Below are 113,498 nucleotides of genomic sequence, written 5' to 3' on the forward strand. Positions count from 1 at the left end.
GAACGGTGCAGGCGCATCAGTCGGTCTCCGCCCGTACGGCATCGCTGCGGACCGCGTCGAACGCGTCCCGCAGGACACCCCGCTCCGCGGCGTCGGGCCCGGTACCCGGCCGCACGCGGCGCCGGGCAGACGCCGGCCGCCCACCGCCCACGGCGGAGCCGAGCACGACGGCGGCGTGATCGCCGCACGGCCGATCGCCCCACCGAGCGCCGACCGCCCGGCCGGCGGCGAACGCCCCGAGGGCCGTCAAGGTCAGACGGTGCAGGCGCATCAGTCGGTCTCCGCCCGTACGGCATCGCTGCGGACCGCGTCGAACGCGTCCCGCAGGACACCCCGCTCCGCGGCGTCGGGCCCGGTGCCGCGCACGTGGGTCACGAAGTCCTCGGCGATCTGCCGGTCGGTACGGCCGCGCAGGCGCTGCGCGTACGAGGCGTGGGGGTCGGCGTCCGTGCGCTCGGGCTCGAAGGCCAGCGCGAGGGCGTGGGGGAAGCGTTTGCGCAGGCGGGCCATGGGCTCGTGCGGGCGGTGCGGGTCGGTGAGGGTGGCCTCGACCCAGGAGTCCTCGTGCCGTTCGTGCGCCGGGTCCTCCAGCAGCTCCTCCAGGTGGCCGCGAATCCGGGCGAGCGGCCGGGGCACGGGGCAGTCGACCCGCTCGGCGGACACGGAGCCGTCGGCGCCGAGGTCGACCAGCCACATGCTCTTGCGGTGGTCGGCCTCGGAGAAGGAGTACGCCAGCGGGGAGCCGGAGTAGCGGACACGGTCGGTGATCGTCTGGCAGCCGTGGAGATGGCCGAGGGCCACGTAGTCGGCGCCGTCGAAGACGCCCGCGGGCACGGCCGCCACACCGCCGACGGTGATGTCCCGCTCGCTGTCGCTGGGCGCGCCGCCCGCGACGAAGGCGTGCGCCAGCACGACCGAGCGGGTGCCCGCGGGGCGTGCGGCCAGGTCCGCGCGGACCCGCGCCATGGCGGCGCTCAGCACCTCGGTGTGCCCGGCCCGGTCGAGGGTGAACTCCTCGCGCACCAGGGCCGGTTCGAGGTAGGGCAGCCCATACAGGGCGACCGGCCCGTGCGCGTCGGCGAGCACGACCGGCGTCGCGCACCCGGCCGGGTCGGTCCGCAGGTGGATCCCGGCGCGGTCGATGAGCCCGGAGGCCACACCGAGCCGGCGGGCCGAGTCGTGGTTGCCGGAGATCATCACCGTGGGCACGCCGAGGGCGGCGAGCCGGTGCAGGGCGTCGTCGAAGAGCTCGACGGCGGGCAGCGAGGGCAGCGCCCGGTCGTAGACGTCGCCGGCGACGAGGACGGCGTCGACGCCCTCCGCCCGCACCGTCGCCACCAGGTGGTCGATGAACGCCGCCTGGGCGTCGAGCAGTCCGACCCGGTGGAAGGACCGCCCCAGATGCCAGTCGGAGGTGTGCAGCAACCTCACCGTGGCTCTCCCGCCCGCATGTTCCGTTCCTCCGGCTCACGTTCCGCATGCTCCGCACGGGCCCCGGTGTCCCCACCGGTCCCGTAGGCTCCGAGAGCAGGCTATCCGGCACCACTGTCAGCGCGCCGCGGGAGTCCGAATTCGGGCAAGGTCGGTCAAGCCGTGTTCCCGCCCGCCCGTACGATAACCGCCATGACGGCGAGCGACTCCGGCAGACGACTGATCGACGGCCGCTTCGAGCTGCTGGAACGACTGGGCGGCGGCGGCATGGGCCTGGTCTGGCGGGCCCGCGACACCGCCCTGCACCGCGAGGTCGCCCTGAAGGAAGTACGGCCGCCCGACCCGGACTTGGCCGAGACCGACCCCGAGGCGGCGGCGAAACTGCGGGAGCGCGTGCTGCGCGAGGCCCGCGCGCTGGCCCGGGTGCACCACCCCAATGTCGCCACGATCCACCACATCGTGGACAGGACGGACCTCCCGCACCCGTGGCTGGTGATGGAGCTGGTGACCGGCGGCTCCCTGCAGGACCGGCTGGCCCGCGGCCCGCTGACCCCGCCGGAGGCGGCCGCGGTCGGCCGCGGGGTACTCGCGGGGCTGCGCGCCGCGCACGCGGTCGGGGTCCACCACCGCGACGTGAAGCCCGCGAACGTGCTGCTGCGGCCCGGCATGACACCGGTGCTCACCGACTTCGGCATCGCCACGCTCCGCGACTCGACACGGCTGACGACCACCGGCGGCCTCATCGGCTCGCCCGAGTACATCGCCCCCGAGCGCATCCGCGGCGAGGAGGGCAACCCCGCCTCCGACCTGTGGTCGCTCGGCATGCTGCTGTACGTCGCGGTGGAGGGCGTCCACCCGCTGCGCCGCGAGACCAGCATCGCCACGCTCGTCGCCGTCCTCGACGAGCCCCTCCCGCCCCCGGTGCGGTCGGGGCCGCTCGCCCCCGTGCTCACCGCCCTGCTCGTGCGGGACGCCGCCGCCCGGCCCGATGCCGACCGGCTCGACCGGATGCTCTCCGACGTCGAGCGCGGCACGCCGCCCGCTCCCGCGCCCATGGACGCGGCGCCCCCCGGTTTCGGTCCCGCCCCGGCCTCGTACCCGCCGTTGGCTCCCCACCCGTACCACCCCCCGCAGCCGCCGACCCGCCCCACCGCGCTCCCCGCGGCCCGGCCCGGCGGCCGTGCCGGCCGGGTCGTGGCCGCCGCCACCGCCGTCGTGGCCGTGGGCGTCGCGGGCGTCCTGCTGTACACCCTCGTCCCGGGGCTCCACGGTGGGGACGCCGACGCGAAGGAGAAGGCCGGCGGCACGGGGACCCCGAAGGGCACGCCCTCCTCCGGCCCCGGCGCCCCCAGCACGGCGGCGCCCGAGAAGCTGCTCTCGGTGGCCGGGGGCCGCTCGATGGCGGACGTCGTGAAGTCGGTCTCGGGCGGCACCAAGGTGGTCGAACTGACCGTCTACGAGGACTACGCGATCTTCAAGGCACCCAAGAAGTCGGACACCGGCGTGTACGACGGCTACATGTACCGCGACGGCGAGGTGTCGGAGTGGGGCAGCAAGGGCACCATCGATCCCGACGACACCGTCGTCGACCTCAGGACCGTCAGCTGGGACGCGCTTCCGGCCCTGATGGGCCGCGCCGACAAGGACTGCAAGGTCGAGCACCCGACCCTCAGCTACGCGATCGTCAAGCCCGACATCATCAGCGACAAGCCGTCCCTGTACTACTACCGGGTCGACGACTACCGCACCTGCTTCATCGAGGCCACCGTCAAGGGCAAGGTCACCTACGTCAACGCCGAGTGACCTGCCGGCGGGCCCGCTACACGTCCACGAAGGCGCTGCCCGACACCTCGACGCCCGCGGTCCCGGCGGAGGCGTCCGCGAGCCAGCTCCGGAAGGCCGCCAGTTCCTCCTCCGGCACGCCCAGCTCGATGCGCACCTCCGCCGCGCCGTAGGCGACGCCTCGTACGGTGCGGCCGGCGGCGCGCAGGTCGTTCTCGATGCGCCCGGCCCGCTGGTGATCCGCGACGACGGTGACCAGTGCGAGCTTCTGCCGCTCGACCGTGCCGAGCTCGTCGAGCGCCGCCGACACGGCGCCCCCGTAAGCGCGGACCAGACCGCCCGCGCCGAGCTGGATGCCGCCGTAGTAGCGGGTGACGACGGCGACGACGTCGCGGACCTCGCGGCGCAGCAGCACCTGCAGCATCGGGGTCCCGGCGGTGCCGCCCGGCTCGCCGTCGTCGCTCGCCTTGTGGATCCGGCCCTCGGCGCCGATCACGTACGCGTAGCAGTTGTGGGTCGCCCCGGCGTGCTCCTTGCGGACACGGGCGATGAACTGCTGCGCCGCCTCCTCACTGGGGGCCGGCGCCAGTGCGCACAGGAACCGCGAGCGCTTGATCTCGCTCTCGTGGACGTGCTCGCGCCCGATCGTCAGATACCGCTCCACCACCCCGCCACCCTACGGGAACAGTCAGGTGCGTCCTCTGGTTGACTGCTGCGGACCGGAATAGAGGGAGGACGACGTGTACGGAGACGACGCGACGGTTCGGAAGATCCTGACCGGCCTCGGGGACACCTGGGCCGTGGTGGGGCTGTCCAACAACGCCTCGCGGGCGGCGTACGGCGTCGCCGCGGTGCTGCAGCGGTACGGCAAGCGCGTGGTGCCGGTGCACCCCAAGGCCGAGACCGTGCACGGTGAGCAGGGTTACGCCTCGCTGGCCGACATCCCGTTCCCGGTCGACGTGGTGGACGTCTTCGTCAACTCCGACCTGGCCGGGGCCGTCGCGGACGAGGCCGTCGCGATCGGCGCGAAGGCGGTCTGGTACCAGCTCGGCGTGATCGACGAGGACGCGTACGAGCGCACCCGCGCCGCGGGTCCGCTCATGGTCATGGACCGCTGCCCCGCGATCGAGATCCCCCGGCTCGGCTAGCCACACGGCGCCACGCCGACCCCCACAGGAAGCAAGAAGCGCCGGCCCCCACCCACTGTCGCGTTTCCCGACGAACACGAACGGTGATCATGGAAGAGTCCCGCCTCGAACGTCTCGGCTGTCTGGCCGTGTGCGCGGGCGCCGGTGGCCTGGCTCTCGGCCTCGAGCAGGCCGGGTTCGACCCCGTTCTCCTCCTGGACAACCGTGCCGTGGCCTGCGAGACGCTGCGTCTGAACCGCCCAGGGTGGAAGGTGCTCGACGCCGACCTACTGGACTTCGATCCGGTCGAGCACCAGCAGACGTACGACGTCGATCTCCTGGCGGCCGGCCTACCCCGGGTGAAGGCGAGCGCGGCGGTAGGCCGCGAGGACAGTGCCGAGGAGATCCGCCTTCTCGAAGCGACGATCATGCTCATGTACGGTGTTCAGCCGCGCGCCCTGCTGATCGAAAACGTCCCGGATCTGATTTCCAAACCCGAGTACGAACCGATCCGCACTTACGTCGCCGACGAGCTCGAACACCTCGGGTACCGGCACCGTTGGTTCGTCCTCAACGCGAGGGACCACGGTGTGCCACAGGACCGGAGGCAGGGGATCCTGGTGGCCTTCAAGGGGGACGGCATCGACGACTTCGTCATTCCGGTGCCCGACACGAAACCGTCGATCACCGTGGGCGAGGCCCTGGCTGCCTCCATGGCCGCGCGAGGCTGGCAGCACGCTGCCGCTTGGGCCGCGCAGGCGGACAGGGTGGCCCCGACTCTGGTCGGCGGTTCCTGGAATCGCGGTGGCGCCGACCTCGGACCGACCGGATCGAAACGTTCCTGGGCTCGCATGGGCGTGAACGGCGGTACCGTCGCCGACGAAGTGCCGGGACCCGAATTTCCTTGGGACCCTTCGGGCGGCATCAAGGGGATGCCGGCGCTCACCGTCGAACAGGCGGCGCTGCTGCAGGGCTTCCCTCGCGAATGGTCCTTCGCCGGCCGCAAGACGGCCCGCTACCGACAGGTGGGACATGCCTCGCCACCACCGGTGGGACGCGTCCTCGGGCGGGCCGTCAGAGCCGCGTTGGGGCACTGATCGGCAATGCCGTCCCGCCGCTGCTTGCCCCCATATCCTCACCACCACACTCGATCTCCCGTGGCGCGCCGACGGGACGGTCGCGCTGGATCACGACGGCTCCTGAGCCGAGACCGGCACATGGTGGCACCCCCGTGGCGGGAGGGCGACCGACGCCTCCCGCCTCGTTCTCATCGCGTGGCACTCACGGGGTGAGCAGATGGGAGAAGAAACCGATGGACGGGTCCTCCGGCGTACCCACGAGAAGAGCCCTGTCGAGAAGGCCGTTGTTGTGCTCACAGCTGGTCTCCGGGAGCATCACGCAGGCATGGCAGGCAGCCAGGTTGGTTCCGCCCGCACCGGAAGCACCGCTCTCGAGGCACAGGGGGTCGTTGGAACACCACTCGGCCCGGTGGACCGCCGACCGCAGGGCCTTGGCGAGGCGGTCGGGTTCGCCTTGGGCCACCAGGCCGCCGAGGCTGCCGGCCGAGTCGCTGGTGGCCGTGTAGATCAACACACCCGCCATCTCGTCGCCCGAGTAGATGCGTTCTCGCAGCGAGGCGGAGGGATAGCCCGAGTCCAGGCTCCACTCGTTGATCATCACGTGCCCGAGGACGTGCAGCAGGGCCATGCGCGCGGTGGCGGGCGAGAGCGGGACACGGGTGGGGTCGGACGCCCGCTCCACGAGGACCCGCTGGTGGCGGAGACGCATCCGATCCACACGGGCCGCGACGGCGGGCATCTCGGCCCATGCGTCGAGCCTGTCCTCGTCGAGCCGGAGGAAGACCCCCTCACCCTTGACCTCCATGGCGGGCAGCCAGCGGGTGGGGTCAAGGGAGAGATCCGCCTCGTGCCCCTCCGAAGAGGTCTCGGGATCGATGACCCTGGTGAAGGCCTTCAGGGCGCGAACCTCACGGAGCTTCTTCACCAGCATCGGCCTGACCACGCCCATGCCGACCAGCGCCCTCTCGTCGCCGACGGGCCGCTCGCAGACGAACTGCTCGGAGTGGGAGTCGGCGCCCTCCGGGTTGCCCGCGCACAGACGCTCGTACTCGAGGTCGCGCAGGGCGCGGTAGCGCCTCTCCTGATCCACGTCGGAACCGTCCTCGCCGGTGGGGTCCTCGGCCTCCATGGCGGCGAGCAACTCCATGACCTTCTCGGCGCTCACCGGGGACGGGGCCCCCTTGAAGACACCCTTGAGGTAGATCTCGATCTCGGCGGCGGTGGAATACGCGCGCAGGGCCGCCCAGTGCTCGTCCAGGGCGTGTACGCGCGTGTCGCTCCACGGCGGGATCGACAGCGCGGAGCGGAGAACCGGCTGCCACACCGAGGACGAACCGCGCTGAAGGGTCCGAGGAGGTTGGGAGCAGGGGATGTCGCGCGCGTCCTTCAACCACGGGCGCTTGCCCTCGCAGCGGATGTTCAGGTCCTTCAGGGCACCACGCCTGAAGGATCCTTCCATGGACACCTCGGGCACCCCACAGGAGCAGGAAAGCACGACGGAACGGAGCGAGGAACTGCGACCAGAGGAGTTCAGGCTCATACGGCCGCCGCAGAACCCGGCCTCGCCCTCGCCACGTCGGCCGCGGTGCAGCCACTTCCAGTAAGGGAAGTCGGCGAGGTGCCCGTCTTCGCAGGCCACCACGAAGCGGGAGGGCACCAACCCCTCGGAGCACTCGCCGCACTCGTTCCGCCCCGGCGGGGAGTTGAACTTTCGTACGTGGTCGAGCGCGTGGCATTCCGGGCAGTGGTGCCACAGCGGGAAGCGGCGCACCCGGACACCGTCGCGACTGTCGTCATCGGAGGCGGGCGGGAGACGGAAGTGGTCGACGCCCAGTACTCGCGCGAGGCGCGGCTCGTGGATCTCCGGAGCCTCGGCACGGGGCCAGTACCGGTCGGCTCCGTCGATGCCGGCAACGATGAACGACTCCTGTTCCACGGCGATCAGAGATCCCACGCCGTAGGTGGTGATGGCCTGGGCGCGTCGAACCGCGCCACGGCGGGGCAGGGTGCGGGCCGGTACGGGGGAGCCGTCGGCGCCGCGCCGGCGACGTGAAGATGGCGGGGTCATCGGGATGCCTCCATGAACAGTGCGGACTCGGCGTCGACGTCGCGAAGGGACCACAAGGTCTCCCACGCCTCGGCGTCTTCCAGGGCGTCGTCGTAGGCCTTGAGCAACGAAGGGACGCGGCGTCCGCGCTTCGGCTCGTAGTGCAGGCCACCGAGCGACTCTGCCTGCTCGTACCACCAGTCGACGAACTCGTCGAAGGCGGTGGCCACGTGGAGCAGTTCCTCGGCGGCGACGGCCTCGACACGTTCGAGGACGCGCGGACGGACCCGGTTGCGGAGTTCGTCCCGGAAGAGGTCGATGTTCCCGGCGTCCTCGTCCTTGCGCGCGGCCGGGATGAGGATGCGGGCGAGGGCGACGATCACCGCGTGCAGGCCGCGGTCGCGGGCGCGGGCGGAGAACGGGGTCACCGAGGTGGATTCGACCTCGCGGTAGAGAGCGGAGTGGAAGTGCTGGAAGTTCTCGTAGTGGGACCGGTCTCGGGAGCGCCCCGCGTTGAGCATCACCGCGACCAGACCGGGGTGAGCGCGGCCCACACGGCTGGTGGCCTGGATGTACTCGGCGGTGGTCTGCGGCTGGCCCATCACGGCCATCAGGCCGAGCCGGTCCACGTCCACGCCGACGGCGATCATGTTGGTGGCCAGGAGCACGTCCACGACGTCGCCGCCCGGAAGTCGTCGCTCGATCTGCTTCAGGCGTGCCGGGATCTCGCTGGCGTCCACCCGACTGGTCAACTCGGAGTAGTTGCCGACGGAACGGGGCTCGCAGCCGTCGCGCTCGGCCAGGTGCTCCAGGTACGCCACCACGTCGTCATGAACCTGGAGTTCGGCGGCGGACAGCAGGCGCAGGCTGTTGAAGTAGCCCACCAACGTCCAGTAGGCGTCGCGGACCTCCTGCGGTGTCTCCGCCCGCTTCGCCTGGTGGAGCAGGGTGGCATAGGTGCGGATCAGCAGCGTGGACTGGCTGGTCCCGGGGGCGAGCAGACCCACGTAGCGGCGGGACGCCTTGTCTCGGGCGGGCGTCTCCACGGCGAACCAGGAGTCCCGGGAGTCCAGTCCGGCCGGCGGGAACTGGCGCACCTCGCGGGAGAACAGGGCCTTGCCCTGGTCGGCGGCACGCCGGATGGTGGCGGTCGAGGCGATCACCTTGGGGCGGTCGGCGAGCACGTCGACGGCCGTTTCGTACAGACCGGTGAGGGTGCCCAACGGGCCCGAGATCAGGTGCAGCTCGTCCTGAACGATCAGCTCGGGGGGCGGGGTGGCATCCTGCCGGTCCCGGTTGAACAGGGCCGCGGTCTGCGCGCGCCAGGGCATCGAGGCGAACTTGTCGACGGTGGCGATCACCAGAGTGGGCCGGGCCCCGTACACCGTCTCGTCCACCAGGTGCACGGGCAGCCCGCCGGAGAAGGCGCAGTCCGTTCCGGGACAGCGCACGTGCATGCGGCCGGCTTCCTCGTCGACCGAGTAGTTGTGGGCGTCGAGAGCGGTTCCGCACCAGGGGCAGGCGTGCAGTTGAACCGGGTTCTCCTTCTGGAGCACCTTGCCGGAACGGGCCGCCACAAGCTGCTCCGAGGCACTCTTCAGGGTGTTCGGGGTCGCGGAGCGGCCAACCCACATGCCGAGGGAGATCTCCTCGTGGCCCAGTTCGGCCGGGTTGTCGCGCCGCATCTGCTCCATGGCGCAGATGAGGATCGCGGCGCGTTCGAACTGCTGGAGGGTGAGCAGGCGAAGCGTGTAACGCATGAGGACCGTGACTCCACCGCCCGTCGCGCCACGCCGCATACGGCGCAGGAACGTCGTCAGCGCGATCAGGCCCAGGTAGGCCTCGGTCTTGCCACCGCCGGTGGGGAACCAGAGAAGGTCCGAGACGCCCCGATCACGGTGCTTCGGGTCATCCACACCGGCCAGACACAGCAGCACGAAGGCGATCTGGAAGGGACGCCAGCGCGCGGAGGCCAGGTCCGGCTCGCCCATGCGGCCACCCTTCACCCAGGCGCTGCGGGCACGCTGGGTCGCCATCGCCCGGTTGGCCCGCCGGAACGCCGCCATCAGGTCGGACTTGCCACGCAGCAGGTCGATACCTTCGCGCATCCGGTCCAGGGCTTCCCGGCAGGAGTCGATCTGCGCCGACGCGGCCTTCTCATAGGAGGTGCCGGCGAGAGCGGCGGCCTCGGCCCGCTTCCGTCCGATCCATCCCTCGTAACCCCCCGCCAACCCCTCCAGGGCAGCGATTACCTCGGCGTCGGAGGCCTGGGCCAGACCCAGCATCGTGAGTGCGCGGTCGTCGATCTCCGGGTTGGAGTCGGTGAGCAGCACCTCGTGCGTCGGGATGAACTCGGTGCGGACCTCGGCCACCGCGGCACGCTCTATGTCGGCGACACCGACCGGCGACGGATTCCAAGCCCACACCGCGGCGCAGCCGTGGCCAGTGGCGAAGGTCGGCGCGTGCCGGTGCAGCAGTCGGCCGGTCTCGAGCTCGGCGTCGACGGCGGACAGCGCGGTCGGTCGCTCCACGAACGCGCTCGCCCCGTCGGCGGCACGGACCGTCAACCCCGTCTGGAACAGCGCGAAGGCATCCTGGAGTTCCTTCTCGCCCACCTTCTGGATGTTCATCAGGGTGACCGTGACAGTGACCGTGTCGGTCTCCCGGGACGGACGGCGCACATGCACCTCAAGGCGGGCCGTGCCGTCGATCAGATCGCGCGAGGCACCGCGCCCCGGATACGTCACGTCGACCGTGGTGTCGGGTAGGTCCAGCTCCACTCGACGCCAGCGTTCCCGCTGATCGGAGGTGGTACGGGCTTCGCTGCGGCGGGCCGAGACCTTGCGCCCCGCGATGTCCTCCGGCTCGTACACGGCGGCACGTGCCGAGACCACGATCTCCCGGCACACCGTGCGGTCGACGGCGAAGGTCAGGCCGACCGTGGACGGGCGCCGATCACCGGCATTGGGACGCTCGGCGGCCGACCCGGACTCGTCGAGGCTGTCCGACCCGGTCACGGGCTCCTCGTCCAGTCCCTCCTCCTCGGCGGCGTCCTCCCGCAGACGAAGGTCGGCCTCGGCGTCCGCCGGGCGCGGGAAGAGCACGCCGATGGGGTAGCGGGTGATGGGGGCGTCCTGGTCGAGCACCTCGACTCGGTCCTCGGCTGAGGAGTGGACGTCGGGGCCCGAGAGCTCCCGGCGAAGGCGGGCTACCAGGTCCTCACGGACCTCGTAGTGCGCGGCGTGCCGCCCAGCGTGGATGGTCATTCCTGCTCCTCCTCGGTCCCGACGGACCGCCTGAACCGTCCGATTCCACTGATACGCGGGGCGATCCACACCCCATGGTCGCCCAGACCCGAGTTGGCCCCGGCGGCTGTGCTGCCTGCGACGGACTCCAGGCAGTCGATCCGCAGGCCGGAGATCTCCTCGGGCCACCGGATCTCCCAGTTCGTGCCGACCTTCAGCACGGAGTACAGATCGCTCCTGAAGGCCTCGGAGGCGTCGCCGACCTCCCGCCCCGCGTGGAGCAGCGCGTATCGGGGACTCTGCTCTGGACCCATGGGAAGGGTGTCGCGCAGCCGGAACGTCACCGCGTCCCCCGGCCGCACCTGTTCCAGCAGGTACGACTGAGTGCCGGAAGCGTCGTTCAAGGCATCGGCCGGTGCGAGCGCGCACACGTCGCCGGCCCGCACCTCGACGCCGTCCCGCCGCCACTTGTGGCGCGCGTTCGGCACCCCGCGGTACCAGCGGCCGGTCGGCTTGTGCCTCAGCACCGTCACCGTGTCCGGTGCGGCGACCCGATACAGATCCTCTCGCGCTCTGGTCATCGCGACGTAGAGCGCGCGGGCCTCGCCGGGCACGTCGAGTTCGTCGTTGCGACGCCGCAGCTCGGCCACGGTCGGCGGGGCGAGCAGCACCACCCTGTCGAACTCCAGGCCCTTGGAGCGGTGCACCGTCGAAACGACCAGTCGAGCAGGCTCCGGGTCGGCCAGCTCGTCCGGGAAGCGGCGCTCCGCCACCAGTCTGCGCAGGCGCGTCACGTCGAGCGTGCCGCGACTGGATCCGCGCGCCGCCACCCGCAGGGCCCGCCATACCCGGTCCGTGTCGGTGCCCTCGGGCAGGGACATGGCGCCGAGCAGCTCACGCAACCGCCCCTCGCTGAGCGTGGCGGCCTCTGTGCTGCGCAGCAGTTCAGCGGCCCAGTACGGCACCGGCCGGTCCTGCAGCGAACGCCGCAGGGCATGCGGGACGCCCTGGGAGTGCAACAGCTCCGAGACGACCAGGGCCTCTCGATTGTCGCGGGTAAGGATCGCGCAGCTGCCGGGGAACGACCGCAGCGAGTCCAGGGTGAACGCCTCGGTCAGCGGGCCGAGGTCGGGGAGGTCGAACAGCAGACCGCGCAGCTCTCCGTGGAGCCGCTCGGCAGCCGCGTCGGCGCCCTCGGGGGCGCTTCCCATGCCCTGCACGGCCGGGCCGAGCGGGAGCGCGGTGCGCGCTTCGGGTGTGACAGCGCGGAAGTTCCGCGTCAGTCGCAGCTCCACCAGGTCGTCGGGGTAGGAAGCGCGTACCCAGCGCAGAAAGAGGTCCGCCCGGTCCGCGTACTCCTCCGGGTCCTCGATCTGGAAGTCGTAGATCGCCTGGGCGGAGTCGCCGACCAGCGTGAACCCGCACGTATCCTGGAGCCGGTCGAGCAGCGACTCCACCATCTCCCGACGCGCACCGACCAGATCCTGTACCTCGTCGACGATCACATGCGCGGGCGGGCCTGCCTCCAGGGACTCCAGAGCTCCCTTGTCGATCGCCTCGGTGGCCGCCCGGATGCGCTCGTCGAAGGAAAGCGCCGACCACTGCCCCTCCGGGTACGCCTGCATCAGCAGGGAGTACGCCCAGGAGTCGAAGGTCTGCACGCGCACCCGCCGGGCGTGCTCGCCGTGCCGGGCGATCCGATCCCGCAACTCGCGGACCGCGGCTCGGGAGAAACTGAGGACCAAGAGTCCGGAGGCCTCGAGAGCCTCTTCCGGGTCGACGTGGCCGACGAGCGCGTCCATGCGACGCACCAGAGTGTGGGTCTTGCCCGCACCCGCCCCGGCGGTGACCAACAGACGGGTGTCCCAGGGCTGGTCCACGACGGCCTGCTGCTCCGCTGTGAGGTCGGGGCCGTCCTCGGGAGAGAGGGTCATTTCTTGCTCCACAAGTGCTCGAACTTGGTGAAGGCGAGAGCCGTGTCGAAGTTTCGGATGTTGTCCCGGACATTCAGGATCAGGCAGGTGTCCTTGCCGCCGTTGCGGGGACCTCGCAGACCGCGTCCGATCATCTGCTGGTAAACGTTCGGGCTGTAGACGGGCCGGGCGACGACCACCGCGCGGGTGGCGGGGGCGTCGAATCCCTGGGTGAGGACGCCATAGTTGGTGAGCACGCGCACCCTGCCGTCACGGAACTCTCGGACCCGCGCCCGCCGGTCGCTGTCGGAGGTGGTGGAGTCCACCGAGGACGCGGAGATGCCGTGGTCCTTCAACCGGGCCGCCAGGTACTTGGCATGCTCCACCGAGGTGGCGAACACCAGCACCGGCCAGTCCTGCGGCATCGCCGCGACCTCCTCGACGATGCGACGGCTGCGGTCGTGGTCGTCGGCCAGTCGCTGCTCGGCGGCCTTGGAAAGCAGGCTGAACTGCTCGGCGCTCTCGCGCTCCTGGCGGGACAGCTCGATGGTGCCACCCGTCAGCTCCCGGTGTTCGACCTGCGCCAGCACTCCCAGGTCCTGGAGGTGGCCGTACGCGTCGTCGGAGGGGAAGACGCCCTCGTCCAGCCGGCGCGCCCCGAACCGGTTGACCAAACGGCCGGTCTCCTCCTCGTTGTGGCCGCGGAACGGCGTGGCGGTGAGGCCGAGCAGGTGCCGCTCGGTCCGGTGCTGGGTCAGGCCGAGCAGGCTAAGGATCTCGGTGTAACGCGGGCTGGTCGCCACGTGTGCCTCATCGACCACGACGAGCGCGGCCTCACGCAGCCAGGCGTACCGGTCGGTGCCCAGGCACACCTGGAGCTTGGCATCCGTGGCCACGACGAGTTGCGGCCCGTCGACGACCGGGGCCGCCTCGTTCGATGTCCACAGTCTGTTGATCGTCAGTCGGGTCTGAGCGCCGGCCTTGCTCCAGACGAACTGCCAGCTCTGCACGGCCTGCTCGCACAGTTCCTCGGTCTGGGCGATCCACAGGATCGGCCCCTTGAGGTCACCGGTCTGCTTCACCCAGCGGATGACGGCCTCGGAGGTGACGCGCGTCTTGCCCGCGCCGGTGGGCAGCGACAGCATGGCGCGCTGCGGTGCCAGCCGGTCCAGCATCTCGAAGATGTTGAGAGCGAGTCGCTCCTGGTAGTCGTGGAGACGCGGGAAATCGCGAGGACCGTCCACCGTCAGGCTCTGTTCGAGGCTCGGGGCCCGGTAGCCGGCGAAAGGCGCGGGCAGGCCGAGGTCCGCGACGAAGGAAACGGCCGCCGAGCCGCCGGTGTACGACGACGGAGCGCTCGGGAAGCGCTCCTGAATGTCGCGGGCGTGGGTCTTGAGCACGGTGTCGCCGTGCGCGTTGAAAGCCATCTGCGCGACGCGCCGCCCGGTGGGCTCCTGCCCGTCCAACTCCTGTCGCTCGGCGTCCATCAGCCCGGCGGGAAGCCGGTCACGCAGGGCCTCGGCGCCGATCAGCAATTCCAGCTTGGCGGTCACGTCCTCGGCCTCGCGGATCGCCTTCAGCGCGGAACGCACCTTCTCGTCCTGCTCCTGACGGGCCTGGGCGTCCAGTACCGCGCGGCAACCGGCCTCGCCCATCCGCAGCCCCAGCTCACGATCCACAGCACGAAGCGCGTCGAACCGGTCCAGCGAGTCCAGCACCTTGATCACGTTGCCGTGGCGGGCGCTCTGCAGGGACTTCGCGCGCGCGCCTCGCGGAGTGCGGACGACCTCTTCCAAAGTGGAGCAGCGCAGCAAGGAGTACATGCCGACGGAGGCGCCCATCCTCTGGCGAAGCGTCGGGAACTCCTCGGACAGGGGGATCGCCTCCACGGTCGCCTCGTGGCGGGTCTCGCGGCTGACGACGTCGTCGTGGCGCAGCATGCCCCACTGGTCGACCATCAGGTCGGCGGACTCCTGGTCCGGCATCAGCAGCGCCGGCACACGCTCCGCCCTCAGCGACCGGTACTCGTCCCGGTTCGCGGCGACGGCGATCTCGCCGTCCTCCCGCGCGTCCCAGGCGTCACCGATCCGGCACCGGGTCAGGGAGCCCTCGGGGAAATCGATACCCAGGCGGGTCAGCAAGGCATAGGTGGAGCCGACGAACGCGTCGTCCTCGCTCTCCTGCAACTTCTCCAAAAGCTGTTCCCACTGCTGAGGACGGACCTTCTCCACGCTGTCCGCGAGTCCCAGCTTGCGAGCCTTCTCCTGGCTGATCGACGCCACCGGCAACACGTCGCGGTACGCGTCGAGCTGCGGGCCAACGGCGTCCTTGGGGGACTTGAGTCCCTGCGAGGTCGTGACCCGACCGTGTCGGACGAGCATCCAACGGATCGGGGACTGAGCCGTCCGGCGCGTGCCGGCCTGCGCGCCGATCTGCAGCGTCCAGTTCTCGATCAAGGCGTCCTCGGGCAGCGCCTGGAGGAAGGCGGCGCGCGCCTGGTCCGAGAGGCGGGGCAGCAGGTGGAGCGGTCCGCCGATGGGAGCCCCCTCGATCCTGGTCTTGGCGAGGGTCGGCCGGCTCGCCCGGTTGTCAAGCGTGCTGCAGTACGCCGCGTGCACGGCCTCCCGGTACTCCTCGAACCATGTCTCGGCCTCGGGCTTGTGGCCGGAGGTCGGGCGGTCCCGCAAACCCGACTCGCGGAAGAAGGCCACGTCATCGGAGTGGAACCGCATGTCCACCGCGATCTCGGGGTCGCTCTCGGCGGTGACGACGACGCCGGGCAGGAAGCAGTCGCGCATCGCGTGGAAACGGCCGTCCGCCGTCCGCACCATCAGGGTGTCCATCGGCGTCGGTACCCGCTTGGTCACCTCGTGGCCCACCGCGGTGGCGCCCGCCCGGTGGAACAGCTCCCAGAAGCGATTCCACTCGTGCGGGCCGTACGAGGCGAAGCCCTGGTCGAGAATGCTGACGAAGCGTCCCCGGACGTCGGCCTCCTGGATGCCGAGGGTTGTGAGGGCGGAGGTAAGTGACGGATCGTCGGACAGAGCGCGGTCCACGTAGACCAGCGACTCCCGCAGACCGTCCTCCTCGGCCCGCCGGTACACCAGACCGCCGACGGGGGCGACCATGCCGTGCTCCTCGGTGAGCACGATCGCCGCCTTGCGCGCCTCGGCGGCGCAGGAGGCCTTGGACTCGATCATGTCGGCGACGATCCTGATCGCGGTCTCCGAAGCCTTCGCCGAGCCGTCGGCGACCAGCGCCTCCAACCACTCCACGACCGATGCCCGCTGCCGCCCGGCCGCTCCCAGGATGTGCTGGATTTTGCCGGACCGCAGGTCCGTGGCCTCGACCGAAGGGTGCACCCAGTCACGGGGCCGTCCGGCGTAGGAGTGCCAGGTCCGCAGCCACCGCAGCTGCGAGGTGCCGTCACGGCCCAAGTCGGGATGGATCCTCAACTCACGCGGGATGCGCAGGACTCCGTCCTGGTCCGGCAGCGACGGACGCGCCGCGGTGGCGGCCCAGATCTGCTCGGTGAGCAGGCGGTCCGCCCAACTGATGACCTCCGCGCCCCTGGTACGACCGGGCAGCAGCGGAAGGTACGCGCCGGGGTCCTGGGCGGGGGCGAGTTCGGGCAGCGACTCGACCACCAGACGGGCCGCCACCTGGATCATCTCGACGTTGAAGGGCGAGGAGTCCAGCAGGTTCTGCCGGTCCTCATTGGTCTTCCAGGCGCCGTTCAGGATGCCGCTGAGGGTCATCTCGTACTTCGTCGGGAAGAAGGACCAGAACCTGCCTCGGCCACGAGCGTCGGCGGCGCTGAGCAGGCCGGACTTCTCGTCCGCGCGGTAGCCCGGCACGGCCCAGGCGACATCGATGGACACGCGGTCGTGCAACTCGCCGGCATCGCGGCGGGCGGCCGTGGTCGGCTCGTGCGTGTGGGTGAAGACCCGCCACTGCGAGGTGGCCGGCGGTCTGCCGACGCGCTCCTCGTGAACCGTCCGCAGGCTGCCGTCCCGCTCGGCCCGCAGGGCACGACGGGCGATCGGGCGAGGTCGGCGATCCTCCAGGACCACCTGGCCCACGTGCGGAGAGAAGAGGTGGAACCCGGAGGGGAACTCCTCACGGTTCTCGTGGCTGGCCGTGCCCTGGTGCCCGTGCATGTCCTTGCCGAGCCGCTCGGCCGCGCCGGGCAACAACGGCAGACGGACCACGGTGGTCGCCCACTTCAGGAGTTCGTCCAGCACCTGGTCGCGGAGGCGTTCGGTCGCCATGTCCAGCTCGCGGGCCATGCGCAGCACGGGCGCCTCGAAGTCCTCACCGTGCCGCTCGCGGACGCCGGGCACGTTGCGGATCTGCTCGTACGACCAGGCACGATCAAAGCCGAAGCTGCCCTGGCCGCTGAAGAACTCGGGAGTGTCGGTCACCACGAGGACCGACTTGACGCCCACGCCGAAACGACCGATCTGCCCGCCGCGCTTGCGGGACATGCTCATGCGCAGGATCGTCTCCGCGCCCTCGGGGGTCACGGGGTTTCCCTCGTTTGCGCAGTACAGGTGGGTATCGGTGAGAACGACGTGGACCCGGCCGCCGGGCTCGCCGCGGATCTCGTCGGCCGCGTTCTGGACCAACTCGAAGAGCTGGCGGTCGCCGTAACCGCCCTGGGTGATGCGGCGTTCGCCGTTGGCGTGCTCGGGGATCAGGCCCGGGTCGACGCGGTAGGTCTCCAGGACGCGAAGGGACTGCTCGACGACGGTGCGGATCACGGGGGACTGCGGATCGGCCACGAATGATTCCACTTCAGGACGACGGGGTGGGAAGGAAGAAGCGAGCGTGACTGCCGTCAGCAGGCGAGCTGCACGGTCAACGTGACGGTGGTGACGAGCTGGCGACCGTTCGGGTTCCGGACTGGGCGGCGCGAGTGCTTGAGGGCGTCCGTGTCGCGGAGGACCTCCCGGTAGGCGGCGACCATGTCGTGGTCGATGCCGCCCATGATCCGGAGGAGGGTCTCCTGTGCCTGAGGGTCGTCGCCGAGGCGGTCGTAAAGAGTGACGACGGTGCGCATGTGGTCAAGCGGGGACTTGTTCGAGGACACCGAGATACCTGCGCTTTCGCTTCCGTGGAGACTTCACGAGGAAATGGTGCGAGGTCGTGCAGGGAGGAAATCCAAGCCGTGCGCCTGCCCGTGGGATCAATTCGGGGCCGCAAGGCGGAGAAGAATCCCCTCCGGGGTGCGATGCGGTGCTCGTGCAGATATCCCGGGCCACACAGCGGGTAGGCCCGACACTCCCTGCTCCCCGGCCTCTCGCCGCGTGGGGCAGGCGGGAAGAAGGGCACAACTGTGACTGAAAACAGAGGCGTTGCCCCGGTCGCGTCCGGTGCTGACGATGCGTAAGTCAACCACGACATCTCAACGCCGCGCAAGCAGTCTTCTTCGAGTGAAAATCATTCGCCGCGCCACCCGAAAATCCCCGATTCCGGCACAAACCGGGCGGAATTCCAAGTTCCATTTTTGATTGGGCCGACATGTCAGCCGAACGACCACCACCCACACGTCAAAGAACTTTTGACAGGCCGGCGCGGCGTCAACAGCGGTGCGCTACGGTGGCTCTCATCCAATGGCCCGAGGGGAAGCAGGTGGGACGTGAAGGCGGCTGAGGACTTCGGTCCCTGGCTGGCGCGCCAGCTCAAGAACGCCAGGAAGAGCCAGGCGGATCTCGCGGAGGAACTCGGCATGACCCGGGCCGCCGTCTCGGCCTGGATCGTGGGCCGCTCGGTTCCCAGGGACGACACCATCCAGCGCATCGCCGAGGTCCTCCAGACCGACCTGGCGACGATCCACACCCGCAGTACCGACGCCCAGGCAGGGCTGCCGGTCTCCTGGTACCACCGTCCCGCCTACGCCGACGGAGGTCGCGAGTATGGCAACGCCGCCGCGTTCGCGTTCGAGGCCGACGTCTCGGTCCTCGCGCGCGAGGCCACCCAGAACAGCGTCGACGCGCGCCTCGACCGCGCCGAGCCCGTCCGGGTCCGTTACACCTTGCACGAACTCACCGGCGAAACCCTTGCCCGCTTCCGCGAGGCCATCGACTGGGAACGGCTGCTCCCCCACTACGAGGCTCTGACCGCCGAGAGCGGCAAACAGGGCAAGGTCTCCCGCACGATCGCGGCCGGACTCCACGACATGTACCAGCACGATCGCCTGGTGCTGCTCCGCGTCGACGACTACAACGCCACCGGTCTGACCGGCGACGACTACGACAACGGACTCTTCGCGGCCGTCGTTCGCCGCCAACTCGACAGTCACAAGGAGGACTCCGGAGCCGGTGGCTCCTACGGCCTGGGCAAGGCCACCCTCTGGGCCACCAGCCGTCTCGGCCTCGTCCTGATCAACTCCACCCTGTCCGAACCCCATGAGGGCCGTACCGAACGCCGTCTGATCGGCCGGCTCGACCTCCCCTGGCGCGAAGTCGACGGCCGGGAATTCGCGGGACCCGCCTGGTTCGGACGTCCGGATCCGGACGCCAAGTCGACCGACGTGGCCCGCTCCTGGTGGGCCGACGAGGAGACGGTCGAGAAGCTCCACCTCACACGCGAGAGTGGGGCTCCCGGTACCTCTTTCCTCATCGTCGGCGCCCACGACGTCGCCAGCCTGGCGACCGTCACCGGTACCGTCGACGAGGAGGAGACCACCGAGGACGACGACTCCGTCCACCGCATGCACGCCCGACTCGTCGACGCGCTCGGCCGCAACTTCTGGGCCGCGATGACCGGTGGCGGCGACCACAAGCCGCACCTGGAGGCATCCGTCCGCACGTACCGCAACGGCGAGGTCCTCATCGCCGAGGAGCACGTGGATCCTGCCGTCACGCAGCCTTCCCGCACCCGCGCCCTGCGTGCGTACCTGGAGGGCGACACGGTCGACCGTCTCTCCGCTCCGGGCCAGGTCGCCCGCGCCACCGTGCAATTGAACGTGCCCCTGCACGGAGGCCAGGTGCGGGGAAGCGTGCCTCACGAGGCGGTGCTGCTGGTCACCCACGCCGAGGACGCCGATGGCCGCCCGAACCGACTGGTCTCCATGCGGGGCAACCGGATGACCGTCAAGGACAGCTCCGTCGGCAACCTCCCCGTCGGCACCAACCCCTTCCAGGCCATCCTCCTCACCGGCCGAGCGGCGGGGCAGGATGCCCCGGGGGCCGAGGCCGCCGAAGAGTTCCTGCGCGCCTCCGAACCGCCCGAGCACAACAAGTGGGGTCAGACCGAGGAGCTCCGCCTCACCTACTCCCCCTCCGCCTACCGGCGCATCGCCGCCCTGACGACCGCCGCCAACAGCACGGTGCGCGACCTGGTCGCCGTTCCTCGTGCCAAGCGCCGGAACGGCGGCGAAGCAAAGATCGCCGGCCGCCTCAAGGTGGGCACCGCCGCGAAGAAGACGCGCCCCACAGGAGCCGCGGCCCTGCCCGAGCTGGACAACGTGGACGCGCTGATCGACGAGACCGGGGCCTGGTCCGTCACGGTCGATCTGCGGGTGTCCCCGAGTGTCGACACGGACCGTCCGCTCTCGCCGATCGCCAAGTTCGACGTGCGCTCCGGGCCCCGTCCCGCGGCCCCTTGGAAGGAACTCGTCGCCGTAAGCGGCTGCGAGGTCGTCGACGGCGCCCTGCATCTGATCCCGGGCAGCCGCAAGGCCGTCTTCAGAGGGGTCACTGACGTGTCCCGTCACCCGGTCCGGGCCCAACTCACCGGTCTCGTCGTGGAACTGCGCGTCGGAAAGGGGGAGCAGGCGTGAAGGTCTACCCCTACCGTCGACTGACCGGCAATGTGTCCTGGCGCGTCGAGAGCGCCCAGGTCAAGGCCGAGGGCGAGTCCTGGGAGGACGTGGAGAGCAAGTACGTCTCCACCGTCGAACGCGTCGTGGCCCTCGGACCCGACGAGGATCGCCCCGACTGGGCCCAGGCCCGGCTCCGTCTCTCCGCGGGCCTCCCGGCCAAGGCGATGGATCCCGAAGGACCCTGGTCGGAGGTCAAGGTCCTCGCGGTGCTCACCGAGCGCGCCACCAACTCCCGTACGTCCGTGGAGCTGTCCCCGGTCTCCGAGGACGGTCGCGAGCGGACCGCCGAGCTGTACATCCACCGCTGCGACCTCCTCGATCGCGCCTCACTCTCCGTTCACGTCGTCGCCACCGTGGACGGCGTCCCCGGCCGAGTGATCGGCACCTCGGACATGGAGTGGTTCGTTGACGTCATCGAGGCCGCGCCCTCACTCGCCCGTGAGCTCGACGTCAAGATGGTCGGCTTCTCCTCGGGGGCGAGCCGGCTCCAGCGCTTCAAGGACTCCCCCTGGCTGGTCGACACCACCGGACGGATCCCCGTCGTACGCGTCAACACGGACTTCGACGGTCTCGGCGACCTGATCGGTGCGGACGGGGGCAACGGTGCGGAGAAGACCGTCCGTGAACTCATCCTCGCCCAGATGTGCTCCGAGGTCTGGACAGCCGTCTTCCACTCAGCCGTCGGCGATCTGGAGACCGAGGAGGACGGGACGCCGCTGTTCCCACACGGCTGGCAAGGCGAAGTGCTCCGGGAGATGCTCCCCGACATGTACCCCGATCACGAGCCGGAGGACGCCCTGCGGGAGGTTCACGCGGCCCGCACCGCCCCGTCCGCGACCGGCTGGGGAGAGCTCCAGCCCCGGATCCACTTCGCCGCCGCCAGGCGCGCGGGTGTCCCCCGGACGCTCTCCACCACCATCCGCGACCTCGAACGACTCACGCAGGGGGATGACGAATGACCGCCCGGCCCAGCTACTTCCCGGAACGCCTGGCGCTGCTCTCCAACGCCGACGCCGGGGACTTCCTCACCGAAGGAGTCCTCTCCGGCCGCGAGGACGTGGCGGTCATCAAACTCAACGGGGTCACCGAACCGCTGCCGCACGATGACCGGCGCGGTGACGTCCGGCCCGTCCGAGAGCTGGTCGAGGACGCCAGGGCCTACTGCGAGAACAAGGGGCTCAAGGCCACCCAAGCCGATGCCTGGTTGGCTCCCCGGCTGCATGCGGCTCTCCGGCTCACCCGCCGCGAAGCAGCCGACCCCGGCCTGTGGAACTACCTTGCCCTCGGGGTCGCTCCCGACTACGTGATCTGGAGGCACCTGTCGGAAGCGACGAACGGCAAGGCCGCCAAGGTGGCGGCAGAACGCTTCCGGGGGCAGTACCACAAGCAGGTCTTCGCCCGTCTGTGGTGGGCGGCCGAACTCTTCCGCGACGGACCGGACTACGACCCCGTCGTCACGGCGTGCGGCAACCAGGACATCCTCAACACCGCCCTGCGCATGACCGTGATCAACCACCGGCCCAGCGCTCAGGCGATTCTCCGGCTGGTCGCAAAAGGCGTGATCACCACCGGTCGTGAGGTCAACGCGCTGGTCGGAGCCGTCAACGCCTCCGCGGCGACGCTGATGTACGACGTGATCGCTCCGGACTCCGAACGCGAGTCCCGCCCGCTGCTCGACTGGATCGACGACGCCGAGACCGCACGCCAGGTGTCCCGCTCCGCGCTCCCGACCGGCCCCGAGGAGGAACCGGCGCCGGCGATCTCCGTGAGCACGCTGGTGGACTACTTCTCCGACCTCTTCGCGGACGCCCCGGTGCGGGGACGGGAGGAGTCGAGAGAGGCCGAAGGAGAGGACTAAGCCTCGGGCTTCGGGCAATCGGGACCACAGCGGTCCGGATCCCCGCAGCCCTTCTTGCGGAGAGTGGCGCGATCCTCGTCGGTGGCGCCGGGCCAGTCGTCCCTCAGCCGTGCCTCCGGCGCGGGCGACAGAGCAAGCGCCGCCGCCAGAACGTACATCCCGAACAGCGGGGGCACGGCATTGCCCACCTGCTGCGACTGGTCGCCGCCCGACCAAGGGTAGTCGGGCGGGAATGTCTGAAGGATGCCGGCCTCGGCGATGGTCAGGCGAGGCGGGTCATGCTCAATCTCCATGGTCTTGCTGCGCCATACCGCGTTGCGGGACACCTTTCCGGTGACGGTGAAGGCCGGCTGCTTGTCCGTGCGGATGCCGCGGTTCTTCGGGTCTCCGCCGCTGCCGTAGTTCGACACGATCTCGAAAGGAATCTCACGGCCCCCGGGCCTGGCCTCCGTACCCAGCACTTCGCCCATGGAGACCCACGGTTCGAGCGCAGGCTTGTCCGCCTTGTCCGCCTTGTGCGTCGCTCCGGAATCCGGCATCGGCAACTGCTCCTGTACAGCGCCTGCCACGACCTTCACGTCCATGCGCCCACCCCTCGTGGGATGGTGCGGGTTGTAGGTGTGGTGCTTGGCGTCGGGCAGCTCGGGAACGCCGTACTTGGCCAGCCGGGCCACCAGGATCGTGCGGCGCCGGGTTTGGGGCACACCGTATGCCTCGGTGTGCAGTGTCTCGACCTTGGCCACCTCGTACTTGACGCGCTCGCCGTCCTTGCCCGGCAGGCCTGCTTCCAAGACTTCCTTGTAGACCTTCCACAAGGCCTTCACCCCGGGCACCTGCTCCAAGACGATCACGTCGAACGGTCGCCCGTCCCGGTTGGGGCAGGTGAGAGCCTTGATCGCATACCTGAGCGGCTCCAGGACCAGGGCGGTGCGAGGGTCACCGTGCAGTTCCTCCAACTGCTTGTCGATCACGGCGTCGTCGACACCGTCCACCAACTCCCGGATGAATTTCTTGACCTCTTCCAGAGCCTTGCGACCCGCCCCGTTGCCCGCGACCGAGTACGTCTGACACGGCGGCCCGCCGGCCAGGACGTTCAAGTCCTTCGGCAGCTCGTGGAACCGCTCCCGGCGCACCGTGCTGACATCCGCGTGCCACGTCTCAAGCCCTGCGGCGTAACGCGTCTCACAGGCGTTCCTGTCCCACTCGATTCCGAGCGAGGGCACACCAAGCATGTGCGCGGCCACGTCGAGACCACCAGGACCGGCAAAAAGGTCCAAGATGCGGGGGTTCTCGAGAAAGGGAGCGACTGGATCCGGGCTGGTCATATGGCGGAAGTGTAGCCGGCGGAGGGCGGTGCCGACCGCGCGGTCGACACTTCCGTGACAGCTCGCCTCGACTCGGGACCGTCGAAGACCGCCGGCCGGACTCTGCTCGGCACACCGCACGCTGCCCCCGCGTCGGCGCGATGATGCGCTCGGCGGCCGCAGCCGCGCTCTCGTGTTCCCGGAATAGCGGCAACACCCGACCCGCCTCCGGGGAAAGCCGACCTGGTCGACAAAGGCGGCCGCGTCGTCGCGGACAACCGTCGTGCCCGCACCGCCCTCCTTGGGGACCTCGCGGCGGTGCCGACGGACGCGCCGGAAATCCGCTGCGTAGGGCCTGATGCCCTGTTGTAGCGTGCGCACATGCCCGGTCCCGTACGCCCTGCCCGACCCGATGACGCCGCCGAGCTGGTACGGCTGCGGCGGCTGATGTTCCTGGCCATGAGCGGGCGGGACGAGCCCGGTCCCTGGGAGGCGGCCGCGCAGGAGCGGGCGCGCGAGCAGCTCGGCGGGGGCGGCGCGCGGTGGCTGGGGGCGTTCGTGGTGGACGGCGACCCCGCGGTCGCGGACGGGCCGCACCTGGCGGCGTGCGCGGTGGGCCGGGTCGAGGAGCGGCTGCCCGCGCCGGGGCACCCGGCGGGCCGGTTCGGCTTCGTCTTCAACGTCTGCACCGACACCCGCTACCGCGGCCTGGGGTACGCGCGGGCGACGACGCGGGCCCTGCTCGCGTGGTTCGCGGAACAGGGCGTGACCCGCGTCGACCTGCACGCGACCCCGGAGGCGGAACCGCTCTACCGCAGCCTGGGGTTCGCCGAGCACTCGATCCCGCTGTCGCTGGACCTGTCGCGGCGGCCGGTCAGGGGGCGGACGGCTCCGCGATGAGGGCCGTGCCGACCCGGCGGAAGCCGAGCCGGGCGTAGATCCGGGCGACGGCCTCGTCGCCCGCCGACAGGAACACGGTGGTCAGCCCTTGCGCACGGGCCTCGGCGACGAGCGCGCCGGTGACCGCGAGGGCCAGGCCGCGGCGGCGGGCGCTGGGCAGGGTGCCCACGCCGACGATCTCGCAGACCTCGCCCACGGGGTTGTACTGGCCCGCGCACAGCGCGGTGCCGTCCTCGACGGCCGCGGCGTGGACGGTGAGCCCGGCCCGCAGTCGGGCTTCCGCGGTCGCGACGAGTCCCGGGGCGGCGTGCAGCGGGAGCGCGGCGGCGAGTTCCGCCCGCCCGGCGGTGCCGACGGCGGTGCCGGGCTGCGCGAAGGCCAGGTGCGGGACGGTGAGCGCGCTGGGCAGCGCGGGGTCACCGGGCCGGAGCAGCCGTACGCCGACGTCCGCGGGGAGTTCCGGCGGCGGCGGGGACGGGACGAGCGGATCCAGCACCATCAGCGGGTGCTCGTGCACGGCCAGGCCGGACGCCTGCGCCGCCTCCCGGAGGCCGGGGGTGGTCTCCGCGACCCACTCGAAGCACTCGGGCACGCCCAGCTCGCGCTGGCGGGCCCGGACCCGGTCGACGTCGGCCCGGCCGACGGTGCCGTCGGCGCCGGGCGTCGGGCGGGCGTAGAAGGGCCAGCCGACGCCCTCGCGGACGAAGAGGGTGAGCGGGCCGTGCTCCTCGGCGCGGGCGCCCGCGCGGGGCACGGCGTCGTAGTAGCGCTCCAGGCGGTCCAGCAGATCCGTCACGCGGGGAGTCCCAGCCCTTCCAGCAGTTCCACGCCCGGCAGCGAGGCCAGCGCCTTGCCGGGCACGAGCAGTTTGCCGCGCCGGCGGCCGCTGCCGATGATCACGTACGGGGTGTCCGCGACCGCCGCGTCGACCAGCAGCGGCCAGTCGGCGGGCAGCCCGATCGGGGTGATGCCGCCGTACTCCATGCCGCTCTCGCCCACGGCGGTGTCCATCGGCGCGAACGAGGCCTTGCGCACGCCGAGATGACGCCGCACGAGGCCGTTCACGTCGGCCCGCGTGGTGGCGAGGACGACGCAGGCGGCGAGCGTCACCTCCCCGCCGCGCTTGCCCGCGACGACCACGCAGTTCGCGGACTGCTCCAGGGCGACCCCGTACGTCTCGGTGAAGACCGCGGTGTCCGCCTTCTCCGGGTCGGTGTCGACCAGCAGCAGCTCCTCGACGGGCACCTGCCCGCTCCAGGCGGTCAGTGCGGCCGCGACGGGGGCCGGAAGCAGGTCGAGCTTCTCCACGGCGGGGTGGACGTCGGTGAAGGTGCCGATGGGTGCGCGCATGTCCGGAACGCTAACAAATCCCGGGAGTTGGCGGCGCCGTCTCACTGGGGGGCGGGGACGGAGATGGCCAGCGTCATCTCCGTCACCTCGGTGCCCCGGTTGCGGTAGCCGTGCGGCGCCGCGGCCTCGAAGCTGGCGGTCGTCCCGGCGGGCACGCGGTGCTCCTGCCCGTCGACGACGAGGGTGAGCTCACCCTTGTCCACCCGGATCAGTTCGACGGTGCCCGGCGGATGCGCGTCCGAGTCGTGGCCCTCGCCCGGCATGATCCGCCAGGCCCACATCTCCAGCGGTCCCGGCGCCTGCCCGCCGGCCAGCAGCAGACCGCGGCTGCCGGCGGGGGTGCTCCACAGCTCGACGGCCTGGTCGGCGGGGACCAGCCGCACCTTGGGCCCGTCCGCGTAGTCCAGCAGGTTCACCAGGCTCGCGCCGAGCGCGTCCCCGATGCGGACGATGGTGCCCAGGCTCGGGTTGGTGCGCGCCTGCTCGATCTGGATCAGCATGCCGCGGCTGACGCCGGCGCGGGCCGCGAGCGCGTCGAGGCTGTATCCCCGTTCCAGGCGCAGACGCTTGACGTTGCGCGCGAGCGACTGGGCGATCAGGTCGAGGTCCGGCACCGTACCGTCCAATATGATGAATGCTGGAGTTCACTTCACTGTACTACTGTGGGGTGTACTGCACTGTTCACCGTACTGTACTGCGAGGGAGCCCCATGACCGCGGTCTTCGCCCTGGCCACCAGCCTGTTGTGGGGTCTCGCCGACTTCGGCGGCGGGCTCCTCACCCGCCGTTTCCCGGCGCTCACCGTGGTCGTCGTGTCGCAGGGCGTGGCCGCCGTCGTGCTGGGCGCGGTCGTGGTCGCGACGGGCGGCTGGAGCGAGGCCTCCCCGCACCTGTGGTTCGCCGTGGCCGCGGGGCTGATCGGCCCGGTCGCCATGCTCTGCTTCTACCGCGCGCTCGCCCTCGGCCCCATGGGCGTCGTCTCGCCGCTGGCCACGGTGGGGGTGGCGGTCCCGGTGAGCGTGGGGCTGCTGCTCGGCGAACGCCCCGGGACCGTGCAGTACGCGGGCATCGCGGTGGCCGTCGTGGGCATCGTCCTGGCCGGCGGGCCCGAGCTGCGCGGGGCGCCCGTACAGCGGCAGGCGGTGGCCATGACCCTGGTCGCGGCCTTCGGCTTCGGCGCGGTCATGTCGCTCGTGGCGGAGGCTTCCCACACCGTGACCGGGCTCTTCCTGGCGCTGTTCGTCCAGCGCGTCTGCAACGTCGCCGTGGGCGGGGCGGCCCTCGCGGTCTCCGTGCGGCGGGGTGCACCGTCGCTCCCCGAGGGCGGCCTGCCGACGGTGTGGCGCAGCCTGCCCGCACTGGCCTTCGTGGGCCTCGCGGACGTGGCGGCCAACGGTTCCTACGCCTTGGCGGCGCACCACGGCCCCGTCGCGGTGGCGGCGGTGCTGGCCTCCCTGTACCCCGTCGTCACCGCCCTCGCCGCCCGGGGCGTCCTCGGGGAGCGGCTCCGCCCCGTCCAGGCGGCCGGCGCCGGCCTCGCCCTGGCGGGATCGGTCCTGCTGGCGGCCGGCTGACGGCGCACCGCCCGCCCGCCGCTTGCCGCACTTGCAATCCCCCCTGCCGTTTCGGCAACCTGGGGGCGTGGACGTCACGAGGAAAGAGGTGCTGGACGCCGTCGGGCCCCGGCTGCGGGAGCTGCGGCGCCGCCGCGGCATGACCCTGGCCGAGCTGGCCGAGCGGACGGGGATCAACGAGAGCACCCTGTCCCGCCTCGAGGGCGGGAGCCGCAAGCCGACCCTGGAGCTGCTGCTGACCCTGGCGGAGGTCCACTCGGTGCCGCTCGACGAGCTCGTCGGCGCGCCCCGCACCGGAGATCCCCGCATCCACCTCCGGCCGGTCACCCGCGACGGTCTGACGTACGTGCCGCTGAGCCGACCCGGCGGGATCCAGGCGCACAAGCTGCTGATCCCGCCGCACCCGGGCACGGAGCCCGAGTTGAAGACCCATGAGGGCTTCGAATGGGTCTACGTCCTGGCCGGACGCCTGCTGCTGCTCCTCGGCGACCGGCGCGTGGTGCTGAAGCCCGGCGAGGCCGCCGAGTTCGACACGCACGTCCCGCACCGGCTCGGCCCCGACGGCGATGACCCCGTCGAACTGCTCGTCCTGTTCGGGCGCCAGGGCGAGCGGGCCCATCTGCGGGCCCGCACCGCCTGAGGCCGGGGCGACCGGGGTGACGGGGGGTTCACGCCCCCGTCAGCGGGTCCAGGCCGTGCCGGCGCACCCCGAGCACGCGCCGCGTGACCTCCGCCTCCGTCCGCCCGCTGAAAACCCCGGTGCCGGCGGGCCGCCGGGCCCGGGCGGCCGCACGGGCGTCGTCCGTCAGCAGGTCCATGACGATCGCGGCGGCCGCGGTCGTCCCGGCCGCCGCCGCAGCCGGAACGCCCGCCATCAGGTCGCCGACGTTCCCCGCGGCCCACACGCCGTCGACGCCGGTGAAGCCGGAGGCATCCACCGCGAGTTGCTCCCCGAAGCCCGCCGGATGCTCCCGCACGGCCAGGCCGAGACCGCCGAGGAAGGACGCCCGTGCCGTGAAGCGAGGGGCGACCGCGAGCACGCGGACCGGTATCACCTGCCCGGAGGCGAGGCGCACCCCCGCCAGCCGGTCCGCGTCGTCGGTCTCCAGACCGGTCACGGCGCCCTCGACGACGCCGACGCGCAGCCCGGCGAGCTGTTCCCACTGATCGTCCGTCAGATTCGTGCCGGAGTGCAGGAACAGCGTCACGTCCTCGGACAACTGCCGGAACAGCAGGGCCTGGTGGAAGCTGCCAAGCACCCCGACCGCGGTGTCCCGGACCTCCCAGCCGTGGCAGAACACGCAGTGCACCACGTCCCTGCCCCATCGCTCCACCAGGCCCGGCACGTCCGGGAGTTCGTCGACCAGGCCCGAGGTCACCAGGACCCGCCGGGCCGCCGTCCGCCGTCCGTCCGCGCACTCGACCCCGAAGCGGCCACCGTCGCGGTGGATCGCCGTGACGCTACCGGCGACGACGCGGCCGCCGTAGGATGCGACCTCCTCCCGCCCCCTCCGCAGCAGTTCCAGGGGGGCGATGCCGTCGCGTCCCAGCAGTCCGTGTGCCGCGGCGGCCGGGGCGTTGCGGGGCTCGCCCGCGTCGATCACCAGCACCGACCGCCGCACCCGTGCCAGGGTCAGCGCGCCGGACAGACCGGCGGCGCCTCCCCCGACGACCACGACGTCCCACACGCCGCCCGGTGCCTCGATGCCGTTCCCGCCGATGCCGCTCTTGTTCTCGTCCATGGCGGCACGATCACTCCGGCCGCCGGTGGAGGCAACGTTCCGTGCCGTTTCGGCAAGAGGCGCCGCGCACGCCCGGACCGGTCACGCCTCGGAGGCCAGCTTCTCCTCCAATCCCGCGAGGAGTTCCGGGTCGAGCCCCGCGAGCGCGGCCAGCTGCTGGTGGGTCGCGCCGGCGGGCACCGGCACCGGGGCGGGCGTCCGCAGCGGCGGCTCCCACCCCCGCTCGGGCGTCCAGCGCCGGACGACCCGCGCCGGCGCGCCCGCCACCACCGAGTGGTCGGGGACCTCGCCCCGCACGATCGCCCCCGCCGCGACGACGACGTTCCGCCCGATCCGCGCCCCCGGCAGGACCACCGCGCCCGCGCCGAGCCAGCTCCCCGAGCCGATCTCGACGGGCGCCGAGCGCGGCCACTGGCGGCCGATGGGCTCGTGCGGGTCGTCGTAGGAGTGGTTGTCGCTCGTCACGTAGACGTACGGCCCGCAGTAGACGTCGTCGCCGAACACGACCGGCCGGGAGGCGATCACGTGGCTGCCGCGGCCGAGGACGACGCCGTTGCCGAGCCGGACGACGGGGTCGGGGCCGAGGTCGAGGCCGGGCATCATCCCGGCCGTCAGCGTGACCTGTTCGCCGATGATGCAGCACTCGCCGAGGTGGATCCACCGCTCGCCGAAGACCGTCCCCTGCGGGAACGCCAGCCGGGTGCCCGCGCCGATCCGGCCGAAGCGCAAGGGCCCGGGGCGCTCGGCGGAGACGGCACCCGCGTCCTGGACCCACCGCCAGCCGCGGTGCACCAGACGCGAGACGGCCCGGCGACGCCAGGCCGCCGCGGAGGAGAACAGGTTCTCGTTTTTCGGCACCCGCTCACCGTACCGAGGGCGCCGCGGCGCGGCCGGGCGATCAGATGTGATGTGCGCCGCGTTCCGTCCACGCGACGGCGACCCGCGCGGCGAGGCGGACGTTGCCGCGCACGGCGGCGAGGTTCGCCTCCAGGCTGGCCCCGCCGGTGTGCTCGACGAGGTGACCGAGGAGGAACGGCGTGACGGCCTGCCCCGTGACGCCCTCGCGTTCGGCGGCCGCCAGCGCCTGCGCCAGCACGCGGTCGTGCAGGGCCGGGTCGAGTTGCTCGTGCTCCGGCACGGGGTTGGCGAGGATCACGGCGGACGGCGGCCCGTCGAGGTCGTCCTGGGCGGCCATGACGCAGGCGGCCTCGTCGGGCGTGCCGACCGTCCAGTCCACGGGCTGCCCGGAGCCGCTGAGGTAGAAGCCGGGGAACTCGCTCGTCCCGTAGCCCACGATGGTGACGCCGAGGGTCTCCAGGCGCTGCAGGGTGGCGGGCACGTCGAGGATCGACTTCACCCCGGCGCACACGACGGTGATCCTGGTGCCCGCGAGCAGCCTCAGGTCGGCGGATTCGTCCTGCTCCTCGGTCCAGCCCCGGTGCACGCCGCCCAGTCCGCCGGTCGCGAAGACGCGCAGCCCGGCGCGGGCGGCGAGGAAGGCCGTGGCGGAGACGGTGGTGGCGCCGCTGGCGCCGGTGGCGACCGCGACGGGCAGGTCGCGGTGGCCGAGCTTGCGCATCCCCTCGTCGCCGGCGATGCGCTCCAGGCCCTTCCCGTCGAGCCCGATGCACGGCACGCCGTCCAGCACCGCGATCGTCGCGGGGACGGCGCCGGCCTCGCGCACGGCGGCCTCCAGCTCCAGCGCCACCTCGTGGTTGCGGGGACGGGGCAGGCCGTGGGAGATGATCGTCGACTCGAGGGCGACGACCGGGGCACCGGTTTCCAGCGCGATGATCACTTCGTCGGAGAACTTCAGCACGCAGTACGCGCTACCCGCCACGCGAGGGGCGCAATCACCGGACTACGGTGATCCCCATGACGGAGAGAGCCTTGATCGCGGACGTCGCCGGGCGTACGCCCCACCTGGACCCCGCCGCCTTCACCGCGCCGACCTCGGTGGTGCTGGGCGACGTGACGCTGGCCGCCGGCGCGAGCGTCTGGTACCACACGGTGCTGCGCGGCGACTGCGAGTCGATCAGCGTCGGCGAGGGCAGCAACGTCCAGGACAACTCCACGGTCCACGCCGACCCCGGGTTCCCCGCGGTGATCGGCGCGGGCGTCACGGTGGGCCACAACGCTGTGCTGCACGGCTGCGTCGTCGAGGACGACGTGCTAATCGGCATGGGCGCCACGGTCCTCAACGGCGCCCACATCGGCACCGGCTCGCTCGTCGCGGCGGGTGCGCTCGTCCCCCAGGGCATGCGGGTGCTCCCGGGGTCGCTGGTGGCGGGCGTACCGGCGAAGGTGCGCCGTGAGCTGACCACCGAGGAGCGCGAGATGGTCCGGATCAACGCCGAGCACTACGTCCAGCTCGCCGACGCCCACCGGGCCGCCTTCGCCCGGGACTGACCGCCCCGGGGCCGACCGCTCAGTCGGCGGCCGCCGCCACGGCGTCCGCCTCCGGCGCGGCCTCGTGGGCCTTCGCCGCGGCCTTGGCACGGCGCCGCACGACGAGGAACGAGCCGAGGCCGATCAGCACGGCGGCCGCCAGGCCGATCCAGGAGAAGCGCTTGAGCCACGGCTCGGCCACGATGCCCACGTAGTAGATGACGGCCGTGGTGCCGCCCGCCCACACGATGCCGCCGAGGACGTTGGCGACCAGGAACTTCCAGTACGGCATCTTCAGCACGCCCGACAGCGGGCCGGCGAAGATCCGCAGCAGCGCCACGAAGCGCCCGAAGAACACCGCCCACATGCCCCAGCGCGTGAACGACGCCTCGGCGGCCGCGATGTGCGCCGGCGAGAAGTGCTTGGGGAAGCGCCGCCCCAGCCGGTCCAGCATCGGCCGCCCGCCGCGCCGGCCGATGGCGTAGCCGATCGAGTCGCCCACGATCGCCCCCGCCGAGGCGCAGACACCGACCACCCACGGGTCCACGTGCCCCTGGGAGGCGAGCAGGGCCGAGCTGACGAGGATGATCTCGCCCGGCAGCGGGATGCCCAGGCTCTCCAGGCCGATCACGAGGCCCACCAGCAGGTAGACGCTCACCGGCGGGATCGTGCCGAGCCACTCCTGGACGTGCAAGGCCGCTTCCTCCCCCTAGGGCGGTCGGATGTCGGTCGGCGCGCCGGTGCGCGCACGTCGTTGCAGCGTATCCGACGTGGGCATCAGCGTGTCGCCGCGGGCCGGACCCCGCGGGCTCAGCCCTGCGCCATGACGAGGATCCCGTCGGCCAGCAGGAACACCCCGCAGGCGAGAGCGAGACCCGCGAGGACGGCCAGCACCCCCGGCCGCAGGATCACCGACGAGGACCGCGCCGCCTCGGGGCCCAGTTGCCGCCGTCGGAGCCACAGTGCCCGGACGCCGCCGTACAGGCTGACGAAGCCGACGATCAGGTACGACATGGGGGCAGCCCTCCAGGCTCTCGGGTCGCTCCGTGACCCCGTGTGGCCTGAGCCGGGACATGGAACCGGAACCGCTCCGGCCGCACGAAGACCGCAGAAGCCACGATCTTGGAACCGGACGCGTCCGGCGTCAACAGGGGAGTTGCGCGTGCGGGGCGGGCGAGTTCGCAACGGATTCGCGATGCCCGTCCCGGCGCCCGGTCGGGCACCGGGGTGCGGCACCCGGGCGTCGCTCAGGAGTTGGGGCGGAGGGTCCACACGATGGTCATCTCGCCCGTGACGGCGCCGTCCTCGCGTGCGAGGGCGACGGTGACGGGGAACTCGGGGCGCTCGCCCTTGTCGAGGTCGGCGATGACGTCGGCGGCGGGGCGGCCGAGCTGGGCGGTGGCGGTGACCGGGCCCATGGCGAGCTTCTTGTAGCCGATCTCGGCGCGGACGGCGAGGGGGACGGCGCGGGAGAGCTGGTCGGCGAAGGCGGCCAGGACGACGGCGCCGCTGGCGGTCTCGGCGAGGGTGAACATCGCGCCGGCGTGGGGGCCGCCGACATGGTTGTGGTAGGCGGGCTGGTCGGGGAGGCGGACCACGGCGCGCTCGGCGGTGGTCTCCAGGAACTCGATGCTGAGGGTGGCGGCCATCGGCACGGTGGCCGCCATGAGCTCGCCTATCTGGGGCTGGTTCTCGGACATGGCCGGATGTTACCAGCAGGTAATCATCGCTTCCATGGAACCGCGGCCGCACAACCCCTAGTGTTTCCAGCCATGTGGCCAGGACAGCAGCAGCCGGGGGAACCGCAGTATCCGCAGCAGCCCCCACAGAACCAGCCCCAGTGGGGGCAGCAGCAGCCCGCCCCGTACCAGCCGCAGCAGCACCCGGCCTACCAGCAGCCTCCGCAGCTGTGGGGGCCCCCGCCGGGGCCGGTGCCGGGTGGGCCGAAGCCGCCCGGGGGGCGGCGGGGCGCGGTGGTCGCGGTGTCGGTGGTGGCCGCGGTCGCGGTGGTCGCCGCCGGTGTCCTGGTCGCGGTGAAGCTCACCGGCGACGACAAGGGCCCGCAGGCCGGCCCGTCCGGCAGCCGCTCGCCGGTCGCCTCGGAAAGCGCCCCGGACTCCCCCGCCCCCTCGCCCTCCGCGTCGGGGAGCGAGGAGGGCGAGGGGGGTGAGCAGGGCCCGGGCCCGGACGACGCCCGCGGCAACCCGGGCGAGGACACGATCAAGCCCGTGGTCCCCGGCTGGCAGACCGTCGTGCGCAGTGACATGGGCGTCGCCTACGACGTCCCCAAGGGCTGGACGGTCAAGCCGCAGGGCCTGCTCATCGGCTACGAGTGGGACGACAACCGCGTCGTCACCGGGGGCGCGGCCGTCCTCGACGAGAAGTGGTGCGGCACCGACGAGCGCGGCCTGGCGGGCGTGAAGGGCGGCAAGGGCGCCAAGAGCCTGAAGTCCGAGGCCGCCAACGAGGCCTACAACTGGGCGTACGGCAAGTACAACAAGGAGGGCCGCACCAAGCTGACCGAGGCGGCCCCCCGCGCCTACACCAACGCCCAGGGCGTGCCCGGCTGGATCGCCTCCACGCGCGCGACCGGGATGAAGGGCTCGTGCGCGGCCGACGGCACCTCGTACAGCTTCACCTTCCTCGGCAAGGACAAGGAGGTCCGCTCCTGGCTGCTGGTCGTGGACAGCGGCTACGCGGGCGCGGTCGACGCCGGGACGGTGGCCAAGGTCCGCGACAGCGTCCGGCTGGTCGGCTGAGGGCGAGGGCGAGGCCGTAGCCCGATCCGGCCGGCTCGGGCCCGGCCCGGCCCGGCTGTCGGCCGGAAATGGGTTTGCCAAGGAAACGGCCCAGCGACGATAGTCCCCGGGTGAAACGCCACGTTCCCCACCGGCCGCGCTTCCCGGACTGGGCCGGCCGCAACTTCCGGCTCCTCGCCGCCTCCGCCTTCGTGACCGGGCTCGGCGCCTCGGGCGCCGTCGTCGCGTCGGCGTTCGCGGTCCTGCAGACCGGCGGCGGCGGTACGGAGATCGGACTGGTCGCCGCAGCGCGGACGGTACCCCTGGTCGTCTTCCTGCTCATCGGGGGCGCGGTCGCGGACCGGCTGCCGCGGCACCGGGTCATGGTCGCCGCCAACTGCCTGAACACGGTCTCGCAGGGCCTGTTCGCGGTCCTGGTGCTGACCGGCCGGGCCGAGATCTGGCACATGGCCGTGCTCTCCGCGCTGGGCGGCACCGGGCAGGCCTTCTTCGCCCCCGCCAACGAGGGGATGCTGCTCTCGACCGTCGACTCCGCCCACGCGGGCCGCGCCTTCGCGGTGTTCCGGCTCGGCGTCAACGGGGCGAACGTCGGCGGCGCCGCGCTCGCCGGGGCACTGGTCGCCCTCGCCGGACCGGGCTGGGTCCTCGCGGTGGACGCGACGTGCTTCGCGGTCGCGGCGGGGCTGCGCGCGCTGCTGCGGGTGTCCCCGGCGACGCTGCGCGACCGCGCGGAGCGGCGCGGCGGCGGTCTGCGCGGCGGTCTGCTGGGCGATCTGCGCGACGGCTGGCGGGAGTTCGTCTCACGGCGCTGGCTGTGGGGCATCGTGGTGCAGTTCTCGGTCGTCAACGCCGTGTTCACGGCCGCCGACGCGGTGTACGGGCCGCTCGTGGCCCGGGAGCACCTCGGCGGCGCCGGGCCGTGGGGCGCGGCCCTGGCCGCGTTCGGCGTCGGGAACCTGCTGGGCGGGCTGCTGATGCTGCGCTGGCGGCCGCGCCGCATCCTGCTCGCCGGGGTGCTCTGCGTCTTCCCGTTCTCGCTGCCCGCCGCCGCGCTGGCCCTGGCGCTCCCGGTGCCGCTGCTGGCCTGCGCGATGCTCGTCGCCGGCCTGTCGATCGAGGTGTTCGGCGTGGCCTGGATGATGGCGCTGCACCAGGAGATCCCCGAGGACAAGCTCTCCCGCGTCGCGGCCTACGACTGGTTCGGCTCGGTCTCCATGATGCCGATCGGCACGGCGCTCGCGGGCCCGGCCGCGGACGCCTTCGGCCTGAACGGGGCGCTGTGGGGCTGCGCGGGGCTGACGGTGCTGCTCACGGGCGCGGTGCTCACCCTCCCCGAGGTGCGGCGGCTGCGGCGCGTGGACGACCCCGAGGGCGGGCGGACGGTCGCGCGGGGCGGTCAGCCGACGCCGAAGGAACCCTCGGGCGGGATCGGCGAGGGCACCGCGTCCTTGTCGTAGACCGGCCGCGCCCCCCGTCCGAACACCTCCAGAGCGTCGCCGGCCACCACGCGGGCGGGGAAGACGTCGGACGCGGTACGCCGCGCGATCCGGTCCACCGGCAGCGGGGCGCGGCTCGCGGCCAGCACGGCGTTGCCGAAGCGGCGGCCCCGCAGCACCCCGGGCTCGGCGATCAGGCACACCTGGCCGAACAGCTCGCGCAGGCCCGCGATCTGCGGCCGCAGGAAGTCGAAGGGCGCCGAGTCGGCGAGGTTCGCCAGGTACACCCCGCCGGGACGCAGCACGCGGGCCGTCTCGGTGACGAACTCGTACGAGGTCAGGTGCGCCGGCACCCGCGAACCGCCGAAGACGTCCGCCACGACGACGTCCGCCGAAGCGTCCGGGGCGGCCTCGAGCCATGCACGGGCGTCGTCCGTCGTGATCGCCACGCCGTCACCGCCACGCCCGAGCGGGAGCCGGGCGGCGACCAGCGCGGCGAGCGCCCGGTCGGCCTCCACGACCCGCTGCCGCGAACCGGGCCGCGTCGCGGCGGTGTAGCGGGGCAGCGTCAGGGCGCCGCCGCCCAGGTGGACGACGTCCAGCGGCGCGCCCTCGGGCGCGGCCTCGTCCAGCACGTAGGCCAGGCGCCGCGCGTACTCGAACTCCAGGTAGGTGGGGTCGTCCAGGTCCACGTACGACTGAGGGGCCCCGTCGACCGTGAGCAGCCAGCCCGCGGGCCGGTCCACGTCCGGCAGCAGCCTGGCCGCGCCGAAGTCCACGTCCTGGGTCACGGGTATGCGTCCGTCGTCCTCCACGCCGCAATTGTCCCAGCACACGACGGGGCCCGGGGGCGGAACCCCCGGACCCCCGCGCTCACTCGGCGAGCGCCGTGACGGTGCCCGCGCCGACGGTGCGGCCGCCCTCACGGATCGCGAAGCCGAGCCCCGGCTCCAACGGCACCGGCCGGCCCAGCTCGACCGTCATGTCGACGGTCGCCCCCGGCAGGGCCGCCCCCACCTCGCCCAGGTCCACGTCGCCGACGACGTCGGCGGTGCGGACGTAGAACTGCGGCCGGTAGCCGCTGGCGATCCCGGTGCGCCGCCCGCCCTCGGCGGCCGGCAGCAGGTAGACCCGCGCCCGGAACCGGCGGCTCGGCGTGACGCTGCCCGGCGCGGCCACCACGTGGCCCCGCCGGATCACGTCCCGGGCCACCCCACGCAGCAGCAGCGCCACGTTGTCGCCCGCCTGGGCCTCGTCCATCGGCTTGCCGAAGGTCTCCAGACCCGTCACCACGCTCGCCGTCCCCGCGCCGAGCACCTCCACGCGGTCGCCGACGCGGACCGTGCCCCGCTCCACCGCGCCGGTGACGACCGTGCCGCGCCCGGTGATGGTCAGCACGTTCTCCACCGGCAGCAGGAAGGGTGCGTCGGTGTAGCGGTGCGGCATCGGCACGTGGGTGTCGACCGCGTCGAGCAGCGCCTCGATCGCCAACGTCCATCGCGGGTCGCCCTCCAGCGCCCGCAGGCCCGACACCCGGACGACGGGCAGCGTGTCGCCGGGGTAGCCCTGGGCGGACAGCAGCTCGCGCACCTCCAGCTCGACCAGGTCGGTGAGTTCGGGGTCGCCGGCGTCGGCCTTGTTGAGCGCCACCACGATGTGCTCGACGCCGACCTGGCGGGCGAGCAGCACGTGCTCGGCGGTCTGCGGCATGACGCCGTCGAGGGCGGAGACGACGAGGATCGCCCCGTCGAGCTGGGCCGCGCCCGTGATCATGTTCTTCACGTAGTCGGCGTGACCGGGCATGTCGACGTGCGCGTAGTGCCGCGTGTCCGTCTCGTACTCGACGTGCGCGATGGTGATCGTGATCCCCCGAGCGGCCTCCTCCGGGGCCTTGTCGATCCGGTCGAACGGCACGAACGCGGCGGAGCCGCGGGCGCTGAGCACCTTCGTGATGGCGGCGGTCAGCGTGGTCTTGCCGTGGTCGACGTGACCCATCGTCCCGATGTTGAGGTGCGGCTTGGTGCGCACGTACGCCTGCTTGGGCATGTTGCTTCCTCGGTAAGTCGATTCATCGCCTCGCGTGCGGGACCCCTGGACCGTGCCGACCCTCCCCCTGCGGGGTCCGCCGGACTGTCCGGGAAGGGTCAGATTCGGGCGCCGCCGAACGCGTTGGCCGAGAAAGCCTGTGCCGGGGCAGCCTGCAGCGCGTCCGCGACTGCGGACGTATCTGCGCTGAAGGCGTACCGGGACATGCCGTCGATGATCGGGTACGGCACGGCCGTCGGTCGAACGATTTTCCGGCGGCCCGCCTCACGCCCCGCCGACGCGGGCGAGGACGTAGGCGCGCCGGGTCTCCGTCTCCTGCGGGTAGGGGGCCCGCTCCAGCCGCGCCTCCACCTCGAACCCGGCGTCGGTCAGCGCCTCGGTGACCGTCCCGGGGTCGTGGAAGTGGAAGTCGACGTCGACCTCGTGCCCCCACCACTGCGTCACGTGCCGGATCTCCGTCCCGACGTGGAAGGCCACGAGCACCCGCCCGGAAGGGCGCAGCACGCGCCGCATCTCGCCGAACGCCGCCCGCAGTTCACCGGGCGTCAGATGGACCACCGCGTAGAGCGCGACGACCGCCCCGAACTCGCCGTCCGCCGCAGGGAGGCGGAGCAGGTCGCCCTCGCGGAACTCGGCCCCGGGGTGCTCGCGGCGGGCGAGCGCGACCATTCCCGGCGACAGGTCGATGCCCACGGTCCGCGCCCCGCGCGCCGCGAGCCACGCCGTGACGTGGCCGGGGCCGCACCCCAGGTCCGCCACGGGCGCGCCGTCCGCGGTCTGCTCGGCGAGGGCCGCCAGCAGGGCCCGGTCCAGCGGCTTGTACGCCAACTCGGTCCCGATGCGCTCCCGGTACTCCTCGGCCACGGTGTCGTAGCTGCGGCGCACCCGGCCGCGCCCGTCGCCCCCGCTCACAGGTGCTTCCCCGCCTCTCGTACCGACAGCGGCGACAGCCGCTCCCCCGACTCCGCGAGGAACGCCCGCACGGCGCCGGGATCGGTGCGGGCGTACGCGCGCAGTGCCCAGCCGATCGCCTTGCGGATGAAGAAGTCCCGGTGGTCCGCCTGACGCAGGCAGTAGCGGAACAGCCGGGCGGGGTCGGTGTCCGCCTTGTACGTCAACTGGTGCAGCAGCGCGGTGCGGGCGAGCCAGAGGTCGTCGCCGGTGATCCACTCGTCCATCACGTCCACCAGGGCGGGGCCGGCGGCCACGAGCCGTCCGACGACGTGCGCGGCGAGCAGGTCGACGGTGTCCCACCACGGCTCCGTCGTGATCAGGTGCCGGGCCGTGCCGAGGAAGTCCGGTGAGCAGCGCCCCACATGACGGCGCAGGTAGTCCACGGCGAAGTAGCGGTACTCCCGTTCGGGGAGCGCCCAGCAACGCAGGGCGACGGCCGTGCAGTCCCCCTCGTCCGGGCGCGGCGTGCCCGCGAGCACGGCGCGGGACAGGGTACGCCGGGCCGGCGTGGCGATACCGAGGAACGGGAACGCGTCCCGCATGTACGCCGCCGCCGAGGCGGCCCGCACCGGGTCGGCGGCGGCACCGTACGCCGAGCTCAGCCGGGGCAGCACGAGGTCCGCGAGGGCGCTGTCCGGCAGGACCGGGGCGGGAGGGGCCATGGCCCTACGGTACGCGGCGGCACCGGAGCGACATCCTCCTCCGCTAGGCTCGCAGGATGTCCGAGGTCACCGTCCTCTCCCGACCGCGTTCGCGACCGGCGTCGTGGGCGCGGCTGGCGCTGCTGGTCGTCCTCCTGTCCGGGGCCGCGGCCTCGGTGCTGGTGTGGGAGCCCCAGCGGCTGCTCGCGCACGGCTGGCCCGCGCAACTCACGGGCGCCGCGGCCGTGGTGCTCTTCGCCGCCGGCTACGGGCTCTGCGCCCTCGCCTTCGTACCGCGCCCCCTGCTCAACGTCGGCGCGGGAGCGCTCTTCGGTGCCCAGGCGGGAGTGCCCGCGGCCCTCGCCGGCACGGTGCTCGGTGCCGGCCTCGCCTTCGTCCTCGGCCGCCTCCTCGGGCGGGACGCGCTGCGCCCGCTGCTCCGCGGCCGGGTGCTGCTCGCCGCGGACCGCCAGCTCAGCGAGCACGGTTTCCGCACGATGCTGGCGATGCGGCTCTTCCCCGGGGTGCCGTTCGCGGCGGCCAACTACAGCGCGGCGGTCTCGCGGATGCGCCTCGCGCCCTTCCTGCTGGCCACGGCGCTGGGAAGCGTGCCCAACACGGCGGCCTACGTCATCGCCGGCAGCCGCGCCGCGACGCCGACGTCACCGGTCTTCCTCGTCGCGATGGGCTTCATCGCGGTCACCGGCCTCGCCGCCGTCGTCGTCGCCGCCCGCACCCGCCGCAAGCGCTGACCCTCCGGGCGGGGCGGGGGCGCGGCCGGGGCCGCAGACGCCAGGGCCACCGTCACGGCCGGTAGACCGTGCCGGGGCGCGGTACGGCGGGAGCCATCAGCTCGGAGACGGTCACGAGGACGTAGCCCCGGCGGCGCAGGGCGTCGACGATCCCGGGGACGGCGGGGATCGTGCCCCGGTAGCGGTCGTGGAGGAGGATGATCCCGTCGCGCTTCGTCTGGTCCAGGACCCGCCGGGTGATCAGCGCGGTGTCGGTCGTGGCGTAGTCCTTCGCGGTGACGCTCCACAGCACCTGGGCCAGGCCGAGTTCCCGCATGACCGCCGAGACGTCGTCGTCGGTGCGGCCCTGCGGTGGGCGCATCAGGGTGGGGGCGTGTCCGGTGATCCTGCGGACGTCGTTCTGGACCGGGGTCAGTTCGTCGCTCACCTGCCGCGCGTCCAGTTCCGTGAGCACCTTGTGCGACCAGGTGTGGTTGCCTATTTCGTGGCCATCGCGCGCCATGCGCCGCAGGGTCTGCGGATAGGTGTCCGTGTGGCCTTTCCCCTGGACGAAGAACGTGGCGCGGACCGTCTTCTCCGCGAGAATGTCCAGCAGTTTCGGCGTGGTGGCGCCGGGCCCTCCGTCGAAGGTGAGCGCCACGCATTTCTCGACGGTGCAGTCGGGGGCGGGGCGGTGGCTGCCGGCCCGGGCCGCGCGCTGGGCGGCGGCGCGTGCGTCGGCCGGTGACGTCACTCCGTGGAGGGTGCTGCATCCGCTGGTCACGGCGATGGAGGCGATGGAGGCGACGGCGGCCAGTACGACGGCGACCCGGGTCACCGGCCGCGGTGCGGCGGGGACTCCGGCCCGGGTGAAACGTCGGGAATATTTCCTGGGATTCATGACCGGAAAGGTACGGACCGCGGGGAACCCGGGAATTCGACTGCGGGTACGCGCCTTTTCCGTCCGAAGGAACGATGCACACCGGGCGTCCCCATACTTTGGTATAGAAGTCTATCAAGGGGGCCCGTATGTTTTGATGCGGACCGGGGACGGCGTTTACGGTTGCGTGCGTGATCGATGTGAGACGGGCCCTGCTCGGGCACCCGCGGCTCATGGACGCGGGCGTGGTGGTCGCGGCCGCCGGGCTGACGGTTTTCGTCGTGCGGGTCCAGCAGTCGGGTCTGCACGTGTACCCGCAGCTGTCCAGCGGTGCCTTGCTCACCTCGCTGCTGCCGATCTCCTGGCGGCCGTCCCAGACGGCGCTGATCCCGCTGCTGGCCTGCGCGGCCCTGTTCTGGCGCAGGCGTCACCCGGTGGCGCTGGCCCTGGTCCTCGTGGCGCTGTCGGTCGTCTGGCCCGTGGTCGTACCGCTGCTGGTGGCGCTGTTCACCGTGGCCGCCACCCGCCCCCTGCGCACCACGCTCCGGGTCACCGGCGTGGCCCTGCTGCCCGTGCCGGCGCAGTTCTCCGCGACCTCGTACACCGGGCCCCTCACCTCCGCCACGGCCGTGTCGGCCGTGGCGTTCGTGGGCGGTGCCGTCGGCTGGGGCCTGTACGTCGCCGGAGTGCGGGAGAGGGCCGCACGGGCGGAGCGGGAGGCGGACCTGCGCGCCGAGCAGGCCCGGCAGCACGCCCGGGAGGAGATCGCCCGGGAGATGCACGACGTGCTGGCCCACCGGCTGACCCTGCTCAGCGTGCACGCTGGGGCGCTGGAGTTCCATCCCACGGCGTCGCCCGCCCAGGTCGCGGAGGCGGCCGGTGTCATCCGGCAGAGCGCCGGACAGGCCCTGGAGGACCTCCAGGACGTGCTGCGCGTCCTGCGCACCCCCACGGTCCATGCGCACACCGAGCCCCCGCAGCCCGCCGTGGCCGACATGGACCGGCTGGTCGAGGAGTCGCGCGCGACCGGCGCGACCGTCGAGGTGCACCGGGACACGGAGGACCTGGCCACCATGGACCCCACCACGAGCCGGGCCGCGTACCGCATCCTGCAGGAAGCCCTCACCAACCACCGCAAGCACGCGCCGGACGGCCCGCTGCGGCTGTCGCTGACCGGCGGGGCCCGCGAGGGGCTGACCGTCACGGCCCGCAACCCGGTGCCGCAGGAACGCGCCGCACGTCCCGAAGGCGCCGGCCAGGGCCTGGTCGGGATGAACGAAAGGGCGGTCCTGGCCGGCGGCAGCATGCGCCGTACCTTCACCCCCACCGACTTCGCCCTGGAGATCTGGCTGCCATGGACGAGGTGACCCGCGTCCTGATCGTGGACGACGACCCGCTGGTGCGCTCCGGCCTGCGCATGATGCTGTCCGGGGCACAGGACGTCGAGGTGGTCGCCGAGGCCGCAGACGGTACGGAGGTCCTGCCGCTGGTCGACGCGCACCGGCCCGACCTCGTCCTGATGGACATCCGCATGCCACGGATGGACGGCCTGAGCGCCACGGCCGAACTGCGGCGCAGGCCCCGGCCGCCCGAGGTGCTGATCCTGACCACGTTCACCACGGACGGCTACGTCCTGGAGGCGTTGCGGGCCGGGGCGGCGGGCTACGTCCTCAAGCACACGCCCCCCGCCCAGATCGTCGCCGCGGTGCGGAACGTCGTGGCGGGCGAACCGGTCCTGTCACCGGCCGCCGTCAAACAGCTCATCGGCGCCGTCACCGCCGCCGGTGGCGGGGGCACCGCCGCGCGCCCCGACGACCGGGGCGAGGCGGAGCGGCTGCTCGGCCTCCTGGGGGAGCGGGAGCGGGAGGTGGCGCTCGCCGTGGCACAGGGCAGGACCAACGCCGAGATCTCGGCGTCGCTGTACATGAGCGTCCCCACGGTGAAGGCACATGTGTCCCACATCCTCACCAAGCTCGATCTGAACAACCGGGTCCAGATCGCCCTGGTGGTGTACCGGGCCGGCCTCGCCTGACGGCGGGTCAGTCCGCCTGGTTCGCCTGGTCCGCCTGGTCCGCCTGGCGCAGCCCGGCGACGAGGAGCGCGACCAGGCGGCGCGCGTCGTAGCGGGGATCGCTGTCCGCGCCGATGCAGAGGTTGCCGACGCCGCGCATGAGCGCGTACGCCTCCAGGTCGGAGCGGATCTCGCCGGACGCGGCGGCGGCGGCGAGCAGCCCGGCGCACACGGGCACGAGGCGGTCGAGGAAGGAGGCGTGCAGCGTCTCGAAGCCGGCGCTGTCGGACTGCAGCACCGCGGCGAGTCCGTGCTTGGTCACCAGGAAGTCGACGAACAGGTCGATCCACCGCGCCAGTGCGGCGTGCGGGGTGGCGCTGCTGGCCAGCAGGGCGGGTCCGGCCTCGGCGCAGGCGTCGACCTGGTGCCGGTAGACGGCGGTGATCAGATCCGCCCGGGTCGGGAAGTGGCGGTAGATCGTGCCCGTCCCGACGCCGGCCCTGGCGGCGATGTCGCGCACCGGCGCCTCCACGCCCGAGGCGACGAAGGCGGCGGCCGCCGCCTGGAGCAGCGTCTCCTCGTTGCGCCGGGCGTCGGCCCGCTTGGACCGCGGCGCCCGCCCCGTGCCCTTGTCGCCGTCCTCCATCACCGCGCCACTCCTTCCACGACCGGCCTTGCCAACCGGAACGTCGTTCCGTATCGTTAGCGGAACAAGGTTCCGTTTGCTCATCATGCCAGGGCGCACGCCCCGGGACCAAGCCGTGCGCGCTTCCGCCGCACGCAGCCACCACACCCCACCCGCAAGGGAGAACACGGTCATGCAGTACCGCACCCTCGGCCGCACCGGCGTGCAGGTCAGTTCCCTCGCGCTCGGCGCGATGAACTTCGGCAGCATCGGGCGCACCACCCAGGACGAGGCCACCGCCCTCGTCGACGCCGCCCTCGAGGCCGGGATCAACGTCATCGACACCGCCGACATGTACGGCGCCGGAGAGTCGGAGGAGATGGTCGGCAAGGCCCTCGCCGGCCGCCGCGACGACATCGTGCTGGCCACGAAGGCCGGCATGCCGATGGGCGACGAGCGCAACCAGCGCGGCAGTTCACGCCGCTGGCTGGCCAGGGCCCTGGAGGACAGCCTGCGCCGGCTCGGTGTCGACCACGTCGACCTCTACCAGGTCCACCGGTGGGACCCGGCCACCGGCGACGAGGAGACCCTGTCGGCCCTGACCGACCTGCAACGCGCGGGCAAGATCCGCCACTTCGGCTCCTCGACCTTCCCCGCGTACCGCATCGTGCAGGCCCAGTGGGCCGCCCGCGAGCACCACCTGAGCCGGTACGTCACCGAACAGCCCGGCTACTCGATCCTGCAGCGCGCCGTGGAGACCCATGTGCTGCCCGTCACCGAGGAGTACGGCCTGGGCGTGCTGGCGTGGAGCCCGCTGGCCTCGGGCTGGCTGTCCGGCGCGGTCCGCGAGGGCCGGCCGGTCACCACCAGCCGTTCCACATTCCTGCCGGAACGCTTCGACACCGCCCTGCCCGCCAACCGGGCCAGGCTCGACGCCGTCGAGAAGCTGGCCGCACTCGCGGCCGAGGCCGGCCTGACCATGGTCCAGCTCGCCCTCGGCTTCGTGACGGCGCACCCCGCCGTGACCGCCGCGATCATCGGCCCCCGCACACCGGACCACCTGCGGGCACACCTCGCCGCCGCGGACACCGTGCTCTCCGCCGACGTGCTGGACGCGATCGACGCGATCGTCGCCCCCGGTCTCGACCTCGCCCCGCACGAGAAGTTCGACACCCCGCCCGCACTGCTCGACCCGTCCCTGCGCCGCCGCAGCCGTCCGTGACGCCCACGGGCCCGGACCGGACGTACGGCGCGGACCGGACGACCGGTCCGGGCCGGACGTACGGCGGGACGACGCTCAGCCCTGGGTGACGCCCGGCCAGTCGGCGTAGCGGATGCGGGAGATCTCCAGGACCTCGCCGGTCGTGCCCCATTCGTCCTTGCCGAGGCGGGCCAGCGGACGGAGCTTGCGCACGTCGGGGTGGCCCTCGAACATCACGGCCTCGGAGACGGCGGCGTGGACGACGCGGCCGAAGACCACGGTCGAGTCGCCGAGGGTGACCGTGCTGTGCAGTTCGCACTCCAGGGCGACGGGCGAGGCCGCGACGCGCGGCGGCTTGACCGCGCGGCTGGGCTCACGGGCGATGCCGACCGCGTCGAACTCGCTGACGCCGCGGGGGAAGTCGGTGCCGGTGGCGTTGATCTGCTCGAAGAGGTGCTCGGGCGCGAGGTTGACCACGAACTGCCGGGTCTCCTCGATGTTGCGCAGCGAGTCCTTCCGCCCCACCGAGGTGAACTGCACGACCGGCGGGCTGACGCAGGCGACGGTGAAGAAGGAGTGCGGGGCGAGGTTGGCCGTCCCCGCCTCGCTGAGCGTCGAGACCCAGGCGATGGGGCGCGGGACGACCACCGAGGTCAGGAGCTTGTAGAACGGGGTCCGGCCCATGGCCTCGGGATCGAAGTCGATACGCATGGCCGCCAGTATCCCCCTCGGCGGGTGCGGAACGTAACCGGCGCCTCCACCCCGGCCCGACGCGAGGCCGCCACGAAGGTGCCTGGTACCGGCCGGCACGAGTCCCCGTCGCGCGAACGGTACGAAATGCCCATTCCGCCGCAGGCGCGCAGCGGCCGCATCACCCTGAACCTCGACGTGGAGTCGGCCGCGCACCTCCCCCGACGACCGGACGATGCGGCCCACCGCACCGGGCCAGAAGGCCGTGCGGGGCGAGCGGACGCCCGCCCCGCACGGCCGGATGGCCGACGACAGTTCACGTTCGGTGCTCTGGTCCTCTCGTGCGCGCCCGCCGACGGGCTCCGGAACACCTCACCGCGCCTGTCGTCGACCCACCGTGAGCGGCACCTGCGGCTTCGTTGCGGCCGTGAAGGAGCCGGAGTCGAACTGGTTGATCGCTGACTGCGTGACGTCGTGGGACGTGGAGAAGATGCCCGCGTCCTGCTGCGCCGCCGCGGAGGCCAACGTCACGGGCTGACCGATCGGGACGTAGTTGGCGCCGTCGTAGGAGTACGAGGCACTGAACGAGGTGCCCGACCGGGTGAGCTTCACCCAGATGGGGCGGTAGATGTCGACGCCGGCGCGGGCGTCGGTGTCCAGGTACCCGTCGCCGTTGGCGTCCCACTCGAACACGACGCCGTTGCGGGCGGTGACCGCGACGACGGCGTACCCGGGCGAACTCCCTGCCTTGGTCATGTCGTTGCGGACCATGACCCCGGACTTGGCCCAGGCGTTGGCGTCGTTGACCGACACGACCCGGGTGGACACGCTCGAGTCGGCGTTGATCGAGCCGGACCGGTAGATCGAGCCGAACTGGTCGTCGTGCTGACCGCCGGCGCCCCACACGTCGGCGCCGGCCGCCGCGATCCCGAATCCGCCGCCGCGCTGGCCGAAGTACAAGCTGACGGCCGAACCTCCGGACGTGCGCAGGCCCGGTGCGACCGGTGCGTCGGCCGCGCACCCGCTGAAGCCGAACTGGTTCGCGTTGAGGGACGTCCGGTACTGCGGCGCGACACCCGCCTGGCAGATCACGTCCCGTGCGCCCGCGGGCCAGTTGGCACCGGCGACCTTCACGTTGTTGATCAGCTGGTTGTTGTGCGCCCCGGCGTTCGGCGTCGAGGCACCACCCGAGTTGTACCAGTTGTTCTGGATGACGTTGTCGCTGGTGTTGTTGCGGAGGCTGTACGCGTTGGTGAAGAGGAAGGAACCGCCCTGGACCACGTTGTTCTCGTAGGTCATCGAGCGCGAGCCCTCGTCGAGGTAGAGGCCGACTCCCGAGATGTTGAACAGGTAGTTCCTGGCGACCACGCTTCCCGGGCTGGCGGAGAGGTTGTAGACCGATCCGCCGTCGGCGAAGCGCGCCTTGGTGTTGTGCACGAGGTTGCCCTCGACGCGGTTGTCCTTGAGCGTCGTCGGCGTCGTGTACTGCGTGTTCCACTTGTAGTAGCCGCGGTCGACGTAGTCGTTCGAGCCCCCGGCGTCGTTGATGCCCCAGCCGTAGCCCGTGTCGATGCCGTCGTAGGGGACGTTGGAGACCTCGTTGTGCAGGATGCGGGCGCCCGTGACGTAGGTGCTGAGGATGCCGCTGTTGTCCTTGTAGTCGACCGCCACGCGATTGATCGTGTTGTCGGATATCAGGATGTCGTGGTTGGTCATCCTCGGGTCGCTCGGGTGGTGCGCGTCGGGCAGCACGCCGCCGACCGCGACGCCGTGGCCGCTGTTCTCCGTGAACCGGTTGCCGACCACCTCGATGTCGCCGGCGCCCAGCCCGACACCGGTCACCGTGGCGTTGGCGTCGTTCCCGATGCCCAGCGCCGACTGGCCGAGGTTGGTGAACGTGTTGCCGGTGAACGAGATGCGGCTGGCGGCGGAGACCTGCACCGCGGCGGGCTCCTGGTACCAGCTGGTGCGCGCCCGTTCGAACATCTCGCAGCCGCGCGAGCAGCTGGTGAAGGCGTCGGCGGGGCGGTAGTCGTAGGCGCCCTTGATGAAGAGGCCGTTCTGCTGGTCCGCGTACCCGTCGGTCGAGGGGCCGAGCCAGGAGGTTCCGGAGAACTGGATGCCCTTGAAGGCAAGTCCGGTCACCGGCTTGTCGTACGTCCCGCCGATGCTGACCAGCGACTCCATGCGGGGCAGCTCGATGTCGAGCCGGTTGGGGTCGACCCCGTCCGCCGGCTTGTAGTAGAGCTTCCCGGCACTCGGATCTATGTACCACTGGCCGACCTGGGTCAGGAAGCTCAGCGAGTTGTCGAGGTACCAGCTCGGACCGGCCAGGAACGAGTTCTGGACGGTGTCCCAGCCCCAGGTGTTGTTGTCCCACGCCGGCTGGGCCATCGTGATCTCGGTGGCACTGATGCTCTTGACCGGCGAGTAGCGGTTCGTGAAGTCGCCGAGGGACTCGAACTCGATGCGCCCCTGGTCGGGGAGCGTGGCGAGGTAGCTCAGGGCCGGGTTCTTGATGGTGAGACCGGTCGCGGTGGGAGTGACGTCCGCGTTGGCCAGACGGATGGCGGCGCGAGGGGCGATCACGCCGTTCACGTAGAGCTGGCGGGTGTCCAGGCCGCTGGGGGTGTCCGCCTCCCAGATGCCCGACCCTGCCCCGGACTTGGACCAGCCGGTGACCTTCGAGGCGCCTGTGATGACGGGGTGGGCGCCCGGGGCGGCGGCCCATTCGACGGTGTGGTCGCCGCCGTCGTCGCCGGGTCCGAACCGGAGGGGCTCGGAAAGCCGGTAGGTGCCGTCGGCAAGCTGGACGGTCACGTCACCGTGCTTGGTGGCCGGGCCGACGACATGCTGCGCCCGCTCCAGCGAGCACGGCTGCGACCGGCTGCAGTGTCCGGCGTCCTTGCCGTCCGGCGCTGCGAAGTACTCCGTCCGGGGCGCGGCTTGCGCTTGGAGGGGAATGAGCGCTGATGCGATGAGGGCGCCGGCGCCGAGCGCCGCGAGGGCGCCTGCCCTGCGCCTCCATCGTCTGCTCACCGAGCGTGTCGAGTCTGACGTCGATGTCATGTTCGATCGCTTCCTGTGATAGGGGCGTTGATGCCCGACACAGAGTTAGCATACGTATGATGTTTGCAACAAGATTCATGTGACGTATGACTTGGAATCCCGGAGGACTAGCGTGTCCGCATCGGGTCCGGGACGAGCCCTGTGACGTGCAGCTCCTCCCACAGCGCCTCCGGGATCACCGCCCGGTACCGCGCGACATTGCTTCGCACGTGTTCCTGAGTGCGCATCCCCGTCACCACCGAGACGACCGCGGGATGGCGCAACGGGTACTGGACGGCGGCCTCGGGAAGCTCCACGCCGTGCCGCTCGCAGACGGCGGCGATGCGGGCGGCGCGTTCGACGACGGCCCGCGGCGCCGCCCCGTAGTCGTAGGGCGCCGAGCCGTCCACGGCCTTGGTGCTCAGCAGTCCGGAGTTGTAGACCGCCGCCGCGACGACGCCGACACCGCGGGCGACGGCGACGGGCAACAGGTCGTCCAGCGCCGATTGGTCGAGAAGGGTGAACCGCCCGGCGACCATCACCACGTCGACGTCGGTCCGCCTCACGAACTCGGCCGGCATCGCCGCCTGGTTCATGCCGGCGCCGATGGCGCCGACGACGCCCTGGTCCCGGAGCTCGGCCAGGGCGGCGATCCCGCTCGACGATGCCTGCTCCCAGTGGTCGTCCGGATCGTGCAGGTAGGCGATGTCGAGCCGGTCCGTCCCGAGCCGCGCCAGTGACTCCTCCACGGAACGAAGGATCCCGTCGCGGCTGAAGTCCCAGACCCGCTTCTTCGTCGCCGGCACGACGAACCCGTCGTCGTCGAGCAGGTGACTCGTGTCAGGGCTGTCCACAAGCAGGCGCCCGACCTTCGAGGAGATGACCACACCCGGCCGGGCGGCCGCGTGCAGGGCCTCCCCCAGGCGGCGTTCGGACAGCCCGAGGCCGTAGTGCGGCGCGGTGTCGAAGTAGCGGATCCCTTCCTCGGCCGCGGCTGCGACGGCGCGTTGCGACTCGTCGTCGGTCGTCTGGGTGAAGAGGTTGCCGAACTGGGCTGCGCCCAGGCCCAACTCCGTGAGCTGGTGCCCGGTTCGCAGTCCTCGGGTCGGCAGCGTCCGTTCCGTGGATGCGCGGTCGCGCGTCGGTGGCTTGCTGGTCACAGGGTCGAATGTCACAGCGACAGCATACGTATGATGTTTACTGTTAGGCTGCGCGGGCTGTGGGCCGGTGCGGCCCGCGACAGAGCGAGGAGGAGCCGATCGGCATGTTGACGGCACGTTACACAGGCGCGCGCACGATGACGGTCGAGGAGCGGGAACCTGCTGAGCCGCGTGCGGGGGAGGTCCGGGTCGCCGTGGCCTACGTCGGGATCTGCGGCACGGACCTCCACGTGTTCCACGGGGACATGGACGGTCGGGTCGGCGAGTCGGCGACGATCGGACACGAGATGTCGGGCACGGTCGTCGCCCTCGGCCCCGGCGTGGAGGGCTGGTCGGTGGGTGATGCGGTGACGGTCATGCCGCTGGCCTGGGACGGCACTTGTCCGGCCTGCCGTGCGGGGAACGAGCACATATGCCAGAACCTGGACTTCATCGGCATCGACAGCCCCGGAGCCCTCCAGGAGTACTGGAACGTACCGGCGTCGACACTCGTGCGGCTGCCCGCGGGGATCTCGCTGCGGGACGCCGCGCTCGTCGAGCCCGTGGCGGTGGCGGTACACGACGTACGGCGTTCGGAACTCGGCCCGGGCGACAAGGCGTTCGTTGTCGGTGCGGGCCCGATCGGCGTCCTGATCGCGATCGTCGCTGCCGCGTTCGGTGCCGAGGTCGTGATCGCCGAGATCGACCCGACCCGGCGGGCAGCCGCCGAGGAGATGGGGCTGACGACGCTGGACCCCTCGTCGGTCGACCAGGTCGCCTGGGTGGAGGAGTGGACGGACGGCGCCGGAGCGGACGTCGTGTTCGAAGTCTCCGGCTCGGCCGCGGCCGTGCTCGGCGCCACCGGCCTGGCGAAGGTCCGTGGCACGCTCGTGGTGGTGGCCATCCACTCGCAACCGCGGCCCGTCGACCTGCACCGCGTGTTCTGGCGGGAGCTGAGGTTGCTCGGTGCGCGGGTCTACCAGCGCCACGACTTCGAGCGCGCCATCGAGCTCCTGGCCGAGGGCGCCATCCCGGCCGAGAAGCTCATCACGGGCATCGTGCCCCTGAGGGAGGTCGAAGCGGCCTTCGGTGTCCTCGAGGCCGGGCAGGCGATGAAGCTGCTCGTCGAGGTGAGCGCGTCATGAACCCGTTCGACCTGACCGGGCGCCTCGCTGTCGTGACGGGGGCCAAGCGTGGCATCGGGTTCGCCGTCGCCGAGGCCCTGGCGGCTGCCGGTGCCGACATCGTCGGAGTCTCCGCCACCCTCGATCCGGCGTCATCGGCGATCGGCGACCGCGTGCGCCGGCTCGGCCGTGAGTTCTCGGGACACCGCGTCGACTTCACGGACCGGCGGCAGGTGACCGGGTTCGCGGAGGAACTCGCCGCAGGCGAGCGCCTGGTGGACATCCTGGTCAACAACGCCGGCACCATCCGCCGCGCTCCCGCCGCCGAGCACCCCGTGGAATGGTTCGACGAAGTGCTCGAAGTCGACCTCACCAGCACGTTCGTGCTCAGCCAGGTTCTCGGGCGGCGGATGCTGGAGGCACGGCACGGACGCATCGTCTTCACCGCCTCGCTGCTCTCGTTCCAGGGCGGGATCAACGTGCCGGGCTACGCGGCGGCCAAGTCCGGCGTGGCGGGCCTGATCCGGGCGCTCTCCAACGAGTGGGCAGGACGCGGTGTGACCGTCAACGGCATCGCCCCGGGCTACATCGCGACCGACAACACCCAGGCGCTTCAGGACGACCCCGACCGGTCCCGCGCGATCCTGGAGCGGATCCCGGCGGGGCGGTGGGGAACGGCGGAGGACATCGCGGGCGCCGCTGTGTTCCTGGCGTCGGACGCCGCGCGCTATGTCTCCGGGACCATCCTGCCGGTCGACGGTGGCTGGCTCGGCCGATGAAGCTTTCGCACGCCCGTCGGTGGTGACAACGCTCCCGCGAGAAGCGGTGCGGGCAGCAACGTTGCCACAGGGCCGGCCGGCTCGGCATCGAGGCGCTCTGGAGGCGCCGGCGGCCGCCTGACCGTCGATCAGGACCTGGGCGGCGGCGCGGTCGCCGGTGGCCGCGGCGGTGACCGCCACCCCCTGCGGCGGACCGAGGTCGCGCCGGCGGGGGAAGAATGCACTGACCCGGTCCCACGGCCGGAGGTCGCGGGGCCCCGCCCGCACGTGATGGCGTTGTCGACGAGGTGGCCGATCGCGTCCGGTATCGCCCGGTGGCCGTACGCCTCCGGCTGCCCACCCCGGCCGTGCAACCCGTCGGGGTGGGCAGCAGCGGCCGGACCACGGCCCACTTCTCTCCGTCATGTCCGAGGGACGCCCCGAACACGGTCCTGGTGATCGGCCGCGTCCCCGAATCGGTGGGCGACGCAATCACACGTCGGTGCCGCCGAGTTGCCGAACGGGACAACCGTCGACGCCCACCCCTCAAGACGATGCACCTCAAGCTCGTGACAAACATCATACGTATGCCCTACAGTCCAGGCGCGGAGTCGTCAACGAAGTCGACAAGACAAGGACATCCCATGGTCGGAATCCACTCTGTGGTGCGTTCGCGCCGTAAGGCGTCGACCGTCGCCGTGTTGTGCGCCGCAACGGCGCTCCTGACCCTCGCTGGTTGCGGCGGTGAAGGCAGCTCGGCGAACGGGGCGTACGGGTTTCCCGAAGCCAAGCAGGAGGCCTCCTCGACGATCACCGTCTGGGTGGACGCGGACCGACAGGCTGCCGTGAAGGCGTTCCAGACGGCGAACCCGGACACCAAGATCAAGGTCGTCACCTATGACGGGGCGGCCAACGGGTCCAACTCCTTCCGGACGAAGATGCAGCTCTTCGACCGCGCCGGCAGCGGCTGGCCCGACGTCGTCTTCTCCAGCCAGAACAACGACGCGGCATGGGCCAGCCAGAAGAGCAACGGCAAGCAGGCCTTCGCGGCCGTGCTGGACAAGGGCCTGGTCCCGAAGGACACGCTCGGCAACTTCACCGAAGGCTCGCTCAACCCCTGCACGGTGGAAGGCCGCGTGTACTGCCTGCGCAACGACCTCGCCCAGGCGGTGCTCTGGTACAACAAGTCCCTGCTCGACAAGTTCGGCTACGCCGTCCCCACCACGTGGGAGGAGTACCAGGCGCTCGGCGAGAAGGTCGCCAAGGAGCACCCCGGCTACATCGTCGGGACGGCCGGCGACGCCTGGACGCCCGAGGTGTTCATGTGGGGGAGCAAGTGCCAGGCCAATGACGTGCCCGGCCCCAAGTCCCTCACGGTGAAGACCGACTCGACCGAGTGCAAGCGGGCCGCCTCGCTGCTCGACACCCTCCGCGACAACGGGACCGTGCCGGTGGTCAGCGTGTTCACCCCCGAGTTCCTGAAGAAGTACTCGGGCAAGGTGCTGATGATGCCGGGTCCGGCCTGGTATGCCGGCGCGATATTCAACAACCCCCAGTCGCTCAACGTGCCGGCCGGGCAGCTCGGCGTCGCCGCGCCGCTGCCGTGGAAGGGCGAGAGCGGGGCGGTGACGGGCAACGTGGGTGGCGGAACCTGGTTCGTCTCCAGCCATTCGAAGAACCTCAAGGCCGCCGAGAAGTTCCTGCAGTTCGTCACCACCGCCGACGAGTACCAGGTCGATGTCGCACCGGGTTACCCGGCCTACGCGCCGGCCGCACAGAAGTGGGTCGCCAAGCAGGAGGCGAGCAAGTACTACGCCACCCCGCTGCAGCCGGTGGTGACCGCGGCGTCGCAGGTCTGGGACGGCTGGGGCTACCCCATGTTCAGCCAGGAGGCGATCTGGGCGAAGACGATCACCCCGGGGGTCACGGGCGGAAAGTCGATCGTGGACCTGCTGCCGGACTGGCAGACGGCCATCGAGAACCAGGCCAAGGTCAACGGATACAAGGTGAACTGATATGACCCTGGCTCCTCCGAGTGGCCAGCCGGCCGTCGACGCCTCAGGGCGTCGGCGGCCGGGCCGGGGCGGCGGCCGGGCGGCCGGCCGCGCCTTCGCTCGCAGTCCGATCGGCTATCTCTTCGTCTCGCCCTACGCGTTGCTCACCGTCGTCTTCGGGATCGTGCCGTCGCTCTACGCGCTGTTCCTGGCCTTCACGAACGCCGACGGCGGATTCGCGGGCTTCGACAACTTCACCACGGTCGTCGGCGACTTCCGGTTCTGGCCGGCCGTGTTCCACGTGACCACCTACCTCGTCATCTGGCTCCTTGGGCTGGTCGTCTTCGTCGTCGGCCTGGCGCTGGTGGTCCACGCCATCGGCGTGCGGTGGGTGAGCACGACCCTGCGCTTCGTTTACTACCTGCCCGGCGCGCTCGCGGGCGCGTCCAGCGTCCTGTTGTGGCTCTTCGTCCTCGATCCGACCGCCAGCCCCGTCAGCGGTCTGCTCAAGGCGATGGGGTTCGAGAGCTTCGTGCAGGTGATCCAGCCCGGCCACCTTCCGGCGATCTTCGCGATCATCGCGTTCTGGACCGGAGCCGGCGGATGGATCCTCATCATGTACGGCGCCCTCAACAACATCAGCACCGACGTGATCGAGGCCGCCCGCATCGACGGTGCGAACGCCGTCCAGATCGCGCTGCGGATCCAGCTTCCGATGCTGCGCAAATGGGTCGCCTACATGGGCGTCATGTCGCTCGCGGCCGGCACCCAGCTGTTCGTCGAGCCGCAGTTGCTCAGCCAGGCCAGCAACGCGGTGGTGCCCAACGACTACTCGCTCAACCAGCTGGCCTACCAGTACGCCTTCCAGCAGAACGACTTCAACGGCGCGGCCGCGATCTCGCTGATCCTGCTGGTCGTCGCACTCCTGCTGTCCTGGGTGTTCGTGACCCGCGGCGGCCTGTTCGAGAAGGAATGACCATGGCAGCACTCTCCGCCGGACGCCGCCGGCCAAGCCTCAGCGGGTGGAGCGGGCGGTCCATCGCAGGCGTCCTGCTCGTCGTCTTCGTCCTGTTCTTCGCCGTCCCGATCGTCTGGCTGCTGCTCGCGGTGACGAAGTCCTCGAAGACGCTCGTCGTCGCGGACCCGTTCTCGATCGGGTCGTGGTCGGACCTTGTCGCCAACTGGCACCAGTTGTTCGACTTCCAGGACGGTGCGGTGACGACCTGGATCGGGAACTCCGCGCTGTACGCGATCGGCGCTCTGGTGATCACGCTCCTCGTGAGCATCCCCGCCGGCTACGCGCTCGCGCTCACGGAGTTCAGGCTCCGGCAGGCGCTGCTGGTGCTGACGCTCGTCGTCATGCTGATCCCCAACACCGCACTGGTGCTGCCGATCTTCCTCGAACTGAACAGCGTCGGCCTGATCGGGAGCCCGCTGTCGGTGATCCTTCCGATGTCGTTCTTCCCGTTCGGCGTCTATCTCACCTACATCTACTTCTCGACCAGCATCCCTCGTGACATCCTCGCCGCCGCGCGCATCGACGGCTGCACCGGGTTCCAGGTCTTCACCCGGGTCGCCCTTCCGCTGGCCGCCCCGATCGTCGCCCTGGTGGCGTTCTTCAGCTTCGTACAGAACTGGAACAACTTCTTCCTCCCGTTCGTGATGCTGCCCTCGAGCGACGGCTACCCGATCCAGGTCGGGCTCACCTCGCTCCTGGCGTCGACCCCGGCTTTCAATCCCAGCTCCGCGGGATCCGACTCCGTCCAGCTGCCCACCCTGGCGCTGGGGACGATCGTGTCGATCCTGCCCGTCCTGGTCGTCTTCCTGTTCTCCCAGCGATTCCTGGTCGCAGGCATGACCGCTGGAGGAACCAAGGAATGACCACTCGCACCTGCAAGGAGAACCACCGCCGATGAAGATCACCGGGTACCGCAGTCTGAGCACCGTTCACGACTGGGGCAGAATCACCGGGGACGTCAACGGTGTCCAGCCCGGCCACGCCACGCCGGTCCCCGTCCTCATCATCGAGACCGACAGCGGAATCGAGGGAGTGGGCCTCGGGGCCCACGCCGACATCGCCCGTGTCTTCCCCGCGATCGAGGGCGACGACCCGCGCTCGGTCGTGGCGCTCTACGACCGCATGCTCGACCGGGTGTTCAAGGCCGGTCACTCAGGATCCACCTTCGGCACCATCGGGGCGGTCGACATGGCCCTCTGGGACATCAAGGCCAAGGCCGCCGACGAGCCGCTCTGGCGGACCCTCGGCGCCCGCGAGCGCTTTGTCCCGGGCTATGCGTCCGGTCTCGAGTACGGCCTGACCGACGAGGAACTCGTCCTCCTCTACGGCCGGTTCGCGGACCGCGGGTTCAAGGCCGGCAAGCTCAAGGGCGGCCGCGACCTCGACCGCGACCTGCCCCGGCTGGAGATCATGCGCGATGTCCTCAGCCGCAACTCCCGCCGGCCGGGGCTCATGTTCGACGCCAACGAGTCGTGGAACCACGCCCAGGCGGCCCGGTACGTCGCGGCCATCGAGGAGCGCATGGACCTCACCTGGGTGGAGGAACCGCTCCGCCGCTGGGATGCGGCCGGCATGGCCACGCTGCGTGGGAAGGTGCGCGCGGCGATCGCGACCGGCGAGAACCTCACCGGACTGGAGCAGTACCGTCCCCTGCTGGACGCCAACGCGGTCGACATCGTGCAGGTCGGCAACGTGTGGGGGATCACCCACTTCCTGCGCGTCGCAACGCTCGCGCACGCCCACGACCTGCCGGTGAGCCCCGTCGCGTACAACGCGAACCCGGTGGCGCACGCCGCCGCCGCCGTGCCGAACCTGCTGACCTTCGAAGTCCAGGACCTTCACTTCCCCGTCGGTCTCGACGTCGACCAGCAGTTCGACGACGGAGGCATCGTCCTGGGCGATCGCCCGGGCATCGGGATCATGGTGGACGAGTCCCGGATGTCACCGGCCGGCGCCGCGGCGCTCCTGCCCGCGGCGACCGGACCGCACATCCGGCCCGAACGCGCCGCCCTGCGGATGGTGGCCGAGCCGGACGTGATGGACGACCCGTTGTCCAGCGGAGGACGAACCTCGTGACCCGTCGACCCGAGCGCAGGGCCCTCGTCGTGGGTGTGCGGCCCGAGAAGCGCGAGGAGTACCTCGCGCTGCACCGTGCCGTGTGGCCGGGCGTCGAGCGAAAGCTCACCGAGTGCAACGTGCGCAACTACAGCATCTTCATCTTCGGCGACATCCTGTTCGCCTACTACGAGTACGTCGGCGAGGACCACGAGGCGGACATGCGTCGGATCGCCGAGGACCCGGTGTCGCAGGAATGGTGGACGCACACCGACCCGTGCCAGGTGAGAATCGCCGAGGAGCGTGATCCCGGGGCGCTGTGGCAGCCCGTCGAGGAAGTGTGGCACCTCGCATGACGGCCGGCATCGACGCCCATGTGCACCTGTGGGACCGGGCCGTGGACCCGCAGGACTGGATCGACACGGAGACCATGGCGCCGATCGCCCGCGACTTCGGCGCCTGGGACCTGAGCGGGATGCTGGCCTCGACCGGACTCGACGGTGCCGTGGTCGTGCAGTCGAGCAACAGCCTCGAGGAGAGCATCCGGCTCGCCGGGCTGGACTCGTCCGCCGTCGCCGGCCTCGTCGCGTGGGTCGACCTCGCGGCGGAGGTCGGACCTCAGCTTGACCGGATTCGCAAGGACGCCGCCGTCCCCGTCGTCGGGGTGCGGCATCTGGCCCACATCGACCCGGACCCGGAGTGGATGCTGCGCGAGGAGGTCGGCGCGGGCCTCGCGGTACTCGAGCGTGAGGGCCTGTGCTTCGACCTCGTCGTGCGTGAGTGGCAGCTCCCTCAGGCAACGCGCCTGGCCGCGCGCCACGGCGGACTCCGCTTCGTGCTCGACCACCTGGGCGGTCCGCCCGGGCCCGGGCAGGACAGGAGCACGTGGGCGTCGCGGCTGCGGGAGCTCGCGCGGCAACCGAACGTCGTCGCGAAGGTCTCGGGACTCACGTCGGGACTCGCCCCCGGATCATGGCGTGCGGCCGATCTCGCCGACCCGGTGGCGATCGCCCTGGGATCCTTCGGCCCCGAGCGTCTGCTCTACGGCTCCGACTGGCCGCTGGCTGAGCTCGGCGGGGGTGCGGCGCCCTGGAAGTCCGCTCTGGAAGCCCTGCTCGACGGGCTTTCCGCCGCGGAACGCGCGCGTGTGTTCGGCGGCAACGCTGCCGACGTCTACTCGCTCTTCTGATCGAGCGCCCGGCCGCGCGCCCGTGGCGCGTGGTCGGGCAGCCGACGACGCTCCCACGAGGTGTGGATGTGGTCGTGCATCGCCTTCTGGGCCGCGGCGACGTCCTTCCTTGAGATGGCGTCGACGATCGCCGCGTGTTCCTTCAGGGTCAGTGCGACCGCGTCAGGGGGGTCGATGCCCTGGTAGCGGCTGGACTCCGTGGCACGCTTGTACAGATGCTTGGCGATGTTCTCCGCCAGGCGGTTGCCGGAGATCTCCATGAGCGCGTAGTGGAACACCACGTCCGCCTGACGGAAGGAGTCCGTCTCGGACTCGCTTTCGCGCATCGTGGTCAACGCGTTCTCCAGCCTCCTCAACCCATCTGCGCTGCGGGAAGTGGCCACCGCTCCCGCCATCGCCGACTCGAGGCTCGCCCGCACGATCGTCAGCTCGTCGAGGACACCGAGCGTCGCGTCGTTGTCGATCAACGCGGACAGCACCACCGGATCGAGCATGTTCCAGTACCCCGGCGCCCGCACCTGGGTGCCACGCCCCTGGGAAACGATCACCAGGCCCTTCTCCTCGAGCCGCTTCACCGACTCACGCAGCACCGTGCGACTCACGCCGAAGTGTTCGCTCAGCGGACCCTCCGGGGGCAGCAACGCGCCTTCCTTCAACTGGCCCGTCACGATGAGGTCGACGAGCTCGGCAACGACTGCAACACCCAAGCGGCCGGCGGGCAGGCGTGGCGGGAACAGACGGTTCGAGGGCTGCGACTCGGATGGCATACGTATGACCTTATCGCTCCAGCAATCCGCGTCAGCAGAGGTTCATGGTTCATGACATGTCGCCGGCGTTACGTCCGGGTCGCAGAGGCGTTCCCGACGGACGAACAGGGCCCCGGCGTTTGCCCGGATCGTCTCGGCCTGGGGCGGGATCGAAGTCGAAACGCATGGCGCCCGGTACCCCGTCGCCGTCCGCGCCCGGTCACCAGGACACCTCGCGGATGGTCGCCTTGCTCTGCGGGGTCGTGGTGGCGACGATCTCGGAGCGGTGCCGGTCGCCGGAGAAGGTCACCGTCAGCTGCTGCGCCCCGTCACGCCGGGTGGAGACGGTGAACCCGCTGGCGGGCACGGCGGACACCAGGCACACGGCGTCCTCGCCGAAGCGCACCGAGGCCTGGCCGCCCTGGGACTGGAGGGTGTGGACCCCGGCGCCGCCGGTCCCGCAGTCGACGGGCGTGGCGGACGGGCGGGCGGTGCGGGTGGGGGGCGCGGTGGTGGCCGGCCGCACCGGGGTCCGGGTGGGCCGGCGCACGGTGGGGCTGGGGGTGCGCTTCGCGGCGGGGGACACCGGCGCGGACCGCGACGGCGAGGGCCGCGCGGGGGACGGGCTGCCGCCGGCGAGCGCGCTCTCGGGGATGTCCCGCGCGACGGGCGGCGTCGGGCGTGTCGAGCCCACCACGAAGCCCACCGTGAGCATGACCGCGGTCACGCTGACCGCGGTGCACGAGAGCCATATGACGACGTAGCGCAGGTACCGGGGCACGCCGCCATCTTTCCCGACCGGCTACTGTCCCTCCACATGGCATCCGTACTCCTGGTCGAGGACGACCCCGCGATACGCGCGCGGCTGGTCGAGGTGCTGACCGCGCACGGCCACATGGTGCACAGCTCGGCCTACGGCTTCGAGGCGTTGCGGCAGGCCGCGCAGCGCCCCCCGGACGCCGTGGTGCTCGACCTCGGGCTGCCGGACCTGGACGGGGTGGACGTGCTGCGGATGCTGCGCGGCATCTCACGGGTCCCGGTCCTCGTCACGACCGCGCGCGACGACGACAGCGAGGTGATCCGGCTGCTGAACGCGGGCGCCGACGACTACCTGGTGAAGCCGTTCTCCGGGGGCCAGTTGGTGGCCCGTCTGACGGCGGTGCTGCGCCGTTCGGCGATGGCGCCGGCGCAGCCGCAGGGCCCGGCCCCGGAGGGCGCGGCCGGCGCGCTGCGGGTGGGCGGTCTGCTGATCGACGTACCGGCCCGGGTGGCGTACCACGACGGGCGGGAACTGCGGCTGACGCGCCGGGAGTTCGACCTGCTGGCCTACCTGGCGGAGCACGTGGACCGCGTGGTGCCGCGCAGCCGCATCCTGGCGGACGTGTGGCAGCAGGCCTACGTGGAGGACCAGACGATCGACGTCCATCTGTCGGCGCTGCGCCGCAAGCTGGGCGAGCGGGCCTCGCAACCCCGCTACCTGCACACCGTGCGGGGCGTCGGCATCAAGCTGGTGACGCCGCGATGAGACGCGCCCTGGCCGGGGTGGCGCTGGCGGTGACGTCGATGGTGGCGCTGTCCTTCCTGATCCCGCTGGCGCTGCTGGTGCAGTCCGAGGCCCGTTCGCGGGCGACCACGGTCGCCGAGCAGCGGGCCGCGGCGCTGGCGCCGGTGCTCGCCCTCACCACGCGGCCCGCGGACGTCCAGCAGGCGGTGGCCGGGCTGGACTCGGGGGACCACCTGAGCGTGCGGCTGCCCGACGGGCAGGTCGTCGGGAAGGTGCACGCCTCCCAGGAGGCCCTGGACCGGGCGGCGGACGGACGGCGGACCGTGGCCACGGACACCTCCGCCGGCTGGGTCTACCTCCAGCCGGTGATCCTGGCCCGGGACCGGGTGGCGGTGGTGGAGGCCTTCGTCCCCCGGGCCGACCTGGACCGGGGGGTGAAGGCGTCCTGGGCGATGATGGCGTTGCTGGCGCTGGGCCTGGTGGCGGGGTCGGTGCTGGTCGCCGACCGGCTGGGCGCGCGCGTGGTGCGCGCGTCCCAGAGTCTGTCCCGCGCCTCGCGCTCGCTCGGCGCGGGGGAACTGGGCATCCGGGTGGAGCCCAAGGGGCCGCCGGAGCTGCAGGAGGCCGGGGTGGCCTTCAACACGATGGCCGACCGGGTCGTCGAACTGCTCGCCACGGAACGGGAACTGGTCGCCGACCTCTCGCACCGCCTGCGGACCCCGCTGACCCGGTTGCAGTTGGAGGCCGAGCGGATCGCCGCGCAGGTTCCCGGCTACCGGGACGAGGACCTGGAGGCCGCGATCGCGCACCTGGAGAGCGAGCTGGACTCGATCATCGACGCGGCCCGCACGCCGCTGTCGGCCTCGCCCGAGCGCCCGGGCCGCGCGCAGGAGTGCGACGCGTCGGCCGTGGTGCGCGGCCGGGTCGAGTTCTGGTCCGTCCTGGCGGCGCAGCAGGAGCGCGAGTGCCGGCTGGAGGCGACCGCGGAGGCGACCGCGGTCCCGCTCGGCGAGGACGACCTCGCGGCGGTCGTCGACGCGTTGATCGGCAACGTGTTCCGGCACACCCCGCAGGGCACCGCGCTGTCGGTGACGGTGGAGCGGACCGCCGCCCGGACGGTGCTGCTCACGGTGGACGACGCGGGGCCGGGGATCAGCGACCCGGACACCGCCCGGGCCCGCGGGGTGAGCGTCGGCGGCTCCACCGGCCTCGGCCTGGACATCGTGCAGCGGGCGGCGGCCGCCTGCGGCGGCGGCATGGAGATCACCAGGGGCCCGCTGGGCGGTACGAGGGTGCGGGTGACGCTCGGGCTCGCCGGCGGGCCGCCTGTGGGGGGAAGGAAAGCGGCCCGACGCGCGAGGCGTCACCCGCACCCGGCCTGAGGCCGACCGGCCGCCCCAGCTGACCGGCCGGTCGGCGGTTCAGCGGGGCGTGCCGAAGTCCTGGGTCCACCAGGGACCGTTGGACGACGTGTTCACGCCGACTCCGATCTGTTCGAAGGTGCAGTTGAGGATGTTCGCCCGGTGCCCCTCGCTGTGCATCCAGGCGTCCATCACGGCGGCGGCGGTCCGCTGGCCCACGGCTATGTTCTCGCCGAGGGCCGACCACTGGTACCCGGCCGCCTCGACGCGCCCGGCCATGGTGGACCCGTCGGGCCCGGTGTGGGAGAGCTCGCCCGAGCGGGCCATCACGTCCGTGTAGTCCTGGGCGGCCTCGGTGAGCCGGTCCTCCAGCGTCACCGGGCGGCATCCGGAGGAGGCGCGCTCCTCGTTGACCAGCCGGACGATCTCCTCGACCACCGAGTCGTCGGCGTCGGACCGCGAGGGCTGCGCCGCGACCGTCGTCGAGGCCGGTGACGGGGCCACCGTACGGGTCGGGGTGGCGGAGGGCCGCGGGGTGCGGGTGGGCCGCGAGGCCGGCTTGCGCCGCTCCGGGGTGGCGGAGGCGCTGGGGCTCGCGGTCGTCGGGCTCGGGCTCGCGGTCTCCGGGCGCGCGTCGGACGCGAGGGGGTCGTCGGCCTCCCGGTCGCCGGCCGCCAGCGAGGCCTCGTCCTTGCCGCCGTTGTTCCCGTACTGCGCACCGACCCCGACCAGGGCGCCCGCGGCGACCGTCGCCACCGCGGCGGCCAGCGGCCAGGACCGCGCCGAGGGGGCGCGGCGGGCGCGGTGTCGTTTCCTGTGGGAACTCATGCGCGGGGTACCTCCGGACGACGGGAACTCCACCGGGCACGTCCGAACGTGGTGTGCCGGGCACTGCGACCCTAGGCGCCCGTGGCGGAGAACTCGCCGGTCGGGGGCGGATCTTCAAGAACACATAAGGCTGCGCTCAGGTAAGGCACCGGTTCTCCCGGCCTTTTCCGTTCCGGGTGTGGGAACCGTCACACCGGGCCCGCGATGGGTGTCAGCACCCATATCGGCCCGGTTCGCCCGGATGAAAGGATGAGGATCCACGGGGGGCGAAACGGACGAGTAACGGGGCGGCGGCACGCCGTCCGTGAAGGGAACCGAGCTGTGCCTGCTCCGCGGATGAGCACGACACCATTGCCGGGCATCGGTGTCCGGTACGACCTCACCACGCGGGACCGGCGTCATCTGTCGGTGGTCGCCCACCGCGACGGATCGCGGACGGTGAACGTGTACCGGGCCGACGACCCGGACGCGTGCGCGCAGTCGCTGCGGCTGACCGGGCCCGAGGCGACGTCGCTGATCGACGCGCTGATGCCGACGCACCACAGCCCGAACCTGCTGCACACGACCGACCTCGGTCTGGTCGCCGAGCGCATCGAACTGCCCGTCACCTCGTACTGGAACGGCCGCCTGCTCGGCGAGACGCGGATGCGCACGGACACCGGCGCCTCCATCGTCGCCGTGCTGCGCAGGGCGGACGCGATCCCCTCCCCCGCACCGGACTTCCGCCTGGCCGGCGGCGACACGATGATCGTCATCGGCACCCGTGAGGGTGTCGAGGCCGCCGCCGCGATACTCGGGCGGGAGTGAGTCCTTGCACTCCGCGGTCTTCCTCATCGAATTCGGCGCCATCATCCTCGGTCTCGGCCTGCTGGGCAGGGTCGCCGGGCGGTTGCGCTTCTCCCCCATCCCCCTCTACCTGCTGGCCGGGCTCGCCTTCGGCGAGGGCGGGATCCTGCCGCTGGGCACCAGCGAGGAGTTCGTGGCGATCGGCGCCGAGATCGGCGTCATCCTGCTGCTGTTGATGCTCGGCCTGGAGTACACCGCGAGCGATCTGATCGGGAACCTGCGGACGCAGTACCCGTCGGGCCTGGTCGACATCGCGCTCAACGCCCTGCCCGGCGCGGTCGCGGCGCTGCTGCTCGGCTGGGGCCCGGTGGCCGCGGTGGTGCTGGCGGGCGTCACCTGGATCTCCTCCTCCGGGGTCATCGCGAAGGTGCTGGGCGACCTCGGGCGGCTCGGCAACCGCGAGACGCCGGTGATCCTGAGCATCCTGGTCCTGGAGGACCTGGCGATGGCGGTGTACCTGCCGATCCTCACCGCCCTGCTGGCCGGGGTCGGCTGGGCGGCGGGCAGCGTGACGCTGGCCGTGGCGCTGGGTGCCGCGGGCCTGGTGCTGCTGGTCGCGGTCCGCTTCGGGCGCGTGATCTCCCGGTTCGTCTCCAGCGACGACCCGGAGAAGCTGCTGCTCGTCGTGCTGGGCCTGACGCTGCTGGTGGCGGGCATCGCCCAGCAGTTGCAGGTGTCGGCGGCGGTGGGCGCGTTCCTGGTCGGCATCGCGCTGTCCGGGGAGGTCGCCGAGGGCGCCCATTCGTTGCTGAGCCCGCTGCGGGACCTGTTCGCGGCCGTGTTCTTCGTCTTCTTCGGTCTGCACACCGACCCGGCCAGCATCCCGCCGGTCCTGCTGCCGGCGCTGGCGCTCGCGGTCGTCACCGCGCTCACCAAGATCGCCACCGGTTACTGGGCGGCGCGCCGCGCCGGGGTCGCGGTGCGCGGCAGGTGGCGGGCGGGCGGCGCGCTCGTGGCGCGGGGCGAGTTCTCCATCGTCATCGCGGGGCTGGGGGTCACGGCCGGCATCGAGCCCGCGCTGGGCCCGCTGGCCACGGCGTATGTGCTGCTGCTGGTCGTCTTCGGCCCCCTGACGGCCCGCTACACCGAGCCGCTGGCCCGGGCACTGGCCGGGCGCCGCGCCCCGGCGGCCCTTACGAGCGGCTCCGAGCCGGAGCGCACCCCGTCCCCCGTCGCCGGGGACTGACCCCGCGCGCCCGTCGTCCGCTTCCCGCATGCTCGCTGTCCCCCGGTTCCCGCTTTCCCCTGAGAGGAGGCCCGTGGCCGTGTCGCTGTTCTGGCGGATCTTCCTGCTCAACGCCGTCGTACTGATGGTGGCGACGACGCTGCTGCTGGGGCCGGTCACGGTCTCCTCCCCCGTCCTGCCGGCCGAGGCGGCGGTGGTCGTGGCGGGCCTGGTCGCGATGCTGGTCGCCAACGCCGTGCTGCTCCGGGTCGGGCTGGCGCCGCTGCGCCGGGTGACCCGGGCCATGGCGGCGGCGGACCTGCTGCGCCCCGGGCGCCGGCCGTCCGCCGCCGGGCACGGCGAGATCGCCGAACTCATCACGACCTTCAACACCATGCTCGACCGGCTGGAGAGCGAACAGGCCGCCGGCAGCGCCCACGTGCTCTCCGGCCAGGAGGCCGAGCGGCAGCGCATCGCGCAGGAGCTCCACGACGAGGTCGGGCAGACGCTCACCGCGGTGCTGCTCCAGCTCAAGCACGTCACCGAACTCGCGCCCGGCCCGCTGCGCGAGGAGTTGCACCAGGTCCGCGAGACCACCCGCGCCGGCCTGGAGGAGATCCGCCGCATCGCGCGCCGGCTGCGGCCCGGGGTCCTGGAGGAACTCGGCCTGCCCAGCGCCCTGCGGGCGCTGACCGCCGAGTTCACCTCCCCCGCACTGGCCGTGCGCCACCGCATCGACCCCCACCTGCCCGCCCTGGACGAGCAGACGGAGCTGGTCCTCTACCGGGTGGCCCAGGAGGGCCTGACCAACACCGCGCGCCACGCGGGCGCCGGCCGGGTCGACCTCCTGCTGGAACGCACCGCCACCGGTGCGCGCCTGACCGTCCGCGACGACGGCAAGGGCCTCGGCGCCGCCCCGGAGGGCGCCGGGATCCGGGGGATGCGCGAACGCGCCCTGCTCATCGGGGCGCGCCTCACGCTCCGTCCGGGACCCGACGGCGGCACCGAGGTGCGGCTCGACGTTCCCGCCCGCGAGGAGGACCGCTGACCGTGCCCGACGCGGCGAAGACCCGGATCCTGCTCGCCGACGACCACGCGCTGGTGCGCCGCGGCGTGCGGATGATCCTCGACGACGAACCGGACCTGACCGTCGTCGCGGAGGCCGGGGACGGCGCCGAGGCCATCGAGCAGGCCCGCGCCCACGAACTCGACCTGGCCGTCCTCGACATCGCCATGCCCCGCCTCACCGGACTCCAGGCGGCCCGTGAACTGTCCCGGCTGCGGCCCGGACTGCGCATCCTCATGCTGACGATGCACGACAACGAGCAGTTCTTCTTCGAGGCGCTGCGCGCCGGGGCCAGCGGCTACGTCCCGAAGTCCGTCGCCGACCGGGACCTCGTGGAGGCCTGCCGCGCCGCCGTGCGCGACGAGCCGTTCATCTACCCGGGCGCGGTCACGGCGCTGGTGCGCAACCTCCTGGAACGCGCCCGGCACGGCGAGCCGCTGCCCGCGCGGGCCGTCACCGACCGGGAGGAGGAGATCCTGAAGCTGGTCGCCGAGGGCCACACCTCCAAGGAGATCGGGGACATCCTCTTCATCAGCGCCAAGACGGTCGAGCGCCACCGTGCCAACATCCTGCAGAAGCTGGCCCTGCGCGACCGCCTGGAGCTCACCCGGTACGCGATCCGGGCCGGGCTGATCGAACCCTGAGCGGAGGAACGAGGAACGGTGGGCGGTTGGGGCAGCGGCAACTTCGACGAGGACACGGCGGCGGACCATCTGTCCGTTCTCACCGGGCGGCTGGTCCGCGAGGTCGAGGACGCCGTCGCCGGCGCCCCCGGGGCGCTGGAGCCCGACGAGTACTGGGGCGTGGCCGTGCCCTGCAACGTGGAGCTGCTGCACCTGATCGCCACCCAGGGCTGGGCGGGCGTGGTGCTCCCCGCGGCAGCGACGGTCCGGCAGTGGAAGGCGGCCTTCCTCGCCGCCTGGGACGGGGCGATCGACGACCTGGCCCCCTCGCCGGAGCACCGCGCCGGGCGGCGCGCGGTCCTCGTCCGCACCTTCGACGCGTTGGCCGAACTCGCCGAACGCAGGACCTGACCACCGCACGCGCCGAGCGCCGTGTCCATGCGGGCGGGACGGGCGGGGCGGGGCGGCCACGACACCCGGCCCGCCACGAAGATGACACGGCGTCATGCCAACCGACCGCGACCCGTCGCCGGGCAGGGAGGCCACCACGACGCACGCGGCGAACCCGCCGCCCGGCGACGACGTCGGCGTCAGGCGGCCTCTTCCGCGGGCGTCCCCGGTTCCCCCTGACGGGTCGGGCGTGCCGCCGGGCGGTGGGGCAGCGCCACCAGGGCCGCGCCGAAGGCGAACGCGAGGGCGGGCAGGGCGGGGAACCGGCCGGCTGGGGCCAGGCCGTGCACCGACCAGTAGGCGAGGGCGGCCGTGCTGCAGGCCAGTCCGGTCCACAGCAGGGCGGGGCGGTCGTAGCGGGCGTCGGCCGGCGGGGCGACGGCGCCGAACAGGCGGGCGAGCGCACGCTCCAGCGGCCGCAGTGCGACCAGCACGCCCGCCAGGAACACCGCGAGCACCAGCATCCAGGGCACGCGCAGCGCCCACCAGGCGGCGCTGCCGAAGGCGGCGTCGGGGGCGAGACCGACCAGGTAGAACACGGCGGCGAGCAGCACGGGCAGCATGTGCCACAGGTACAGGGTCATGCTCGCGCCGCCCAGGAACCCGACGGCCCGTCCCATGCGTGCGCCCTCCAGCGCCCGCCGGACGGCCGGCGCGGCCAGCAGGCACGCGCCGGCCTGGGCCACCACCCAGGCCAGCATCGCCGGGGACGGGGGGTCGGTGTTGCCGACCGTCTCCCCAGTGACCCGGATCAGGCTCACCGGGTACGGCCCGAGGGTGATCAGCGCCGTGAAGGCCAGCGCGCCTCCGGCCGCCATCGCGGCGGCGGGCAGGCGCGTCAACTGCCCGTCGCGCCAGCAGAACCCGAGCTGGTACGCGACGCCCCAGACCAGGACGTAGTCCACCAGCCCGGTGAGAACCGGGGCGCCCGCCGTCACCGACGCGCCCGCCGCCACCGCGAGGGCACCCATCGCCACCGGGACCCGCGGCCCCCAGCGCCGGTGTGCCGCGTGCAGCACCGGGGTGAGGGCGCTGAGCAGCAGGTACACCGGGAGGAACCAGAACTGCATGGCCATCGCCCATCCCGCGAGCTCGAGCGTGCGCCGGTCCACGCCGGCCGCCGAGCAGATCGCGACCGCGAGCAGCACCAGCCCGCAGTAGGCGGCCGCGGGCAGCAGCAGGCGCAGGGCCCGCCGCGCGACCCAGGGGGCCGCCGTGCCACCCGCCGCCCGGGCGCGGGCCCAGGAGCCGCCCGCCGCGTGGCCCCCGGCGAGGAAGAACAGCGGCATGATCTGGAAGCCCAGGGTCAGCCACTGCGTCCAGCGGATCTCCGCCAGGAGCTCGGGCGCCACGATGCCCCCGCCCGGTTCCGGGACGAGGGCGGTGATCAGCCAGTGGCCGAGCACGACCATGCAGATCGCCAGGGCCCGCAGGAAGTCGACGTACCGGTCTCGCTCCATGCCCGGTCATGCTGCCCCACCCCCGTCCGTGGCGCCGCGGTTGGCCCCGGCCGCAACCGATTCGTACCCGCAGCGCAACCTGACCGGGGTAAATCGCTTGCGGGGCCCGCGGGTCGGGGCGAGGCTGGCCGGTCGGTCGCGAGGAGAGGGAGTTGCTGATGGCGGACGAGGAGCAACGGGACGTGTCCCTGTGGCGGTTGGCGGACCTGGTGACCCCGATGGCGCTGCGCACGGCGGCCACGCTCAAGGTGGCGGACCACCTGGCGGAAGGGCCCCGTACGGCCACCGAGCTGGCGCAGGAGACCGGGACGGAGTCGGGGGCGCTGGACCGCCTGCTGCGGCACCTGACCGGTGTCGGGGTGGTGACCCGCGACGGGGGCGGGCGGTACGCGCTGACGGTCCGGGGCGAGGAGCTGAGGTCGGACCACCCGGGCGGGCTGCGGGAGTGGCTGGACACCGAGGGCGGCCTGGGCCGGGCCGAACTGGCCTTCGTGCAGCTGCCGCACAGCGTGCGCACGGGCACGGCCGCCTTCCCGCGCCAGTACGCCCGCGGGTTCTGGGAGGACCTGGCGGCGGACGAGGAGCGGACCCGCTCGTACGACCGCGCGATGGGGGTGGACGTCGCCGAGTGGGCGAGCGCGCTGGTCCCGGCGTACGACTGGGGCGCACTCGGGCACCTGGTCGACGTGGGCGGCGGCAACGGGACGCTGCTGGCGGCGCTGCTCACCGCCTTCCCGGAGCTGCGCGGCACCGTGGTGGACCAGCCCGCCACGGCCGGTGCGGCCCGCGCGACGCTGGCGGCGGCCGGACTCGGCGACCGCGGCGACGCGTTGGGGGGCAGCTTCTTCGAGGCACTGCCCAAGGGGGCCGGCGGCTACCTGCTCTGCGCGATCCTGCACGACTGGGACGACGACGCGGCACGGTCCGTCCTGCGCCGCTGCGCCGAGGCCGCAGGGGAGCACGGCCGGGTGCTCGTCGTGGAGAAGGTGGGCGCCGACCGCGAGTCGACGGTGGCCGCGATGGACCTGCGCATGCTCGTGTACTTCGGCGGCCGTGAGCGCGGGGTCGCCGCGCTGACCGCGCTCGGCGCGGACGCGGGGCTGCGGGTGTCGTCGGTGCGCACGGCGGGGGACATCGGGATCGTCGAGTTCAGGGCCGCCTGACCGCGTCGCGCCCCCGCCCTCACCGCAGCGTCGGCACGGCGCCGCCCTCCGCCCACGTCACCTCGGTACCGGGCAGGCCCCGGCTCCACGCGCGGGTGATCCCGGCGAGGCCGGCCGCGTCGGGCGGGGTGGGGCCGAGGCCGATGGCGTAGTGGGCGGAACGGGGGGTGGTGCGGAAGGGGCGTGGCCAGGCGTGGACGCCGCCGGTGCCGGCGTCCTCCAGCGCGGTGAGCAGCGCGCGGACGCGGCCCCTGACCCGGCCGAGGGTGTCCTCGAAGTCCTCTTCCGTCGCGCCGTGCACGGCCAGCACCGCCCAGGCCGCGTGGCGGCGGTGGAGCGGGGGCGGGGCGGCGAGAGCGGGCAGGGGGCCGGTGCCCGTGCCGTCCGCGGACTCCAGCAGCTCCCAGGCGCGGTAGAGCTCCCGGGCGAGCAGGTCGCGGCCGTCCGGGCCGACGTGCGCGGTGCACGGGCGGACGGGCTCGGTGGGGGTGGCGATGGAGATCGCAGGGCCCGACTGCCCGGCGGCGCCCACCGGTTGACGCCAGTCCCAGGCGGCCCAGGTGGCGAAGAAGTGCCGGAGCAGTCCGGCGCCGGTCAGGCCGGGGGCGTCGTGGACGGTGCGGGCGGCGAGCAGCGCCCAGGCCAGACCGGGCAGGCCGCCGAAGGGGGCGGAGTCCAGGCCGCGTGCCCGGGCCCAGGCCTTGACCTCGCGGGCGAGACCCGCGAAGCGGTCATGGTCATCGGCGAGTTCGAGGACCGCGTCGGCGTCGCTGACGGCGCTCAGCGCGACGGCGGCGGCCTCGCCCAGTTCGGTGCGGCGGGCCACGGCCTCGGCGGGGTCGAGGCCGCCGGTGGCGACGACGACGAGGTCGACGTCCAGCGCGCCGACGCGGAAGCGCAGTCCCGGCACCCGGGCGCCGGTCACCTGCCGGAGGCGGGTGGCCTCCGGCAGCCCGGCGGCCACCTTGACCCGGACCTCCGCCATGTCCACCGTGCCCGGCAGCGCCGCGACGAGGTCGAGGTCGGCGCCGGGCAGCGCGCACCCCATGCGGCGGGAGCCGGCGAGGTGGACCACGCCGTCGCCCAGGGCGTCGGCGACGCGCCGCGCGGTCTCCTCGGCGTGCGGGACGTCGTCGGGTGCCCCGGTGACGTCGGGTGCGCCGGTGCCGGCGGTGTCGGGTACCCAGCGCAGCTCCCCCGTGCCGAGTCCGAGCGTGGCCCGGACCCGCATCGGTTCGTCCCCGCGCCGGGAGAGCAGGACGAGTTCGCCGACCTGTGCCGTCGTCCCGCGCAGCCGGGCCGCGCACTCGGCGGCCACCCGCAGCGGGTCCCGGGTGCGGCCGAGCGACAGATGCGGGGTGAAGCCCTCGGCGCGGCCCCTGCAGCGGGGGAAACGGCGGGCGAGGGCGTGCTGCAGGACCGCCCAGGAGGTGCCGCCGTCGGCCGCCGGGTCGAGCCAGACGGTGGCGTCCTCGCGGTGCCCGAAGGTGTGCACCCCGTCGAGGCGGGCGGTGAAGGGAAGGACGCCGGCCGCGGCCTCGGACAGGAGCGGCGCCGCGCGCTCGAACGCGGCCTCCGGCACGAAGCCGAAGAGCAGGTTGACGTGCGGCGGCCAGCGGTGGATCTGCGGATCGTGGTCACGGCGGACGGCCTGGACCGCGGGCCACGACCCGTCCGGTGGCAGCCAGGCCACGGCGGTGCGCGCGGTGGGCGGCAGGCCGAGGACGTCCTCGGCTTCGTCCTCCGCGCCCGCCGCGAGGGCGAGGGTGACCTCCACGCCGTAGTGGTCGGAGACGAACAGGCCCTCCGCCGTCGGGGCGTCGCCGCGCAGTGCGGCGCCGGTGACACGGGGTCCGCCTTCGCGCAGCAGGACGCGGTCGAGCCGGGAGGCACGGCCGCTGAGCGAAGAGACCGCCGCCAGCGGGTTGACGGCCGGGTCGAAAGTGGGGGTGTGGTCGTCCGGCCCGTGCGCCTCGGTCCACGCGTCGCGCAGGCCGAGGGCGAGGGCCGGCCCGTCGCTTCCGTCGTTGAAGTCGCCGAGCAGCAGCAGGTCGCCCTCGACGCCGGCGAGTCCCTCGGCGAGCCGGGCGAGTTCGGCCTGTCTGCGGGCCGGACCGTCCTCGGAGTGGTCGCTGCTGAGGTGGGTGACGGCGGCCACGAGCGGACCGGCGGCCGTCTCGACGGTGATCGCGGCGACGGCCTTGTGCGGGCCGAGGGTGTGCCGGGCGGCCTCCCGTACGGGCAGCCGGCTGAGCAGCAGCACCCCGCTGTCGTCGGTGTCACGTCCGTCCGGGTCGGTGCCCAGGGTGTAGCGGGAGCGCACCCAGGGGGCCCGCAGCAGCATGTCGAGCAGCGCGGGCTCGACCTCCTGCAGGGCGATGACGTCGGCGTCCGCCTCCTCCAGGGCGCTCAGCAGCAGGGGGCGGCGGCGGTCGGTGTCGATGCGGTGGCTGTCGTACCGGTCCCACAGGGTGTTCCAGGTCAGGACCCGCAGCCGGCCGCCGCCCGCCGTGCCCGCCCGGCCGGGTGTCGCCCGCCCGGATGGCCGCCAGCGCTGCCCGTCCTCGTCCCAGGCGTGCGGGACGCGGGCGGTGAAGAACGGCGGGCGCAGCAGGCGCGGATCGCGGACGCGTCCGGCGTCGGTGGCGTCCATGCGGTCGGTGCCGGTGGCCCGGTCCCAGACGAGCTCTCCGTCCGCCTCGACGAACAGCACGCGGTGCCAGGGGATCTCGCCACCGGGCACGAACGCGGGCAGCGGGATGCGCTTGGGCGCGGCGCCGCGCTGGTGGACGCCGATCACGAAGCGCGCCGGGTCGAACCGGGCGTCCCAGCGGACGCGGTGGTAGATCTCCTCGCTGGTGCGCATGTCACGCCTCCTGTCCGGCCGCGGCGCCGCCGCCGAGCGAGCCGTCGGTGTCCTCGACGGTGCCGCCCGCGCCGACGTACCAGGTGCGGTGGGCCTCGCCGGGGTACGGCGGGGCGAACCGGCGGGCCTGCGCGGTCAGCACGGCGGGGGGCACCGGGTGGGCGCGGCCGGCGTTGCGCCGGGTCAGCTCGTCCTCGTCGACCAGGGTCACCGCGTGCGTGATCAGGGCGTCGCGGCGGCGGGCCACCGCGTGCACCAGGGAGCGCTGGTGCGGATTGAGGGACGTGGCGTCCCACACCACCGTCGCACGCCCGGCCAGGGCGGTGTCGAGCCGGCGCAGCCCCTCGCGCAGGACGTCGGCGTTGGCGCGCTGGTCGGCGCGGGAGCCGCGGGCGAGGCGCAGGTCGTCCAGGGCGATGCGGACGGCCGCGCCGGGCAGCGTGCCGGCGAAGGTGCTCTTGCCGCTGCCCGCCGGTCCGGTCAGATGGATCAGACGGGGGAACTCCGCGGAACGCCACCGCCAGGTGGCGGCCACGGCCTCCTCCGCGCCGCCGATCCGCCCGGCGGCGTACGCGGCGCGGGCCTCCGCCCAGCAGCGGTCGGCGGCGGCGGGGTCGAGCCCGGCGAGGGCTCCGCGCAGTCCGTGGCGCAGCGGGCCGAACGGGTCGGGTCCGAGCAGGCCGGCCTCCTCGGCGTGCAGCGCCGACCATTCGGTCTGCTCGCGGGCGGCGTCGTCGGGCGCCGCGGCGGCCGCCACGGCGTGCAGGACGCCCAGGTCGGCAGCGAGCGCCATGCGGGCCAGGCCGGCCGCGCGCGCCTCGTCGGGGTACGGGCGGTGCAGGGCCGCGTGCAGTCCGGCCAGGTCGGCCACGCGCCGGGCCTGGGGCATGGTGAGCGGCCCGGCGAGGCGGGCCGCCAGGCGGGCGCGGGGGGTGTCGTGCAGCAGGGCGGCGAGGACCCCGGCCAGCCGGGCGTCCCCGGTGCGGCCGAGGACGTCCAGCCGGGCGGAGACGTCGGCGGCACGGTCGGCGGCGCAGGGGCCGGTGACGGCGACGCCCACGGCGGCGGCGAGCGCGCCGGCGTCCGGGGCCGCGCCGGAGCGCACCGCCCACAGCGGGGCGGCCGGGCCCAGACCGTTCTCCACGACGGGGGCGTGCATCCAGTGGGTGCCGGTGGTCACATGGGCTGCGCGTACCCACTTGGCGACGTGGCGGCCGAACTCCTCGTACCGGAAGCCGTCGACGGTGCGGACGACGTAGCCCTCCTGGCGCGAGGTGTCCAGGCGCAGGGCGCGCAGCGCGCGTTCGTCGTACGTGCCGCGCCACAGCACGGGGGGCACCGGGATCCCGAGGCGCCGCAGGAATCCGGCCGTGCGGTCCCAGTCCAGGCACCGGTCGCCGTCCCAGACGGAGAAGCCGTAGAACCAGCTGTCCAGGTCCTGGTAGGCGAGGGAGTGGCGGGCGTGCAGGTTCTCCCCGCACACCCGCAGGCCGGGCGGGAGGGAGGGGCCGATCCGCCCCTGGAGCGCCTTGACCCACGCCCGGGAGGGGTGGTGGGCCGAGTCGAGCGACCGGGCGTGCATCCCGTCCCGGTAGAGCGTGGTGTTCTCGCCGTCGAGTTTCTCGGTGACGACGACCTCGCGGCCCCGGAGCGCTCCGGCGTCCCCGGCGCGTATGTCGTCCGGCGTGGCCCCGGGCGACCAGGGCAGGTGAGGTGTGCGTGGATAGTGCGTGCGCATGGTGCCGGATTCCCCCGTGACGATGTGGTGCGCGCTCACTGTAGGAGCGCGGGAGCCCGTGGGCCACCGATTAATCGAGGCGCACCACCGGGGAGGAATGAATTCCGGGAAAACGAACGGTTAATGCGTGGCATCCCCATTCCCGATACATATAAGCCAATTAACTGGGTGCTAAGTTCTGCCCGTGAACGATTCCGGCTTCCTCACGCTCAATAGGCTGCTCCCCCTGCCGACACGTCGCCGCACCCTCCGGCCGGCGCTGTGGGGCGGGGCTATCACGGCCGTCGTCCTGCTCGGCTACTCGGCGATCACCTCGGGCATGAACGGGGACCTCCGGTACGTGCTGGCCTGCCTGCGCAGCGCGAAGGGCGGGGGATTCTCGGTATCGGACACCTTCGTGCACCGGCCGCTCTTCTACCGCTGGTTCGTGGCCGGTCTGGACTCGCTCACCTTCGGATCGACCGCGACCCGCGAGATGATCATCCGCATCGCGGCCGTCCTGCTCTGCGCGGCGACCGGTCTGGCCCTGCGCACGGCGCTGGCCCGGCGGCTCCCGCTGCGCGACGCGACGCTCACCGCCGCAGTGGTGGCGCTGGCACTGGCCTTCGCCCCCAAGATCGACTTCCTGCAGCCCGAGTGGACCGCGACCTTGCTGTCGGTCCTGGCGATCGCCGCCGCCCTCGGCATCGAACGGCCGTGGCCGGCGGCCGCCGTGGCGGCACTGCCGCTGGGCCTGGCGGTCATGATGAAGTACTCCACCGCGGCCACCGCCCTGATGGCACTGCTGCTGCTCTTCGCCGTCGACCGGATGCGCGCGGTGCGGCTCGGCCTCGTCACGGGCGTCTCCTCGCTGCTGCTCTTCGGGATCAGCGTCCTGGCCGGCTCCCGGGAGCTGCAGTGGGCCAAGGACATGCCGAAGATCAACCAGGGCGCCCTCACCCGCAAGGGGCTCGACCCCTCCTTCCTGCTCGACAAGTCCGCGTCCTTCCTGGTGGACCGGGCCTACCTCAGCCCCGTCGTCGCGCTGCTGCCTGCGGCGCTGCTGCTGTTGCTGTCCCGTCAGGAGGACCGCCGCCGCCGCGCGGAACTGGCCGCGCTGGCCGCCCTGATCATCCTCGTGTGCGTGGCCGCGGTCGCGGTGCAGGGCAACTGGTTCGGCTACCACGCCGCCTCCCTCCCGGTGGGCGCGGCCGCGCTGTGGGGCCTCGCGGTCGCCGCCTGGTACCGCGCGCACGGCAGGCCGCCGCTGTTCTTCACCGCGGTCACGGCGGTCTACGCGGCCTTCGTGCCGTTCGCCGAGCAGTCCCCGCACGCCGTGCAGGGCGTCGCCGCCGGCTGGGCGGCCGCCCTCGTCGCACTGCTCGCCGCCACGGCCGACCTGCTGCTCGCCCGCAGGACCGCCGTACGCCCGGCCCGCCCCGGCCGGTTCGCCGCCGCCGCCGTCGCGCTCTCGGCGGTCGTCGGGGTCTTCTGCCTGGCCGCCGCGATCTGGCCCGGCTCGCCGCAGCTGATGAACGCCGGCCACGTCGTCTACGGCAACGGTGCCTTCGCCGCGCGGTCCGACCAGACCGCGGTGGAGGCCGCCGAGGTCAACCGGCAGATCCCGGACGGCGCGCCGGTCCTCTACCTCGCCTTCGGCGACGTGGCGTACTACGTGGGCCACCCGACGCCGTGCCGCTACCCCGTCCCGACGTTCCTGCAGCGCACCAAGTACCTGCCGGACGTCAACAAGCTGCCGTCCTACAAGGAGAACCTCCGCTGCATCACCGACGACCCGGCCTCCTACGCGGTCCTGCAGCGCTCCTGGTTCCAGCTCGCCAACGTCGACAAGGCCCTGGCGGCCACCGTCGAGTCCACCTACGACTGCCCGCCCCTGACCGGCAACCCCCGCACCCCGGTCGTCTGCCGGCTCCGCTAGGCCGTTTCGTCGCATCCCCGGGACGGGGCGGCCGGGACCTCCTCCCGGCCGCCCCGTCCCGTCCTGGGCCGCCCCGTCCGGCGGTACCGGGGCCGCAAAATGCGTGGTGGGGGCGGGGGGTGGGGCGGAATGATGGGCGGGTGACGTTCCTGGAGGTCGCCTGCGACGAGTCGGGCTCGGACGGCGAGAACCTGATCGGCGGGAACACGGACGTCTTCGCACACGCGGGCGTGTGCGTCGCGGGCGACGCGGCGGCCCGGGCGCTGCGGGAGGTGCGCGAGCGGATCCGCTCGCCCGCCGAGGAGTACAAGGCGAACCATCTGCTGCGCGAGAAGCACCGGGCGGTACTGGAGTGGTTCCTGGGGCCGGCGGGGCCGCTGGGCGGCAAGGCCTCGGTGCACCTCGTCGACAAGGCGTGGTTCGTGGTCGTGGCGGTCGTCGACGTGCTGGCCCCGGGGCCGCCCGCGGCGGCGCGGGCGGCCGTGCTGTACCGCGAGGGGCGCCGCACCGTGGACGCGGAACGGTGGCGCCCTTTCCTCCGGGCCTCCAACGAACTGGCGCGGACCAGGAACCACGAGGCGGGGCCGGCGCCCGTCGACCCGTTCTTCCGGGCCCTGGAGGCGCTGGGTCCGGCCGACGGCGGTGACGGCGCCCTGGCCGGGGTCATCGAGGTGCTGCGGCGGGCCAGGCCGCGGGCGGAGGCGTTCCGCGCGCGGCTCGCACAGGCACCGGAGGCCGTGGAACCGCTGGACCCGCTCTTCCCCGCGCTGGAGCGGACGGTGGCGCGCTGGAGCGCGGACGGGGTCCGGGTGCACGTCGTGCACGACCGGCAGAACTCGCTCACCGAGGAACGGATCGCGCGGCTCGGGGCCCGCCTGGCGCCGGACCTGCGGCCGGCGGGGCTGCGGCTGGCCGAGTCGCGCCACGACCCGCGGATCCAGCTCGCCGACTTCCTCGCGGGTGTCGCGCGGAAGCTGGCCTCGGACGAGCTGGCGGGACGCGGCGACCCGGTGCTGACCGGACTGCTGCGCCCCTACGTGGATCCGCTCTCGGTGTGGGGCGACGAACGGAGCTGGTCGCGGCTGGGGCCCGGGCGTCGCCCGGCCGGGCCCCGGCCGCCGGCGTCTCAGCTCGCGCCGATGAGCTTCGTGACGCGGTGCGCCAGCGCGATGGAGTAGCTCTGCCCGCGGTCCTGCGGATAGATCTGCGCCATCGTGGCGAGCGTGACCCGGCTCATGTGGGTGCGGTGCCCCGGGATGAGCGAGCGGTACTCGGGGGTCACGACCGGCTGGGCGAAGGGGGCACGCGAGAAGTGCCACTCCTGGATCCACGAGCGGTCGAAGTCCGGGTTGAGCCGCTGCAGGTACGGGATGTACCGGTCCAGCACCTCCGCGGGGTCGGTGGTGAACCGCCAGTCGTCCCGCGGCACGTAGTTGCCGACGTAGAGGAGGTGGCGGCCGCCGTACTCCTCGCGGTCGACCATCTGCGTGTGCTCCACGACGGCCAGGAACGGGAAGTCCGGGTCGTTGATGTTGAGCCAGTAGTACGGGATCACGCTGCGGTCGACCTCGAGCACGAAGCAGGTGGCGCCGAGGTACTGGTTGCGCCACACGGCGTCGTCGGAGGGGACGTCCGCGGCCTTGGCGAAGACCGGCTGCGGGACCGTGACGATGAGCTGGTCGAAGGCGTAGGACGCACCGTCGCCGGTGGTCACCGTGACCTGCTCGGCACCCTCGGGCTGGCGGATGGTCTCCACCTTCTTGCCGAACTCGACCTTGCCGCCGCGGGCGGCGACGGCGTCGCGCAGTGCCGCGTACACGCGCTCGAAGCCGCCGTGCACGTAGCCGAGTTCGAAGGTGCGGCAGTGCACGCGGGCCCACAGCCACGCCATGGAGACCTCGTCGGCCCGGTCGCCGAACTTGCCGCGCAGCAGCGGCTCCCAGATGGTTTCGGTGGCCTTGCGGCCGGCCCGGCGGCGCAGCCAGTCCAGGGCGGTGAGGTCGTTGTAGCGCTCACCGCTGCGGACGGCCTTGAGCAGCGCGGAGGAGGCACCGAAGCGCACGCCGTCGACCAGCGAGAAGGAGGGGAAGCGCAGCATCTCCAGCGGGGTGCTGAAGGGGTGCAGTTCGCCGTCCCGGTAGACGCCGGTGGTGGGCTTGTGGAAGCGCAGGTCGTCGCCGAGGCCGAGCTCCTCGATGAGCTCGATGATGTCCCGGTCGCTGCGGAAGATGTGGTGGTAGTACCGCTCCAGCGGGACGCCGCCGATGGGGATCGACGCCGCGAGTCCGCCCAGCTCGTCGGCCGCTTCGAGCACCGTGACCTGGTGTCCGGCCTTGACCGCGTCGTAGGCGGCGGTCAGGCCGGTGGCGCCGGCACCGATGATGCCGAGATTCATCCGAAACTCCACTTCCTGTTGAGCACGAACTGGGTGGCCAGCACCAGCGGCAGCGAACCCGCCTTGACGATGTTCGCGTCGACGCCCAGCCAGCTGGTGAAGACCTGGAACAGCACGTAGGTCAGGGCGATGCCGGTGACGCCGACCGCGTAGAAACGCAGGAAGCGCACGAACAGCCGGTCCCGCTTGTCGAACGTGAAGATCGCGTTGAGCACGAAGTTGTTGGTGATGCCGAGGCTCGTGCTGATGATGTTGGCGACCTGCTCGTCGAGGCCGAGCACGTTGAAGAGCAGTAGGAAGGCCACGAGGTCGAGGGCGACGCCGCTGCCGCCGACCAGCGCGTAGCGGATCAGCTGCCGCAGGTCCGCCCGCCGGTCGGGACCTGCCGGAGCCGGGGCCGCGGTGTCCGCGTCCCCGGCCGCCTCAGTCGCCGTCATGCCGCAGGACCTCGCGCACGATGTACAGCGGCCGGTTCTGCGCCTCGCTGTATATGCGTCCTATGTAGCTGCCGAGCACCCCGATGGCGAGCATCTGGGTACCGCCGAGGAACAGGGTGACGACCATGAGCATGGTCCAGCCGGACACCGTGATGTCGGGCCGGAAGATCTTCATGCCCAGCGCGTACACGATGCCGGCGAGGGAGAGGGCGAGCACGAGGAAGCCCAGCCGGCTGATCAGCCGCAGCGGGACGGTGGAGAAGCTCGTGACGCCGTCGATGGCGAGGCGGGCCATCTTCCGCAGCGGGTACTTGGTCTCCCCGGCGAAGCGCTCGTCGCGGTCGAACTGGACCTCGGTCTGCCGGAACCCCATTGAGGCGACCATGCCGCGCACGAAGCGGCTGCGCTCACGGAAGCGGCGCAGCTCGTCGGCCGCCCGCCGGTCCAGGAGCCGGAAGTCGCCGGTGTCGAGCGGGATGTCCACCTCGGCCCAGCTGCGCAGGATGCGGTAGAACGCGTGCGCGGTGGTGCGCTTGAAGATCGTGTCGCGGCGGGTGCGGCGGCGCGCGTGGACGATCTCGGCACCGGCGCGCCAGGCGTCGACCAGCTCCAGGCTGATCTTCGGCGGGTCCTGGAGGTCGGTGTCCATGATGATGACGGCGTCGCCGGTGGCCTCGTCCAGGCCGGCGGTGATGGCGATCTGGTGGCCGTAGTTCCGGGCGAAGTCGACCACCCGCACCCGGGGGTCGTTCTTCGCCAGGTCCCTGAGGATGGTCAGGGAGCCGTCGGCGGAGCCGTCGTTGACGTACACGATCTCGTAGCGGAATTCCGGCCGCCCGGCGAGGGCCTTGGCCAGCTCCTCGTGGAAATGGCGGATGCCGTCCTGCTCGTTGTACACGGGGAGGATGTACGAGATCAGTGCCGTTCCGCCCGATTCCGGCGCCGGCTGCGGGATCACGGCGGTCGCGGATTCAGCGGTCTGCGTCGTCACCGTCGGTCCTCCGCACCGTGCACTGCGCACTCATGGGGATTCTCAAACATTTGTCGAACCTATGGATCGACTCTTAATTGAAGGCGAACAAAGGCTTTCCGGAGCGACGCGCCGAGTTGACGGCAGAGCGGCACTCAGGTCACGGAATAGCCAGTTCCGGCAGGTGGTGACGGCGTGGTGGGACGCAGGGCGCGTGGCGCCGTCCCCGTGCGATCAGCGCGCTGGGGCGGGCCGGGCCTTCCGGGGTACGCACCGCAGGGCCAGGGCCGCGGCGGTCAGGTAGGCGAGGGCGCCGGCGGCCATGGCGAGCCGCAGCCCCATGCCGTGGTCGGCGGCGGTGGCGAGGAGGGTGCCGCCGAGGGCCACACCGGCGGTGCTGCCGATCTGGCGGGCGGTGTTGAACAGGGCGGAGGCGGTCCCGAAGTAGCCGGGGGGCGCGGCCGCCATGACGGTGGTGGTGGTGCCGGTGAGGGCGAAGGAGGTGCCGAAGCCCGCGGCCATCATGGGGGCGACGAGCAGCGGGTACGCCGGGTCGGGCCCCGCCGCGGCCCAGCCGGCGAGCCCGAGGGCGCCCAGCAGCATGCCGGTGACGACCAGCGGACGGTCCCCGGTCCTGCGGGCCAGCCGCCCGGACAGGACGGAGGCGAACATCGTCGTCGCCACGGCCGGGAAGAGGGCGAGGCCGGTACCGAGGGCGCTGTAGCCGCGCTGGTGCTGGAAGGAGACGCTGGCGGTGAACACCATGCCGTAGAAGGCGAAGTTGAAGAGCAGCCCGGTCAGCGAGCCGCCGCCGACCGCCCGGGAGCGCAGCATGTGCGGTGGGACCGCGGGCGAGCGGGCCAGCCGCTCGCGCACCGCGAACGCCACGACAGCCAGGAGCGCCAGGCCGGCGCCGGCGAGGACCGCCGGATCGGACCACCCGCGCCGCCCGGCTTCGTTGAGGACGGCGGTCAGCAGGGCGACCGCGGCCACGACGGCGCACTGCGCGGGCAAGTCCAGGGCCCGGTCGGCGCGCCGGCGCGAGGGCGCGACGTGCCGCAGCGTCAGCGCCAGACAGGCGACGCCGACGGGCAGGTTGACCAGGAAGACCCACCGCCAGCCCACCGTGGACACGAGCAGCCCGCCCAGCAGCGGGCCCGCGGAGGCCGCGATGCCGGCCATCGAGCCCCACAGCCCGACGGCGCGCGATCGCGCGGCGGGGACGGGGTAGGCCTGCTGGAGCAGCGCGAGGGAGCCGGGCACGATCAGCGCCGCGCCGAGTCCCTCGGCCAGCCGCGCGGCGACCAGGGACGGGGCGTCCGGCGCGAGCGCGCAGGCGGCCGAGGACACCGTGAACACGGCCACGCCGGTGCAGAAGACGCGGCGGTTGCCCAGCCGGTCGCCGAGGGCCCCGCCGGTGAGCAGCAGCCCGGCGAACACCATCGTGTAGCCGTCGGTGATCCACTGGATCCCGGTGAGCGAGGCCGACAGTTCGCGGCCCACCACGGGCACGGCGACGTTGATGACGGTCACGTCCAGGATGACCATGAAGTAGCCGGCGCACACCGCGAGCAGCGGTGCCCGTGACCACGGCCGGGCGTCCGGGCCCGGCGCGCCGGCGGGCCCGGGCTCCTCACCGGCGGCCGCCTCCGCGAACGGCACGTCCTCGACCTCATCCCGTACGCAGGGGTTCAGTACCGGATGTCACAGTAAGGGGTGTCCGGTCCCGGTTGCGGGACCGGCCGCGCGCGCTGCGCGTGGCTCACCTCGGCCCGCCGCGGCGCCGGCGCAGCAGGTAGGTGTCCATGATCCAGCCCTTGCGTTCCCGGGCCTCGGTGCGCGCCCGGAGGATGCGCTCGGAGGTCTCGGCGAGCGGGCCGGAGACGAGGATCTCGTCCTCGGTGCCGAGGTAGGCGCCGTAGTGGATGTCCAGGCCCTCGGGGTCGAGGCCGGCGAAGGCGGCGCCGCCGTCGAGCATGACCACCACGTCGTCGGCGTCCTCGGGGAACCCCTCGGCGAGGCGGCGGCCGGTGGTGATCTGCAGGGGGCGCCCGACCCGGGTGAGGGTGAGGCGGTGGCGGGCCGCGAGGGCGGCGACGCTGCTGATGCCGGGGACGACCTCATGGGTGAAGGAACCCGGCCGGCGGGCCAGGACCTCCTCGACGACGGCGATCACGCTGTCGTAGAGGGAGGGGTCGCCCCAGACCAGGAAGGCGCCGGTCTCGCCGGGGCCGAGGTGGGCGTCGAGGAGTCCGGCCACCAGGTCGGCGCGGCGGCGCCGCCAGTCCTCGACGGCCTCGGCGTAGCCGGGGGCGGTGCGGTCGCGCTCGGCGTCGGGGACCTCGACGAGGCGGTGGCCGCGGCGCGCGTGCTCGTCCAGCATCCGCCGGCGCAGGCGGATCAGGTCCTGGCGTTCCTCGGGTTTCCCGAGGACGAGGAAGACGTCCGTACGGCCGATCGCCTTGACCGCCTGAAGGGTGAGGTGTTCGGGATCGCCCGCGCCGATGCCGATGACGAGGATGTGTCGCATGCGGTGATTGTGCCCTGCGGTGTGCCCGTGACGGCCGTCGCGGCAACTGTTCCCGGGGCGTCCCGTGATGTCCCTCACGCTGGATCGGGTGGTTACGGTGCGACTTAGTAGCGGGCGTCCACGCGGCATATAACATCTATCCGTGACGTAATGGGACATAATTCGCACAGGGGGGCGACGGTATCCGATCCGTACGGCGTCATGGGCTTCTCCCGGGGTGGGGACAGCGATCTGAGGGCCCATCAGGTCTCTTCCGCACCGTGGCTCCGGCGGCGCGGCACGCTCACCCGCCGGGCGCAAGAGGCACCGCGGCTACGAGTCCGCGTAGTACCGATCTTTCATTGCCCGATGTTCGGGACGGTCCACACAATGGCCGGGCCCGCCAGCCGTCACGGCAGCTCAGGTGGGTTGTGAACACGCACGCCGAACCCTGGAGTGAGGTCACGCAATGACGAAGCACCGCCGGATGAAGCCCTTCCGGAAGATCACCGTCGCCGCCCTCGCCGTCGCCGCCGTGGGTGTGCCCTCGGTGGCCATGGCTTGCGTCGGCGGCCAGCAGGGCCCGCAGTACGGCGGGTCCCAGGGCCGGGGCGACCAAGGTCAGGGTGGCCAGGCCCAGGGCCAGGGCCGCTGGAACCACGCCTCGTGGGGCGGGTCCTGGAAGGGGTCCGCCGACGGGTCCGCCGACGGCACGTGGACGCAGGGCGGCCAGTGGGGCGGGAAGCCGTCCTGGGCACCCTCCGCCGCACCCTCGGCCCCCGCCTCCGCGCCCTCGGCCCCCGCCTCCGCGCCCTCGTCGGCACCGTCGTCGGCGCCCTCGTCGGCACCGTCGTCGGCGCCCTCGTCGGCACCGTCGTCGGCGCCCTCGTCGGCACCGTCCGCCGCACCGGCCTCCCCGGCCGCGGGTCCCGGAGCCACGCTGACGGGAGCCTCGGCCACCGTGCTCGACATGGTCAACCAGGAGCGGGCGAAGGCCGGCTGCACCGCCCTGAAGGTCAACGCCAAGCTGAACCAGGCCGCGCAGGACCACAGCAAGGACATGGCCTCGCACCAGAACATGTCGCACACCGGTTCCGACGGTTCGTCCCCCGCCGACCGTATCTCCTCGGCGGGCTACGACTGGAGCAGCTACGGCGAGAACGTGGCCTACGGCTACTCCTCCGCCTCCAGCGTGATGAGCGCATGGATGGCCAGCCCGGGCCACAAGCGGAACATACTGGACTGCTCGTACAAGGAGATAGGGATCGCGCTGGCGCAGCCCGGCAACTACTGGACGCAGGACTTCGGCGCCGCGCGCTGAAGCAGGACTCCGGGAGGACCGGCCGCCCCCGTGGCGGCCGGGCCTCCCGGCGTACGTGCGGTGGGATCAGCGCAGACCGCGGCCGAGCGCGTTGATCAGCTCACCGTTGGTGGTGTCCCCGCTCAGTTCCCAGAAGAAGGCGCCGCCGAGGCCCTGCGACTTCACCCAGGCCGCCTTGCCGCGGAGGGTGAGCGGCGTGTCGTAGCTCCACCACTCGTCGCCGCAGCGGGCGTACGCGGTGCCGGCGACCACGCGCGTGGCCGGGCAGCGGGTCTTGAGCACCTTGTAGTCCTCGCTGCCCGCCTCCCAGGTGCCGGGGGCGGGGCCGGTGGCGTCGCCGCCGGGCGCCGTCCGCGTCACACCGGTCCAGCCGCGGCCGTAGAAGCCGAGGCCCAACAGGAGCTTGCGGGCCGGGATGCCGAGGCCACGCAGCTTGCGGATGGTCGCCGCCGCGTTGGAGGTCTTCTCCGGGATGCCGCGGTAGGAGGTGAGCGGCGAGTGGGGGGCGGTCGGGCCGGTGGCCGACCAGGTGCCGAAGTAGTCGTAGGTCATCGGGTTGTACCAGTCGACGTACTTCGCGGCGCCCGCGTAGTCGGCGGCGTCGATCTTGCCGCCGTCCGAGGCGTCGGCGGTGATGGCGGCGGTGACCAGGTTCTTCTTGCCGAAGCGGTGGCGTACCGCGGCCATCAGGTCCGTGTACGCGGTCGGGCCGCTGGTGTCGCAGGACATGCCGCAGGCGTTCGGGTACTCCCAGTCGATGTCGATGCCGTCGAAGACGTCGGCCCAGCGCGGGTCCTCGACGAGGTCGTAGCAGGAGTCGGCGAAGGCCTTCGGGTCGGCCGCGGCCTGGCTGAAGCCGGGCGACCAGGTCCAGCCGCCGAAGCTCCACAGGATCTTGATGTCCGGGTACTGCTTCTTGAGCTTGCGCAGCTGGTTGAAGTTCCCGTGCAGCGCGCCGTCCGCGGTGCCGTCGGCGACGCCGTCGACGCTGCCGGCCGCGTCGTAGGGCTTCTGGTAGTCGGCCCACTCGTCGCCGACGGCGCACTTGCCGTCGCTCACGTTGCCGAAGGCGTAGTTGATGTGGGTGAGCCGCGAGGCCGCGCCCGAGGTGACGATGTTCTTGACGTGGTAGTCGCGGGCGTAGACGCCCCAGTCGATGAAGTAGCCGACGACTTTCGACGTGGCTCCCGTGGTGTGCGGGGCGTGGTGGCCGTGGCCGTGGGACGCCGCCGCGGGCGCGGGCTGGGCCGCGGCGGGGCCGGTGACCAGGCTCGCGGTGAGCAGCGCCGTGCCGGCGGCGACGAGGCCGACCAGCGTTCTGCGGAACCGTGATCCCTGCTGTCTGGGCATGGAGTCACCTCTGGTGAGGAAGCGGTCGTGAGCGCGCGTGGATGCGGGGACACCCTAGAAGGACTAGACCAATGGGGTCAATGGTCTGCACCAATTCGGAAGTCCCCGCTCCACGCGGCGTGTTGACCGCCCGTCAGAGCGGCTGCAGCGTCCAGGACCAGCGGTGGGTACCCGGGCCCACCCGGTACGCCGGCAGGGTGTCGGGGCCGCAGGAGGCGGTGCCGACCCCGCGGTGGGCGGCGTCCAGATGGACCACGCACGCGGCGCGCGGCACGAGTTCGTCGTGGTGGGCGGCGGCCGTGAGGTCCGCGGCGCGGTAGCGCGTGACGCTCACCTGGCGCGGCACGTCCAGGTGGACGGCGATCCCCGGCGCGGTCGCGGCCCCGGTGAGGGTGAAGCGCCGCACGTCGTGCCGCCCGCCGCTCTCCTGCGGCCTCAGGTACGGCGTGAACAGCGCGTCCACGTCCGACCGGTGGACCCCCACGGTCGCACCCGCGCACCGGTCGGGGTACGTCTCACCGGGGCCCCGCCCGAACCATTCCAGGGTGTCGAGCCCCGCCAACGTCTCGAAGACGGTGCCGACCCGCGGCAGGTCGGCCAGCGCATCCGGCAGCACCGCGGTCTCGTCGACGAGCAGCCCTCCGTTCGGCAGCGGCGTGAGGACCTGCTCGTGGCCGACGGTGCCCGCGCCGTCCGTCGCGTACGCCGAGCGCACCACCACGCTCGCGCCCTCCCTGCCGACCGACACCAGGGTGCGTTCCAGGGCGTGCAGGCCCCAGGCGCGCCAGCGAGCGGCGATGCCGCCCCACTCGTCGTTGTCGGTGGGGGCCCGCCACAGCGTCAGCACGGGCGGCGCGGTGAGCAGCGGATGCCGGAGCAGTCCGGCGTCGTCGAGCTCCACGGCCCCGGCCCCGTCACCGGCGAGCACGGCGCCCGCCCGGGTGAGCAGGTCCCGGTGGTCCTCGGCGAGCACCACCTGCGGGGCGCACACGAGCGTGCCGCGCGGCGCCCACGGCAGGTCCCGCGCCGTCGTGACGCGCAGCGTCAGGTGCGAGTCGCCGTGCGGCAGCAGGCTGGTGGGCAGCGGCACCACCGCGCTCTCCCCGGGCGCGAGGTCCGGGAGCCGGGCAGGGGCGGTGCCGGAGTCGCCGATGTGCCACCGCGCGCTCAGCCACGCCAGGTCCGCGAAGTGCTGCCGGTTGGTGATCCGCGCCTCGCGGCGGTCGGGGGTGAGCTCCAGCCGCAGCGGGGCGGCGATCTCGCGGTGCTCGGCCATCGCGGGCTTGGGCGTCCAGTCGGGCAGGACCAGGCCGTCGGCGCAGAAGGCCCCGTCGTGCGGCGTGTCGCCGAAGTCGCCGCCGTAGGCCCAGCGGTAACCGGGGGCGGTCACCCCGTCGGCGTACGCGTCGGCAGGGGCGTCGGGCCCTGCCGGGCGGCCGGCCCCCTCCCCGGTGAGCCGCTGGAGGATGCCGTGGTCCCGGAACTCCCAGACGAAGCCGCCCTGCAGGCCCGGGGTGGACTCGATGGCCCGCCAGTAGTCGGCCAGGGAGCCGTTGCTGTTGCCCATGGCGTGCGAGTACTCGCACAGGATGAGCGGCTTGGAGTGCGGGCCGGCCGTGATCTCCTCGATGGAGGCGTACATCGGGCAGATGATGTCGCTCGCGGACTGCGCCTCCTCCCAGGCGTCCTTGATCGCGCCCTCGTACTGCACGGGCCGGGTCGGGTCGGTGCGCCGCACCCAGGCCGCGGCGGCGTCGTGGTGGGCGCCGTGATCGCTCTCGTTGCCCAGCGACCAGACCACGACACTGGGGTGGTTGCGGTCGCGCAGCACCATCCGGGCCACCCGGTCGGTGAACGCCCCCAGGTAGCGCGGGTCGTCGGCCAGTTCGTGGGCGTGGTCGTGGGTCTCGATGTCGGCCTCGTCCACGACGTACAGGCCGAGTTCGTCGGCGAGGGAGAGCAGGGCCGGGTCGGGCGGGTAGTGCGCGGTGCGCACCGCGTTGAAGCCGTGCCGCTTCAGCAGGCACAGGTCGGCCCGCATCTCCTCGGCGTCGACCACGCGCCCGGTCAGGGGGTGGAAGTCGTGCCGGTTGACCCCGCGGAAGTAGACCCGGACGCCGTTGACCAGCAGGTCGGCCCCGGAGATCTCCACGCGACGGAACCCGACGCGGTGGCGCGACTCGTCGGCCACGCTGCCGTCCGCCCGGTGCAGCCGCACGGTCAGGTCGTACAGGTGCGGCGTCTCGGCGGTCCACGGCCGGACACCGGGCACCGTGGCCCGGATGCGGGCCTCGCCGAGGAAGTCCGAGACGCGCTCGCTCGCGACGTTGGCCCGCGCGAAGGCCTCGTCGGCGGGGAGCCGCAGGATGCCGTCCGGGGTGCACAGCAGTCCTGACACGCTCCAGCCCGCCGGGAGGGCGCCCTCCCCGCTGCGGACCCGGACCGCGACGTCGAGGGTGCCGCCGGGCACGGCCGTGATCCCCACGTCCGCCAGGTGGAGCGGGTCGGTGGCGTAGAGGTGGACGGAGCGGGTGATGCCGCCGTGCCACCACTGGTCCTGGTCCTCCAGGAAGGTCGCGTCGGACCACTTGACGACCGTCAGGCGCACGGTGTTGCGCTCCCCGGGGCGCACCGCGTGCGTGACGTCGAACTCCGAGGCGAGGTGGGAGTCCTTGCCCACCCCGACGGCGGTGCCGTTGACGTGCGCGATCAGCACGCTCTCGGCGGCCCCGACGTGGAGCACCACCCGCCGCCCCGCCCAGTCGGCGGGCACGTCGGCCTCCCGCTCGTACACCCCGGTCGGGTTGCGTCCGGACGGCGGTGAGGGTGGCAGGTCGGGGAAGGGCATCGTCACGTTGGTGTAGTGCGGCAGGTCGCGCACGCCGTGGATGTCCTCGAAGTCCTGGACGGTCCAGCAGCCGGGCACGTCCGTCTGCGCCCAGCGGCCGGCGAGGGGGGTGCGCGGGGTGGGCAGCAGCTGGAAGCGCCAGCGCCCGTCCAGCGCTACGCGGGGCACGTCGGGGCGGACGACGGCGTGCATGGGGAGCCGGCGCCATCCGGTCAGCTCGGGGGCGTCCCACGGGTCGATCGGAACGGCGGGCTCTGCGCTTGCGGGGCGGCGGTCCTGCATGGGGCTTCCCTCCCGGGAGCGGTCGGTTCGCGGTGGGGCGCGGTGACGGCGGGCCGCGTGGGGACGAGGACCGGGGCGGCGTCGCCGGAGGTGGCCCGGCGGCCGCGGGCCGGGGCCCGCGGTGCGGCGCGATCGGCGCCGGGGGGGGGGACGGGGGTCCGCTGCGACGGCACGGGGTGACGGCCGGGCGGTACGTCTCCGGGGCGGCGTGGTGCGCGCGCCCCGGACGACCCGGAACGGTCGGGCCGGTGGCCGGTGGCCGGACCGTTCCGGGTGGTGGGGCGGCTACGCGCGCGGCGTGAGTCGCAGGGTGAGGATCTGGAACGGCCGCAGGGACACCCGGATCCCTCCGTCGGGCCCGAGTTGCGCGCTCTCCCCCTCCAGCGGGCGTTCCAGCAGGTCGGTCACCTGCACCCGCTCCACCGGGAACGAGGCGCTCAGGGTGGTCGCGGCGCGCCCGCCGAGCGACTCGTACAGCCGGACGACCACGTCGCCGGACCGGTCGTCGGCGAGCTTGACCGCCTCGATCGCGGCCCGCGTGCCGTCGAGGGTCACCAGGGGCGCGACCGGCCCGCCGCCCGGGGCACCGGCGGTGACGCGCAGCGGCAGGTTGAGCTCGTAGCCGCCCGCCACGGCGTCCTCCACGGCCGCGCCGGGCAGCAGCGCGTACGTCATGCGGTGCGTGCCCTGGTCGGCGTGCGGGTCGGGCACGCGGGGCGCCCGGACCAGGCTGAGCCGCAGCGTCGTGGTGGTGCCGCCGTCCTCGCGGGAGGTGCGGCCGACATCGTGGCCGTAGGTCGAGTCGTTGAGCAGGGCCACGCCGTACCCGGGCTCGGCGACGTGCACCCAGCGGTGGCAGAAGACCTCGAAACGGGCCGCGTCCCAACTGGTGTTGGTGTGCGTGGGCCGGAAGACGTGCCCGAACTGGATCTCGGCGGCGCTCCGGTCGGCGTGCACGTCCAGCGGGAAGGCCGCCTTGAGGATCTTCTCGCTCTCGTGCCAGTCGATCTCCGTCTCGAAGTCGATCCGCGGGCTGCCCGCGCGCAGCCGTACGGTCTGCGCGAGGCGGGAGCCCCCGAAGGACCGCTCGACGCGGATGGCGCCCACAAGCGGGCCCTCCTCCACGACGGTGATCGCGTCGGCGGCCGTCAGGTCGGTGTACTGGCGACGGTAGTGCCGGTCGATGTCCCAGGCGTCCCACTGGTTGGGCAGGTCGGTGTGGAGCCGCAGCAGGTTGCCGCGCGCGCCGGGGGCCAGCACCTCGCGGCCCGCGGTCAGGTCGAACACCGAGGTGAGCAGCCCGTCGTCGTCGAGTTCGACGCGGACCAGCCCGTTGTCCAGGACACGGCCGGTGACGGTCACCTTGCCGCCCGGCTCACCCGCCACGACCGGCCCCGCCCCGGAGGCCGGCAGCTCGGCGAAGACCGCTACCCGGCCGTCGGCGAGCGGCTGGCCTCCGGTTCCGTCCGGCGCCGCCGGCACCGCGACGACCTCCGCCCGGGCCCGCGGTGAGGTGTTGAACACCCACGGCGCCGACGGCCCGGTGCCGGGGTCGCCGGCCACCACCGCGGCGGCGGTGGCGGTGATCGCCTCCAGCTCCTCCTTCAGCCGGGCGTAGGTCGCCTCGGCCTCGCGGTGCACCCAGGCGATGGAGGAGCCGGGCAGGATGTCGTGGAACTGGTGGAGCAGGACCGTCTTCCACAGCCGGTCGAGGTCCTCGTACGGGTACGCGTACGAAGGGTCGCGCAGCGCGGCCGTGGCGGCCCACAGCTCGGCCTCGCGCAGCAGGTGCTCGCCGCGCCGGTTGCCGGACTTGGTGCGGGCCTGGCTGGTGTACGTGGCACGGTGCAGCTCCAGGTAGAGCTCGCCGGACCACACCGGGGCGTCCTCGTACTCCGCCCGGGCCTCGCGGAAGAAGGTGTCCGGGTCCTGGACGACGACCTTGGCCGAGCCCTCCAGGTCGCGCAGGCGCCGGGCCTTCTCCAGCATCTCGCGGGTCGGGCCGCCCCCGCCGTCGCCGTGCCCGAAGGGGACCAGGGAACGCGTGCCGCCGCCCTTGTCCGCGTAGTTGCGCACGGCGTGGGCCATCTCCTCGCCGGAGAACACCGCGTTGTAGGTGTCGACGGGCGGGAAGTGCGTGAAGATCCGGGTGCCGTCGATGCCCTCCCACCAGAAGGTGTGGTGCGGCATCTTGTTCGTCTGGTTCCACGAGATCTTCTGCGTGAGGAACCACTCCATCCCGGCCAGCCGGGCGATCTGCGGGTAGGCGCCGGTGTAGCCGAAGGAGTCGGGCAGCCACACCCCCCGGCACTCGACGCCGAACTCCTCGGCGAAGAAGCGCTTGCCGTGGATCAGCTGGCGGGCCATCGCCTCGCCGCCCGGCAGGTTGCCGTCGGCCTCCACCCACATGCCGCCGACCGGCGCCCAGTTGCCGGCCTTCGCCGCCTCCTGCATGCGCCGGTACACCTCGGGGTTGCGCTCCTTGACCCAGGCGTACTGCTGGGCCTGGGAGCAGGCGAAGACCAGCTCCGGGTAGTCGGCGGCGAGCGCGGTGACGTTGGAGAAGGTGCGGGCGGTCTTGCGCTTGGTCTCACGCAGCGGCCACAGCCACGCGCTGTCGATGTGGGCGTGGCCGACCGCGGACAGCGTGTGGGCGCTGGCGTGGGCGGGCCGGGACAGCGCCCCGGCGAGTTCCGCGCGGGCCGCGGCGGCGGTGCCGGCGACGTCCGCGATGTCGAGGGCGTCGAGCATCCGCTCCAGGGCGCGCAGCAGTTCGTGGCGGCGCGGCTCGGCCGTGGACAGCTCACGCATCAGCTCGCCCGCGACCTCGATGTCCAGGACCAGGTGCCACACGTCCTCGTCGAGCACGGCGAGGTCCGCGCGGGCCATCGTGTACAGCGGTTCCGCGGGCGCGGTGAGCCGGTCGCCAAGCGGGGTCGGCAGGAACCCCTTGGCCAGGATGTCGGGGTTGGCGGCGGCCTCCAGCAGCAGCTCCACCGGTTCACCGCCGGCCGCGGGGTTCGCGACGGGCACGTACTGGTTGCGCGGCTCGATGCCCTTGACCGGGGTGCCGGACGCGTCGTGGACCAGGGCCTCGGCCTGGCCGCCGGGCCAGTCGCCGATGAAGCCGAGGTCGAAGACGGCCTCGACGCGCCGGCCGGCCCATTCCGCGGGGACGGTGCCCCGGGCGCGTATCCAGCTGGTCGACCAGGGGGTGCCCCAGCGGTCGCCGGTCGCGAAGGGGACGTACTCGGCGGCCAGCGCCTCGCCCACCGGAACCGGTTCGCCGTCCACGTGCCACGCGGTGAGCGTCAGCGGCACCGACGCGGCGTACACCGCGGGGCGGATGCGCTGTTCGAGGACGCGGTCGAGGCGCGCCTCGACCTGCTTGCGGTCGTCGTGCATGGGTGCTGGTCCCCTCAGTCCCGGAGGTAGGCGAGGTCGGGTACGTGCTTGCGGTAGCCGTCGAGCAGACGCCGGCCGACGGCGACGGAGTCGACGAGCGGGTGGAGCGCGAAGGCGCGCAGGGCGGCGGTGCGCTCGCCGGTGGTGGCGGCCCGGATGACGTCGCGCTCGACGGCCTTGACGGAGGTGACCAGGCCGACGGCGTGGCCCGGCAGCGGATCGCCGACGATCGGGCGGGCGCCGTTGGCGTCCACGTGGCAGGGCACCTCGACGACGGCCTCGGCGTCGAGCGGCTCCAGGGCGCGGCGGTTGCGGACGTTGAGGATGAGCGTGGTGCGCTCGTCGAGGGCGATGGCCCGCATCAGGGCGAGGGCGACCTTCTCGTAGCCGCCGGACTCCAGGTCGCACGAGTCGCGTTCGCCGGCTCCCGCGGCCTCCCGGACGTCGGCGCCGTAGGTGGTCTCGCGCTCCAGGCGGGTGGCGTCCCAGGCCGCGAAGGGCTCGGTGCCCGGGGCGCGCATCGTCTCGTAGAAGCGCTGCTGCTGCTCCAGGAGGAAGGCGCCGCGGGTGTGCTCGGCGTCGCGCGCGGCGGCGACGGTCTCGCGGTTGGAGTAGTAGTAGTTCAGGTACTCGTTGGGCACCGAGCCGAGGGTGCGCAGCCAGTCGGCGCCGAAGAGCTTGCCCTCCTCGAAGGAGGTGAGCGCCGCCTCGTCGGCCAGCAGCCGCGGGAGCAGGTCGACGCCGTCCACGCGCACCGCCCGCAGCCAGCCGAGGTGGTTCAGGCCCGCGTAGTCGAACCAGGCGCGGCCGGCGTCGACGCCCAGGGCGCGCGCCACCCTCCTGCCGAGGCCGACGGGCGAGTCGCAGATGCCGATGACGCGGTCGCCGAGGTGGTGGGACATGGCCTCGGTGACCATGCCGGCGGGGTTGGTGAAGTTGATGACCCAGGCGTCGGGCGCGAGCCGCGCGATGCGGCGGGCGATGTCGACGGCGACGGGGATGGTGCGCAGCCCGTACGCGATGCCGCCGGGTCCGACCGTCTCCTGGCCGAGGACGCCCTCGTCGAGGGCGACGCGCTCGTCGACGACGCGTCCGGCGAGACCGCCGACGCGGATCGCGGAGAAGACGAAGTCGGCGCCGGTGACGGCCTCGTCGAGGTCGGTGGTGACGGTGACCCCGGGCGCGTCGGGGTGTCCCTGCGCCTGCTGCCGCAGCACCCGGACGATGGCGTCCAGGCGTCCGGGGTCCAGGTCGTGCAGGGTCACGTGGGTGACGCGGCCCGCCGCACGGTCCTCCAGCAGGGCGCGGTAGACCAGCGGGACGCGGAAGCCGCCACCACCGAGAATCGTGAGCCTCATACCTCGACCACCTCCACCCCCGCCTCGCGCAGCGAGGTCCGGGTCGTCGCGTCCGCCGGGGCGTTGGTCACCACGACGTCGATGTCCTCGGGCCCGCACACGCGGGCCATGCCGGTGCCGGGGAACTTCCCGGCGTCCGCCGCGAGCACCACCTGGTCGCTCGCCGCGATCATGGCCCTTTTGACGGGCACCTCCACGGCGGTCGTGTCCAGTATCTGCCCGCCCGGGCGGATGCCGCTGGTGCCCAGGACCAGCCGGTCGGCCCGGACCTGGCGCAGGTTGTCCTCGGTGAGGAAGCCGACCAGGGAGCGGTACTCGCGGCGCACGACCCCGCCGAGCAGCACCAGCTGGACGTCCTTCTCGTCCTGCAGCTCCTCGTAGACCGCGAGGTTGCTGGTGATCACCGTGAGCGAGCGGCCGCGCAGGTGCCGGGCGACCCGCAGTGCGGTGGTCCCGATGTCCAGCAGCACGGTCTCGCCGTCCTTGATGATCTCGGCGCACCGGACGGCGATGGCGTCCTTGGCCTCGACGCGGACGGCGGCGACGTCCGGGAACGGGTCGTCCTCGCCGGTCAGCGGGACCGCGCCGCCGTAGACACGCTTCAGCAGGCCCTCGTCCTCGAGCTGGATGAGGTCGCGGCGGATCGTGGCCTGGCTGGCGCCGATCCGCTCGGCCAGCACGGTCACCGAGGTGGGGCCGTCCGCCCGCAGCGCACGGAGGATCAGCTCATGTCGTCGGTCGGGGAGCATGGCACGAACCCTACCCGGGCTCTCTGCAAAGTCAATCAAAGTCGAGCAGGTTTGTGATTGACCCTTGTCAAACCACTGCACAGCATGCAAGCTCTTGCCTACTTCAGGCCGGGGCGTCCCCCTGTCCGGGCCTGGACCGGGGGGACACGAAGCACCGGGCGCCCCGCGCCGGTGCCCCTGGAGAGGTAGGTCGCAATGCCGCGGTCGACGCACGCCCGCAGCACCCGGGAGGAGGCAGCCGATGTCTTCCTGTCAGGGCTGCTCTTCTTCGACCTGGGTTTCACCGGGCTCCCCTCGGCTCCCACCCCGGGCGCCGAGGTGTGGACCAAGGGCATGGGCACGTCGCCCGGCGGGATCGCCAACTTCGCGGTCGCGCTGAGCAGGCTGGGGCTGCGCACGTCGCTGTCCGCGGCCTTCGGTGAGGACCTGCTCGGCACGCACCTGTGGCACGAGCTGTCCGTGACCGAGGGCGTCGACCTCTCCCGCTCGCGCCGCTTCGCCGGGTGGCCGACCCCGGTGACCGTCTCGCTCGCGTACGACGGCGACCGGGCGCTGGTCACCCACGGCCAGGAGCCGCCGCTCGGCCCGGACGCGATGATCGGCGAACCGCCGGCGAGCCGGGCCGCGATCGCCCACATCGGCGCCGAGCCGCTGGAGTGGGTGGGGCGCGCGCACGCGGCGGGCACCCTGGTCTTCGCCGACGTCGGCTGGGACCCCTCGGAGCGCTGGAGCCCGGCGGTGCTGGAACAGCTCGCCCTGTGCCACGCCTTCATGCCCAACGCCGAGGAGGCGATGGCCTACACCCGCACCGGCACCCCGCGGGCGGCGTTGTCCCGGCTGGCCGACCTCGTGCCGCTCGCCGTGGTCACCGACGGCGCCGGGGGCGCGCTGGCGGTGGACTCCACGACGGGCGAGAGCGTGTCGGTGGCCGGTCTGCCGGTGGACGCCGTCGACACCACCGGCGCCGGCGACGTCTTCGGGGCCGGGCTGGTCGCCGCCACCCTGGCGGGCCGCCCGCTCGCCGACCGGCTCCGCTTCGCCAACCTCGTCGCCGCGCTGTCCGTGCGGCGGATCGGTGGCGCCGCCGCCGCACCGGACGTGGCCGCCGTCGCCCGCTGGTGGCGGTCCGTGCGCGACTCCCCCGGCAACGACGACCTGCGCTCCGCGTACGCCTTCCTCGACCACACCGTGCCGGCCGCCGCGACGACCGCCGCCGGCCCGCACCACGCCGATCAGCCCGAGCAGTAGGAGAACCCCGTGGACCTTTCCCGCAGACGATTCCTGCAGGCGACCGTGCTCACCGCCGCGGCCGCCGGCCTCACCGCCGCGTGCGGTGGCGGCGGAACGGGCGGCACCAGGAACGGCAAGAACCTCACGCTCTGGTACTGGGGCGGCGGGCTGAGTGACAAGGTTGTCAAGGACGCCGAGGCGCACTTCACCGAAGTGACCCTGAAGTCCGCGCAGATAGGCGGCGACTTCAAGCAGAAGCTGCTCACGACGCTGACCGGCGGCCAGTCCGTGCCCGACATCACCGGCATCAAGGGCGAGGACATGGCCTCCTTCCTGCCCAACGCCAACCGCTTCCTGGACCTCAACGACCTGGGCTTCAAGGACGTGGCCCCGCAGTACCTGGAGTGGAAGAGCAAGCTGGCGCGCAGCGAGGACGGCCGGCAGATCGGCTTCCCGATCGACATCGGCCCCACCGCGATGTTCTACCGCGCGGACTTCTTCGAGCAGGCCGGGCTGCCCTCCGAGCCGGAGCAGGTCGCGGCGCAGATCAAGACCTGGGACGACTGGCTGGCCGCGGGCCGGGAACTGCGCAAGGCGGTGCCGTCGGCGTCGCTGATCAACAGCGCGAGCGCGGTCTTCGACATCGCCGTCGGCCAGGGCACGCAGCGCTTCATCGACACCGGCAACCACTTCGTCGGCGACCAGGACCACATCCGTGCCGCCTGGGACCTGGCCGTGCGGCCGTACGGGCTCGGGCTCGACGCCAAGATCAACGACAACAGCTGGAACGCGGCCATCGCCAAGGGCACGCTCGCGACCGAACTCGGCGCCGCCTGGCACGCCCTGGACATCTCCTCCGCCGCGCCCGACTCCAAGGGCAAGTGGCGCGTGGCCCCGATGCCGGGCGGCCCGTCCAACCTCGGCGGCTCGTTCCTGGCGCTGCCCCGCCAGTGCCGCAACCCCGAGCAGGCCTTCAAGGTCGTGAGCTGGCTGCTGAGCCCCGCCAACGACGCCCGCGGCTTCGCCGACGCCGCGATCTTCCCGGCCGCCCCCGCGGCGTACGCGATGCCGCAGATGACCGCCGGCGATCCGTACTTCGGCGGCCAGAAGACCATCGACGTCTTCGGGCCGGCCGCCAAGGCGATCCCGGAGGCGTACGAGGCCCCGGCGGACGCGGCCCTGATGGCGACGTACAAGACCGAGCTGACCAACGTCGAGACCAAGGGCAAGAAGGCGGACGATGCCTGGAAGGACGCCGTGGCCCAGGCCAAGCAGATCGCGCAGCGGCAGGGCGTGCGCTGACATGGCGGCGCCTCCGACCACCGGCCCCGGCTCCGTCGCGGTGGACGCCACCGGCGGCGGCCCGGGGCGGCCGCGCCTGCGTCCGCGCCGCTCCGCGCCCGCGCACCACCTGCCGCAGCCGGCGGCGCGGGCCGCCCGGCGCGGTGTGCTGTCCTTCTGGCCGCAGTACCTGGCGATCTCGCCGTTCTACCTGGTCTTCGGCGTCTTCATGCTCTGGCCGGTGTTCTACTCGCTCTACCTGGCCTTCCACCGCTGGGACGGCATCGGCGAGATGCAGTTCGTCGGGTTGCAGCAGTTCCGCTTCCTGATGGACGACCCGGTCTTCTGGCTGTCGATCCGCAACACCCTGGCCATCTGGGTGCTGTCGACGGTGCCGACGCTCCTGGGGGCGCTGGTGCTGGCCACGCTGCTCAACTCCGTGCGGCGCTTCAAGTCCTTCTACCGGATCGCGCTCTTCCTGCCGAACGTCACCTCGATCGTCGCCATCGCGATCTTCTTCGGGGCGGTCTTCAGCAACAACTTCGGCCTGGTCAACGCGATCCTGCACATGGCCGGCCTGCCCGAGGTCCAGTGGATGAGCAATCCGTGGACCATCAAGCTGGTCATCGCGCTGCTGATGACCTGGCAGTGGACCGGGTACAACATGATCATCTACCTGGCGGGGATGCAGGCCATCCCCGGCGAGGTCTACGAGGCGGCGCGGATCGACGGGGCCGGGCCGGTGCGGACCTTCCTGCGCATCACGATCCCGATCCTGCGCCCGGTCATCCTGTTCACGGTCGTCATCTCGACCGTCAACGGCCTGCAGAGCTTCACCGAGCCGCAGGTCCTGTTCGGGAGCAACGCGGCCAACGCCAATCTCGGCGGCCCCGGCCAGGCGGGTCTGACCACCTTGCTCTACTTCTACCAATCGGCGTTCTCCAACAACGACTTCGGCTACGGGGCCGCCATCGTCTGGGCGTTCTTCGTGCTCATCCTCGTGCTCGTCGTCGTCAACTGGCGCCTCGTCCAGCGCGGGAGGAAGTCATGACGCGCACCGCACGGTCGCTGCGCCCCAAGGGGCTCACCGCGCACCTCGTGCTGATCGTCGCGGTCCTCGTCTCGGTCTTCCCGTTCTACTGGACGATCGTCATGGCGACCAACACCACCCGCGACATCTACCGCACGCCGCCAAAGGTCTCCTTCGGCCCGCACCTGCTGGACAACGTCCGCACGGTGCTCGACAGCATCGACTTCTTCGGCTCGATGCTCAACACGCTGGCGGTCGCCTGCGTCTCGACCGTGCTCGTGCTCCTCGTCGACTCGATCGCGGCCTTCGCCTTCGCCAAGTTCGACTTCCCCGGGCGCAAGTGGCTCTTCGGGGTGCTGCTCGTCTTCATGATGCTGCCGCTGCAGCTGGCGATCATCCCGCAGTACCTGATCATGATGCACCTGGGCTGGCTCGGCACGCTCAAGGCGCTCATCCCGCCCGCGCTGGCCAACGCCTTCGGCATCTTCTGGCTGCGCCAGTACGTCAGCGGGGGCGTCCCCGACGAACTTCTCGACGCCGCCCGCATGGACGGCTGCGGCTTCCTGCGCCAGTACTGGCACGTGGTGCTCCCGATGATCCGCCCGGCGCTGGCGTTCCTCGGCATCTACGCCTTCGTCAACGCCTGGAACGACTACGTCTGGCCGCTGATCGCCCTGGTCAACCCCGAGCACATCACGCTCCAGGTCGCCCTGGCCCAGCTCAACGTCGGCCGCTCCACGGACTACAGCGTCGTGATGGCCGCCGTGCTCATCGCCTCCGCGCCCCTGGTGCTGGTCTTCGCGCTCTTCGCGCGGGGCTTCATCGCGGGCGCGACCGAGGGGGCCGTCCGCGGCTGACCCGTCACCGGTCCCGGGGCGCGCCGACCGGCGCCCCGGGGCGGCCCGGGCGGGCGGTCAGCCCGTCTGCACCGTGACCATGCCGTTCTCGGTGGTGGCGGTGATCCTGCGGGACGACGACGGATCGGTCGGCACGCTCACCTGCCTCATGCCGACGCCGGTCCGGGCCCGCACGTCGTAGGCGGTTCCGGGCGGCACGGTGACGGTGACCATGCCGTTCCCGGCGGTGGCGGTGACCTCCTGCGGTGCGACGGCGAAGGTCGCCTCGACCGTGCCGTTCCCGCTCGTCAGGGACGCCCGGCGGGCGCCGAGCGCGCTGCCGGTGACGCCGCCGTTGCCCGTGCCGAGGTCGACCGAGCCGGTGACGCCGTCCGCCTCGACCTCCCCGTTGTCCACCCTGACGGTGACGGGCGTCGCGGGGGGCACCCTGACGACGTAGTCGACCTTGCACGGCCGGCTGTTCCCGCACCCGGAGCCGACCAGCCGCAAGGTGCCGCCCTCGACTTGATGACGGGTGGCCGGCTTCACGGCGCCGTACTCCAGGGTCTCGGTCACCGACATCGGCCCGCTCCCCACGGTGATCCGCACGGAGCCGTTCTCATTGCGCACGTCGAGCGCCTTCGCGCCGGAGATCTCGTAGGAGTGCGGGGAGGACCCGCCGGTCGCGCCGCCGGGTGACCCTCCCCCCGAGGGCACGGCGGGGCCGGTGACGTCGGCACCGGGTGCCCCGTCGCCGCCCGCGTCGCAGGACACCAGGAACCCCTCCGCCGCAAGGGCCAGGACGACCGCCACCGCGCGCCAACTCTTCACCACTGCCTTCTCCTTGCACGTCGCCAACCATCGCCCCACGGGAGCATATCCCTGCAAAGGCGGCATTCCCGATCCTCCGATGAGGTGAATGGCCCGCCGGGACGCGGGTACACGCGCCTCGACCGCGGTGCGGCGAACGGGTGGCAGCGGCCGTGCGGGCGGCGCGCGGGGCGGGCCGGGTGCGCCGCGGCCGGTAGACCTGGCGGACGGGGCGGACGGATCCGGGAGGGCAGGATGGGGCGCACGGCGGCCGAGGTGACGGGGTGGCTGCTCGTGCTGCTCGCCCTGTACGTGGTGCTGATCGGGCCCGTCACGGTGCTGGAGGTCATCGTCGGCGCGGCCGGCGCGTTGCTGGCCGGCATCGCCGCGCACACCGTACGGAAGGCCGCGGACGCGGCGCCGGGCGGTGCGCGGTACGGGGCACGTGCGGTACGCGCCTGGCCGGGTGCGGTGCTCTCGGAGACCTGGCAACTGGCCGTGGCGGCCGTCGGCGGGCGAGCGCACCGCGGCGGCCTGCACACCCTGCGGCTGCCGGAGGGCGTCGGGGCGGGATGGGCGACGGTGATGCTGTCCGCCACCCCGGGCACCGTCGTGGTGGACGTCGACGACAGCGGCGAACGCGCCGTCACGGTGCACCGGTTGGGTGGCGGCGCGTCGGCGATGGAGCGGGCGCTGGGCGCCGAGGAGGTGCGGCGGTGAACGCGTGGCTGATCGCGGCCGGGGTGCTCATGAGCGCCGGGCTGGGCCCGTGCGCCTGGCTGGTGCTGCGCGGGGCGGCGCACGCCCGGCTGGCCGGGGTGAGCCTGGCGACGACGCTGGTGGCGGTGGTGCTCCTGCTGCTGGCCGAGGGCTTCGGGCGCACTTCGTACGGCGATCTCGCACTGGTACTGGCCGTACTGGGGCCGGTCGGGACGCTGGTGTTCACCCGGTTCCTGGCCGGGGAACCGCACGAGGGCGGCGGTGCGGCGACATGACGGTCCGTCACCTGCTGGCCCTGGCGCTGCTGGTCACGGGCTGCGCCGTGCTCCTGCTGTCCGCGGCGGCGCTGGTCCTGCTGCCCGGCCCCTACCGCCGGCTGCACGCCCTGTCCCCCGCTGGCGCGCTGGGCGCCCCGCTGGTGGCGCTGGCCCTGGCGGTGGAGACGGGGCCGGGGCGCGCCGCGCTGAAACTGCTGTTCATCGGCGTGCTGCTGGCAGCCGGCGGCACGGTGACCACGATGGCGCTCGGGCGGCTGACCGTACGCATGGACGAGCGCAGGGAGCCCGCCACGTGACGGGCACCGATGTGCTGGTGGTGATCGCGCTGCTGCTGGTGGCGGTGACGGCCACGGCGGCCGTGCTGACCCGCGACCCGGTCCGGCAGTCGGTCGTGCTGGCCTTCCTGGGCCTGGCGTTCGCGCTGCTGTTCACCGTGTTCCAGGCACCGGACGTGGCGCTGTCGCAGCTGGCCGTCGGCTCGGTGCTGACGCCGCTGCTGATCCTCCTCACCGTCCGCCGGGTCCGGCGGCCCGCGGCCAAGCGGACCGGGCGGGAGGGCCGGTGAGGCGCGGCGCGCGGATCCGGCTGTTCGCCGTCGCCGCGGCGGTGCTGTTCGCGGGCTGGGCGCTCGCCTGCGCCGGGCTGCCGCCGTTCGGCGGTGACGTCCACCCCTACGGCGACCGGGCGGTCGCCGCGGCGCTGACCCGGCACACCGCGAACGTGGTCTCCTCGGTCAACTTCGACCAGCGGGCCTTCGACACCCTCGGCGAGGAGTCCGTGCTGTTCGCGGCGGTCCTGGGGGCCACCGTGCTGCTGCGGCCGGCCCGTGACGAGCACAAGGTCGGCCCGGCGCCGCTGTCCGTGCTGCCGGCCACCCGGCTGTTCGGCGCGCTGCTGCTGCCGGTGACGCTGCTGACCGGCTGGTACGTCGTCGCGCACGGCCAGCTGAGCCCGGGCGGTGGCTTCCAGGGCGGCGTGGTGCTGGCCGCGGGCCTGCACCTGGCGTACGTGGCCGCCGACTACCGGGTGCTGGGCCGGGTGCGCCCGCTGGCCGTCCTGGAGGTGACGGACGCCCTCGCGGCGGCCGCGTTCACGGCGCTGGGCCTGGTGGGGCTCGCGGTGGCCGGCGCCTACCTGGCCAACACGCTGCCGCTGGGGACCTTCCGCGACCTGGCCTCCGGCGGGCTCGTACCGCTGATCAACGCCGCCGTCGGGGTGGAGGTGGGCTCGGGCGTCGTCGTCCTGCTCGCCGCCTTCCTCGACCAGGCCGTGGAGGTGACCGACAAGTGAGCGTGCTGCCCTACCTCGTGGCCGGCTGGGTCTTCCTGGCCGGGATGTACGGGCTGGTGACCAGCCGTGACCTGATCCAGGCCGTGGGCTGCCTGAGCGTCACCCAGTCGGGGACGTACGTGCTGCTGCTGGCCGTCGGCTACCGGCGCGGCGGCACCGCCCCCGTCTACTCCGACACCTCCGTGCGCACCCCGGTCGTCGACCCGGTCGTGCAGGCGATGACCCTGACCGACGTCGTGGTGGGGGCGGTGGTGACCGCGCTGCTGCTCAGCCTGGTCATCCAGCTGCGCAAGCGGCACGGCACCCTGGACCCGGAGTCGCTGACCGGACTGAAGGGCTGAGGGCGCCGACCGTGGGGCCGGACGCCCTGCTGCCGCTGGCCGTCGCCGTTCCGCTGCTCGGCGCGGTGCTGCTGGCCGTGTGCGGCAGATGGCTGCCGAGGCTGGGCTGCGACGTGCTGGCCACGGTCTGCGCGGCGGCGGAGGTCGTGGTCGTGGCGGCGCTGTGGGCGGGCACGGGCGACGGGCTGTCCGTGGCGTGGCTCGGCGGCTGGCGGCCGCAGGCCCCGAGCGGCCACGGCGTCGGCGTCGTCCTGGCCGCGGACCGGGTCGGCGGCGGGATGGCGCTGCTCGCCGCGGTGCTGGTGCTGGCGGTGGTGGTCTACTCGTGGCGCTACTACGCCGAGCCGGGCGGCGACCACGCGGGGAACTTCCCCGCCCTTCTGCTGCTCTTCGAGGCGGGCATGTGCGGCTTCGCCCTGACCGGCGACCTCTTCGACGCCTTCGTCTTCTTCGAGCTGATGGGCGTGGTCGCGTACGCCCTCACCGGGTACCGCATCGAGGATCCCCGCCCGCTGCAGGGCGCGCTGACCTTCGGCCTGGTCAACTCGCTGGGCGCGTACGCCTCCCTGATGGGCATCGGCCTGCTGTACGCGCGCACCGGCGAGCTGGGCTTCGCCGCGATCGGACGTGAACTGGCGCGGCACGGCGGGCCGGACGCCGTCGTGGTGTGCGGCTTCGTGCTGGTCGTGACGGGGCTGCTGGTGAAGGCCGCGACGGTCCCCTTCCACCTGTGGTTGCCCGACGCGCACGCCGTCGCCCCGACGCCGGTGTGCATGCTGCTGTCGGGGGTGATGGTCGAGCTGGGCGTCTACGGGGTCACGCGCGTCTACTGGGCGGTCTTCTCCGGTCCCGGCGGCATCCCCCCGCAGGCGCTGCGGGACACCCTGACGGCGTTCGGGGTGCTGACCGCTCTGGTGGGGGCGGTGATGTGCTGGCAACAGCGGCACCTGAAACGTCTGCTGGCCTTCTCCACCATCTCGCACGTGGGGCTGTTCCTGGTGGGCGTGGCCACGCTCACGCCGCTGGGCACCGCGGGCACCGCCGTGTACGTCGCGGGGCACGCCGGGGCCAAGGCCGCCCTGTTCGGCCTGACCGGGGTGCTACTGGACCGGTACGGCTCGGTCGACGAGCACGGGCTGCACGGCAGGGCCCGGGAACTGGTGCTGCCCGGCGCGCTGTTCCTGCTGGCCGGACTGGTGCTCGCGGGGCTGCCGCCCTTCGGCACCGGGCTGGGCAAGGCGCTGGCGGAGGACGCCGCTGCGCACTGGCTGGGGTGGCTGCCCGCCGCGTACCTCGTGGCCTCCGCGGTGACCGGCGGCGCCGTACTGCGCGCCGCGCTGCGGGTCTTCCACGGCGCAGGTCCCCGTCCTGCGTCCCACCCCTGGGAGCCGGAGACCAGTGGGGAGGGCGAGGAGCCCGAGATCCGCGGGCCGCGCCGTGTGCTGCCGGTGATGATGGTCACCGTCCCGGCGCTGCTGCTGCTCGGCTGCCTGGCGGTCGGCACGGTCCCCGCCGTGGGCGCCTCCCTCGCCCGTTCCGCCACGGTGTTCACCGACCACGCGGGGTACGCCGCCGCGACGCTCGGCCCGTCGCGGGCGGCCGGTCCTGCGCACATGCCGCCCGCGGCCGGGTGGACGCCGGAGGGCGTGCTGCTGGGCCTGCTCTCCTCGGCCGCCGCCGCGGCCCTGGCCGCGGCCGCCGTGTGGGGCCCCGGTGCCTCCGGCGCCCTCGCGCGGCGTACCCGTACCGCCGCCGGCGCGGTGACCCGGACGGCCGTGGTGCCGCTGCGCCGGCTGCACTCGGGGCTGCCCGGGGACTCCGTCGCCTGGCTGACGGTCGGCGTCGCCGTGCTGCTCGTCGCCTTCGGCGCGCAGGCAGGCGGGGGATGACGCGTGGCGGTCGCACCGGCCGCCCGCCTCCGGCCGTTACGGTCCGTGCATGGGACCGGGTATCGCCTTCGCTCTGTGTGCCGCCGTCCTGATGGGGACGGCGACGGTGATACAGGCCATGGGCGCGCGCCGGGCCGCCGCGGGCTCGCCCGGGGCGCCGTGCTCGGGCGCGCGGACGCTGCTGGCGGCACTGCGGTGCTGGCCGTTCGTCGCGGGTGTCGGGATGGACGCACTGGGCTTCGCGGCGGAGCTGGTCGCGCTGCGGTCCCTGGCGCTGTTCGTGGTCGAGGCGGCGCTGGCGTCCTCCCTCGCGGTCACCGCGGTCGTGGCGGCGGTGCTGCTGAAGGTGCGGTTGCGTGCGGCGGAGTGGACAGCGGTCGGCGCGGTGTGCGTCGGGCTCGCGGTGCTGGCGGTCTCCGCGGGCCGGGACGGCGGGGGCGAGGGGGACCTGCGGCTGCGGCTGGCGATCCTCGTCACGGCGGTCGTGCTGGCGGTCGCCGGCCGGATCGTGGACCGCCGTGCGACGCGGAGCAGGGCGGCGGTGCTCGGCGCCGTGGCGGGGCTCGGCTTCGGCGTCGTGGCGGTCGCGGTGCGGATGCTGGTCGGGTTCGAAGTGGGCGAACTGCTCGCGGACCCGGCGACGTACGCCGTCGTCATCTCGGGGATCACCGGCTTCGTCTTCCTCGTGGACGCCCTCCAGGCGGGCTCGGTGACCGCCGCGACGGCGGCGATGGTCATCACCGAGTCCCTGTGGCCCGCGCTGTTCGGGGTGGTGTGGCTGGGGGACTCCACGCGGCACGACCGGGCCCCGCTCGCCGTGCTCGGCTTCGTGCTCTCGATCGCGGGGGCACTGGCCCTGGCACGGTTCGGGGAGGCGGAGCAGGAGGCGCCGCCCGCGTCGGCCGCGGGCGGCGCGCCGTGAAGGACGGCTGACGGTCGCCTGCCGGTCAGCCGCTCACCGCCCCGGCCAGGTCCAGTCGGTGACCTCGGGCAGGTCCACGCCGTGCTCGCGGATCCACGCGTGGTGCCGCAGCCGGGCGTCCTCCATCAGCTGGCGTACCGGCGCGGCCCGCACCGCGAGCCCCGGCACGCGGTCGATGACGTCCATGACCAGCCGGAAGCGGTCGAGGTCGTTGCGGACGACCATGTCGAAGGGCGTGGTCGTGGTGCCGATCTCCTTGTAGCCGCGCACGTGCAGGTGGGCGTGGCCGGTGCGGCGGTAGGCGAGCCGGTGGATGAGCCACGGGTAGCCGTGGTAGGCGAAGATCACCGGCTTGTCGCGGGTGAAGAGCGCGTCGTACTCCGGGTCCGCCATGCCGTGCGGATGCTCGTCCTTGGGCACCAGCCGCGCGAGGTCGACCACGTTGACCACCCGTACGGCCAGCTCGGGCAGATGACGGCGGATCAGCGAGGCGGCGGCCAGCACCTCCTGGGTGGGGACATCCCCCGCGCAGGCGAGGACGACGTCCGGTTCACGGGTGCCGTCCTCGGTGCCCGCCCACTGCCAGACCCCGGCGCCGCGGGCGCAGTGGGCGCGGGCGGCGTCGAGGTCGAGCCAGTCGAAGCAGGGCTGCTTGCCGGCGACGACCACGTTGACGTAGTCGCGGCTGTGCAGCACGTGCTCGGCGGTCGACAGCAGGGTGTTGGCGTCCGGCGGCAGGTAGACCCGCACGACCTCGGGCGCCTTGTTGAGGATGTGGTCGATGAAGCCGGGGTCCTGGTGTGAGAAGCCGTTGTGGTCCTGCCGCCACACGTGCGAGGTCAGCAGGTAGTTCAGGGAGGCGATGGGGCGGCGCCAGGGCAGCGCCCGCGTGGTGCGCAGCCACTTGACGTGCTGGTTCACCATCGAGTCGACGATGTGGACGAAGGCCTCGTAGCAGGAGAACAGCCCGTGCCTGCCGGTGAGGAGGTAGCCCTCCAGCCAGCCCTGGCAGGTGTGCTCGGACAGGATCTCCATGACGCGGCCGTGCCGGTCCAGGTGTTCGTCGACGGGGAGGACCTCGGCCTGCCAGGCCTTGCCGCTGGCCTCGTAGACCGCCTGGAGCCGGTTGGAGGCGGTCTCGTCGGGGCCGACGAGCCGGAAGTCGCGGCGCTCGGTGGTGTCGGCCATGACGCGTTCCAGCAGGTCGCCGAGGACCCGCGTGGGCTCGTGCAGGGTCACGCCCGGCTTGTCGACCTCGACAGCGAACCGCTCCAGGGGCGGCACGGGCAGGTCGCGCAGCAGCAGCCCGCCGTTGGCGTACGGGGTGGCGCCGAGCCGCAGGTCGCCCTCGGGGACGCAGGCCAGCACCTGGGAGGTGGGCGCGCCGTGCTCGTCGAACAGCTCCTGCGGGCGGTACGAGCGCATCCACTGCTCGAGCTGGCGCAGGTGCTGGGGGTTGTCGCGGACCGCGGCCATCGGCACCTGGTGGGCGCGCCACGTGCCCTCCACGGGCAGGCCGTCGACCTCGGCCGGGCCGGTCCACCCCTTGGGCGTGCGCAGCACGATCACGGGCCAGCGCGGGCGCCCGCTCTCCCCGCCCTCGCGGGCGGCGGCCTGGATCTGCGCGATGCGGTCCAGGGCGGTGTCCATCGCCTCGGCCATCGCGGCGTGGACGGCCATCGGGTCGTCCCCGGTGACGTGCAGCGGCTCGTGTCCGTAGCCGCGCAGCAGTTCGTCGAGCTCGCCCTCCGGGATGCGGGCCAGCACGGTCGGGTTGGCGATCTTGTAACCGTTCAGGTGCAGCACGGGCAGGACGGCGCCGTCGTGGACGGGGTCGAGGAACTTGTTGGAGTGCCAGGACGCGGCGAGCGGCCCCGTCTCGGCCTCGCCGTCGCCGATGACGCAGGTGACGACGAGTTCGGGGTGGTCGAAGGCGGCACCGTAGGCGTGCGAGAGCGAGTAGCCCAGCTCACCGCCCTCGTGGATCGAGCCGGGGGTCTCCGGCGCGACGTGGCTCGGCACGCCCCCGGGGAAGGAGAACTGCCGGAACAGCCGGTCCATGCCCGCGGCGTCACGGGGGACGTCCGGGTAGGTCTGCGAGTAGGTACCCTCCAGCCACGCGTTCGCCAGGACGGCCGGGCCGCCGTGCCCCGGGCCCCAGACGGCGAGCTCCCGCTGCCCGCGGGCCTTGATCACCCGGTTGAGGTGGGTGTACACGAGGTTCAGGCCGGGCGAGGTGCCCCAGTGGCCGAGCAGCCGTGGTTTCACGTGTTCGGGGCGGAGCGGTTCGGCCAGGAGCGGATTGCCCATCAGGTAGATCTGGCCGACGGCCAGGTAGTTCGCGGCGCGCCAATGGGCGTCGAGGGCACGGAGCTCCTCGTCGTGCATGGCTTCCTCCGAAACGTCGGGTACGGGAGACCTCTCCTTCCCAGACTCGGCACTCCCGATGACGGTCCGCTAGGGCCGGATGGGGCCTCTTGCGGTGGTCCGGACGCCGACGGGATGTCCGACACGGGCCGTGATCTGGAGTGCGCGTGCCGCAGGAGGGGGCAGGGAAGATCGCGGATTGAGCGGATTCGGGCGAACCGGACCGGTTTCGGCGCATCCCCGGCACGGCCCGCCGCCAGGCCCTACGGTCCCGGAATCGGCCCCGAACGGACGCCCGGATGGACAGGGGGACCACGATGCACGAGACCAGGACCGACATGCCGGCCCCGGCGGTCGGCGACCCGGCCGCCGAGGAGATGTTCCGCGCGCTGCTGGAGGCGGCCCCGGACGCGATGGTCATCGTGGACGGCACCGGTGTCATCAGACTGGTCAACGCCCAGACCGAGTCCCTGTTCGGCCACACCCGGCAGGAACTGCTGGGCCGTCCCGTCGAGGTGCTGGTCCCCGATCGCTTCCGCGGCCACCACCCCGCCTACCGGCACGGCTACGCGGACAACCAGCAGGTACGGCCGATGGGCGCCGGGCTGGAGCTGTACGGGCTGCGCAAGGATGGCCGGGAGTTCCCCGTCGAGATCAGCCTGAGTCCGCTGCAGACCGCCGACGGCCTGCTGATCTCCGCGGCGGTGCGCGACGTCAGCGAGCGCAAGGCCGCCGAGGAGCGCATCAACGAGCTGGCGGTGCTCGTCGAGTCGTCCCAGGACGCGATCCTCGCCAAGACCCTCGACGGCCGCATCACCTACTGGAACGCCGCGGCACAGCGGCTGTACGGCTACGCGGCGGAGGAGGCCATCGGCCGGCACGTGTCCATGCTGGCCCCGGCGCACCTGAAGGAGGAGATCGCGACCCTGCTGCAGCGGCTCGGCCGGGGCGAGCGGGTGGAGCACTTCGAGACGCTGCGGGTGACGAGCACCGGGCGGCTGCTGGACGTGGACGTGACCCTCTGGCCGATCCGCGACCGCGACGGGGCCATCGTGGGCGCCTGCTCCATCGTGCGCGACATCGCCGACCTCAAGCGTGCCGAGGAGGAGCTGACGGAGCTGTACCGGCAGCAGCGGCACATCGCGCTGACCCTGCAGCGCAGCCTCATGGGGTCACCGGCCGAGCCGCCCGGCATGCGCACCGCCAGCCGCTACTTCCCGGCCACCCAGGGCGCGGGCGTCGGCGGTGACTGGTTCGACCTCATCCCGCTGGGCGGCGGTCAGGTGGGCGTGCTCATCGGCGATGTGATGGGGCGTGGCCTGGAGGCCGCCGCGGTGATGGGGCAGTTGCGTTCGGCGGCCCGCGCGCTGGCCAAGACCGGGATACCCCCGCGGCAGTTGATGCAGGCGCTCGACGCCTTCGTCACCGACCTGCCCGACCAGCTCGTCACCTGCTGCTACCTGGTGGTGGACCCGGACGCGGGCGAGGTGACGGTCTGCTCGGCGGGCCATCTGCCGGTGCTGCTGGTGGATCCCGGCCCCGGGGCCGCCGTGCGCGAGCTGCCCGCGCCGATCAGCGTGCCGCTCGGCGTCGGCGACGTGCCGCACCAGCAGGTGTGCCTGCCCGTCCCCGCCGGGTCGACGCTCGTGCTGTACACCGACGGGCTGGTCGAGACGCCGCGCTCCGACATCGACGCACAGCTGCGCCGGCTCGGCACGGAACTGCGCACCGCCTTCGCCCGCTCCCCCGGGCTGGAGGAGGCCGCCGACATGGTGCTCGCCTCGCTCCGCCCCGACGCCGACGGCCACGCCGACGACGTCACCCTGCTGCTCGCCCGGCTGCCCGAGGCTCCGCTCGCCGCGACCACCATGGAGGTGACGGCCGTCCCCTCGGCGGTCGCCGAGGGGCGCGGCTTCGTCCGCGAGACCCTGGCGCAGTGGGGCTGCGAGGAGATCGCGGACGCCGCCTGCCTGCTGGCCTCGGAAGTCCTCACCAACGCCGTGCGGCACGCCCAGGGGCCTTTGCGGCTGCGGCTGCACCGTACCGACCGGGAGATCACCGTCGAGGTCACCGACCACAGCACGCACATCCCGCAGCGCCGTCCGGCCGAACTCGGCGACGAGTCGGGGCGCGGTCTGCTGCTGGTGGAGGCCCTGGCCACGGGCTGGGGCACCCGGCCGTCCAGCGACGGCAAGACGGTCTGGTTCACCCTCCTGCTGGTGCACCGGTGACGCTGCGGCCGGCGCCTCCGGTCGGCCCGGCCGTCTCCACGAAGTGGGGGTTGTACATCACGCCGAGCAGGTTGCCGAAGGGATCGAGGGCCGCGCCGGCGACGAAGCCGTGGCCGTGGTCGCGCGGTGCCTCGTGCGGGCGGGCGCCCAGGGCGATCAGGCGCTCCCAGACCGTCTCGAGGTCGTCGACGTGCCAGTAGGCGACGACGCCGGCGGGCGCGGAGGGCGTGCGGGAGACGCCCAGCTCCTGGCTGTGGTCGCCGAGGCGGAACTCGATGTAGTCCGGGGTGTCGAAGTAGGGCTCGATGCCCAGCAGTTCGGTGTACCACGCCTTGGCGGCCGCGAGGTCCTGTGCGTGGTAGCGGATGGTGGCCAGGCCACGGAACGTCGTCGTCATACCGTCATGCTCGCCTGCCTTGCGGTCAGTTCCGGTCCGCATGGCGCGGGACGGGGCCCGGACGGCGGTGCGGGCACCGCCCCGGCCGCGCGCCGCTGGTCCCGGCCCGCGGGCCGTCCGTAGCATCGGGTCCATGGCAACCCTGTGGGAGCTCATGCGCGACTGCATCCCCGACGACCACGCCCGCCAGGTCACGTCGCGCTTCTACCTCGACGAGGCCATGACCTCCGCCCAGGCACCGGACCAGGTGGTGGACCTCGGCTGCGGCCGCGGCACCTCGGCCGCGCGCTTCCGCCGGCACAACCCGAAGGTGCGCTGGGTGGGCGTCGACATCGGCGACTCCCCCGAGGCGCGGCAGCGCACCGCCGGCGGGGACCCGGTCGTCCACTACGACGGCGTCCGGCTGCCCTTCCGCACCGGCGCCGTCCCGCTGATCTACTCGCACCAGGTGTTCGAGCACGTCTCCCGTCCGCGGGAGCTGCTGGCCGAGATCGGCCGCGTGCTGCGACCGGGCGCGGTCTTCATCGGCAGCACCTCGCAGTTCGAGCCGTACCACTCCTTCAGCCTCTGGAACTACACGCCCTACGGTTTCCGGGTGCTGGTCGAGGAGGCCGGGCTCGCCCTGGAGGAGATCCGGCCCTCCCTGGACGGGGTCACCCTCATCATGCGCTCGTACCACGGCCGGCCGCCCGAGTACGGCCGGTACTGGGACGAGGCGTCGCCGCTGAACGCCGAGATCGACACCTGGGCGCAGCGGACGAAGCGCGGCGCCGCCCTGGCGAACCTCCGCAAGCTCACCTACTGCGGGCAGTTCGCCTTCCGCGTCCGCAAGCCGGCCGGCGCCCCCGCCTGACGCCCGGTCACGACCCCGGGGAGAGCGCCTGCGGACCCAGGTCCCCCGGACGGGAGTGGCCCGACAGGGCGAGGGTGAGGTCGAACTCGGCGAGCAGGCAGCGGATGACGTGCTCGACGCCCGCCTGGCCGTCGAGGCCGAGGCCGTAGGCGTAGGGGCGGCCGACGAGGACGGCGTCGGCACCGAGGGCGAGCGCCTTGAGGACGTCGTCGCCGGTGCGGATGCCGCTGTCGAAGAGGACGGCGAGGCGGTCGCCGACGGCACGGGCCACGCCCGGCAGGGTCTCGGCGGCGCCGATCGCGCCGCCCACCTGGCGGCCGCCGTGGTTGGAGACGACGACGCCGTCCATGCCGGCGTCGGCGGCCAGACGGGCGTCGTCGGGGTGCTGCACGCCCTTGAGGACGATGGGCCCGTCCCAGTTCTCGCGCAGGAAGGCGAGGTCGGGCCAGGTCTTGCCGGGGTCGGCGAACATGCCGACGAAGTGCAGGACGGCCGCGTTCAGGTCCTCCTCGACGGGCTTGGCGAGGCCCGCGAGGAAGGCCGGGTCGGTGAAGTAGTTGGCGGTGCCGATGCCCTTGAGGAAGGGCAGGTACGCCTGGTCCAGGTCGCGGGGGCGCCAGGCGAGCAACGGGGTATCGAGGGTGACCAGCAGCGCGGTGTAGCCGGCGGCCCTGGCACGGCCCAGGAAGCTCCGCGTGACCTCGCGGTCCTTGGCCCAGTACAGCTGGAACCAGCGTTCCGCGTCGCCCATCGCCTCGGCGACCTCCTCCATGGGCGTACTGGACGCCGAGGAGAGCACGAAGGGCACCCCTTGCACGGCGGCGGCACGGGCGGCCGCGCGCTCGGCGTCGGGGTGCACGATCGACAGCACGCCGACCGGGCCCAGCGCGAGCGGGGCGCTCAGCGTGCGGCCGAGGACCTCCACCGTCAGGTCGCGCGCGGACACGTCGCGCAGCATGCGCGGCACGATCCGCAGCCGGTCCAGGGCCTCCCGGTTGGCACGTTCCGTGCGTCCGCTGCCCGCGCTGCCGGCGACGTAGCCGAAGGGGCCGGGCGCCAGGCGCTCGGCGGCCAGTTCCTCCAGCCGCGTCAGGTCGGTGGGGAGCGCGGGCAGCACGCCCGCGAGCCCGTTGAGGTAGATCTCGTACTGGTGGTCCGCCCGGTCGCCCATCCCTGTCCCGTCTCTCGGTGCCGAGAGCAGGACTGTGTCAGGACCGGACCGCCGCGTCCACCGTCCGGTCAGGGCTGCGGCAGTTCGGCCGCCATGTCGGCGCGTACGGCGGCGTTGCGGCGGGAGATCACCACCGCCGCGGCGACGGCACTGGCCGCGAAGCAGGCCACGACCGTCCAGGGGCAGTCCAGCACGTCGCCGGTCAGATGGTCCAGGGAGTAGCGGCCGGGCCCGGCGATCCCGATCGCGGCGGCCGTGAAGCCGAGGAAGGCCGGGTGCTCGAAGCCGCCCGAGGCGGAGAAGAAACCGGCCGGCAGGTGCACGGAGACGGCTCCGGCCATCCCCCCGGCGGCGGCCGCGCCCGCGGCCGGGGTGGCCAGGCCGAGCGCCAGCAGGGCGCCGCCGCCGGCCTCGGCGAGGCCCGAGGCGAGCGCGCTGCGCCGGCCGGGCCGGAAGCCCATGGACTCCATCGCCTCGCCCGTGCCCTCCAGGCCGTGGCCGCCGAACCAGCCGAAGAGCTTCTGGGCGCCGTGCGCGAAGAGCACCGAGCCGGTCCCGAGGCGCAGCGCGAGCAGTCCGAGGTCCTTGCGGCGGTTGGTGGGCATGGCGGGGTCCTTCCGGGGCGGTGCGGGCGCGTACGGCCAGTCTCGGCGCCCGCCGCGGGGGGCGCCGCCCGCGGTGGGCCGTCCGGGCGGTCAGGAGCTGATGGCCACGGCCCGCCGTACGCAGTCCTCGGAGCCCAGGGCGCGGAGCATGAAGTCGGCGACGTCGGCCCGGCTGACCCGGGAGGCGAGACCGAGCCGCAGGTCGGATCCGGTGCGGTAGACGCCGGAGTAGCGGCCGCCGGTGACGACGGCGGGCCGCACGATCGTCCACAGGTCGCCCTCGGCGCGGATCAGCTCCTCCTGACGGTCCTTGTCCCGCATGATGGCCGGGATGACCAGCGAGGTCGCGGCCCGGTACACACCGCGCCGGCCGGGTCCCGACCCGTACGCGCCGACGGCCACCAGCCGCCGTACGCCGAGCGCCCGCATGGCGGGGAGGATGCGCCGCATCCCGTCGGCGCAGACCGTCTCGCCGCGTGGGGAGCGGGTGCCGAGGGCGCTGAGCACCCCGTCGGCGCCCGCGATCACACGGCCGACGGCCTCGGGGTCCCGGACGTCGCCGGGTACGACCGTCAGCCGTTCGTGCGGAGGGAGCCCGGCGGGGTCGCGGGCCAGGGCGGTCACGTGGTGGCCCGCGTCGAGCGCCTGCGCCACGAGTTCGCGTCCCACGTGGCCGGTGGCTCCGAAGATCGCGATGCGCATGTCAGCGGTGCTCCGGGTTCGCGAAGTCGGGGCGGCAGCCGGCGTCCCAGGCGCTCCGCTGGTTGCCGTGGCCCGGGATGCCGCCGGAGCGCTTGAGCAGGGCGGCCAGGTGCATCAGGTTCCAGGTCATGAAGGCGAGGTTCCGGTTGGTGAAGTCGTTCTCCGGGCCGCCGGAGCCCGGGTCGAGGTAGGAGGGCCCGGGGCCGGCCTCGCCGATCCAGCCGGCGTCGGCCTGCGGCGGGATGGTGTAGCCGAGGTGCTGGAGGCTGTAGAGCAGGTTCATGGCGCAGTGCTTGACGCCGTCCTCGTTGCCCGTGATGAGGCAGCCGCCGACCCGGCCGTAGTAGGCGTACTGGCCGCGGTCGTTGAGCAGGCTGGAGCAGGCGTAAAGCCGTTCGACGACACGCTTGGTGACGGAGGAGTTGTCGCCGAGCCAGATCGGGCCGCACAGGACGAGGATGTCGGCGGCCAGCACCTTCTCGTACAGGGCGGGCCAGGCGTCGGTCCGCCAGCCGTGCTCGGTCATGTCGGGCCAGACGCCGGTGGCGATGTCCTCGTCGACGGCGCGGACGACCTCGGTGCGGACCCCCTGCGCCTCCATCAGGGCGCGGCTTCGGTCGATGAGCCCCCCGGTGTTGCTGACCTCGGGGCAGCGTTTCAGCGTGCAGTTGAGGAACAGCGCACCCAGGTCGTCATAGCGGTACCCGGTGGAATCGGACATGGCGCACCCTTTCGGTCACCAGTCATCCTGGGTCACCGTCCGCCGGGCGGCTACTTCAGCAGCCGCGACATCCTCCGGTCGGCGAGCGGCTTCCCGCCGGTCTGGCAGGTGGGGCAGTACTGCAGGGAGGAGTCGCTGAAGGAGACCTCGCGGATCGTGTCGCCGCAGACGGGGCACGGTTCGCCGGTGCGCCCGTGCACCCGCAGCCCGGTCTTCTTCTCGCCCTTCAGGTCTCCCGCTGCCAGGCCGCGGGAGCGTTCGACGGCGTCCCGGAGGGTGGTGAGCAGCGCTTCGTACAACCGGCTGACCTCCTCCGCGGAGAGGTTCGCGGCGAGCGCGTACGGCGACATCCTGGCGGCGTGCAGCACCTCGTCCGAATAGGCGTTGCCGACACCGGCGATGACGCCCTGGTCGCGCAGGACGCCCTTGATGCGGCGGCGTTCACCGGAGAGCAGGGCCGCGAAGACCTCGAGGGTGAAGGCGGCATCGAGCGGTTCGGGGCCGAGGCGGGCGATGCCGGGGACGTCCGCGAGGTCCCGGACGCAGTGGACGGCGAGCCGCTTCTGCGTCCCCGCCTCCGTCAGGTCGAAGCCGGCGCCC

Annotated in this window: 101 protein-coding genes (1 of these 101 running past the window's edge); 49 read left to right on the forward strand and 52 right to left on the reverse strand. The window is 72.7% G+C overall.

Annotated elements, in window-relative coordinates; translation table 11 throughout:
* Window positions 1-16: 16 nt before the first annotated feature.
* Both PV410_RS15595 and PV410_RS15600 read right to left on the reverse strand, forming a co-directional pair.
* The gene (locus PV410_RS15595; RefSeq protein ID WP_500324943.1) at window positions 17-271 is read right to left on the reverse strand and encodes a hypothetical protein; all 255 of its coding nucleotides are present in this window, start codon (window positions 269-271) and stop codon (window positions 17-19) included.
* Window positions 271-1,431, reverse strand: coding sequence for an exonuclease SbcCD subunit D (locus tag PV410_RS15600; protein ID WP_500324945.1), 1,161 nt, complete (start codon window positions 1,429-1,431; stop codon window positions 271-273). Before PV410_RS15600 ends, PV410_RS15595 begins: the two co-directional genes overlap by 1 nt.
* A 192-nt stretch (window positions 1,432-1,623) precedes the next feature.
* On the opposite strand from PV410_RS15600, the gene PV410_RS15605 reads away from it, so the two are divergent.
* Window positions 1,624-3,234 (forward strand): serine/threonine-protein kinase, encoded by a 1,611-nt coding sequence (locus PV410_RS15605; protein ID WP_500324947.1) that lies wholly within the window; start codon window positions 1,624-1,626, stop codon window positions 3,232-3,234.
* A gap of 16 nt (window positions 3,235-3,250) precedes the next feature.
* Here PV410_RS15605 and PV410_RS15610 read toward each other — a convergent pair whose 3' ends face one another.
* Window positions 3,251-3,880 carry a YigZ family protein gene (locus PV410_RS15610; RefSeq protein WP_500324949.1) on the reverse strand — a complete coding sequence of 210 codons (630 nt, stop codon included), beginning with the start codon at window positions 3,878-3,880 and terminating at the stop codon, window positions 3,251-3,253.
* A 73-nt stretch (window positions 3,881-3,953) separates the two neighbouring features.
* Here PV410_RS15610 and PV410_RS15615 point away from each other — a divergent pair, with 73 nt between their 5' ends.
* Both PV410_RS15615 and PV410_RS15620 read left to right on the forward strand, forming a co-directional pair.
* A complete protein-coding gene (locus PV410_RS15615) occupies window positions 3,954-4,361 on the forward strand; it encodes a CoA-binding protein (protein WP_499510422.1) in 408 nt (135 codons plus the stop codon).
* A gap of 89 nt (window positions 4,362-4,450) precedes the next feature.
* Entirely contained in the window at window positions 4,451-5,437 is a 987-nt protein-coding gene (locus PV410_RS15620; protein ID WP_500325244.1) for a DNA cytosine methyltransferase, read from the forward strand.
* 184 nt (window positions 5,438-5,621) lie between these two features.
* Here PV410_RS15620 and drmB read toward each other — a convergent pair whose 3' ends face one another.
* The 5 genes from drmB to PV410_RS15645 are packed head-to-tail and all read right to left on the reverse strand — an operon-like array spanning window position 5,622 to window position 17,716.
* Complete coding sequence (gene drmB, locus PV410_RS15625) at window positions 5,622-7,487, reverse strand: DrmB family protein (RefSeq protein ID WP_500324950.1); 1,866 nt, start codon at window positions 7,485-7,487, stop codon at window positions 5,622-5,624.
* On the reverse strand, window positions 7,484-10,732 hold the full coding sequence (locus PV410_RS15630; protein WP_500324952.1) for a helicase-related protein: 3,249 nt from the start codon (window positions 10,730-10,732) through the stop codon (window positions 7,484-7,486). The genes drmB and PV410_RS15630 overlap by 4 nt, the downstream gene beginning before the upstream one ends.
* The gene (locus PV410_RS15635) at window positions 10,729-12,645 is read right to left on the reverse strand and encodes a UvrD-helicase domain-containing protein (protein ID WP_500324954.1); all 1,917 of its coding nucleotides are present in this window, start codon (window positions 12,643-12,645) and stop codon (window positions 10,729-10,731) included. Before PV410_RS15635 ends, PV410_RS15630 begins: the two co-directional genes overlap by 4 nt.
* Entirely contained in the window at window positions 12,642-17,408 is a 4,767-nt protein-coding gene (locus tag PV410_RS15640) for a sacsin N-terminal ATP-binding-like domain-containing protein (protein WP_500324956.1), read from the reverse strand. The genes PV410_RS15635 and PV410_RS15640 overlap by 4 nt, the downstream gene beginning before the upstream one ends.
* A 56-nt stretch (window positions 17,409-17,464) precedes the next feature.
* Window positions 17,465-17,716 (reverse strand): hypothetical protein, encoded by a 252-nt coding sequence (locus PV410_RS15645; protein WP_500324958.1) that lies wholly within the window; start codon window positions 17,714-17,716, stop codon window positions 17,465-17,467.
* A 549-nt stretch (window positions 17,717-18,265) separates the two neighbouring features.
* Here PV410_RS15645 and PV410_RS15650 point away from each other — a divergent pair.
* The 3 genes from PV410_RS15650 to PV410_RS15660 are packed head-to-tail and all read left to right on the forward strand — an operon-like array spanning window position 18,266 to window position 22,310.
* Complete coding sequence (locus PV410_RS15650; RefSeq protein WP_500324960.1) at window positions 18,266-20,410, forward strand: helix-turn-helix domain-containing protein; 2,145 nt, start codon at window positions 18,266-18,268, stop codon at window positions 20,408-20,410.
* On the forward strand, window positions 20,407-21,411 hold the full coding sequence (locus PV410_RS15655) for a hypothetical protein (RefSeq protein ID WP_500324962.1): 1,005 nt from the start codon (window positions 20,407-20,409) through the stop codon (window positions 21,409-21,411). The genes PV410_RS15650 and PV410_RS15655 overlap by 4 nt, the downstream gene beginning before the upstream one ends.
* Entirely contained in the window at window positions 21,408-22,310 is a 903-nt protein-coding gene (locus tag PV410_RS15660) for a DUF6339 family protein (protein ID WP_500324964.1), read from the forward strand. Before PV410_RS15655 ends, PV410_RS15660 begins: the two co-directional genes overlap by 4 nt.
* Here the strand turns inward: PV410_RS15660 and PV410_RS15665 are convergent.
* Window positions 22,307-23,635: a DNA cytosine methyltransferase gene (locus tag PV410_RS15665; RefSeq protein WP_500324966.1), complete on the reverse strand. Its 1,329-nt coding sequence runs from the start codon at window positions 23,633-23,635 to the stop codon at window positions 22,307-22,309. The genes PV410_RS15660 and PV410_RS15665 overlap by 4 nt on opposite strands.
* A 360-nt stretch (window positions 23,636-23,995) precedes the next feature.
* Here PV410_RS15665 and PV410_RS15670 point away from each other — a divergent pair, with 360 nt between their 5' ends.
* The gene (locus PV410_RS15670) at window positions 23,996-24,514 is read left to right on the forward strand and encodes a GNAT family N-acetyltransferase (protein WP_500324968.1); all 519 of its coding nucleotides are present in this window, start codon (window positions 23,996-23,998) and stop codon (window positions 24,512-24,514) included.
* Here the strand turns inward: PV410_RS15670 and PV410_RS15675 are convergent.
* The 3 genes from PV410_RS15675 to PV410_RS15685 are packed head-to-tail and all read right to left on the reverse strand — an operon-like array spanning window position 24,489 to window position 26,478.
* Window positions 24,489-25,310, reverse strand: coding sequence for a GNAT family N-acetyltransferase (locus PV410_RS15675; protein WP_500324970.1), 822 nt, complete (start codon window positions 25,308-25,310; stop codon window positions 24,489-24,491). The genes PV410_RS15670 and PV410_RS15675 overlap by 26 nt on opposite strands.
* Entirely contained in the window at window positions 25,307-25,864 is a 558-nt protein-coding gene (locus PV410_RS15680; RefSeq protein ID WP_500324972.1) for a YbaK/EbsC family protein, read from the reverse strand. Before PV410_RS15680 ends, PV410_RS15675 begins: the two co-directional genes overlap by 4 nt.
* 41 nt (window positions 25,865-25,905) lie before the next feature.
* Window positions 25,906-26,478, reverse strand: a complete 573-nt coding sequence (locus PV410_RS15685; protein WP_499516750.1) for a helix-turn-helix domain-containing protein — start codon at window positions 26,476-26,478, stop codon at window positions 25,906-25,908.
* Window positions 26,479-26,573: 95 nt separating this feature from the next.
* Between PV410_RS15685 and PV410_RS15690 the strand changes: the two genes are divergently transcribed.
* A complete protein-coding gene (locus PV410_RS15690; RefSeq protein WP_500324973.1) occupies window positions 26,574-27,437 on the forward strand; it encodes an EamA family transporter in 864 nt (287 codons plus the stop codon).
* Between the two features lie 67 nt (window positions 27,438-27,504).
* Entirely contained in the window at window positions 27,505-28,077 is a 573-nt protein-coding gene (locus PV410_RS15695) for a cupin domain-containing protein (protein WP_500324975.1), read from the forward strand.
* A gap of 28 nt (window positions 28,078-28,105) precedes the next feature.
* Here PV410_RS15695 and PV410_RS15700 read toward each other — a convergent pair whose 3' ends face one another.
* The 3 genes from PV410_RS15700 to PV410_RS15710 form a co-directional block, all read right to left on the reverse strand.
* The gene (locus PV410_RS15700) at window positions 28,106-29,179 is read right to left on the reverse strand and encodes an NAD(P)/FAD-dependent oxidoreductase (protein WP_500324977.1); all 1,074 of its coding nucleotides are present in this window, start codon (window positions 29,177-29,179) and stop codon (window positions 28,106-28,108) included.
* Between the two features lie 81 nt (window positions 29,180-29,260).
* On the reverse strand, window positions 29,261-30,037 hold the full coding sequence (locus PV410_RS15705) for an acyltransferase (protein WP_500324978.1): 777 nt from the start codon (window positions 30,035-30,037) through the stop codon (window positions 29,261-29,263).
* Between the two features lie 40 nt (window positions 30,038-30,077).
* Window positions 30,078-30,998, reverse strand: a complete 921-nt coding sequence (locus PV410_RS15710; protein WP_500324980.1) for a pseudouridine-5'-phosphate glycosidase — start codon at window positions 30,996-30,998, stop codon at window positions 30,078-30,080.
* Window positions 30,999-31,054: 56 nt separating this feature from the next.
* Here PV410_RS15710 and PV410_RS15715 point away from each other — a divergent pair, with 56 nt between their 5' ends.
* Window positions 31,055-31,588, forward strand: a complete 534-nt coding sequence (locus PV410_RS15715; protein WP_500324982.1) for a gamma carbonic anhydrase family protein — start codon at window positions 31,055-31,057, stop codon at window positions 31,586-31,588.
* A 19-nt stretch (window positions 31,589-31,607) separates the two neighbouring features.
* On the opposite strand, the gene PV410_RS15720 is transcribed toward PV410_RS15715, so the two are convergent.
* The 3 genes from PV410_RS15720 to PV410_RS15730 form a co-directional block, all read right to left on the reverse strand.
* The gene (locus tag PV410_RS15720) at window positions 31,608-32,261 is read right to left on the reverse strand and encodes a DedA family protein (protein WP_500324983.1); all 654 of its coding nucleotides are present in this window, start codon (window positions 32,259-32,261) and stop codon (window positions 31,608-31,610) included.
* A gap of 116 nt (window positions 32,262-32,377) precedes the next feature.
* Window positions 32,378-32,581: a hypothetical protein gene (locus PV410_RS15725; RefSeq protein ID WP_500324985.1), complete on the reverse strand. Its 204-nt coding sequence runs from the start codon at window positions 32,579-32,581 to the stop codon at window positions 32,378-32,380.
* Window positions 32,582-32,814: 233 nt separating this feature from the next.
* Window positions 32,815-33,267 (reverse strand): DUF4442 domain-containing protein, encoded by a 453-nt coding sequence (locus PV410_RS15730; RefSeq protein WP_500324986.1) that lies wholly within the window; start codon window positions 33,265-33,267, stop codon window positions 32,815-32,817.
* 72 nt (window positions 33,268-33,339) lie between these two features.
* On the opposite strand from PV410_RS15730, the gene PV410_RS15735 reads away from it, so the two are divergent.
* On the forward strand, window positions 33,340-34,326 hold the full coding sequence (locus PV410_RS15735; RefSeq protein WP_500324987.1) for a DUF8017 domain-containing protein: 987 nt from the start codon (window positions 33,340-33,342) through the stop codon (window positions 34,324-34,326).
* Window positions 34,327-34,394: 68 nt separating this feature from the next.
* Entirely contained in the window at window positions 34,395-35,783 is a 1,389-nt protein-coding gene (locus PV410_RS15740; protein WP_500324988.1) for an MFS transporter, read from the forward strand.
* On the opposite strand, the gene PV410_RS15745 is transcribed toward PV410_RS15740, so the two are convergent.
* From PV410_RS15745 to PV410_RS15760, 4 genes are all read right to left on the reverse strand, one after another.
* Entirely contained in the window at window positions 35,723-36,577 is an 855-nt protein-coding gene (locus PV410_RS15745) for a spermidine synthase (protein ID WP_500324989.1), read from the reverse strand. The two genes, PV410_RS15740 and PV410_RS15745, sit on opposite strands and share 61 nt — an antisense overlap.
* 58 nt (window positions 36,578-36,635) lie before the next feature.
* Window positions 36,636-37,808: an elongation factor Tu gene (gene tuf, locus PV410_RS15750; protein WP_500324990.1), complete on the reverse strand. Its 1,173-nt coding sequence runs from the start codon at window positions 37,806-37,808 to the stop codon at window positions 36,636-36,638.
* A gap of 264 nt (window positions 37,809-38,072) precedes the next feature.
* Window positions 38,073-38,720, reverse strand: coding sequence for a class I SAM-dependent methyltransferase (locus PV410_RS15755; protein WP_500324992.1), 648 nt, complete (start codon window positions 38,718-38,720; stop codon window positions 38,073-38,075).
* Window positions 38,717-39,424 (reverse strand): DNA alkylation repair protein, encoded by a 708-nt coding sequence (locus PV410_RS15760; RefSeq protein WP_500324994.1) that lies wholly within the window; start codon window positions 39,422-39,424, stop codon window positions 38,717-38,719. Before PV410_RS15760 ends, PV410_RS15755 begins: the two co-directional genes overlap by 4 nt.
* A 56-nt stretch (window positions 39,425-39,480) precedes the next feature.
* Between PV410_RS15760 and PV410_RS15765 the strand changes: the two genes are divergently transcribed.
* Complete coding sequence (locus PV410_RS15765; RefSeq protein ID WP_499510441.1) at window positions 39,481-40,155, forward strand: TVP38/TMEM64 family protein; 675 nt, start codon at window positions 39,481-39,483, stop codon at window positions 40,153-40,155.
* A 52-nt stretch (window positions 40,156-40,207) separates the two neighbouring features.
* Here the strand turns inward: PV410_RS15765 and PV410_RS15770 are convergent, their stop codons facing one another.
* Window positions 40,208-41,035 carry a polysaccharide deacetylase family protein gene (locus PV410_RS15770; protein ID WP_500324996.1) on the reverse strand — a complete coding sequence of 276 codons (828 nt, stop codon included), beginning with the start codon at window positions 41,033-41,035 and terminating at the stop codon, window positions 40,208-40,210.
* A gap of 170 nt (window positions 41,036-41,205) precedes the next feature.
* On the opposite strand from PV410_RS15770, the gene PV410_RS15775 reads away from it, so the two are divergent.
* Both PV410_RS15775 and PV410_RS15780 read left to right on the forward strand, forming a co-directional pair.
* A complete protein-coding gene (locus tag PV410_RS15775) occupies window positions 41,206-42,381 on the forward strand; it encodes a sensor histidine kinase (protein ID WP_500324998.1) in 1,176 nt (391 codons plus the stop codon).
* On the forward strand, window positions 42,369-43,046 hold the full coding sequence (locus tag PV410_RS15780; RefSeq protein WP_500324999.1) for a response regulator transcription factor: 678 nt from the start codon (window positions 42,369-42,371) through the stop codon (window positions 43,044-43,046). Before PV410_RS15775 ends, PV410_RS15780 begins: the two co-directional genes overlap by 13 nt.
* Before the next feature lie 7 nt (window positions 43,047-43,053).
* Here PV410_RS15780 and PV410_RS15785 read toward each other — a convergent pair whose 3' ends face one another.
* On the reverse strand, window positions 43,054-43,671 hold the full coding sequence (locus tag PV410_RS15785; protein WP_500325001.1) for a TetR/AcrR family transcriptional regulator: 618 nt from the start codon (window positions 43,669-43,671) through the stop codon (window positions 43,054-43,056).
* Window positions 43,672-43,843: 172 nt separating this feature from the next.
* Here PV410_RS15785 and PV410_RS15790 point away from each other — a divergent pair, with 172 nt between their 5' ends.
* Window positions 43,844-44,872 carry an aldo/keto reductase gene (locus PV410_RS15790; RefSeq protein ID WP_500325002.1) on the forward strand — a complete coding sequence of 343 codons (1,029 nt, stop codon included), beginning with the start codon at window positions 43,844-43,846 and terminating at the stop codon, window positions 44,870-44,872.
* A 75-nt stretch (window positions 44,873-44,947) separates the two neighbouring features.
* Here the strand turns inward: PV410_RS15790 and PV410_RS15795 are convergent, their stop codons facing one another.
* The 3 genes from PV410_RS15795 to PV410_RS15805 form a co-directional block, all read right to left on the reverse strand.
* Window positions 44,948-45,562: a flavin reductase family protein gene (locus PV410_RS15795; protein WP_499510447.1), complete on the reverse strand. Its 615-nt coding sequence runs from the start codon at window positions 45,560-45,562 to the stop codon at window positions 44,948-44,950.
* Between the two features lie 351 nt (window positions 45,563-45,913).
* On the reverse strand, window positions 45,914-48,610 hold the full coding sequence (locus PV410_RS15800) for a right-handed parallel beta-helix repeat-containing protein (protein ID WP_500325004.1): 2,697 nt from the start codon (window positions 48,608-48,610) through the stop codon (window positions 45,914-45,916).
* A gap of 107 nt (window positions 48,611-48,717) precedes the next feature.
* A complete protein-coding gene (locus tag PV410_RS15805) occupies window positions 48,718-49,701 on the reverse strand; it encodes an aldo/keto reductase (protein WP_500325246.1) in 984 nt (327 codons plus the stop codon).
* A 152-nt stretch (window positions 49,702-49,853) separates the two neighbouring features.
* Here PV410_RS15805 and PV410_RS15810 point away from each other — a divergent pair, with 152 nt between their 5' ends.
* The 8 genes from PV410_RS15810 to PV410_RS15845 all read left to right on the forward strand — a co-directional run bounded on the left by PV410_RS15810 (window position 49,854) and on the right by PV410_RS15845 (window position 57,866).
* The gene (locus PV410_RS15810) at window positions 49,854-50,873 is read left to right on the forward strand and encodes a zinc-dependent alcohol dehydrogenase (RefSeq protein WP_500325006.1); all 1,020 of its coding nucleotides are present in this window, start codon (window positions 49,854-49,856) and stop codon (window positions 50,871-50,873) included.
* Window positions 50,870-51,631, forward strand: coding sequence for an SDR family oxidoreductase (locus PV410_RS15815; RefSeq protein WP_500325008.1), 762 nt, complete (start codon window positions 50,870-50,872; stop codon window positions 51,629-51,631). Before PV410_RS15810 ends, PV410_RS15815 begins: the two co-directional genes overlap by 4 nt.
* A 623-nt stretch (window positions 51,632-52,254) precedes the next feature.
* On the forward strand, window positions 52,255-53,625 hold the full coding sequence (locus PV410_RS15820) for an ABC transporter substrate-binding protein (RefSeq protein WP_500325010.1): 1,371 nt from the start codon (window positions 52,255-52,257) through the stop codon (window positions 53,623-53,625).
* A gap of 1 nt (window position 53,626) precedes the next feature.
* Complete coding sequence (locus PV410_RS15825) at window positions 53,627-54,580, forward strand: carbohydrate ABC transporter permease (protein WP_500325012.1); 954 nt, start codon at window positions 53,627-53,629, stop codon at window positions 54,578-54,580.
* A gap of 2 nt (window positions 54,581-54,582) precedes the next feature.
* Window positions 54,583-55,485, forward strand: coding sequence for a carbohydrate ABC transporter permease (locus tag PV410_RS15830; RefSeq protein WP_500325014.1), 903 nt, complete (start codon window positions 54,583-54,585; stop codon window positions 55,483-55,485).
* 31 nt (window positions 55,486-55,516) lie between these two features.
* Window positions 55,517-56,698: a mandelate racemase/muconate lactonizing enzyme family protein gene (locus PV410_RS15835; protein WP_500325016.1), complete on the forward strand. Its 1,182-nt coding sequence runs from the start codon at window positions 55,517-55,519 to the stop codon at window positions 56,696-56,698.
* Window positions 56,695-57,033: an L-rhamnose mutarotase gene (locus PV410_RS15840; RefSeq protein ID WP_391579169.1), complete on the forward strand. Its 339-nt coding sequence runs from the start codon at window positions 56,695-56,697 to the stop codon at window positions 57,031-57,033. Before PV410_RS15835 ends, PV410_RS15840 begins: the two co-directional genes overlap by 4 nt.
* Window positions 57,030-57,866, forward strand: coding sequence for an amidohydrolase family protein (locus PV410_RS15845; protein ID WP_500325018.1), 837 nt, complete (start codon window positions 57,030-57,032; stop codon window positions 57,864-57,866). The genes PV410_RS15840 and PV410_RS15845 overlap by 4 nt, the downstream gene beginning before the upstream one ends.
* Here the strand turns inward: PV410_RS15845 and PV410_RS15850 are convergent.
* Both PV410_RS15850 and PV410_RS15855 read right to left on the reverse strand, forming a co-directional pair.
* Window positions 57,851-58,633 (reverse strand): FadR/GntR family transcriptional regulator, encoded by a 783-nt coding sequence (locus PV410_RS15850; protein WP_500325020.1) that lies wholly within the window; start codon window positions 58,631-58,633, stop codon window positions 57,851-57,853. The genes PV410_RS15845 and PV410_RS15850 overlap by 16 nt on opposite strands.
* Before the next feature lie 199 nt (window positions 58,634-58,832).
* The gene (locus tag PV410_RS15855) at window positions 58,833-59,393 is read right to left on the reverse strand and encodes a hypothetical protein (RefSeq protein ID WP_500325021.1); all 561 of its coding nucleotides are present in this window, start codon (window positions 59,391-59,393) and stop codon (window positions 58,833-58,835) included.
* 36 nt (window positions 59,394-59,429) lie between these two features.
* On the opposite strand from PV410_RS15855, the gene PV410_RS15860 reads away from it, so the two are divergent.
* Both PV410_RS15860 and PV410_RS15865 read left to right on the forward strand, forming a co-directional pair.
* Entirely contained in the window at window positions 59,430-60,137 is a 708-nt protein-coding gene (locus PV410_RS15860; RefSeq protein ID WP_500325023.1) for a response regulator transcription factor, read from the forward strand.
* Window positions 60,134-61,498, forward strand: coding sequence for a sensor histidine kinase (locus tag PV410_RS15865; RefSeq protein WP_500325025.1), 1,365 nt, complete (start codon window positions 60,134-60,136; stop codon window positions 61,496-61,498). The genes PV410_RS15860 and PV410_RS15865 overlap by 4 nt, the downstream gene beginning before the upstream one ends.
* Window positions 61,499-61,537: 39 nt before the next feature.
* Here the strand turns inward: PV410_RS15865 and PV410_RS15870 are convergent, their stop codons facing one another.
* On the reverse strand, window positions 61,538-62,305 hold the full coding sequence (locus PV410_RS15870) for a CAP domain-containing protein (protein WP_500325027.1): 768 nt from the start codon (window positions 62,303-62,305) through the stop codon (window positions 61,538-61,540).
* 336 nt (window positions 62,306-62,641) lie between these two features.
* Here PV410_RS15870 and PV410_RS15875 point away from each other — a divergent pair, with 336 nt between their 5' ends.
* The 5 genes from PV410_RS15875 to PV410_RS15895 all read left to right on the forward strand — a co-directional run bounded on the left by PV410_RS15875 (window position 62,642) and on the right by PV410_RS15895 (window position 66,416).
* On the forward strand, window positions 62,642-63,112 hold the full coding sequence (locus tag PV410_RS15875; protein ID WP_500325029.1) for a cation:proton antiporter regulatory subunit: 471 nt from the start codon (window positions 62,642-62,644) through the stop codon (window positions 63,110-63,112).
* A gap of 4 nt (window positions 63,113-63,116) precedes the next feature.
* Window positions 63,117-64,337 (forward strand): cation:proton antiporter, encoded by a 1,221-nt coding sequence (locus PV410_RS15880; RefSeq protein ID WP_500325031.1) that lies wholly within the window; start codon window positions 63,117-63,119, stop codon window positions 64,335-64,337.
* A gap of 79 nt (window positions 64,338-64,416) precedes the next feature.
* Complete coding sequence (locus tag PV410_RS15885) at window positions 64,417-65,364, forward strand: HAMP domain-containing sensor histidine kinase (protein ID WP_500325248.1); 948 nt, start codon at window positions 64,417-64,419, stop codon at window positions 65,362-65,364.
* Between the two features lie 2 nt (window positions 65,365-65,366).
* Window positions 65,367-66,026, forward strand: coding sequence for a response regulator (locus PV410_RS15890; RefSeq protein ID WP_500325032.1), 660 nt, complete (start codon window positions 65,367-65,369; stop codon window positions 66,024-66,026).
* A gap of 18 nt (window positions 66,027-66,044) precedes the next feature.
* The gene (locus PV410_RS15895) at window positions 66,045-66,416 is read left to right on the forward strand and encodes a DUF4259 domain-containing protein (RefSeq protein WP_500325034.1); all 372 of its coding nucleotides are present in this window, start codon (window positions 66,045-66,047) and stop codon (window positions 66,414-66,416) included.
* A 179-nt stretch (window positions 66,417-66,595) separates the two neighbouring features.
* Here the strand turns inward: PV410_RS15895 and PV410_RS15900 are convergent, their stop codons facing one another.
* A complete protein-coding gene (locus PV410_RS15900) occupies window positions 66,596-67,915 on the reverse strand; it encodes an acyltransferase family protein (protein ID WP_500325036.1) in 1,320 nt (439 codons plus the stop codon).
* A gap of 158 nt (window positions 67,916-68,073) precedes the next feature.
* Between PV410_RS15900 and PV410_RS15905 the strand changes: the two genes are divergently transcribed.
* Window positions 68,074-69,078: a methyltransferase gene (locus PV410_RS15905; RefSeq protein WP_500325038.1), complete on the forward strand. Its 1,005-nt coding sequence runs from the start codon at window positions 68,074-68,076 to the stop codon at window positions 69,076-69,078.
* A gap of 19 nt (window positions 69,079-69,097) precedes the next feature.
* Here the strand turns inward: PV410_RS15905 and PV410_RS15910 are convergent, their stop codons facing one another.
* Together PV410_RS15910 and PV410_RS15915 are read right to left on the reverse strand one after the other, a co-directional pair.
* Window positions 69,098-71,944 carry a poly(A) polymerase gene (locus PV410_RS15910; RefSeq protein WP_500325039.1) on the reverse strand — a complete coding sequence of 949 codons (2,847 nt, stop codon included), beginning with the start codon at window positions 71,942-71,944 and terminating at the stop codon, window positions 69,098-69,100.
* A gap of 1 nt (window position 71,945) precedes the next feature.
* A complete protein-coding gene (locus PV410_RS15915; protein WP_500325041.1) occupies window positions 71,946-73,682 on the reverse strand; it encodes an RNA ligase family protein in 1,737 nt (578 codons plus the stop codon).
* A 184-nt stretch (window positions 73,683-73,866) separates the two neighbouring features.
* Here PV410_RS15915 and PV410_RS15920 point away from each other — a divergent pair, with 184 nt between their 5' ends.
* On the forward strand, window positions 73,867-75,600 hold the full coding sequence (locus PV410_RS15920) for a hypothetical protein (protein WP_500325042.1): 1,734 nt from the start codon (window positions 73,867-73,869) through the stop codon (window positions 75,598-75,600).
* A 140-nt stretch (window positions 75,601-75,740) separates the two neighbouring features.
* Complete coding sequence (locus PV410_RS15925) at window positions 75,741-76,778, forward strand: hypothetical protein (RefSeq protein WP_500325044.1); 1,038 nt, start codon at window positions 75,741-75,743, stop codon at window positions 76,776-76,778.
* On the opposite strand, the gene PV410_RS15930 is transcribed toward PV410_RS15925, so the two are convergent.
* The 6 genes from PV410_RS15930 to PV410_RS15955 all read right to left on the reverse strand — a co-directional run bounded on the left by PV410_RS15930 (window position 76,727) and on the right by PV410_RS15955 (window position 82,883).
* Window positions 76,727-77,995 (reverse strand): NAD(P)/FAD-dependent oxidoreductase, encoded by a 1,269-nt coding sequence (locus tag PV410_RS15930; RefSeq protein ID WP_500325046.1) that lies wholly within the window; start codon window positions 77,993-77,995, stop codon window positions 76,727-76,729. The genes PV410_RS15925 and PV410_RS15930 overlap by 52 nt on opposite strands.
* Entirely contained in the window at window positions 77,992-78,432 is a 441-nt protein-coding gene (locus PV410_RS15935) for a GtrA family protein (protein WP_500325048.1), read from the reverse strand. The genes PV410_RS15930 and PV410_RS15935 overlap by 4 nt, the downstream gene beginning before the upstream one ends.
* A complete protein-coding gene (locus PV410_RS15940; RefSeq protein ID WP_499510464.1) occupies window positions 78,419-79,423 on the reverse strand; it encodes a glycosyltransferase family 2 protein in 1,005 nt (334 codons plus the stop codon). Before PV410_RS15940 ends, PV410_RS15935 begins: the two co-directional genes overlap by 14 nt.
* A gap of 213 nt (window positions 79,424-79,636) precedes the next feature.
* Window positions 79,637-81,064 carry an MFS transporter gene (locus PV410_RS15945; protein ID WP_500325049.1) on the reverse strand — a complete coding sequence of 476 codons (1,428 nt, stop codon included), beginning with the start codon at window positions 81,062-81,064 and terminating at the stop codon, window positions 79,637-79,639.
* Window positions 81,065-81,164: 100 nt separating this feature from the next.
* Entirely contained in the window at window positions 81,165-81,932 is a 768-nt protein-coding gene (cobF, locus tag PV410_RS15950) for a precorrin-6A synthase (deacetylating) (protein ID WP_500325051.1), read from the reverse strand.
* 600 nt (window positions 81,933-82,532) lie between these two features.
* Window positions 82,533-82,883: a hypothetical protein gene (locus PV410_RS15955; protein WP_500325053.1), complete on the reverse strand. Its 351-nt coding sequence runs from the start codon at window positions 82,881-82,883 to the stop codon at window positions 82,533-82,535.
* Between PV410_RS15955 and PV410_RS15960 the strand changes: the two genes are divergently transcribed.
* Complete coding sequence (locus PV410_RS15960; RefSeq protein ID WP_500325055.1) at window positions 82,882-83,232, forward strand: CAP domain-containing protein; 351 nt, start codon at window positions 82,882-82,884, stop codon at window positions 83,230-83,232. The two genes, PV410_RS15955 and PV410_RS15960, sit on opposite strands and share 2 nt — an antisense overlap.
* Before the next feature lie 66 nt (window positions 83,233-83,298).
* Here the strand turns inward: PV410_RS15960 and PV410_RS15965 are convergent, their stop codons facing one another.
* The 5 genes from PV410_RS15965 to PV410_RS15985 form a co-directional block, all read right to left on the reverse strand.
* Entirely contained in the window at window positions 83,299-84,582 is a 1,284-nt protein-coding gene (locus PV410_RS15965; RefSeq protein WP_500325057.1) for a glycoside hydrolase family 18 protein, read from the reverse strand.
* Window positions 84,583-84,715: 133 nt separating this feature from the next.
* Complete coding sequence (locus PV410_RS15970) at window positions 84,716-87,712, reverse strand: glycoside hydrolase family 2 TIM barrel-domain containing protein (protein WP_500325059.1); 2,997 nt, start codon at window positions 87,710-87,712, stop codon at window positions 84,716-84,718.
* 285 nt (window positions 87,713-87,997) lie between these two features.
* The gene (locus PV410_RS15975; protein WP_500325061.1) at window positions 87,998-91,117 is read right to left on the reverse strand and encodes an alpha-mannosidase; all 3,120 of its coding nucleotides are present in this window, start codon (window positions 91,115-91,117) and stop codon (window positions 87,998-88,000) included.
* 14 nt (window positions 91,118-91,131) lie between these two features.
* Window positions 91,132-92,475: a 6-phospho-beta-glucosidase gene (locus PV410_RS15980; protein WP_500325063.1), complete on the reverse strand. Its 1,344-nt coding sequence runs from the start codon at window positions 92,473-92,475 to the stop codon at window positions 91,132-91,134.
* The gene (locus tag PV410_RS15985; RefSeq protein WP_500325064.1) at window positions 92,472-93,224 is read right to left on the reverse strand and encodes a DeoR/GlpR family DNA-binding transcription regulator; all 753 of its coding nucleotides are present in this window, start codon (window positions 93,222-93,224) and stop codon (window positions 92,472-92,474) included. Before PV410_RS15985 ends, PV410_RS15980 begins: the two co-directional genes overlap by 4 nt.
* A gap of 195 nt (window positions 93,225-93,419) precedes the next feature.
* Here PV410_RS15985 and PV410_RS15990 point away from each other — a divergent pair, with 195 nt between their 5' ends.
* From PV410_RS15990 to PV410_RS16005, 4 genes are all read left to right on the forward strand, one after another.
* Complete coding sequence (locus tag PV410_RS15990; RefSeq protein WP_500325066.1) at window positions 93,420-94,472, forward strand: carbohydrate kinase family protein; 1,053 nt, start codon at window positions 93,420-93,422, stop codon at window positions 94,470-94,472.
* 9 nt (window positions 94,473-94,481) lie between these two features.
* A complete protein-coding gene (locus tag PV410_RS15995; RefSeq protein ID WP_500325068.1) occupies window positions 94,482-95,756 on the forward strand; it encodes an extracellular solute-binding protein in 1,275 nt (424 codons plus the stop codon).
* Between the two features lie 145 nt (window positions 95,757-95,901).
* On the forward strand, window positions 95,902-96,786 hold the full coding sequence (locus PV410_RS16000; RefSeq protein WP_500325250.1) for a carbohydrate ABC transporter permease: 885 nt from the start codon (window positions 95,902-95,904) through the stop codon (window positions 96,784-96,786).
* Window positions 96,783-97,622 carry a carbohydrate ABC transporter permease gene (locus tag PV410_RS16005; RefSeq protein WP_500325070.1) on the forward strand — a complete coding sequence of 280 codons (840 nt, stop codon included), beginning with the start codon at window positions 96,783-96,785 and terminating at the stop codon, window positions 97,620-97,622. Before PV410_RS16000 ends, PV410_RS16005 begins: the two co-directional genes overlap by 4 nt.
* 57 nt (window positions 97,623-97,679) lie before the next feature.
* On the opposite strand, the gene PV410_RS16010 is transcribed toward PV410_RS16005, so the two are convergent.
* Window positions 97,680-98,432 carry a DUF4097 family beta strand repeat-containing protein gene (locus tag PV410_RS16010; RefSeq protein ID WP_500325071.1) on the reverse strand — a complete coding sequence of 251 codons (753 nt, stop codon included), beginning with the start codon at window positions 98,430-98,432 and terminating at the stop codon, window positions 97,680-97,682.
* Between the two features lie 234 nt (window positions 98,433-98,666).
* Here PV410_RS16010 and PV410_RS16015 point away from each other — a divergent pair, with 234 nt between their 5' ends.
* From PV410_RS16015 to PV410_RS16050, 8 genes are read left to right on the forward strand one after another with little or no spacing between them, the layout of a single operon-like run.
* Complete coding sequence (locus PV410_RS16015) at window positions 98,667-99,131, forward strand: Na+/H+ antiporter subunit E (protein WP_500325073.1); 465 nt, start codon at window positions 98,667-98,669, stop codon at window positions 99,129-99,131.
* Entirely contained in the window at window positions 99,128-99,406 is a 279-nt protein-coding gene (locus tag PV410_RS16020) for an MrpF/PhaF family protein (protein ID WP_500325075.1), read from the forward strand. The genes PV410_RS16015 and PV410_RS16020 overlap by 4 nt, the downstream gene beginning before the upstream one ends.
* The gene (locus tag PV410_RS16025) at window positions 99,403-99,705 is read left to right on the forward strand and encodes a monovalent cation/H(+) antiporter subunit G (protein WP_500325077.1); all 303 of its coding nucleotides are present in this window, start codon (window positions 99,403-99,405) and stop codon (window positions 99,703-99,705) included. Before PV410_RS16020 ends, PV410_RS16025 begins: the two co-directional genes overlap by 4 nt.
* Entirely contained in the window at window positions 99,702-99,974 is a 273-nt protein-coding gene (locus PV410_RS16030; RefSeq protein ID WP_500325078.1) for a Na(+)/H(+) antiporter subunit B, read from the forward strand. The genes PV410_RS16025 and PV410_RS16030 overlap by 4 nt, the downstream gene beginning before the upstream one ends.
* Window positions 99,971-100,699 carry an MnhB domain-containing protein gene (locus PV410_RS16035; protein WP_500325080.1) on the forward strand — a complete coding sequence of 243 codons (729 nt, stop codon included), beginning with the start codon at window positions 99,971-99,973 and terminating at the stop codon, window positions 100,697-100,699. Before PV410_RS16030 ends, PV410_RS16035 begins: the two co-directional genes overlap by 4 nt.
* Window positions 100,696-101,040 (forward strand): sodium:proton antiporter, encoded by a 345-nt coding sequence (locus tag PV410_RS16040; protein WP_500325081.1) that lies wholly within the window; start codon window positions 100,696-100,698, stop codon window positions 101,038-101,040. Before PV410_RS16035 ends, PV410_RS16040 begins: the two co-directional genes overlap by 4 nt.
* An 11-nt stretch (window positions 101,041-101,051) precedes the next feature.
* Complete coding sequence (locus PV410_RS16045; RefSeq protein WP_500325083.1) at window positions 101,052-102,929, forward strand: complex I subunit 5 family protein; 1,878 nt, start codon at window positions 101,052-101,054, stop codon at window positions 102,927-102,929.
* Between the two features lie 49 nt (window positions 102,930-102,978).
* Window positions 102,979-103,851, forward strand: coding sequence for a DMT family protein (locus PV410_RS16050; RefSeq protein ID WP_500325085.1), 873 nt, complete (start codon window positions 102,979-102,981; stop codon window positions 103,849-103,851).
* Window positions 103,852-103,884: 33 nt separating this feature from the next.
* On the opposite strand, the gene PV410_RS16055 is transcribed toward PV410_RS16050, so the two are convergent.
* Entirely contained in the window at window positions 103,885-106,299 is a 2,415-nt protein-coding gene (locus tag PV410_RS16055; protein ID WP_500325252.1) for a phosphoketolase family protein, read from the reverse strand.
* 236 nt (window positions 106,300-106,535) lie between these two features.
* Here PV410_RS16055 and PV410_RS16060 point away from each other — a divergent pair, with 236 nt between their 5' ends.
* The gene (locus tag PV410_RS16060) at window positions 106,536-108,449 is read left to right on the forward strand and encodes a PAS domain S-box protein (protein ID WP_500325087.1); all 1,914 of its coding nucleotides are present in this window, start codon (window positions 106,536-106,538) and stop codon (window positions 108,447-108,449) included.
* On the opposite strand, the gene PV410_RS16065 is transcribed toward PV410_RS16060, so the two are convergent.
* Entirely contained in the window at window positions 108,424-108,846 is a 423-nt protein-coding gene (locus tag PV410_RS16065; RefSeq protein WP_500325088.1) for a VOC family protein, read from the reverse strand. The genes PV410_RS16060 and PV410_RS16065 overlap by 26 nt on opposite strands.
* A gap of 133 nt (window positions 108,847-108,979) precedes the next feature.
* Here PV410_RS16065 and PV410_RS16070 point away from each other — a divergent pair, with 133 nt between their 5' ends.
* The gene (locus PV410_RS16070) at window positions 108,980-109,699 is read left to right on the forward strand and encodes a class I SAM-dependent methyltransferase (RefSeq protein ID WP_499510480.1); all 720 of its coding nucleotides are present in this window, start codon (window positions 108,980-108,982) and stop codon (window positions 109,697-109,699) included.
* Between the two features lie 7 nt (window positions 109,700-109,706).
* On the opposite strand, the gene PV410_RS16075 is transcribed toward PV410_RS16070, so the two are convergent.
* The 5 genes from PV410_RS16075 to PV410_RS16095 all read right to left on the reverse strand — a co-directional run.
* The gene (locus tag PV410_RS16075) at window positions 109,707-110,870 is read right to left on the reverse strand and encodes a lactate 2-monooxygenase (protein ID WP_500325090.1); all 1,164 of its coding nucleotides are present in this window, start codon (window positions 110,868-110,870) and stop codon (window positions 109,707-109,709) included.
* Between the two features lie 68 nt (window positions 110,871-110,938).
* A complete protein-coding gene (locus tag PV410_RS16080; RefSeq protein WP_500325092.1) occupies window positions 110,939-111,475 on the reverse strand; it encodes a DoxX family protein in 537 nt (178 codons plus the stop codon).
* 90 nt (window positions 111,476-111,565) lie between these two features.
* On the reverse strand, window positions 111,566-112,177 hold the full coding sequence (locus PV410_RS16085; protein WP_500325094.1) for an NAD(P)-dependent oxidoreductase: 612 nt from the start codon (window positions 112,175-112,177) through the stop codon (window positions 111,566-111,568).
* A 1-nt stretch (window position 112,178) separates the two neighbouring features.
* The gene (locus PV410_RS16090) at window positions 112,179-112,898 is read right to left on the reverse strand and encodes a flavodoxin family protein (RefSeq protein WP_500325096.1); all 720 of its coding nucleotides are present in this window, start codon (window positions 112,896-112,898) and stop codon (window positions 112,179-112,181) included.
* Between the two features lie 50 nt (window positions 112,899-112,948).
* Window positions 112,949-113,498: the 3' portion of an Fpg/Nei family DNA glycosylase gene (locus tag PV410_RS16095; RefSeq protein WP_500325098.1), read on the reverse strand. The gene runs 326 nt beyond the window's last position; 550 of the gene's 876 nt are visible here — the last part of the coding sequence; its start codon lies beyond the right edge, outside the window; it ends in the stop codon at window positions 112,949-112,951.

Source organism: Streptomyces sp. PA03-5A, from assembly GCF_033792725.1.
Classification (GTDB): Bacteria; Actinomycetota; Actinomycetes; order Streptomycetales; family Streptomycetaceae; genus Actinacidiphila.

Coding starts and splice junctions, on each gene's coding strand:
- PV410_RS15595 (WP_500324943.1), bottom strand. CDS start 271: ATGCGCCTGCACCGTCTGACCTTGACGGCCCTCGGGGCGTTCGCCGCC.
- PV410_RS15605 (WP_500324947.1), top strand. CDS start 1,624: ATGACGGCGAGCGACTCCGGCAGACGACTGATCGACGGCCGCTTCGAG.
- PV410_RS15620 (WP_500325244.1), top strand. CDS start 4,451: ATGGAAGAGTCCCGCCTCGAACGTCTCGGCTGTCTGGCCGTGTGCGCG.
- drmB (WP_500324950.1), bottom strand. CDS start 7,487: ATGACCCCGCCATCTTCACGTCGCCGGCGCGGCGCCGACGGCTCCCCC.
- PV410_RS15630 (WP_500324952.1), bottom strand. CDS start 10,732: ATGACCATCCACGCTGGGCGGCACGCCGCGCACTACGAGGTCCGTGAG.
- PV410_RS15635 (WP_500324954.1), bottom strand. CDS start 12,645: ATGACCCTCTCTCCCGAGGACGGCCCCGACCTCACAGCGGAGCAGCAG.
- PV410_RS15660 (WP_500324964.1), top strand. CDS start 21,408: ATGACCGCCCGGCCCAGCTACTTCCCGGAACGCCTGGCGCTGCTCTCC.
- PV410_RS15665 (WP_500324966.1), bottom strand. CDS start 23,635: ATGACCAGCCCGGATCCAGTCGCTCCCTTTCTCGAGAACCCCCGCATC.
- PV410_RS15670 (WP_500324968.1), top strand. CDS start 23,996: ATGCCCGGTCCCGTACGCCCTGCCCGACCCGATGACGCCGCCGAGCTG.
- PV410_RS15680 (WP_500324972.1), bottom strand. CDS start 25,864: ATGCGCGCACCCATCGGCACCTTCACCGACGTCCACCCCGCCGTGGAG.
- PV410_RS15690 (WP_500324973.1), top strand. CDS start 26,574: ATGACCGCGGTCTTCGCCCTGGCCACCAGCCTGTTGTGGGGTCTCGCC.
- PV410_RS15700 (WP_500324977.1), bottom strand. CDS start 29,179: ATGGACGAGAACAAGAGCGGCATCGGCGGGAACGGCATCGAGGCACCG.
- PV410_RS15715 (WP_500324982.1), top strand. CDS start 31,055: ATGACGGAGAGAGCCTTGATCGCGGACGTCGCCGGGCGTACGCCCCAC.
- PV410_RS15725 (WP_500324985.1), bottom strand. CDS start 32,581: ATGTCGTACCTGATCGTCGGCTTCGTCAGCCTGTACGGCGGCGTCCGG.
- PV410_RS15730 (WP_500324986.1), bottom strand. CDS start 33,267: ATGTCCGAGAACCAGCCCCAGATAGGCGAGCTCATGGCGGCCACCGTG.
- PV410_RS15735 (WP_500324987.1), top strand. CDS start 33,340: ATGTGGCCAGGACAGCAGCAGCCGGGGGAACCGCAGTATCCGCAGCAG.
- PV410_RS15740 (WP_500324988.1), top strand. CDS start 34,395: ATGGGTTTGCCAAGGAAACGGCCCAGCGACGATAGTCCCCGGGTGAAA.
- tuf (WP_500324990.1), bottom strand. CDS start 37,808: ATGCCCAAGCAGGCGTACGTGCGCACCAAGCCGCACCTCAACATCGGG.
- PV410_RS15760 (WP_500324994.1), bottom strand. CDS start 39,424: ATGGCCCCTCCCGCCCCGGTCCTGCCGGACAGCGCCCTCGCGGACCTC.
- PV410_RS15765 (WP_499510441.1), top strand. CDS start 39,481: ATGTCCGAGGTCACCGTCCTCTCCCGACCGCGTTCGCGACCGGCGTCG.
- PV410_RS15770 (WP_500324996.1), bottom strand. CDS start 41,035: ATGAATCCCAGGAAATATTCCCGACGTTTCACCCGGGCCGGAGTCCCC.
- PV410_RS15780 (WP_500324999.1), top strand. CDS start 42,369: ATGGACGAGGTGACCCGCGTCCTGATCGTGGACGACGACCCGCTGGTG.
- PV410_RS15785 (WP_500325001.1), bottom strand. CDS start 43,671: ATGGAGGACGGCGACAAGGGCACGGGGCGGGCGCCGCGGTCCAAGCGG.
- PV410_RS15790 (WP_500325002.1), top strand. CDS start 43,844: ATGCAGTACCGCACCCTCGGCCGCACCGGCGTGCAGGTCAGTTCCCTC.
- PV410_RS15795 (WP_499510447.1), bottom strand. CDS start 45,562: ATGCGTATCGACTTCGATCCCGAGGCCATGGGCCGGACCCCGTTCTAC.
- PV410_RS15800 (WP_500325004.1), bottom strand. CDS start 48,610: ATGACATCGACGTCAGACTCGACACGCTCGGTGAGCAGACGATGGAGG.
- PV410_RS15810 (WP_500325006.1), top strand. CDS start 49,854: ATGTTGACGGCACGTTACACAGGCGCGCGCACGATGACGGTCGAGGAG.
- PV410_RS15815 (WP_500325008.1), top strand. CDS start 50,870: ATGAACCCGTTCGACCTGACCGGGCGCCTCGCTGTCGTGACGGGGGCC.
- PV410_RS15820 (WP_500325010.1), top strand. CDS start 52,255: ATGGTCGGAATCCACTCTGTGGTGCGTTCGCGCCGTAAGGCGTCGACC.
- PV410_RS15825 (WP_500325012.1), top strand. CDS start 53,627: ATGACCCTGGCTCCTCCGAGTGGCCAGCCGGCCGTCGACGCCTCAGGG.
- PV410_RS15830 (WP_500325014.1), top strand. CDS start 54,583: ATGGCAGCACTCTCCGCCGGACGCCGCCGGCCAAGCCTCAGCGGGTGG.
- PV410_RS15835 (WP_500325016.1), top strand. CDS start 55,517: ATGAAGATCACCGGGTACCGCAGTCTGAGCACCGTTCACGACTGGGGC.
- PV410_RS15845 (WP_500325018.1), top strand. CDS start 57,030: ATGACGGCCGGCATCGACGCCCATGTGCACCTGTGGGACCGGGCCGTG.
- PV410_RS15850 (WP_500325020.1), bottom strand. CDS start 58,633: ATGCCATCCGAGTCGCAGCCCTCGAACCGTCTGTTCCCGCCACGCCTG.
- PV410_RS15860 (WP_500325023.1), top strand. CDS start 59,430: ATGGCATCCGTACTCCTGGTCGAGGACGACCCCGCGATACGCGCGCGG.
- PV410_RS15865 (WP_500325025.1), top strand. CDS start 60,134: ATGAGACGCGCCCTGGCCGGGGTGGCGCTGGCGGTGACGTCGATGGTG.
- PV410_RS15870 (WP_500325027.1), bottom strand. CDS start 62,305: ATGAGTTCCCACAGGAAACGACACCGCGCCCGCCGCGCCCCCTCGGCG.
- PV410_RS15875 (WP_500325029.1), top strand. CDS start 62,642: ATGAGCACGACACCATTGCCGGGCATCGGTGTCCGGTACGACCTCACC.
- PV410_RS15900 (WP_500325036.1), bottom strand. CDS start 67,915: ATGGAGCGAGACCGGTACGTCGACTTCCTGCGGGCCCTGGCGATCTGC.
- PV410_RS15905 (WP_500325038.1), top strand. CDS start 68,074: ATGGCGGACGAGGAGCAACGGGACGTGTCCCTGTGGCGGTTGGCGGAC.
- PV410_RS15910 (WP_500325039.1), bottom strand. CDS start 71,944: ATGCGCACCAGCGAGGAGATCTACCACCGCGTCCGCTGGGACGCCCGG.
- PV410_RS15915 (WP_500325041.1), bottom strand. CDS start 73,682: ATGCGCACGCACTATCCACGCACACCTCACCTGCCCTGGTCGCCCGGG.
- PV410_RS15930 (WP_500325046.1), bottom strand. CDS start 77,995: ATGAATCTCGGCATCATCGGTGCCGGCGCCACCGGCCTGACCGCCGCC.
- PV410_RS15935 (WP_500325048.1), bottom strand. CDS start 78,432: ATGACGGCGACTGAGGCGGCCGGGGACGCGGACACCGCGGCCCCGGCT.
- cobF (WP_500325051.1), bottom strand. CDS start 81,932: ATGCGACACATCCTCGTCATCGGCATCGGCGCGGGCGATCCCGAACAC.
- PV410_RS15960 (WP_500325055.1), top strand. CDS start 82,882: ATGGTCAACCAGGAGCGGGCGAAGGCCGGCTGCACCGCCCTGAAGGTC.
- PV410_RS15955 (WP_500325053.1), bottom strand. CDS start 82,883: ATGTCGAGCACGGTGGCCGAGGCTCCCGTCAGCGTGGCTCCGGGACCC.
- PV410_RS15965 (WP_500325057.1), bottom strand. CDS start 84,582: ATGCCCAGACAGCAGGGATCACGGTTCCGCAGAACGCTGGTCGGCCTC.
- PV410_RS15970 (WP_500325059.1), bottom strand. CDS start 87,712: ATGCAGGACCGCCGCCCCGCAAGCGCAGAGCCCGCCGTTCCGATCGAC.
- PV410_RS15975 (WP_500325061.1), bottom strand. CDS start 91,117: ATGCACGACGACCGCAAGCAGGTCGAGGCGCGCCTCGACCGCGTCCTC.
- PV410_RS15980 (WP_500325063.1), bottom strand. CDS start 92,475: ATGAGGCTCACGATTCTCGGTGGTGGCGGCTTCCGCGTCCCGCTGGTC.
- PV410_RS15985 (WP_500325064.1), bottom strand. CDS start 93,224: ATGCTCCCCGACCGACGACATGAGCTGATCCTCCGTGCGCTGCGGGCG.
- PV410_RS15990 (WP_500325066.1), top strand. CDS start 93,420: ATGCCGCGGTCGACGCACGCCCGCAGCACCCGGGAGGAGGCAGCCGAT.
- PV410_RS16005 (WP_500325070.1), top strand. CDS start 96,783: ATGACGCGCACCGCACGGTCGCTGCGCCCCAAGGGGCTCACCGCGCAC.
- PV410_RS16015 (WP_500325073.1), top strand. CDS start 98,667: ATGGGGCGCACGGCGGCCGAGGTGACGGGGTGGCTGCTCGTGCTGCTC.
- PV410_RS16025 (WP_500325077.1), top strand. CDS start 99,403: ATGACGGTCCGTCACCTGCTGGCCCTGGCGCTGCTGGTCACGGGCTGC.
- PV410_RS16050 (WP_500325085.1), top strand. CDS start 102,979: ATGGGACCGGGTATCGCCTTCGCTCTGTGTGCCGCCGTCCTGATGGGG.
- PV410_RS16060 (WP_500325087.1), top strand. CDS start 106,536: ATGCACGAGACCAGGACCGACATGCCGGCCCCGGCGGTCGGCGACCCG.
- PV410_RS16065 (WP_500325088.1), bottom strand. CDS start 108,846: ATGACGACGACGTTCCGTGGCCTGGCCACCATCCGCTACCACGCACAG.
- PV410_RS16070 (WP_499510480.1), top strand. CDS start 108,980: ATGGCAACCCTGTGGGAGCTCATGCGCGACTGCATCCCCGACGACCAC.
- PV410_RS16075 (WP_500325090.1), bottom strand. CDS start 110,870: ATGGGCGACCGGGCGGACCACCAGTACGAGATCTACCTCAACGGGCTC.
- PV410_RS16080 (WP_500325092.1), bottom strand. CDS start 111,475: ATGCCCACCAACCGCCGCAAGGACCTCGGACTGCTCGCGCTGCGCCTC.
- PV410_RS16085 (WP_500325094.1), bottom strand. CDS start 112,177: ATGCGCATCGCGATCTTCGGAGCCACCGGCCACGTGGGACGCGAACTC.
- PV410_RS16090 (WP_500325096.1), bottom strand. CDS start 112,898: ATGTCCGATTCCACCGGGTACCGCTATGACGACCTGGGTGCGCTGTTC.